The 99445-nt window shown below is 44.9% G+C and carries 91 protein-coding genes (1 of these 91 cut by a window edge); 72 read left to right on the top strand and 19 right to left on the bottom strand.

Going from position 1 to position 99445, the window contains the following annotated elements:
• A protein-coding gene (locus AC23P2_RS16035; protein WP_487774147.1) for an OmpA family protein crosses the window boundary here: on the bottom strand, nt 1-1462 show its 5' portion. It extends 98 nt beyond the left edge of the window; the window shows 1462 of its 1560 coding nt (coding positions 1-1462); its start codon is at nt 1460-1462; its stop codon lies off the left edge, out of view.
• A 390-nt stretch (nt 1463-1852) separates the two neighbouring features.
• Between AC23P2_RS16035 and AC23P2_RS16040 the strand changes: the two genes are divergently transcribed.
• A complete protein-coding gene (locus AC23P2_RS16040; protein WP_487774148.1) occupies nt 1853-3556 on the top strand; it encodes a VRR-NUC domain-containing protein in 1704 nt (567 codons plus the stop codon).
• 54 nt (nt 3557-3610) lie between these two features.
• Here AC23P2_RS16040 and AC23P2_RS16045 read toward each other — a convergent pair whose 3' ends face one another.
• The 4 genes from AC23P2_RS16045 to AC23P2_RS16060 form a co-directional block, all read right to left on the bottom strand.
• A complete protein-coding gene (locus tag AC23P2_RS16045; protein ID WP_487774149.1) occupies nt 3611-4333 on the bottom strand; it encodes an SIMPL domain-containing protein in 723 nt (240 codons plus the stop codon).
• A gap of 82 nt (nt 4334-4415) precedes the next feature.
• Complete coding sequence (locus tag AC23P2_RS16050) at nt 4416-6407, bottom strand: family 10 glycosylhydrolase (RefSeq protein WP_487774150.1); 1992 nt, start codon at nt 6405-6407, stop codon at nt 4416-4418.
• A gap of 203 nt (nt 6408-6610) precedes the next feature.
• Complete coding sequence (locus tag AC23P2_RS16055) at nt 6611-9205, bottom strand: carbohydrate-binding domain-containing protein (protein ID WP_487774151.1); 2595 nt, start codon at nt 9203-9205, stop codon at nt 6611-6613.
• Between the two features lie 163 nt (nt 9206-9368).
• A complete protein-coding gene (locus AC23P2_RS16060) occupies nt 9369-11348 on the bottom strand; it encodes a M1 family metallopeptidase (protein ID WP_487774152.1) in 1980 nt (659 codons plus the stop codon).
• Nucleotides 11349-11474: 126 nt separating this feature from the next.
• Between AC23P2_RS16060 and AC23P2_RS16065 the strand changes: the two genes are divergently transcribed.
• Together AC23P2_RS16065 and AC23P2_RS16070 are read left to right on the top strand one after the other, a co-directional pair.
• Nucleotides 11475-12488, top strand: a complete 1014-nt coding sequence (locus AC23P2_RS16065) for a CobW family GTP-binding protein (protein ID WP_487774153.1) — start codon at nt 11475-11477, stop codon at nt 12486-12488.
• 6 nt (nt 12489-12494) lie between these two features.
• Complete coding sequence (locus tag AC23P2_RS16070) at nt 12495-13781, top strand: hypothetical protein (protein ID WP_487774154.1); 1287 nt, start codon at nt 12495-12497, stop codon at nt 13779-13781.
• Here AC23P2_RS16070 and AC23P2_RS16075 read toward each other — a convergent pair.
• On the bottom strand, nt 13701-15992 hold the full coding sequence (locus AC23P2_RS16075) for an FG-GAP-like repeat-containing protein (RefSeq protein ID WP_487774155.1): 2292 nt from the start codon (nt 15990-15992) through the stop codon (nt 13701-13703). The two genes, AC23P2_RS16070 and AC23P2_RS16075, sit on opposite strands and share 81 nt — an antisense overlap.
• Before the next feature lie 52 nt (nt 15993-16044).
• On the opposite strand from AC23P2_RS16075, the gene AC23P2_RS16080 reads away from it, so the two are divergent.
• Nucleotides 16045-17130, top strand: a complete 1086-nt coding sequence (locus AC23P2_RS16080; RefSeq protein ID WP_487774156.1) for a patatin-like phospholipase family protein — start codon at nt 16045-16047, stop codon at nt 17128-17130.
• Here the strand turns inward: AC23P2_RS16080 and AC23P2_RS16085 are convergent.
• A complete protein-coding gene (locus AC23P2_RS16085) occupies nt 17119-17817 on the bottom strand; it encodes a YjjG family noncanonical pyrimidine nucleotidase (protein WP_487774157.1) in 699 nt (232 codons plus the stop codon). The genes AC23P2_RS16080 and AC23P2_RS16085 overlap by 12 nt on opposite strands.
• A 59-nt stretch (nt 17818-17876) precedes the next feature.
• Between AC23P2_RS16085 and AC23P2_RS16090 the strand changes: the two genes are divergently transcribed.
• From AC23P2_RS16090 to AC23P2_RS16100, 3 genes are all read left to right on the top strand, one after another.
• On the top strand, nt 17877-18722 hold the full coding sequence (locus AC23P2_RS16090; protein ID WP_487774158.1) for an MOSC domain-containing protein: 846 nt from the start codon (nt 17877-17879) through the stop codon (nt 18720-18722).
• Between the two features lie 32 nt (nt 18723-18754).
• Complete coding sequence (crtD, locus tag AC23P2_RS16095) at nt 18755-20224, top strand: 1-hydroxycarotenoid 3,4-desaturase CrtD (RefSeq protein ID WP_487774159.1); 1470 nt, start codon at nt 18755-18757, stop codon at nt 20222-20224.
• A 78-nt stretch (nt 20225-20302) separates the two neighbouring features.
• Nucleotides 20303-21322, top strand: a complete 1020-nt coding sequence (locus tag AC23P2_RS16100; protein WP_487774160.1) for a PorP/SprF family type IX secretion system membrane protein — start codon at nt 20303-20305, stop codon at nt 21320-21322.
• A gap of 5 nt (nt 21323-21327) precedes the next feature.
• Here AC23P2_RS16100 and AC23P2_RS16105 read toward each other — a convergent pair whose 3' ends face one another.
• Nucleotides 21328-22473, bottom strand: coding sequence for a hypothetical protein (locus AC23P2_RS16105; protein WP_487774161.1), 1146 nt, complete (start codon nt 22471-22473; stop codon nt 21328-21330).
• Between the two features lie 116 nt (nt 22474-22589).
• Here AC23P2_RS16105 and AC23P2_RS16110 point away from each other — a divergent pair, with 116 nt between their 5' ends.
• The 3 genes from AC23P2_RS16110 (at nt 22590) to AC23P2_RS16120 (ending at nt 25084) form a co-directional block, all read left to right on the top strand.
• Nucleotides 22590-23603: a quinone oxidoreductase family protein gene (locus AC23P2_RS16110; protein WP_487774162.1), complete on the top strand. Its 1014-nt coding sequence runs from the start codon at nt 22590-22592 to the stop codon at nt 23601-23603.
• A gap of 78 nt (nt 23604-23681) precedes the next feature.
• On the top strand, nt 23682-24749 hold the full coding sequence (rlmN, locus tag AC23P2_RS16115; RefSeq protein ID WP_028523573.1) for a dual-specificity RNA methyltransferase RlmN: 1068 nt from the start codon (nt 23682-23684) through the stop codon (nt 24747-24749).
• Complete coding sequence (locus AC23P2_RS16120) at nt 24746-25084, top strand: DoxX family protein (protein WP_487774163.1); 339 nt, start codon at nt 24746-24748, stop codon at nt 25082-25084. Before rlmN ends, AC23P2_RS16120 begins: the two co-directional genes overlap by 4 nt.
• A gap of 52 nt (nt 25085-25136) precedes the next feature.
• On the opposite strand, the gene AC23P2_RS16125 is transcribed toward AC23P2_RS16120, so the two are convergent.
• From AC23P2_RS16125 to prfA, 3 genes are all read right to left on the bottom strand, one after another.
• Nucleotides 25137-26261 carry an acyltransferase family protein gene (locus AC23P2_RS16125; RefSeq protein ID WP_487774164.1) on the bottom strand — a complete coding sequence of 375 codons (1125 nt, stop codon included), beginning with the start codon at nt 26259-26261 and terminating at the stop codon, nt 25137-25139.
• Nucleotides 26262-26327: 66 nt separating this feature from the next.
• On the bottom strand, nt 26328-26762 hold the full coding sequence (locus tag AC23P2_RS16130) for a (4Fe-4S)-binding protein (RefSeq protein WP_487774165.1): 435 nt from the start codon (nt 26760-26762) through the stop codon (nt 26328-26330).
• Nucleotides 26763-26892: 130 nt separating this feature from the next.
• Nucleotides 26893-27969, bottom strand: a complete 1077-nt coding sequence (prfA, locus tag AC23P2_RS16135) for a peptide chain release factor 1 (protein WP_487774166.1) — start codon at nt 27967-27969, stop codon at nt 26893-26895.
• Nucleotides 27970-28158: 189 nt separating this feature from the next.
• Here prfA and AC23P2_RS16140 point away from each other — a divergent pair, with 189 nt between their 5' ends.
• Together AC23P2_RS16140 and AC23P2_RS16145 are read left to right on the top strand one after the other, a co-directional pair.
• On the top strand, nt 28159-30990 hold the full coding sequence (locus AC23P2_RS16140) for a sensor histidine kinase (RefSeq protein ID WP_487774167.1): 2832 nt from the start codon (nt 28159-28161) through the stop codon (nt 30988-30990).
• A gap of 25 nt (nt 30991-31015) precedes the next feature.
• Nucleotides 31016-31639, top strand: a complete 624-nt coding sequence (locus AC23P2_RS16145; protein WP_487774168.1) for a response regulator transcription factor — start codon at nt 31016-31018, stop codon at nt 31637-31639.
• Nucleotides 31640-31662: 23 nt separating this feature from the next.
• Here the strand turns inward: AC23P2_RS16145 and AC23P2_RS16150 are convergent, their stop codons facing one another.
• Nucleotides 31663-32526 (bottom strand): outer membrane beta-barrel protein, encoded by an 864-nt coding sequence (locus AC23P2_RS16150; protein ID WP_487774169.1) that lies wholly within the window; start codon nt 32524-32526, stop codon nt 31663-31665.
• Nucleotides 32527-32972: 446 nt separating this feature from the next.
• On the opposite strand from AC23P2_RS16150, the gene rplC reads away from it, so the two are divergent.
• From rplC to AC23P2_RS16315, 33 genes are all read left to right on the top strand, one after another.
• On the top strand, nt 32973-33593 hold the full coding sequence (gene rplC, locus AC23P2_RS16155) for a 50S ribosomal protein L3 (protein ID WP_487774170.1): 621 nt from the start codon (nt 32973-32975) through the stop codon (nt 33591-33593).
• Nucleotides 33594-33618: 25 nt separating this feature from the next.
• On the top strand, nt 33619-34248 hold the full coding sequence (gene rplD / locus AC23P2_RS16160; RefSeq protein ID WP_487774171.1) for a 50S ribosomal protein L4: 630 nt from the start codon (nt 33619-33621) through the stop codon (nt 34246-34248).
• Nucleotides 34249-34252: 4 nt separating this feature from the next.
• A complete protein-coding gene (gene rplW / locus AC23P2_RS16165) occupies nt 34253-34543 on the top strand; it encodes a 50S ribosomal protein L23 (RefSeq protein WP_028523584.1) in 291 nt (96 codons plus the stop codon).
• Between the two features lie 36 nt (nt 34544-34579).
• On the top strand, nt 34580-35404 hold the full coding sequence (rplB, locus tag AC23P2_RS16170) for a 50S ribosomal protein L2 (RefSeq protein ID WP_028523585.1): 825 nt from the start codon (nt 34580-34582) through the stop codon (nt 35402-35404).
• A 10-nt stretch (nt 35405-35414) separates the two neighbouring features.
• A complete protein-coding gene (gene rpsS / locus AC23P2_RS16175; protein WP_028523586.1) occupies nt 35415-35693 on the top strand; it encodes a 30S ribosomal protein S19 in 279 nt (92 codons plus the stop codon).
• Between the two features lie 17 nt (nt 35694-35710).
• Complete coding sequence (rplV, locus tag AC23P2_RS16180; RefSeq protein ID WP_051397943.1) at nt 35711-36079, top strand: 50S ribosomal protein L22; 369 nt, start codon at nt 35711-35713, stop codon at nt 36077-36079.
• 15 nt (nt 36080-36094) lie between these two features.
• The gene (gene rpsC, locus AC23P2_RS16185; protein WP_028523588.1) at nt 36095-36907 is read left to right on the top strand and encodes a 30S ribosomal protein S3; all 813 of its coding nucleotides are present in this window, start codon (nt 36095-36097) and stop codon (nt 36905-36907) included.
• A 50-nt stretch (nt 36908-36957) separates the two neighbouring features.
• On the top strand, nt 36958-37392 hold the full coding sequence (gene rplP / locus AC23P2_RS16190; protein ID WP_122932845.1) for a 50S ribosomal protein L16: 435 nt from the start codon (nt 36958-36960) through the stop codon (nt 37390-37392).
• An 11-nt stretch (nt 37393-37403) separates the two neighbouring features.
• Entirely contained in the window at nt 37404-37604 is a 201-nt protein-coding gene (gene rpmC / locus AC23P2_RS16195) for a 50S ribosomal protein L29 (protein WP_028523590.1), read from the top strand.
• Nucleotides 37605-37643: 39 nt separating this feature from the next.
• Nucleotides 37644-37922: a 30S ribosomal protein S17 gene (gene rpsQ, locus AC23P2_RS16200; protein ID WP_028523591.1), complete on the top strand. Its 279-nt coding sequence runs from the start codon at nt 37644-37646 to the stop codon at nt 37920-37922.
• A gap of 2 nt (nt 37923-37924) precedes the next feature.
• Complete coding sequence (gene rplN, locus AC23P2_RS16205) at nt 37925-38293, top strand: 50S ribosomal protein L14 (protein ID WP_028523592.1); 369 nt, start codon at nt 37925-37927, stop codon at nt 38291-38293.
• 3 nt (nt 38294-38296) lie between these two features.
• Nucleotides 38297-38650 (top strand): 50S ribosomal protein L24, encoded by a 354-nt coding sequence (gene rplX, locus AC23P2_RS16210; RefSeq protein ID WP_487774172.1) that lies wholly within the window; start codon nt 38297-38299, stop codon nt 38648-38650.
• A 59-nt stretch (nt 38651-38709) separates the two neighbouring features.
• Nucleotides 38710-39264, top strand: coding sequence for a 50S ribosomal protein L5 (gene rplE, locus AC23P2_RS16215; protein WP_487774173.1), 555 nt, complete (start codon nt 38710-38712; stop codon nt 39262-39264).
• A gap of 27 nt (nt 39265-39291) precedes the next feature.
• On the top strand, nt 39292-39561 hold the full coding sequence (gene rpsN / locus AC23P2_RS16220) for a 30S ribosomal protein S14 (protein WP_028523595.1): 270 nt from the start codon (nt 39292-39294) through the stop codon (nt 39559-39561).
• Between the two features lie 78 nt (nt 39562-39639).
• Nucleotides 39640-40038, top strand: coding sequence for a 30S ribosomal protein S8 (rpsH, locus tag AC23P2_RS16225; protein ID WP_487774174.1), 399 nt, complete (start codon nt 39640-39642; stop codon nt 40036-40038).
• Nucleotides 40039-40054: 16 nt separating this feature from the next.
• Complete coding sequence (rplF, locus tag AC23P2_RS16230; protein WP_028523597.1) at nt 40055-40612, top strand: 50S ribosomal protein L6; 558 nt, start codon at nt 40055-40057, stop codon at nt 40610-40612.
• Nucleotides 40613-40641: 29 nt separating this feature from the next.
• On the top strand, nt 40642-40995 hold the full coding sequence (gene rplR, locus AC23P2_RS16235) for a 50S ribosomal protein L18 (RefSeq protein WP_472486748.1): 354 nt from the start codon (nt 40642-40644) through the stop codon (nt 40993-40995).
• A gap of 7 nt (nt 40996-41002) precedes the next feature.
• Nucleotides 41003-41518, top strand: a complete 516-nt coding sequence (rpsE, locus tag AC23P2_RS16240) for a 30S ribosomal protein S5 (RefSeq protein WP_028523599.1) — start codon at nt 41003-41005, stop codon at nt 41516-41518.
• A 12-nt stretch (nt 41519-41530) separates the two neighbouring features.
• Nucleotides 41531-41710 carry a 50S ribosomal protein L30 gene (gene rpmD, locus AC23P2_RS16245; protein ID WP_028523600.1) on the top strand — a complete coding sequence of 60 codons (180 nt, stop codon included), beginning with the start codon at nt 41531-41533 and terminating at the stop codon, nt 41708-41710.
• Between the two features lie 14 nt (nt 41711-41724).
• Entirely contained in the window at nt 41725-42171 is a 447-nt protein-coding gene (rplO, locus tag AC23P2_RS16250; protein ID WP_472486749.1) for a 50S ribosomal protein L15, read from the top strand.
• A gap of 62 nt (nt 42172-42233) precedes the next feature.
• On the top strand, nt 42234-43547 hold the full coding sequence (secY, locus tag AC23P2_RS16255; RefSeq protein ID WP_183977336.1) for a preprotein translocase subunit SecY: 1314 nt from the start codon (nt 42234-42236) through the stop codon (nt 43545-43547).
• Between the two features lie 8 nt (nt 43548-43555).
• Nucleotides 43556-44350, top strand: a complete 795-nt coding sequence (gene map, locus AC23P2_RS16260; protein WP_487774175.1) for a type I methionyl aminopeptidase — start codon at nt 43556-43558, stop codon at nt 44348-44350.
• A 21-nt stretch (nt 44351-44371) separates the two neighbouring features.
• Nucleotides 44372-44590 carry a translation initiation factor IF-1 gene (gene infA / locus AC23P2_RS16265; RefSeq protein ID WP_013927416.1) on the top strand — a complete coding sequence of 73 codons (219 nt, stop codon included), beginning with the start codon at nt 44372-44374 and terminating at the stop codon, nt 44588-44590.
• 92 nt (nt 44591-44682) lie between these two features.
• On the top strand, nt 44683-44799 hold the full coding sequence (gene rpmJ / locus AC23P2_RS16270) for a 50S ribosomal protein L36 (RefSeq protein WP_028523604.1): 117 nt from the start codon (nt 44683-44685) through the stop codon (nt 44797-44799).
• Between the two features lie 8 nt (nt 44800-44807).
• Nucleotides 44808-45185: a 30S ribosomal protein S13 gene (gene rpsM / locus AC23P2_RS16275; protein ID WP_028523605.1), complete on the top strand. Its 378-nt coding sequence runs from the start codon at nt 44808-44810 to the stop codon at nt 45183-45185.
• Between the two features lie 85 nt (nt 45186-45270).
• Entirely contained in the window at nt 45271-45666 is a 396-nt protein-coding gene (gene rpsK, locus AC23P2_RS16280) for a 30S ribosomal protein S11 (RefSeq protein WP_028523606.1), read from the top strand.
• Nucleotides 45667-45769: 103 nt separating this feature from the next.
• Nucleotides 45770-46381 carry a 30S ribosomal protein S4 gene (gene rpsD, locus AC23P2_RS16285; protein ID WP_028523607.1) on the top strand — a complete coding sequence of 204 codons (612 nt, stop codon included), beginning with the start codon at nt 45770-45772 and terminating at the stop codon, nt 46379-46381.
• Nucleotides 46382-46512: 131 nt separating this feature from the next.
• A complete protein-coding gene (locus AC23P2_RS16290) occupies nt 46513-47502 on the top strand; it encodes a DNA-directed RNA polymerase subunit alpha (protein WP_487774176.1) in 990 nt (329 codons plus the stop codon).
• A 111-nt stretch (nt 47503-47613) separates the two neighbouring features.
• Nucleotides 47614-48357 (top strand): 50S ribosomal protein L17, encoded by a 744-nt coding sequence (rplQ, locus tag AC23P2_RS16295; RefSeq protein ID WP_487774177.1) that lies wholly within the window; start codon nt 47614-47616, stop codon nt 48355-48357.
• A gap of 119 nt (nt 48358-48476) precedes the next feature.
• Entirely contained in the window at nt 48477-49577 is a 1101-nt protein-coding gene (carA, locus tag AC23P2_RS16300) for a glutamine-hydrolyzing carbamoyl-phosphate synthase small subunit (protein ID WP_028523610.1), read from the top strand.
• A 113-nt stretch (nt 49578-49690) separates the two neighbouring features.
• A complete protein-coding gene (locus AC23P2_RS16305) occupies nt 49691-51346 on the top strand; it encodes a carboxylesterase/lipase family protein (protein ID WP_487774178.1) in 1656 nt (551 codons plus the stop codon).
• Between the two features lie 82 nt (nt 51347-51428).
• Nucleotides 51429-52349 carry a bile acid:sodium symporter family protein gene (locus AC23P2_RS16310; RefSeq protein WP_487774179.1) on the top strand — a complete coding sequence of 307 codons (921 nt, stop codon included), beginning with the start codon at nt 51429-51431 and terminating at the stop codon, nt 52347-52349.
• A gap of 25 nt (nt 52350-52374) precedes the next feature.
• Complete coding sequence (locus AC23P2_RS16315) at nt 52375-53148, top strand: SDR family NAD(P)-dependent oxidoreductase (RefSeq protein ID WP_487774180.1); 774 nt, start codon at nt 52375-52377, stop codon at nt 53146-53148.
• 71 nt (nt 53149-53219) lie between these two features.
• On the opposite strand, the gene AC23P2_RS16320 is transcribed toward AC23P2_RS16315, so the two are convergent.
• Nucleotides 53220-53462 (bottom strand): type B 50S ribosomal protein L31, encoded by a 243-nt coding sequence (locus AC23P2_RS16320; RefSeq protein ID WP_037300150.1) that lies wholly within the window; start codon nt 53460-53462, stop codon nt 53220-53222.
• 140 nt (nt 53463-53602) lie between these two features.
• On the opposite strand from AC23P2_RS16320, the gene AC23P2_RS16325 reads away from it, so the two are divergent.
• The 5 genes from AC23P2_RS16325 (at nt 53603) to AC23P2_RS16345 (ending at nt 64235) form a co-directional block, all read left to right on the top strand.
• Entirely contained in the window at nt 53603-55711 is a 2109-nt protein-coding gene (locus AC23P2_RS16325; protein WP_487774181.1) for a molybdopterin oxidoreductase family protein, read from the top strand.
• A 45-nt stretch (nt 55712-55756) separates the two neighbouring features.
• Nucleotides 55757-59791, top strand: coding sequence for a S8 family serine peptidase (locus AC23P2_RS16330; protein ID WP_487774182.1), 4035 nt, complete (start codon nt 55757-55759; stop codon nt 59789-59791).
• An 86-nt stretch (nt 59792-59877) separates the two neighbouring features.
• Nucleotides 59878-62628 carry a S8 family serine peptidase gene (locus AC23P2_RS16335; protein ID WP_487774183.1) on the top strand — a complete coding sequence of 917 codons (2751 nt, stop codon included), beginning with the start codon at nt 59878-59880 and terminating at the stop codon, nt 62626-62628.
• A 60-nt stretch (nt 62629-62688) separates the two neighbouring features.
• Nucleotides 62689-63678, top strand: a complete 990-nt coding sequence (locus AC23P2_RS16340; RefSeq protein WP_487774184.1) for a YheT family hydrolase — start codon at nt 62689-62691, stop codon at nt 63676-63678.
• Nucleotides 63675-64235: an NTP transferase domain-containing protein gene (locus AC23P2_RS16345; protein ID WP_487774185.1), complete on the top strand. Its 561-nt coding sequence runs from the start codon at nt 63675-63677 to the stop codon at nt 64233-64235. Before AC23P2_RS16340 ends, AC23P2_RS16345 begins: the two co-directional genes overlap by 4 nt.
• A gap of 3 nt (nt 64236-64238) precedes the next feature.
• Here AC23P2_RS16345 and AC23P2_RS16350 read toward each other — a convergent pair whose 3' ends face one another.
• Nucleotides 64239-65090, bottom strand: coding sequence for an alpha/beta hydrolase (locus AC23P2_RS16350; RefSeq protein ID WP_487774186.1), 852 nt, complete (start codon nt 65088-65090; stop codon nt 64239-64241).
• A 72-nt stretch (nt 65091-65162) separates the two neighbouring features.
• On the opposite strand from AC23P2_RS16350, the gene AC23P2_RS16355 reads away from it, so the two are divergent.
• Nucleotides 65163-66647 (top strand): xylulokinase, encoded by a 1485-nt coding sequence (locus tag AC23P2_RS16355; RefSeq protein WP_487774187.1) that lies wholly within the window; start codon nt 65163-65165, stop codon nt 66645-66647.
• Nucleotides 66648-66730: 83 nt separating this feature from the next.
• The gene (locus AC23P2_RS16360) at nt 66731-66904 is read left to right on the top strand and encodes a hypothetical protein (protein WP_487774188.1); all 174 of its coding nucleotides are present in this window, start codon (nt 66731-66733) and stop codon (nt 66902-66904) included.
• A 108-nt stretch (nt 66905-67012) separates the two neighbouring features.
• Here AC23P2_RS16360 and secDF read toward each other — a convergent pair whose 3' ends face one another.
• Nucleotides 67013-70084 carry a protein translocase subunit SecDF gene (gene secDF / locus AC23P2_RS16365; protein WP_487774189.1) on the bottom strand — a complete coding sequence of 1024 codons (3072 nt, stop codon included), beginning with the start codon at nt 70082-70084 and terminating at the stop codon, nt 67013-67015.
• Between the two features lie 165 nt (nt 70085-70249).
• Nucleotides 70250-70618 carry a hypothetical protein gene (locus tag AC23P2_RS16370; RefSeq protein ID WP_487774190.1) on the bottom strand — a complete coding sequence of 123 codons (369 nt, stop codon included), beginning with the start codon at nt 70616-70618 and terminating at the stop codon, nt 70250-70252.
• A 150-nt stretch (nt 70619-70768) separates the two neighbouring features.
• Between AC23P2_RS16370 and AC23P2_RS16375 the strand changes: the two genes are divergently transcribed.
• The 3 genes from AC23P2_RS16375 (at nt 70769) to accC (ending at nt 73457) form a co-directional block, all read left to right on the top strand.
• Complete coding sequence (locus AC23P2_RS16375) at nt 70769-71449, top strand: hypothetical protein (protein WP_487774191.1); 681 nt, start codon at nt 70769-70771, stop codon at nt 71447-71449.
• A complete protein-coding gene (locus AC23P2_RS16380) occupies nt 71446-71871 on the top strand; it encodes a heavy metal-binding domain-containing protein (RefSeq protein ID WP_487774192.1) in 426 nt (141 codons plus the stop codon). The genes AC23P2_RS16375 and AC23P2_RS16380 overlap by 4 nt, the downstream gene beginning before the upstream one ends.
• Nucleotides 71872-71957: 86 nt before the next feature.
• Complete coding sequence (accC, locus tag AC23P2_RS16385; protein ID WP_487774193.1) at nt 71958-73457, top strand: acetyl-CoA carboxylase biotin carboxylase subunit; 1500 nt, start codon at nt 71958-71960, stop codon at nt 73455-73457.
• A 95-nt stretch (nt 73458-73552) separates the two neighbouring features.
• Here accC and AC23P2_RS16390 read toward each other — a convergent pair whose 3' ends face one another.
• Entirely contained in the window at nt 73553-73966 is a 414-nt protein-coding gene (locus AC23P2_RS16390) for a DoxX family protein (protein WP_487774194.1), read from the bottom strand.
• A gap of 134 nt (nt 73967-74100) precedes the next feature.
• Here AC23P2_RS16390 and AC23P2_RS16395 point away from each other — a divergent pair, with 134 nt between their 5' ends.
• From AC23P2_RS16395 to AC23P2_RS16410, 4 genes are all read left to right on the top strand, one after another.
• Nucleotides 74101-74550, top strand: a complete 450-nt coding sequence (locus AC23P2_RS16395) for a hypothetical protein (protein WP_487774195.1) — start codon at nt 74101-74103, stop codon at nt 74548-74550.
• 83 nt (nt 74551-74633) lie between these two features.
• On the top strand, nt 74634-75827 hold the full coding sequence (locus AC23P2_RS16400) for a TolC family protein (protein WP_487774196.1): 1194 nt from the start codon (nt 74634-74636) through the stop codon (nt 75825-75827).
• A complete protein-coding gene (locus AC23P2_RS16405; protein ID WP_487774197.1) occupies nt 75824-77560 on the top strand; it encodes an efflux RND transporter periplasmic adaptor subunit in 1737 nt (578 codons plus the stop codon). Before AC23P2_RS16400 ends, AC23P2_RS16405 begins: the two co-directional genes overlap by 4 nt.
• A gap of 1 nt (nt 77561) precedes the next feature.
• Nucleotides 77562-80711, top strand: coding sequence for an efflux RND transporter permease subunit (locus tag AC23P2_RS16410; RefSeq protein WP_487774198.1), 3150 nt, complete (start codon nt 77562-77564; stop codon nt 80709-80711).
• Here the strand turns inward: AC23P2_RS16410 and AC23P2_RS16415 are convergent.
• Nucleotides 80708-81103 carry a helix-turn-helix domain-containing protein gene (locus tag AC23P2_RS16415; protein WP_028523628.1) on the bottom strand — a complete coding sequence of 132 codons (396 nt, stop codon included), beginning with the start codon at nt 81101-81103 and terminating at the stop codon, nt 80708-80710. The two genes, AC23P2_RS16410 and AC23P2_RS16415, sit on opposite strands and share 4 nt — an antisense overlap.
• A gap of 329 nt (nt 81104-81432) precedes the next feature.
• On the opposite strand from AC23P2_RS16415, the gene AC23P2_RS16420 reads away from it, so the two are divergent.
• The 4 genes from AC23P2_RS16420 to AC23P2_RS16435 all read left to right on the top strand — a co-directional run bounded on the left by AC23P2_RS16420 (nt 81433) and on the right by AC23P2_RS16435 (nt 86005).
• Nucleotides 81433-81816, top strand: coding sequence for a hypothetical protein (locus AC23P2_RS16420; protein WP_487774199.1), 384 nt, complete (start codon nt 81433-81435; stop codon nt 81814-81816).
• Between the two features lie 296 nt (nt 81817-82112).
• Nucleotides 82113-84407, top strand: a complete 2295-nt coding sequence (locus AC23P2_RS16425) for a TonB-dependent receptor (RefSeq protein WP_487774200.1) — start codon at nt 82113-82115, stop codon at nt 84405-84407.
• Entirely contained in the window at nt 84404-84904 is a 501-nt protein-coding gene (locus AC23P2_RS16430; RefSeq protein ID WP_487774201.1) for a thioredoxin family protein, read from the top strand. The genes AC23P2_RS16425 and AC23P2_RS16430 overlap by 4 nt, the downstream gene beginning before the upstream one ends.
• An 81-nt stretch (nt 84905-84985) precedes the next feature.
• Nucleotides 84986-86005: a zinc-binding alcohol dehydrogenase family protein gene (locus AC23P2_RS16435; RefSeq protein ID WP_487774202.1), complete on the top strand. Its 1020-nt coding sequence runs from the start codon at nt 84986-84988 to the stop codon at nt 86003-86005.
• Between the two features lie 52 nt (nt 86006-86057).
• Here the strand turns inward: AC23P2_RS16435 and ygiD are convergent, their stop codons facing one another.
• Nucleotides 86058-86882 (bottom strand): 4,5-DOPA-extradiol-dioxygenase, encoded by an 825-nt coding sequence (gene ygiD, locus AC23P2_RS16440; protein ID WP_487774215.1) that lies wholly within the window; start codon nt 86880-86882, stop codon nt 86058-86060.
• A gap of 252 nt (nt 86883-87134) precedes the next feature.
• Here ygiD and AC23P2_RS16445 point away from each other — a divergent pair, with 252 nt between their 5' ends.
• From AC23P2_RS16445 to AC23P2_RS16485, 9 genes are all read left to right on the top strand, one after another.
• Nucleotides 87135-88841 (top strand): GMC oxidoreductase, encoded by a 1707-nt coding sequence (locus tag AC23P2_RS16445; RefSeq protein ID WP_487774203.1) that lies wholly within the window; start codon nt 87135-87137, stop codon nt 88839-88841.
• An 11-nt stretch (nt 88842-88852) separates the two neighbouring features.
• Nucleotides 88853-89446, top strand: a complete 594-nt coding sequence (locus AC23P2_RS16450; protein WP_487774204.1) for a gluconate 2-dehydrogenase subunit 3 family protein — start codon at nt 88853-88855, stop codon at nt 89444-89446.
• 154 nt (nt 89447-89600) lie between these two features.
• Nucleotides 89601-90587 (top strand): aldo/keto reductase, encoded by a 987-nt coding sequence (locus tag AC23P2_RS16455; RefSeq protein WP_487774205.1) that lies wholly within the window; start codon nt 89601-89603, stop codon nt 90585-90587.
• A gap of 238 nt (nt 90588-90825) precedes the next feature.
• Entirely contained in the window at nt 90826-91524 is a 699-nt protein-coding gene (locus tag AC23P2_RS16460) for an OmpA family protein (RefSeq protein ID WP_487774206.1), read from the top strand.
• A gap of 361 nt (nt 91525-91885) precedes the next feature.
• Nucleotides 91886-92467 carry an RNA polymerase sigma-70 factor gene (locus tag AC23P2_RS16465; protein ID WP_487774207.1) on the top strand — a complete coding sequence of 194 codons (582 nt, stop codon included), beginning with the start codon at nt 91886-91888 and terminating at the stop codon, nt 92465-92467.
• 172 nt (nt 92468-92639) lie between these two features.
• Complete coding sequence (locus AC23P2_RS16470; protein WP_487774208.1) at nt 92640-93722, top strand: FecR family protein; 1083 nt, start codon at nt 92640-92642, stop codon at nt 93720-93722.
• Nucleotides 93723-93882: 160 nt separating this feature from the next.
• Entirely contained in the window at nt 93883-97221 is a 3339-nt protein-coding gene (locus AC23P2_RS16475; protein ID WP_487774209.1) for a TonB-dependent receptor, read from the top strand.
• Between the two features lie 18 nt (nt 97222-97239).
• Nucleotides 97240-98949: a RagB/SusD family nutrient uptake outer membrane protein gene (locus AC23P2_RS16480; RefSeq protein WP_487774210.1), complete on the top strand. Its 1710-nt coding sequence runs from the start codon at nt 97240-97242 to the stop codon at nt 98947-98949.
• 2 nt (nt 98950-98951) lie between these two features.
• A complete protein-coding gene (locus tag AC23P2_RS16485; protein ID WP_487774211.1) occupies nt 98952-99392 on the top strand; it encodes a sulfatase-like hydrolase/transferase in 441 nt (146 codons plus the stop codon).
• Nucleotides 99393-99445 lie beyond the last annotated feature (53 nt).

Genomic DNA, 99445 nt, shown 5'->3' on the forward strand with positions numbered 1-99445 from the left:
TTTGCACACGGTCGGGTTCAATTCCTTTTCCGATAAAGTACTCTCGCACTGAATCTGCACGTTCCTGCGAAAGTTTTAAGTTGGCGGCATCAGTACCTACGTTATCGGTATGCCCGCCAATTTCCATGACCAAGCCTGGGTTTTCGTTGAAAGTAAGTACCATACGGTCGAGCTCAGCATTGGATTCGGGACGTAAAGCTGCTTTACCAGTATCGAAAAAGAGGTTGTTGAGCACCCCAACTGCGTTTATTTCTATCGGTACAAGCGTGAGGTTGGTACCGTTTACTTCCTGAAACCCACCTTTCATGTTGGTGAGGTCAATACTCTGGGCTTCGGCAATAAAGTCTTTGGCTACTGCCCGCACGCCGTATTTCACCCCTTTAGGTAGTACAATTTTATATTCTCCCGTCCGAGGGTCGGTTTGGGCCGTACCCACTTCGGTGCCGTCTGCAAGGTTTTCATAAATGATGCGGGCGTCAATCGGTTTACCTGTTTTGGTATCAACAACCTTTCCACTGACCAACGCTACAGGGTCGGGTGCAGGTACGATAGGTGCGGCAGAAGGCTCATCCGATTTGATTTTGATGCGAACAATATCCCCTTTGCCAAGGGTGTTTTTTTTGGAAACCATGTAGGCATAATCTCCCGCCGCTGCAATGGCATAGTACGCGTCGTAGCCGTCGGTGTTGATGGCAGGGCCGAGGTTAGCAGGTTTTGACCAGCGTTTCCACGTTTTATCAATACGTTTGGTATAATAAATATCATTGCTGCCTTGTCCGCCTGGGCGGTCGCTCGAAAAATAAATCGTGGCACCGTCAGAAGCCAAAAACGGCGTTGTTTCTGTAAAATCATCGGTATTTACTTCTACTCCGAGGCTTTGCGGCTTGGTCCAAGTGCCATTTTTTTGGAGAAAACTTACGTACAAGTCGTCTTTGGTACTGCGTTTTTTCTCGCTAAAAGCCATGAGCAAGGTTTTGCCATCGTTCGATAAAAAACCACACATATACTCGCCCTTGCTCATTCCTTCCAATCCTGGAATATTCAATTTACTCGGAGCCGACCAGCCATTGACAGTACGTTTACTAAACGAAAACCCGCGCGTTTCGTAGGCGCCACGGTCGTAGGCACCCATAATGAGCAGGGTATTGCCATCGGGGGTGACACTGTAAGCGCAGTTGTATTCTTCTTTGTTGAGCGGTGGAGTCATTCGTTTGGCCAAACTCCATTGGCTATTTTGCCATTCCGAAAACCAAATGTCTTGGCTTCCCTCTTGGCCGTGGGCGTTTTGGGGATGACTTACCCGTCCAAAATAGAGGGTTTTGCCGTCGGGAGAAATAACGGGGTTGATTTCGTTGTATTCGGAGTTGATGGCATTGCCTAAGTTTTCGACTTTAGGCTGGGCTAAAACAATCGCAGTTGGAAAAAGAAAACAAGAAAAAGCAATAAGAGTTGACTTCATCATCAATGAAAGTTAGAGGCATTTGTATGCTTAAAAGCGAATTTCGTACCATTTTAACGAAATAGTTGCTAAAATTGATATTCAAAATGCTTTTGCAGGCAAACTTACGATATTTGCTCACAAAAGTACGAGTGTGCCAGCGGTTACGCTAACCGCTGGCGGGTTTCTCAAAACCTAGTGATATGAACGAGGTTTTGAGAAACCTCGTAGTTGGATTTGAGAATCCAACGGCACACTTTTGTGTCAGCGGTTACACTAACCGCTGGTGGGTTTCTCAAAACCTAGTGATATGAACGAGGTTTTGAGAAACCTCGTAGTTGTATTTGAGAATCCAACTGCACACCTTTGCGATTCCAAAGCTACAACTAAACAATAACCAACAAACTATAAGAAATGGAGTCGTTAGTACCCCATGAAGCCACGCCCCCCGTCGAACTGCCGCCCAAGTATTACTTAGATTACTTTTTGTTTCTGGTGGAGTTTGTAGAAAAACTCTACGGAGAAATCCTCAACGAAGCCGAACAACAGTTTATCGCCAATTTTCGAGCGCTGTCGGAAGACGCTCAGTGCCTTTTTGTGCGGTTTAGCAATCGGCGAGGGCTTTTTTTTCGAACCAATAAGTTGAAATACAACGAACTATCGGATATTCCAGCGGCTTTGTACGAACTAGAGGAACGAGGTTTTATTGAACCTTTGGGCGTAAAACACGCAGCCTACGCCGACGAAATTATGAATTTGTTTACCAAAGAAGAGTGGATAAAGCTGGCACCTCCCACCGACTTATCGCTCAAACCCCTCAAAAAACCCGATTTGATTCGTTTTTTGAGCCATACGTACACCTTCGACTTGTTGATTTCGCGCATCAATTCACCCGATTTACTGGGGGAGCCTGTCGTTAAAGTAGGCTATGAGGTGGAAGTAATGATGCTGAAATTCTTGTTTTTTGGCAACCGTCACGCAGATATGACGGAATTTGTGGTGAGGGATTTGGGGAAAGTCAACTTTGAGCGCTACCGCGACGATGCCTATACCGCGCGTTTTGCCACGCGCCAAGACGCGGAAGACAAATTTATGGTGTCGCTGACGGCGCAGCAATTCTATGAATTTCAAGAAGCTGCTACTCCTCCCGAAGAAATTTTTGATTGGTTTATGAACTGGCAAGCCTCGCTGCATACCCTCAGTGACGTCGCGCAGGCGGGGTACGTCAAACTGATTAATCGAATGGGGGCGTTTCTGGAGCGACAAAAACTGCCCGAACAAGCATTGACAGTGTACCAATTGACGGATCAGATCCCGTCGCGAGAGCGGCGAGTGCGCCTTTTGCACCGTATGGGCTTTGCGGAAGAAGCGATGGCGCTGTGCGAGGCCATTGCGCACGACCCACAAAATGCCGACGAACGTTTTTTTGCCGTCGATTTTCAAGATAAAATCACAAACACTAAAAAACGGGTTAAAAAAAGTGTCACGCGGTTTTTGCAGGAATCGAGCAGTGTTCAGATTCCGATAAGTTATCGGCATCGCGTAGAACAAGGTGTCGCTGATCATTTCATAGAAAAAGGCTACGGGGCGGTTCATGCCGAAAATTATCCGTGGCGGGGGCTATTTGGGCTTATTTTCTGGGAAATTATTTACGATACCGACGTTCAAGCCATTCACCACCCGTTGCAGCGAATGCCTTCGGATTTTTACCAACCTGATTTTTACCGTAAACGTGCACCTCAAATCCGTGAGCGTTTATCGGAACTAGATACCAACGAAAAAATCGCCCAAGTGCTCGAAAGTACGTTTATTGAAAAATTTGGGATTGCCAACGTACTTGTGGATTGGAATGAAATCTTATTGGAATTGGTAAAACTGATTGCGAAAAGCCTCAGCCCGATGCAGTTGCGGGTTATTTTGCTTGAAATGGCGACTAATTTACGAGAAAATACGCGAGGGTTCCCTGATTTGATGGTGTGGGGAGAACAGGGACTCGAACTGGTGGAGGTAAAGTCTCCGACCGATCACCTTTCGGCGCAACAGCTGCATTGGATGCACTTTATGGCCGATTTGGGGGTAAATGCGCGGGTGTTGCGCGTGGAATGGAAGGCAGACTAAAGAAACTCTCCCGAAAGTTCTAAAACTTTCGGGAGGGTGAAGATAGAGAACAAATTATTTAATGCGGAACGTCGCATTCATACGGTAGCTATACTTGATTTTTTCGTATTCAAGCCCACCGCCTGACTCAGGCATGGCATCGGCGGCCATCATCCGTACGTTGTACTGAGCTTGTTTATACATCGGATAGACATTACCTTCTTCTACTTCGTGGATTTCAAGGACTTCGCCTAGTTTTTCGCCAATTGACTCTAGCAAATACCCCGCTTTTTCCTTGGCAGCTTTGAGGGCGTTGATTTTTACTTGGCGGCGGAACTCCTCTTTTTTCGAGTGCTCGACGCGGCTCATGTTGACATATTCTACGCCACGGTCATCGACCTTGGCCATGAGGTCATTGATGTTGTTAGCGTTCGAGAGTTTCAATTGAAACTGCTTGGCTGCCAAAAAGTGCTGAGGCTTTTTCTTGCCTGTCCATTCGCGGTAACCTGTTACGCCACTGACCGAGAGGTTTTCTTTGGGTAAACCTGCGCTTTTGACGGCTTCAATCAGTTGTTTTTCAAGGGTTTCGAGAGAAATCTTGTCTTTCTGATTTTTTTCGTCTTTAAAATATTCTTTCAACGAAATAGTGAAATAAAGCTCGTCAGGTACGATTTCGAGTTCGGCAGTGCCTGTTACTTCGATTTTTTTGATGGGTTCTTTGTCCACGGTGGTAGATGTTTGAGCAAACATGGATAAGCTTGATGCAAGCAAAACGGCTGTTAATACGAAACGTTTCATGGTTAGTAAAGAAAAATTAGATGGTTTTGGGCTAAAAACGTCAAAGCTGTGCCCAAATTGTGAATGGTTTTGTTAATGATTCCTAACGCTTCAGGGTAATTTTGGCGGTTTTCTGTACTTCTCCTGCCATGAGTCGGGCGTAGTAAGTGCCTTCGCTCATAAACTGTACATTGAAGGGAACCGTGTAATTACCAGCTTCTTGTTGTTTATTGACGACCAGAGCGCCGACCCGGGTTCCGCGCGAATCATACACGTAAAGCGACACCTCGGCAGCTTCAGGCAAGCGGTAACGAATGTTGACTTGTTGGTTGAAAGGATTAGGAAAAATCTGTAGCAATTCATCCGATTCAGGTGCTGTAATAGGGGCAATTTGTGGTTTTACTGCGTTTTTTGTTTCTTCTACAACCTCTTCTTCGTCCTCCTCTTCCTCCTCGTCATTGGCGGCGGCAACGGCTTCCATGGGATCCTCGGTATTAGGTATAATAGGGGCGCTTTTGAGTTGAGTAGCCAACGGTAAAATAATCTTTTCAGGTTCAGGCGCAGCTTCAATTTGTTTTGAATTGGTCGTTAAGCTAATCGCTTCTGTGGGTTGACTTTCGTTGTGAAGGCGATTGAACGCGCTGACCGTGTAATTGTACTTGGTGTTGGGTTTTACTTGGTTATCGGTAAAACTAAAGGTAGAATTTCCCTCCGTTTTTACCACAATGGTTCGGATGGCTTGAGCCGAGCGCAGGTCAATCGAAGATTGGTGGCTGCTGCGATATACCACAAAGTAGCGGGCTTTGTCACGTTCCGAAGTCAACTGATACGGGAATGCCCATGAGACCGTTATTGTATTATTGTCGTTCAATTTTGCCGATAGCTCTTTGGGGCTTGGAGGAGTGGCTTGGGTTTTCCAAGGCATGGCGGGGACGAGGGCAGGGCTTTGATACACCTCTTGGCACAAGGCATCGCAAAAGCGATTTGGGTTATTCCTCAAGGTTTTGGCACTAAATAAGATGCTTCCCTGAACATTTTCAAAAGAGCGATTATAGCGTACTTGGTTGGGAACTTCGAGCGGGCGTTTCCAGTGGGGGTCACTGTTGACTTTATAAACGCCGTGTCCGATATACAGGTGTGGTTCAGAAACGTTATCGCTCCACCACGAAACCAATTGAGCGTAATTGGCCGACTTACTTTCCATGCTCCAATACACTTGAGGGGCGATATAATCCACCCAACCTTCCTGTACCCATTTGCGTGAATCCGAAAAATTGCCCGAAAAAGCTTCAAAACCGCGCGAGTTAGAGCCTTCGGGCGAGCTGCTACGGTTGCGCCAAATGCCAAACGGAGAAACTCCAAACTTAATCCAAGGCTTGACCCGACGAATACTGTCGGAGACCGTTTTGACGAGCAAATTGACGTTATCGCGCCGCCAATCGGCTTTGTTAGTAAACCCTCGGTTGTTGTTTTGAAAGGTGGCTTCATCGTTGAGGCTTACTTTAGGAACAGGGTATGGGTAAAAATAGTCGTCGAAATGAATGCCATCAACATCGTATCGACGCACCACGTCCATGACCACGCGGGTGACAAAGTTGCGCACTTCGGGGCGACCTGGGTCGAGAATGCGGAGCGAGCCGTACGAGAGTAGCACGTCGGGGTGCGTACGGGCGATATGGTTGGGAGCCAACGAAGCCCGACGAATATCCGTAACCGCGCGGTAGGGGTTGATCCACGCGTGAATTTCGAGGTTACGCTTGCGACATTCCTGAATGGCAAAGGCGAGGGGGTCGTAGCCTGGGGATTGGCCTTGCTGACCCGTTAGCCATTCTGACCACGGCTCGAATTTGCTGTCATAAACGGCGTCGCAGGCGTTACGAATTTGAAAAAAAACAGCATTTAACCCCCGTAACTGAATCAAATCCAATAAGTCGCGGAGTTCTTGCTGCTGCTGCTGGGCCGATAACCCCTTTTGCGAAGGCCAATCGACATTACCCACATTGGCAATCCAAACCCCCCGAAACTCACGTTTGGGCTGGGCAAAAAGTGTAAAACTAACTAGCAGTAAAAGAAGTGTATATTTCAAAAATGACATGATTTTCAATGCTCAAAAAATCACTACGAGTGAATGGTGATTGGACTCAGACTGATACGCTGCAAGAATGAGCCTGCAAAATTAACGCCAATCTCTCACATAATGGTACGTTTGAGTAATAACAAAGTCAGGGAGGAACGAAAAAATAAGCCGAGACCCTTATCAGAGCCTCGGCGTGGTATAAAGTAAAAGGAGAATAGTAATTAAAACGAAATGGTATTCACCGTGGCTGAGCTCGACGTCGTGGTGGTTGACTTGAGCGTAGCTCCCGAGTTAGAATACGTACCGCCTGTATATAAGCCCCATCCCGACGAGTTGCCTACAAAGCTGCCGCCTGTATAAGTCCCGCCGAAATAGATTTTATACTGGGCGTTTTTGGCTAAACTTGGATTAGAAAAGTGGAAGTAAGCAGAGGCCGTTTTGGGTTTAAATGTCAATAAATCTTTGCCCGAAGCATCTTCAATATGAATGAGTGAGGTGGTTGCAACGGAAGCACTGGATTTAATGAACATTCCGACTTGGGTAGAGGCCGTTCCCATCGCTTTAGTCATGTTGTTTGCTGGTTCGGCTCCAATAAAGGTGCCGCCGTTTATTAAGAAATTTCCATTTATGTCGATGTCTTCATTGCCATTGGCGATGATAGTGCCGCCTTTCATGGTAAAATTTCCATTACCATCAATTGCGTCAGAACCAGTAACAATTAATATGCCACCGTTTATATTTAATTGACTATTGTCATTCGATTCTGTTCCTCCTGAAACAGTTCCATACGAAGTATTGATACCATCGTTGGTGGCAGTTAGGTTGACTAAGCCGCCCGAGATAGTAATAATAATGGATTCCATGCCTTCATACGATTTGGTGACGTTGATGGTTCCGTCATTGACTGTAATTGACGTTTCTGATTTTAAGCCGTCGTCAGTAGCAGCAATGTTCAGTTCTCCGTTGTTCATCACAAATGCACCGTCGCTCTTAAAGCCTTTGGCTTCGCTGGTATTTGCGGTATTGTAGGTGTATTTTGTTCCTGTGGCAGAAATGGTGGTTGTGCCGCCACTAATGGTAGCAGTACCATCGACACTAATCCCTTTAGCTCCTGTACCTGTGCTTGTTACGGTCAATGTCCCTCCTTTGATGGCTAGGTTTTTGTCGCAATTGATCCCTGCTGGGGCAGCAATGTCAGCGTCGGCAGTATCATAGTAGGCAGCTCCCGAGGTGGTGATTTTAACCGTTCCTGAAGTAATGGTGCAGTCCCCACCCGTTTTGATACCTTTAGAACCTTTTCCCGAAACCGTGAGCGTCACGGCGTCAGTGGTACCGATAGTTGTATAACTTTCGCTCTTGATGGCATTTCCTTTGTCGCCCGTTGTTGTGACCGTAATTTTACCGCCTTTGATCAACACGTATGGAGTGATGGTGGCATCGGTACCTTCGTACGAGGCCGTAATACCGTCGTTGACACTATTGATGGTGACAGTTCCGCCATTGATAGCGACATAACCTTCTTCGGCTTCGATACCGTTGCTGGTGGCAGAAGTAACGGTTAAATTTCCATTATCCATCGCAAAGTAATCACTAGCATGAACGGCGTCACTCGCTGCTGATTTGACGATGATAGTAGCTTCGCTGAGGTAGATATAATCGTCGGAAACAATGCCGTGTTTGTTATTACCTGTGACGTTCAACGTACCTGTTCCCATAAAACTCAACTGCCCTTCGCTAAAAAACGTCCCTTTTTGGTCTTCTGAACTGGTTGTATAGGTAGCGCCGTCGATAAGGGTGTTGGTACCGATGACATTAATGGTTGCTTTTTTACCAGATTGACTATTGATGGCGGGTCCATTACTGTTGGTAATGCTGACGCTTTTCATGGTAATGTTAAACTTATACTCGCTGTAAATTTTGAAACTACCTTTGGTCGCCGTTCCTGACAACAGATAGACAATCTCTTTGGTGGTATTGGTTGATTTTACGGTAACATCGGCACCGCTGGTAGTCACAGTTACACCATCGTTTTGGAAGGCGTTGCTTACTGAGGCGCTGGTTCCCGAGTAGGTAATAACGACGGTATCTTTGGCGGTAGAAGCGGTACTAGACGCGCTGATGGCAATACTCACAGTCACCGCTTGGCCTCCCAAGCTCAAATTAAAAACAGCCGAACCCGTCGAAGTAGGTGTTCCTGAAATAGTATAGATCAATGTCCCCGAACCGTTGGCCAACGTCCCTGCGGTCAAAGTCGCCGTAAGTCCTTCTACGCCTGTGGAAGAAGCTGTGGATACGTCGTATGCACCACCGTTTCCACCTGTGTAAGTGAGGGTTACTGTGCCAGTATAAGCCACGCCGTTGGTACCTGTGGTAGGGTTTACAGCACCTGTGAGGGTGGCGACACTTGCTTTGGAAGCAACAACGGGCAAGGCTAACGAACACGATTGCCCGCCTAAATCAATGGCAAAGCTAGCCGTTCCTGCGGCCGAAGGAGTTCCCGTAATGACAAAGCTGGCTGTTCCGCTACTGTTTGATAATGTCCCCGCCGACAAAGTTGCTGTAAGTCCAGTAACTCCCGTCGAAGCAATGGTTGTCCCTTCGGCATACGCAACGCCATTTCCGCCCGTGTATGGAACACTTGCGGTGGCCGTAAACGAGGCTCCGCTAGTGGCGGACGCCGAAAAAGTAGCGCTAGAGCAGTTTAATGAGGTGACTTTAGCAGATTCTGCGGCAGTAATTTCTTTGTCTTTACACGCTTGGACAATCAAAATAAATGCTAGAGTAAGCCCTGCTAATAAAAAACGTTTTTGATTCATGGTATCAGATTATAAAAAGAGTATTGGTGTATCAATGTGTGTGCACTTTTGAGATTTACGTAGCTTTTTGAGTTTGCGTTGCATTTTGGGGCTATTTCTTGGGGAATAAAACACAAAAAAGCCGAGACCATTGCGGGCCTCGGCTTCTTACGATGGTGAAATGTTAATTTTCGTCGGGTGAAATATAGCGTGCGGGACGCCACGTATTATTGCGAGGATTGATGTCAGGGGTTTTGGAATCTGGGTCAATCGTAACCGATTTAAGTGGCCCTTTGGTTGGGGCTTTAAACGTCCATGAACCACTGCGCTGAAAAACCTCAACAGGGAGTTGAATCCGCGTTTTTTTACCGTTGGTTTCTTCCAATTCTACCACGGCTGGTAAAGCCCACTGTTCTAAATTTTCAATCGTAATGATGGAACCTTTGTCGGGGGTTTGTTCTACGTATTGTACTTCTTTGACGGCTTGGTCGAGTTTGTAGTTTTCATAAAACCAACCTTTCCAAAACCAGCCAAGGTCTTCGCCTGTACCATCTTCCATGCTGCGGAAGAAATCATACGGAGTGGGGTGTTTGAACGCCCAGCGTTTTACGTATTGTTTGAAAGCATAATCAAAGCGGTCGCGGCCAACCACCACTTCCCGCAAAATCTTGAGGCCAATCGCAGGTTTGTAATACGCATCCCAGCCCAAGTTAGTCGTTTTGATGACGTCAGGAATAGTGATAATTGGGTCGGCACCGTCGCGGAAAAGGGTTGGGGCAATGTTTTGAATGTCATCCAAACGGTCTTGGTTGTATTCGCCGTCGTTGAATGCCTCGGTGGAGAGCATATTGATAAAGGTGTTGAAACCTTCGTCCATCCACGCAAACTTACGTTCGTTGTTGCCCACAATCATCGGAAACCAAGTATGCCCAAATTCGTGGTCAGTGACGCCCCAAAGCGATTCTTTTTTGTCGTTGTGGGCGCAAAAAACAATGCCAGGGTATTCCATTCCGCCCACAATTCCCGCTACGTTGGTAGCGACGGGGTAGGGGTATTCAAGCAAATATTTTGAATAAAACTCTAAGCAGCCTTTCACGTATTCGGTAGAGCGCCCCCAGCTATCATTGCCTGCGCTCTCGACAGGATACACCGACTGTGCCAAGGCAGGTTTACCACTTGGTAGATTCATTTTAGCGGCGTCCCAAACAAACGACTGCGAAGTTGCCCAAGCTACGTCGCGGGCATTGTTACAGCGGAAACGCCAAGTAAGCATACCCTCTTGTTTTGGGCGAGAGTTTTTGTCTTTCACTTCTTTTTCCGTCCGAATCATCACCGTTTTATCGCTCTTACGGGCTTCTTCGAGGCGCTTTAATTGCTCTGTTGTAAGTACTTCCGTTGGGTTAAGCAGTTCGCCCGAACCTACTACAATGTGGTTCCAAGGAACGGTTACGCTGTATTCATAATTTCCATAGTCTAGGTAAAACTCGCCTGCGCCGAGGTAGGGAAGTACATTCCACCCTTCGATGTCATCAAATACGCACATACGTGGGTACCACTGGGCCATTTCATACACTATTCCATTGCGCGTGTCGAGTTTTCCCATGCGGTCGGAGGCATACGATGGGATTTTGAACGAATAAGTGACTTTTACTTTGATAACGTCGCCACCCGACTTGATTGGCTCGGCTAGGCGAATCTGCATACGGGTATCATCGACAATGTACTCGGCGGGCGTCGCTTTGCCTTTTCCTTGCTGAACTGTCACGGTGCTAACCACGTAGCCGCCCTCAAAACCTGAATTACCATAACGACCACCACTGAGCGGGGTAGTTTTGCCGCTACGAGAGTTATCATTGAAGGCGTTTTGGTCGAGTTGAAGCCAAAGAAAAGGCAGCGTTTCGGGGCTGTTGTTAAGGTAAGTAATTTCTACTTCACCGTTGAGCTGATTAGCCGCTTCGTCGAGGGTTACAGCAATTTTGTAATCAGCGTGATTCTGCCAGTAACGAGGACCTGGTGCACCGCTTCCTGTTCGAAACTCATTGGCAGGCTGATAATTAAATAATGGGTTGAACAATACGTGCGGGTCGTATTTGCTGGTGGGGTTTTGGGCTCGCACCAATGCGGCAAGGCTTACCAAAAATAAAAAACAGAGTTGTCGGAACATTTTAGTGAAATTTGCAGAAAAACGAAGGTAAAACAGAATTGTTGTAAAACGTAAAAAAGCGACTTAGAATCCCCAACTTTGGGTCTATTTTCACCCAATTTGGGGTAAAAGAAAAAATAAGTATCTATGGCATTACAAAAAATACCCGTCAATCTAATCACTGGCTTTTTGGGCGTAGGCAAAACCACAACGCTCCAAAACATCCTCAAACGCAAACCAGCCGACGAACGCTGGGCGGTGATTATCAACGAATTTGGGGCGGTTTCTATCGACCATACGCCCTTTGCTGGAGCGGATGAAAATGGTTTGGTAGTCAAAGAAGTCGCAGGTGGCTGTATTTGTTGCTCGGCCAATCTGCCCATGCAAATGACCCTGACGCTCGTGCTGCGCCAAATCAAACCTCATCGAATTTTGATTGAACCCACTGGAATAGGGCACCCAGAGGCAATTTTGGACATGCTTCGGGGAAAGTTTTTGAAAGATGTACTGGACATCCGCGCCACGGTATGTTTGGTTGACCCAAGGCAGTGGGACAACGAAGAATACCGCGAACACGAGACATTTATTGATCAAATTACCCTCTCCGATGTGTTGATTGCGAATAAAATCGACTTGGCTGGCGAAGAGCTTACGCGGGAGTTTCTGGGGTGGGCCAAAGAGCTGTTTCCACCGAAGATTCTGATTGGTGCCGTCGAACAGGGCGATGTTGACCCTAATTGGCTGAATATCGAGCCTTTTCCCAATCGCAAAGCTTTGCACCCCAGTGCCCATGAGCACGAGCATCACCACCATCACCACGGCGAAGCACACGACTTACCCATTCCTGAAGTGGGTAAACCGTTAATGAAAGAAAGCCATGGTTTAGGACGATATAGCTGCGGTTGGGTATTCTCGCCCGATGAGGTTTTTGATTTGCAAAAGTTAAAAGCTTGGGTGACCTCCGTCAAACAAGTGGAACGAGTAAAAGGAGCGTTTCGGACGGGCGTGGATTGGGTATTAATCAATGCCGTTCGAGGTGAGTTTTCGATTGAATACCTAGCCTACCGCCGCGATAGCCGCGTGGAGTGTATCGGAGGAAACCCACTTCCGTGGAAGACCTTAGAAGAAGGCTTGAAAGGCTGTTTGTTGGAACAAAAATAACCCAACATGAAAAAAAACGTTGGGATAGCGATGGGCTTGAGCGCCATGGTGTACTTAACGTACGCAATGGTACAGCCCACGTATTCTTACGAATTGTTGGACAAACGTTTTGACGCCCACAAATACGCGGAAAGCTATCGGTATTTTCGGGGCATCACGCCTGAGTACCTCTCTTCTTTTCCTTTTAATACCCGAATTTTGAGCCCGTGGCTGGCAGCGCATTTGCCCTTCAATGACCTAAAAATAGATTTTGTTGGCCTCAATGGCCTGTTTGTGGTGCTGACCGTGGGGCTATTGATGTTGATTTGGCAAAAACTACACCTTCGCCTTTCAGTCATTGGACTGGGATTGTTTTGGCTACTTTTTCATTGGAAAGGACTGGTGCGTATGTACCTGCCCGACCCCGTGACGGCAGATGTGGGAAGCTATTTTTGGTTAACGCTCTTGCTGTTTTTTGGGGTTATAGAAAGTAAAAACTGGCTTTTTATAGTGGTTGTGGCCGTTTTAGGAACGCTGCAAAAGGAGTCGTTTATTGCCGTCATTGGATGTATGGCTTTGTGGAATGGGGTGAATGTCGCTGTTTTCAACCAGTCAAAACGTCCCTTTTTTATTGCATTATCAGCGCTATTGGTGGCGTTGTTGGTGTATTACGTAGCTTTGTATTTTTTCCCTCCCTCCACGTCCGATTGGCGAAATAACTCCCTAGTAACATTGCTTCGGGTAGCAAAAAGATATCTCGTAGAGCCAGAATTATTAACGCGGATTCCCACAAGTTGGGTGTTGGCTTTTGGAACGTTGTGGCTAGCTGGCTCACCCAATAAGCATTGCACCTCATTCTCAGTCTACGCCCTCAAGGAGAAAGGCGTTCAAAATCTCCCTCTCCTGCAAGGAGAGGGGGACTCAGGGGGTGAGGTAAACACCCATTTGCAAATTCAACTCATTGTGTGGCTGTTTCTCAGCGTGTTTGGAGGCGGAGATACGAGCCGAATTTTATTTAACGGAATGCCGTTTGTATTGACATTTTTGCTGCTGCGTTTAAATCATCAGCCTACTTGGGTTACTGGCTACGTGTTCCTGACGTCGTTGCCGTTGATGCGTTTGTACGAAGTAGAACCTGACCTTGGGCGTTTTCCTAGCGAAACACATCGTTGGTGCGTGGAGTGCTGGACTGCCAGCGAAAGTTGGGGCTATGCGGTGTACGCTTTAGCGGTTTTAGCGGGTTATTATTACCTTTTGCGACATTTTAACGTCGTTGGCGGTCGTAAAACGCAGGACATACAAGCCCGCAGGTAGTTTGTTGATGTCCATTGGTAGCTCGGTAGTGGCTTGTGGGACAACGATGCTGCGGATGAATTGTCCACTGATGGAAAACAGGTCAAGCGTTCCTTTTTCGGGAACTTGGGCGTAAAGAAAGTTGGACGTAGGATTTGGATACACAAAAAACTCCAGCTCGTTGCCAGTAGCAGTGCCTTTGGGAGAGTTGTTTTTCAAAAAGCGAATTCCGCCTGTATTGCCTCCTATAAGTAGTTCGGGGAGTTGGTCGCCGTTTACATCACCTGCCGCAGGAAACAGCCCCACGCCAATGCGGATAAATTCAGATTTGCTATTAAATGCGTTGAAAATAAGGCTGCTGTCGCTTTTAAGCGTAGCCAAGGTGGTAAAGTTTTGGTAAACACGTAAGCGACCCAGTAAGTCTCCCATAACAAGCTCAGGTTTTTGGTCAGCATTGAGGTCGGCTACAACCATGCCCTGGGCGCGGCGCTCAAAATCAACGTCAATTCCGCCAAAAGCTTCACTTTTAAGTTCGTAGATGGGGGATGTCGTACTTCCCACATTTTGGTGAAACTCCACATTTCCCGAATTTTTACTCACCAGTACGTCTAGTTTTCCATCTTTGTCGATGTCGTAGTAGAGTAAATTCTCTCCGTTAGTGAAATTTTTAGGAAGCGGCATTTTGGTGATTCGACTCGTATCTAGCCGCATTACTTGTCCACGCGGGGCTAGATTAGGCAGGTAGCGAATGTCCATTCCTTTAAAGGTATTGGCCCAAAAACCCAAATCAGTGGTGCCATCGCCGTTCAAATCCGTAAAAAATGGTTTGGCATTGACCAAACTCACGTTTTCTTTTTTAAATAATTGGGCACTTAACCCAAGAAAGTCTTCATTGATAAACTCAAATGCTGGTTGGGTAGCGTTTCCAGTATTTCTAAAAAACGCGATACCCGCCCGATACCCGTCAGTAGTCCGTAATCCGCCATAACCCACGACCAAATCTAGGTCGCCGTCACCGTCAATGTCGGCCAAGGCGGGGGTGGCGTTTTCTCCCAAATCAATCATCCCATCTTGGAGAAAATCCATTTGACGATAGGTAAACTTAGGGTTAGTAGTGGTTCCTTCGTTTTTATACAACCAGTTGGATTGCCTCAAATTGAGCAATGGGTTGGTGGCAATGTCGGTACTGCTGGGGCTGGCAATCAAGTCCTTTTGGCCGTCGCCGTCGATGTCTTCCAAATAAGGAGAAGGAAAAACGGGGAAATTGATGGGAGTAACGGCAGGGAAAGAAGGTTGCGCACTGCCGATGAGCGTCGCCATTCCGTTTCCACCTACGTTGGTCAGCATCACTACGTTGTCACAAGCAACGTGGCCGTGCAGGACGTCTTTGTTGCCGTCGCCGTTGAGGTCTCCTACCCAGAGGGTGTTTCCTGCGTGCGCAATACGGGCGCTGGAGGGATTTTGAAGAGTGACGTCGATAGGTGGAAGGTTGAAAAGGTATTGGTCACAAAAGGAGGTGGCGCTGAAACGTCCCCAATTGTTGGTCGTTTTCTTAAAAATAAACGGATTCGTACTTTTTTGTTCTTTGCTAAAGTTTTGGTGAAGCTCTACCGACGTTCCCGTAAAATCAAAAGTAAGAATATCAATGTCGCCGTCGTCGTCAACGTCAGTAATGGCAGGTAAGTCGGTGGGCTGAACGTATAAATTGATATTACCCGAAAAACCTTGGGTGAGAATCGGGTCGGCAATGAGCGACCACGAAAAGCCGTTAGAAACCGCCACATTTCTAAAAACCCGAATACCACCGTTGGTGCTCGTGAAAAGGTCTTTACGGCCATCTTGGTCAAAATCAACGAGTAGCATCCAATGAAGCATGTCTGCTGGAAAGCGTGTTTCGTACTCAGGGGCGTGTTTCCATTGCAATCCAGTCGTTTGCGGTACGGCCAAAAAGGTGTTGACCGAATGGCTCGAACGTTCAAAAACTACCAAATCTTCGATTCCGTCGTCATTGAGGTGCATCTTAGAAAACTGAGCATTGTTGAGCCCACCTACCCAAGGGTTAAGAAGCTTTTTCCCCTGAATTGTCACGGGAACAGCATTGTCCCATTGAAAAGAAAACGACTGAGCCAACGCCGTGAAAGTCGTGCATACACCTAAAATAATTCCCGCCAAACCGCGATAACCGAAGGAATGGAGGAGGGGTGTGGTGAAATTTGGTAGCAGAAGCTTCATTCGTTGTTCAATTTTTCTTTGGCAAAATCGTTACACAACAAAAAACGTTTTTATGGCTCAAAAAGTGTTACATAGACTGCTACTCAACGGACTTTTTATTCATTTTGTTTGGGGTTTGTCAACGGCATTGGCGCAGCCAAAGTACCATAATCTGGTACTTGAAGGAGGTGGGATTCGAGGCGTCGCTTATTGTGGGGCGCTGCAAGAATTGGAACAAAGAGGGATGCTGCACAGTATTCGTCGCATTGGCGGAACATCGGCGGGGGCGATTCAAGCGTCGTTGTTGTCGGTAGGTTATTCGGCAGCGGAGCTAACGGACTTGGTTTCTGAGATGAAAGTGGAATCGTTCAACGACGGTCAATATATTTTTGTGGGAGGAACACAGCGATTGGTGGAGCGCTTTGGCTGGTACCGAGGTGATGCGTTTCGACGCTGGATTGGTGAAAAAATCGACATCAGAACGGGGAATTCGGGGCTGACTTTTGGGGAGCTTCACGAACTTGCCCAACGCGATAGTTGCCTGAAAGACTTGTACGTGACGGTGACCAACCTCACGCAGCAAAAACCGATGGTGCTGTCGTACGAAAACTTTCCCAATCTAGCCATTGCGGATGCAGTACGGGCGTCGATGTCGATTCCTTTGTACTACTGCGCGGTGTTTATGGACAGTACGGGGCGTTTTTATTCGCGGCCTCCGCGTACGGTTCCCGCCGACGTTTTGGTGGATGGCGGGCTGCTGCTCAATTATCCGATTGGTTTGTTTGACCAAAACCGCTTTTTGAGTCAACCGCAGCCTCAGTTACCTCCCGATGCCTATGTATTTAACCACGAAACTCTCGGTTTACGTCTCGAAAGTGCCGAACAAATCAAGGCCGACGCTCAGAATTTTGGACTAGCTCCTTACCCCATTCGCAGTTTTAAAACCTACATGGGGGCGTTTTATAACCTTGTTTCGGAAGCTGCCAATCGGGCTAGTTTTCGTCCAGAAGATTTGAAACGTACGATTTCGATTGACTTTCAGAACATTGGCGTAAAAGTCCGAAAGCTTTCTCTGTTGGAAAAAAATACTTTGATCGAAAGCGGGAAAAAATGCGTTTGTGATTTTTGTAAACCAACCGCCACGACCTCAGAGAATTGACATCAATTCATTCAAATGCTGCACATCGTAGGTAGGTGTTTGCTCAAATTTTAAGCTTTTGGGGTTGTAAAAAGCGGCATCAATTCCAAAACGAAGCGCACCCATAATGTCAGCCTCCCAGTTGTCGCCAATCATTAAACTTTCGTCAGGGCGGGCATTGGCGGAGCGAAGTGCAAACTCAAAAATCTGGGCATCAGGCTTTTTAGCACCTGCTTTTTCGTTGGTGATAACATGTTCAAAGTACTGCTGAATACCCGAACTGGCCATTTTAGAGGCTTGAATCGAATCAAAGCCGTTGGTGACAATGTGTAGTTGGTAGTTTTTGTTGGCACAATAGTCCAACAGCTCCACAGCACCGTCTAGCAGGTGTGATTTTTGGGGTAAAAGCCGCAAATATTCTTCTCCCATGTCTTTCCCTACGGCAAGGTTATCGACTTTGAGTGCTTCAAAGACCAATCGAAAACGATTTTCGCGAATAAAACCATGCGCGATGTGGCCACGGTCAAAGTCGGCCCAAAGTTGGGTATTGATTTCGATAAAGGTTTTGACAAAATCACCGAGTGATAAAATCCCGTGATTTTGTAGTTGAAACGTATGGTAGATTTCAGAAAGAGATTCGGCCGAATTGCGCTCAAAATCCCATAAAGTGTGGTCGAGGTCGAAAAAAAGATGTTTGTAAGCAGGCATTGTGGACAGCTAGGTTGCTATTTTTTTCAAAACTACGAAAATCAACGTTACTTTGTTTTATGAACACTTCACTCATTCTTTCTGATATTTACATTTATCCCGTCAAATCATTGGGCGCGATTCGGGTTTCGCAGGCCGAAGTCGAAGAACGGGGCTTACGCTTTGACCGCCGTTGGGTGGTGATTGATGATACCAATCGCTTTGTGACACAGCGCCAACATCCGACCATGGCGTTAATTGAGGTAACCTTGACTGACAATGGCTTGGAACTTCGACACCGCACGCGCGCTTTGGGAGTCTTAACGGTACCTGCACTTCCCGAAACCTTCGATTTGGTGCCTGTAACCGTTTGGGACGATACCATCGAAGCCGTAGTAGTCAACGATGCCTGTAATCGTTGGCTGACGGAGGCGTTGGGTTTTTCGGTGCGTTTAATGTATTTGCCTGATACTTCGCCGCGTTTGGCCGACCCAGATTATGCCCCTTTCGACGTCAACGTAAGCTTTGCCGATGGTTTTCCTTTTTTGTTGATTGGCCAATCTTCCTTAGATGATTTAAACACTCGACTGCCCGACGCAGTTTCTATGGTACGCTTTCGACCAAACTTTGTTTTTGAAGGCGGCGAGCCTTACGACGAAGACCAATGGTACGAGTTTACGATAGGAGGAGTCAGCTTTTATGGCGTAAAACCCTGTGCGCGCTGTGTCCTGACCACGGTTGACCCAGAAAAAGGGGAAATTTCGGGCAAAGAACCTTTGCGTACGTTGTCCACTTATCGAAAAAGAAACAATAAGATTTTCTTTGGTCAAAATGTAGTCACGCAAGAATCGGGACAAATTAAGGTGGGAGACGAAGTCGTGGTTGTGAGTCGGAAGGTGCGTTATACAATGAGTGAAGGAATTTAATTAACGAACAGACGAAGACGTCCGTAACACAAATGAAAACAGCAGCGGTCATTGGCGCAGGAATTGCGGGCATTGCAACAAGCATTCGGCTAGCCAATAAAGGGTATAAAGTGCACGTTTTTGAGGCCAATACCTATCCAGGAGGTAAACTTTCGAGTTTTGAGTTAAACGGTTATCGTTTCGACGCAGGGCCGTCGTTGTTTACCATGCCGCAGTTGGTCGATGAGCTTTTTCGTTTGTCGGGCAAAGACCCCAAAGACTATTTTGATTATATTCGACTAGAAGAAGTCTGTCGGTATTTTTGGGACGACGGGGTTCGGCTAACGGCCCATGCCGACCAGCAAAAGTTTGCACAAGAGCTCGAACAAACGCTGGGTGTGCCTGCCAAAGACGTGTTGGAACACTTAGACGACAGCGCCCTAAAATATGACGTCACCGAGAAGCTGTTTTTACACCGTTCGTTGCACAAATTGGGCACGTATTTTAACCGAGATGCACTCAAAGGTTACGCGAATTTGCATCGTTTAGATGCTTTTACCACCATGAACCGCGCCAACGAACGGCGGTTTTCTAATCCACGGGTGGTACAATTGTTCAACCGCTACGCTACCTACAACGGCTCCAATCCCTACGAAACTCCCGCGACGATGAACATCATCCCGCATTTGGAGTACAATATTGGGGCATTTTTTCCAAAAAAAGGAATGGTGGACATCACCGATAGTTTGGTGAAATTAGCTCAGGATTTAGGCGTGACGTTTCATTTTGGAACGAAAGTAACCAACATCTTAACGGAAGAAAATCGCGTAAAAGGCTTGCAACTAGGTAATAACCAAAAAGTAGAAGAGCGAACCTTCGATGTCGTTGTTTCTAACATGGACGTAGTGAATACTTTTCGGAAATTACTACCCAACGCGCGTCAACCTGAGCGCATCTTGCGCCAGCCCAAATCAAGTTCGGCCCTGATTTTTTATTGGGGGGTAAAAAAGCAATTTAACGAATTGGAGCTTCACAACATCTTCTTTTCCAACGATTACCGTACGGAATTTGAGCATTTATTTCAAAAGAAAACCATCTATTCCGACCCGACCGTTTACATCAATATTACCTCCAAATATAAACCTGACGATGCGCCAGCAGGAGGAGAAAATTGGTTTGTAATGGTTAATGCACCCAATAACGAGGGACAAGACTGGGATGCCCTCATTGCCCAAACACGGGAAGCAATTGTGCATAAATTGAGCCATAATTTAGGCGTTAACTTGGCCGAATTGATTGAATGTGAGGCGATTTTAGACCCACGCACCATCGAATCTAAGACGTCAAGCTCCCAGGGAGCGCTTTATGGCAATAGCTCCAACAATCGCTTTGCGGCTTTTCTTCGTCACGCCAATTTTTCTCGTCAGTTCAAAAACCTTTACTTTGTAGGAGGAAGCGTACACCCTGGAGGCGGGATTCCGCTGGCAATTTTGTCAGCCAAAATTGCGACCGCCGAACTTTGATAAAGTTCAGACAAAAGGGTATTTAGGCGCGATTTTTGTAACTAATCTTTGAATCTGATACCCTTTTGAATAAATAAGTTGGACAGGACGAAACGTGTGTTTGGGCAGACTACCTTGTGGGCCGTGATGGGGGTTTTGGTAGTGGGAGCAAGTTTTGCGCAACAGGTGCCTCATTATTCGCAGTATTTACAAAACCATTTTCTCATCAACCCTGCCGTAGCTGGAATTGAAAGCTATGCCGATGCCCGAGTGGGCTATCGACAGCAGTGGGGTGGGTTCGAAGACGCGCCTCGAACGTTTTATTTAACGGCTCACCTGCCTTTGGGTAATCCTAATTTTAGCGTAGAACCTGCCTCTTCTCCTCGTTTTCGTTTTGGGCGAGAAAGGTATTCATCGCAGCCCGATGCGCACGGAGGAGCAGGGTTGACGGTCGTGCGCGACCAAACTGGGCCATGGACGCGGTTTTCTATGGGAGCAACGGGCGCCTATCATTATCCAATGAATGAAGAGTGGCAAGTAAGCGCGGGGCTGACGGCAGGGCTCAGTCAGCATACGCTTGATTTTGACCAACTTCGCTTGGCAAACCCACAAGATCCGTTGGTGTCATCGGGAAGATTATCCGTGATTCGTCCCGACCTAAACGCGGGTGTTTGGGTGTATTCGACCGATTTTTTTGCTGGGTTTTCGGTAAACCAACTTTGGCCTTCAACGCTCTCGTTTAAAAACAGTAGCAGCAACTGGCAGGGGAAGGTCGTTCCTCATTTTTTTCTGACGGCTGGGTATCGGTTGCCGTTGGTAGAAGACTGGGATTTTACCCCTTCTATTTTGTTGAAAAAAGTTTCTAGTGCGCCGCTATCTTGGGATTTGAATGTAAAAATAAGCTATTCTTCCGATTTGTGGTTTGGGGCGTCCTACCGTCAATTAGAGTCTTTTACGGCCTTTTTTGGGGCAAAAGTAGCCCAACAACTGAGGGTTAATTATACCTACGAATACCCCATTTCTTCGCTACAAGTGGCTACGAGAGGGTCGCACGAAATTACGCTAGGAGTCACACTTGGTTCACGAAGTCACTATACTTCTTCGCGTCTGTTTTGGTAGTAAAATCACTCTTTTTGATAAAAATCTTGGAGGCGCTTCCGTAGCCGAGAGGCCAGTGACTTGCTCATGTCTCGGAAAAAATCAGTATCCGAGGGTGGGAAGAGGTTTTTGGAGGTAGTCAGCACTTTGCCGTTCAAGGCCCGTGTGTCTCCGCTAAACTCATGCCATTCTTCGGCCCAATCGGCGCTATCGTTGATATAATCAGAATGAAGCGGGCGCTCAGTGTCCAAATCAATGATTCTGAATTCTAACCGACAACTCGCCGATAACTCCCGACGGTGCGTAGTGAGGCTTCCTTTTACCTTTTCCATCACGTCCACTTCGGTGGTATCATTGATTTTTTTTGTACCCACTTTGTACGTTTCGTTACTTTCAACGGTCGTACAGCTCGATGACAAAGTTTCGCTTTGGGAGCTGTATTTGGTAAAACTAAGTTGAATCAAATGGTGAGGCGGAATGCTGTCGTAACGAGCAAGGGCAGGAGGGTAAAAGCGAACCAATTCGTGCGGTTGGCGACTATCAAACAGAGCATCGGCTAGTTTGTCTTCCAAATACTTGTAGTCATTTTGGGAAAGTGAATGCACATCCTTAAAAGGTTCAATCACCACCCGCAGAGTAGCGTATTCTTTGGCCAATGGCAGTAATTTATCCACGTCTTTATACGACGACCGCAGTTGTTTTACTTTTTTAAAATGAGTAAGAGCTTCTTTACAGGCTTGGCGGTTGCCTTGTTGCTTAAACGCCAGAACACCTGCTTCGTAGCGTTCGGCAGCGGCAAGGTCGCGTACCTGTTCTATGCTTTCGGTGTAGGGGCGAGGCATGGGCTGAATCAGCGAACGACAAGCCGCACACTGCGAAAATTGTTGAAAATTTTGTTGTAAACGCTGGTATTGGTACAAGACATCTTCCCATTTAAAGGGCTGATTGTTCTTGATTTGCAGCTGTATGTTTTCTTGATGAATACGTTCTTGCGCTTGGTAGGCAGCGATGAAGACCTTCGCTGCCTTGGTATGCGAAGGTTGTTTGGTCAGCCGGTACGACGATTGCTTAATGGCAAGGTCGAGCCTTCCTTTTTTAAGGGCTGTTTCGCCCGTTGTGCATCGGACCAATAGCAAAGCAATTACTAGCAAAAGTAAAAAGGGGGATTTCATAACTGTTCATGGCTTGTTAGTTCAAAAATAACGAAATTTTTGGAGGTCTGTCAACCATTCATCCTAAAAGGTTGTTTGTAATGGAAGTCGATACTCAAAAAACTATTTTGTTTTGTATGAAAGCCGCTATTCTTCCAGAAATCAAACAAGCCGTTACGGTACAAGAAGTTGAAAAACCAAGCGCTGGCACGGGTGAAGTGCTTGTGCAAATTAAAGCCGCCGCCCTCAACCACCGCGACGTTTTTATTCAACAAGGGCTTTATCCAGGGATTAAACTCCCCGCCGTTTTAGGCTCCGACGGTGCAGGTACGGTGGTAGAAGTAGGAGAAGGCGTTTCGGAAGAATGGTTAGGTAAAGACGTTATCATCAATCCGTCGCACAATTGGGGTGAAAATCCTGCTTTTTACAGTAAAAGCTTTAAAATTTTGGGAATGCCCGACAACGGAACGTTTGCCGAATACCTCAAAGTAGAAGCCCAATACCTTGCTACAAAACCCGCCCATTTGTCGTACGAAGCCGCAGCGGCAGTTCCATTGGCAGGTTTGACGGGCTGGCGGGCGCTCATGTCGCGTGCAAGTATGAAAGCAGGCGACCGCGTACTGGTAACGGGTATTGGTGGAGGAGTGGCGTTGTTTGTGCTTCAATTTGCGGTAGCGGCGGGGGCAGAAGTATGGGTAACGTCAGGTTCGGACGAAAAAATCGCCAAGGCAATCGCATTGGGAGCCAAAGGTGGCGTAAATTACAAAGATGCCAACTGGGCCAAAAACCTAATCGCCGCCACAGGGGGCGACCGTAGTGGGTACTTCAACGTCATCATCGACAGTGCAGGTGGAGCAAGTTTTGCCAAATTGATAGATGTTGCCACGGCAGGAGCAAGTATTTGTTTTTTTGGCGGAACAACGGGCAATATTACCGACATCGTGCCTGGGAAGGTGTTTTTCAAACAACTCAATATATATGGGTCAACAATGGGGACGGAGACAGAGTTTGCCGATATGGTCAACTTCTTAGCGGAGCACAAAATTGACCCCATCGTTGATAAAGTCTTTGCGTTGGAAGAGGTAGAAACGGCCTTACAACACATGGATAGCGGTGCTCAATTTGGGAAGATTGTCCTGAAAGTTGGATGATTGCCCTGAAAGCCAGTAACTTTGCAGAAAATAAGACAGTTTGGCCCATCGCAACGGCCAAACTGTCGTCTTTATGATATGATAGAAACAACAACCATTAAAAAGCAAGATATTCGTAAACTGTCGGTGGCACAGTTGAAAGACTGGTTAGCAGCCCACGGAGAACAAGGTTTTCGTGCCAAACAAATTGCCGAATGGCTGTGGAAAAAATCCGCCACGTCGTTTGACCAAATGAGTAACCTCTCGCTCAAAACGAGGGAGTTATTGGATACCCATTTTGAAATAAAGTCCATCGCAACGGCCAAATCCCAAAAAAGCTCAGACGGAACCATCAAGTCGGCTTTCCGACTGCACGATAGCCACCTTATTGAAGGGGTATTGATTCCTGCCGATGACCGAATGACGGCCTGTGTGTCGAGTCAGGTAGGTTGTTCGTTGACCTGTAAGTTTTGCGCGACGGGCTACATGGATCGCAAACGAAACCTAGATGCGGCCGAAATGTACGACCAAGTGGTGGCCATTGACCGCCAAGCTAAGGAAAACTACGGAATTCCTTTGTCGAACATTGTGTATATGGGAATGGGCGAACCACTACTCAACTATGCCAATGTACTTGAATCAGTGGAAAAAATCACTTCGCCTGATGGATTGGGAATGTCGCCAAAGCGAATTACGGTTTCAACGGCGGGAATCGCCAAAATGATTACTAAACTCGGTGACGACGGGGTGAAGTTTAACTTGGCATTGTCGCTACATGCAGCCAACGATGAAAAACGCAACAAAATCATGCCTATCAATGAATCGAATTCGTTGAAAAATTTGGCAGAAGCGTTGCAGCATTTTTACCGTAAAACCCAAAATCGCATTACTTTTGAATACATCGTGTTTCACAATTTCAACGATACGATTCAGGACGCCAGAGAATTGTGGGAGTTTACCAAAAAAGTGCCCTCAAAAGTAAATATCATCGAATACAATCCCATTGCCGAAGCCGATTTTAAAAACACGGGTGTTGATAAGCTAACGCAGTTTGCTAAATTTTTGGAAGACAAAGGCGTAGTCGTCAACGTACGCCGAAGCCGAGGTAAAGACATTGATGCAGCCTGCGGGCAGTTGGCCAACCGCGAAAAGTCAGAACAAGAATGAGTGCTTATGTCTTAGGAGGACTCTTGATAATTGCAGGGATGATGCACTTCATCAACCCAAAATTGTATAAGCCAATGATGCCTCCATGGGTACCTGCTCACCAACTTTGCATTTTTTTGTCGGGAGTAGCCGAAGTACTGTTAGGAATAGGGTTGTTGATAAATGTTACAAGAAACTGGGCCGCGTGGGGATGTGTCTTGTTGTTTATCGCCATTTTTCCTGCCAATATTTACATGTTGACTTCAGGTAAATTTCATAAAATTCCTCAATGGGTACTTTTTCTACGGTTACCCTTACAAGGAGTTCTCATTTGGTGGGCCTACCAGTTTACATAAAAAAGGCGCTGGACATAAAATTCAGCGCCTTTTTTATGTAACAAATCTTGACCTACACCTTCAAAAAGACTTTCTTTTTATAAAGGAAATATAAAACAAGCCATTCGACCACTACGAACCCAATACTATAGAATACTTTCTGGAAGGGTTCAGAGAAATACTTGACAATGCCTACAAAAAGGCGCTCCGAGGTATAGTGAAAATCGAAGAAGCTATCGCTCATATATATAAGGATGGAGTTCATGCCAATAACGGCCAGTACCCACGCCCAGCGGTTCCAGTTTTGAACGTCAATAATCCAGTAGAAAATTGATAATAAAACGAGGCTCCAGCCACCAACAAACAACACAAAAGAACTCGTCCAAAGGTTTTTATTGATGGGGAAAACGTAATCCCAGAGTTTTCCTAGCACCAGAAATACGATGCCTACCACAAAAAGATAAAGTGTTTTTTGTTGACGGCTGGTAGAACGCTCGTCGGCGTGGAGTAAATTTCCCGCAAAAATTCCTAACAATCCCGTAGCAATGGCAGGGAAGGTAGAAAACAGTCCTTCGGGGTCGTGGATGCCCTTGTGCAAATGCCCTGGGATGATTAAATGATCAAGATAACTCACGGGGTTGCACTCCATCGTCATGTGTCCTGCTCCGCAACCTGGAACGGGAACAAGCATTACAAAGGCCCAATAGCCCAGCAACAGCGAAACAAACCAGATGTATTGCGCTTTTGTGCTGAAATAAAGGTAAATAATTTGGGCAAACATCCCTGCCAAACCAATCCGAGCCAAAACACTTGGAAAGCGCATTTCGGACAGTGGCTTAATTTCAAGTCCATTGTTATAAATAATGCCCAACAAAACGAGCGTGAGTCCGCGTTGGATGATTTTTCGGAGAAGTTGTGAGCGGTCGGCGCCCTGTTCCATACGGCGGCCGAGTGAAAAAGGCGTGGAAACGCCAGCTAAAAACAAGAACAAAGGAAAAATAAGGTCATACGCTCGGAAGCCGTTCCATTCGGGGTGCGAGAGCTGTTCGGCCATTAAGATGGCTCCCGTCCAGCCAGTGGCTTCGGCGAGCGCATGAAAGATATTTTCGCCCCCCGCAATCCAGAACATATCAAAGCCTCGTAAGGCATCGAGCGATAGTAACCGTTTGGGGCGCGAATCGGTAGAAGGTGAGTTCATAGGGGGTAGATTAGATAATTCGGGTTTTAGAAAGGTACGCTCACAAAGGTCGAATGTACTATTTACTTATCCTTCAAATTTAGCTGTTACGTGTGAGCCGTCACAATAAGGCTTGTTACCCGATTGGCCACAACGGCAAAATGCCGTTACTTGTGATTTTTTGGTTTCGTTACCCGCGGTGTCTTTGACCTTTAAGTTTCCATAGACCAATAAAGGCCCTTTAGGAAGAATTTCGATGACGGTTTCAGTTTCTACTTCTACGGGTTCTTGCTCTTCTGCTTGGGTATTCATAAAATAAGACAAAGCCCCCGAAGGACATTTCTGGATTTGCTCTACAATAGCGACGGTGCTTCCACCTTCGGTTGTTATCCAAGGGCGTTTGCGTGGGTCAAAAACGGTAGGAAGTCCTCGAAAACAAATGGCAGAGTGAACACATAGGTGCGGTTGCCACACAACGGTTACTTCACCATTGGTGTAATGTTTGGTAATTTGCTTTTCCATGGGATAAGGTAAGATTATAAAGGGGAACAAAAACTACGAAATCTAACGAAAATCTACCATGCGTGCTATCATAAAGCACAAAAAAACCTGACAACATTTTCTGCTGTCAGGTGCTATAATTAGAAGGGTTTTACGCTGTAATGCCTTCTTTCATGCGTTCGGCATTGTCGGCAATCCGAAGTTGCTCAATGAAGTCGCCAATTTCACCTTCCATAAAGGCGGGTAAATTGTAAATGGTATAACCAATGCGGTGATCTGTCACGCGGCTTTGGGGGTAGTTATAGGTGCGAATTTTATCCGAACGGTCACCACTTCCCACCAACGACTTACGCTGCGACGAAACGGCTTCATTTTGCTTCTTCAACTCCATTTCGTACAGTTTTGAACGAAGCATATTCATGGCGCGCTCGCGGTTACCATGTTGGCTACGTTCTACCTGACAAACCACCACAATGCCAGTAGGTTTGTGGGTGAGTTGCACTTTAGTTTCTACCTTGTTGACGTTCTGTCCACCTGCACCTCCCGAACGCGAAGTAATGATTTCGATGTCGGCAGGGTTGATTTCTACTTCTTCAACGTCTTCAACTTCGGGTAATACTGCTACGGTAGCGGCAGAGGTATGCACGCGTCCTTGCGATTCGGTTACAGGAACGCGCTGTACGCGGTGAGCGCCTGATTCAAATTTGAGCTTACCGTACACGTCTTCACCGATGATACTCGCAATGATTTCTTTGTAGCCGCCCGTACTTCCTTCGGTAAAGTCCATGATTTCGACTTTCCAACCCATACGGTCGCAAAAACGCTGATACATGCGGAACAGGTCTCCCGCAAAAATCGCTGCTTCATCCCCACCTGTTCCTCCACGAACCTCAAGAATGACGTTGTGGCTGTCGTTGGGGTCTTTGGGGATCAACATATCTTTGAGCGTTGCTTCAAGCTCTTCGGCTTGCGGTTGAAGCTCTATCAACTCCGCTTTGGCCATATCGCGCATTTCCTCGTCGCTTTCATTGGCTACGAGGTCTTTCGCGCCTTCGATGTCGCTCAGTACTTTTTTGTACGCTTGGTACTTCTGTACGATTTTGTCTAAGTCTTTGTATTCTTTGCTCAATTTTGAAAAGCGCTTTTGGTCGGAAACGACCTCAGGCTGCACAATTTGTTGCGAGACCTCTTCGAAACGCTCTTTTATAGCTTCTAACTGTTCTAACATTGGTATTTTGTGTTTCTTTGATGACTACATAGCCCCGCAGATAATCAGAAGTTTGGCCTTGCGAGGGGGTATGTAGAGCAGATACTCTGATGAAATCCGTTTTGAATATGCAAAGGTACGACAAAAATACATTTCACCCACTTTGGGGGAAGCGTAAACCCGCAGTTACCAATACTTTTGTTTGATCGTATGAAAACAAAACTATTCATCGGGCTTATGTGGATGTGGGCGGCTTGGGCAAACGCTGCGCCACCGATTGGCTTTGACTTTTGGAATCACTTAGGTACCAACGAGGGGCTAAGCCAAAACGAAGTTCACTGTATTTTACAAGACCACCGTGGTTTGATGTGGTTTGGGACGCAAGATGGTCTCAATTGCTATGATGGGCAACGCGTGCAAGTCTTTCGTCAAACGCCTTTTGATTCTACCTCCTTGTCCGATGATTTTATTACTACACTTCACGAAGACTCCAAACAGCGCTTTTGGGTAGGTACTGCCAAAGGGCTCAACTGCTATGATTTTGCCAAAGGGACGTTTCGGCGTAGCTCTCAGCTCAAAACCGTTATTTTACAAGTCATTGAAGATAAAAATAAGACCATTTGGGTACAGACAAAAACGACTTGGTGGGTTATGGCTGCTAATGAAACCGAATTTAAGGCAACAAAACGTAGTCCTGACGATGCGAAAAAAGCATTATTGACCCAAATTACCCCGTTACTTCCTGCGAAGGTATCTGTTTCTTCGCTTATAACCGACCATCTGGGTGTTGTGTGGGTCGGAACGCGTGGCCAAGGTATCTATCGGTTTCGTTACGAATCAGACAAGCAGCAATACGTGCCTTTAGATATTTTTGATGAAGATTTTTTTGATACCAACGGTTTGAAAAGTAGCCATATTACTTGCTTGTACGAGGGAAATGAGGCCGATGAAGATATTATTTGGATAGGCACGCGCGAAGCGGGCGTGCAATTGTACAGTCGCTCCAAAAATACGTTTAAGCATTGGGAACGCCTTTTTACCCAAGAATCGGCGGCTACTCGTACATTTTTTGGATTAACGACCGATAAAAAAGGTCACTTGTGGGTGGGGTCTTATTCTGGCTTGTACCGTATTCATCGGGCAACGCATGACATCCGAACGTACAAAACTCCTCCTAATACCATCGTCGAAACCTCTTTGGAAGATACACAGGGTAGTTTTTGGGTAGGAGGAAATACGGGATTGTTTCATTTGGACAATGCCCAGCAGCAATTTGAAACGTTTAATCTGCCACTGTACGAAGGCCATCAGCCGTGGGTGTTGCGAATTTATGAAGACCCAAGCCAACAAGTTTGGGTCGGGACGCGGGGATACTTGGCCCAAATTGACCCGCAAAAAAAAGTTCGTACGTGGAAAGAACTGCCTGTGTCTAAGACCACTAAAGCAAAGTTAGAATCGGTAGGGACAATTCAGCGTGATGCCAAAGGAGGAATGTGGATTGGGATGCGGCAAGGACTCATTTATTGGCCATCCCCAAATCAGTATGCACGTTTGTTTCAAAATAACCCCAACGATGCCAAGTCGCTCATCAGCAATATGATTTTGGACGTGCATGTGGATGCCAAACAGCGCGTTTGGATTTGTTCAGCCAAAGGGTTGAGCTTGGCCAAACATCAAAATGGAAAGGTAGAGTTTGAACATTTTACCGAAAAAAATGGCCTTGCCAATTCGTTTGTGTATGGTGCCATGAGCGATAAAGCAGGGGATTTGTGGTTGACGACCAACGGGGGGCTGATTCGCTTCAATCCTGAAAAGAAAACATTTCGCACCTACACCAGTCAAGATGGCTTGGGTGGCTTGGAGTTCAACTCAGGAGGGTTTCATCGCAGCCCCGACGGGGAATTTTTTGTGGGTGGAAATGGCATGTTGCTCAGTTTTCGTCCCGACGAATTGGTGATAAACAAGCACCTTCCACGGATTTTGCTACGTTCCTTTAAAAAATTTGAAAAACCAGTTGTTCATTTAGATAGCATCATTGCGAGCGGTCAGCCCATCCATTTAGACTATGACGAAAACTTTTTCTCCTTTGAGTGGGCGGCATTGGATTATACCAACCCTTCTAGCAATCAGTTTGCATACCGTCTCGAAGGATTCGATAAAGACTGGGTCTATACGGGCACGCGCCGCTTTGTTGATTTTACTAACCTCAACCCTGGCAACTATAAATTATGGGTAAAGGCGGCCAATAACGAAGGAAAATGGAATGATCGAGATTACCTACAACTATCACTGGTCATTACCCCGCCTTTTTGGAAAACGTGGTGGTTTTATGGTATCCTCTTTTTGTTGGTTGCGGCAGTCGTCAAATTGCTTTATGATAATCACGTTCGACAATTGCTTGCGCTTGAGCGAGCAAAATTGGAGGAAAATGAACGCGTTCGGAAACTAGCTGCCCAAGATTTGCACGATGAGTTTGGAAATACCCTCACGCGAATTTCCCTCTTGACCGAATTAGTGAAAAACCGAATGAATGGCCAAGCAGGAGGTGAAGTAGGGGAGTTGTTGACCAAAATCAGCGACAATGCGAATCGAATGTACCAAGGAACCAAAGATTTTATTTGGGCGATTAACCCCGAACACGATAGCCTGTACGAAATCGCGGTTCGTTTGAAAGACTTTGGGGATGATGTTTTTGACAAAACAGGAATACGGTTCAATGTGGAAGGGTTGAATGATTCGCTTCGTGGCGTCAATTTGCCTACAGGTGCAAGTCGGCATTTGGTGCTTTTGTTCAAAGAAGCCATGAGCAATACCCTCAAACATGCTCAAGCGACCGACACTACGCTCTCGTTTGTTCCCACTCCTGACTCATTACGTATCGAATGGCAAGACAATGGACGAGGAATGGACTTGGGGCGAAGCCGATCAGGAAATGGCTTGATGAATATTCAAACGCGGGCCGAAAAAATTGGCGGCGTAGCAACGCTCACTTCGCCCAAACGCGGAGGTTTTGTCGTCTTATTTGAGCGACCATGTGCATAATTAAACTAAAAATCAGTTACTTAACATGATAAAAACACGCCTTTGTTTGGTCGAAGACGACTATATTATCCGAGAAGGTTTTGCGGCGCTTTTAAGTCAGACGCCTGATTTTGAGGTGGTAGGAGCCTATTCTAATTGCGAAGATTACCTCAAAAGTCTGGCCACCGATCGCCCCGACGTTGTTTTAATGGATTTGGAATTATCTCGCATGGGAGGAGTGGAGGGGATTGAGCGTACCAAAAAGCTCCGTCCCCAAACCCAGCTCATTGTCGTGACGGTATATGAAAACGATGGGTTAGTATTTAAGGCATTGTGTGCTGGAGCGGGAGGTTATTTGACCAAAAATATGCCCCCAAGTCGTTTGATTGACGCCATTCGAGAAATTCGCCAAGGGGGAGCTCCCATGAGTACTAATATTGCTCGAATGGTGGTTGCTTCCTTCCAAAAAAACTACCAATCTCCCCTAACTGCCCGTGAAACGGAAGTGTTAGAGCGAATAGCCCAAGGAAAAAGCTACACGACCATTGCCGATGAGCTGTTTGTCGATAAAGAGACGATTCGGACTCACATCAAAAATATTTATTGGAAGTTAGAGGTTCATTCAAAGGCAGAAGCGATTGAAAAAGCACGTAAAGAAAAATTGATTTGAGGGCATCATCGAAATACTAAACGTCAGTAATAGCATTTAAGTTTGCGGCGTTCCGCACGGCGGGCTTGGGTTCCCAAGAGATATTCTGCCCGAAAAGATAAAAAGCCGTACGAATCCTTTACTTTGGGGTTTCCGCGTTGCGCACCTGCGTCATTTCTAACTGGGTAGCCTGTTGGAAGTGTCGCAGGGTCAAGCTCTGGGCGGCGGTCAGAAAGTTGGAGTGCAAGTTCAGACATTCCAGTCGGATTAGGATAAACCGTACTGACGTCGTCCAAATAATCAGAGTTCGCGTAGTTGTTACTTAATTCGACGGCAAAACTCCAGCGCTCGTTGTATTTCCAAGAGGTACCAATCCCGATGACCCCAATACGCACGTTGCGTTTATACGCAACACCTTCTGTTTGTAGCGGTGCAAGGCTGTACCAATTCCCTTGATACTGCGCTTTAGGAGTAATGCGAGTGATTCCAATTCCACCAAATAAATAAGGATTCACTGCCCGTTCGTCGTGATAACGGAACAAATCTGCTTGTAGGCTCACATACCCGGCAGGATTGTCCGAACGAAACGAAAGGTTATTGTACCAAATAGGCCCACCTTCTTGTTTTCCAGAAATACGATAAAAATCAATTTCTCCGCGTACAGAAAAGCGTTCGGCCAAACGATAAGTAATGGCCGCAGCAATGTGAGGTTGAATAAAGCGTAAATCAGTTTTTGCGCGCATGTCGCCCATGTAATACGAAATGCCAGTTCCCACACTAAGTTTTACAACGCCAAAAGCAGGCGTATTACGATACAGGTGAGAATTACGGGACGATTGGGCTAGAACAGATACAGAACCAATCACACATACCAACAAAATAGCCAATCGAAGAGGGAGTTGTGTCATATTTTACGGGTTAAGCCTCGTATGTTTACAGCGACAATAACGAAAATGATGCCAAAGTTAATATGGATTTAGGTAGATTTTGCGAAAAGAAGCCGTAACTGCCTCAAAAACAAAAAAATATTTTTTCTTTTTTGTTGTAATGTATTGTAATATTGAATAATAATTAAGACCTTTGCAAGCCTTTTCAAAAGACGTATATTTTCTAGTCAAGACATACATTGGGTGAAGGTCCTGAATTAAGGAAACCGCATCTGAGTTCAAAGCAAAAATTAGCTAGTTTATTAGCTTTAATTTGGTTGCAACTGAAGTCAGGTGTTCTATCATCTGACTTTTTTTGTGTCTTTAGAAAATAAATACGAAGGCTAATTTGGAATGCAAAAATATAATGTTGACCTTTGCAGTCCATTTTGTAAAATAAATTGTATAACCTGCTGTAAATCAAAAAGATGTCTGGTTTAATAGGAAAAAAAATCGGAATGACAAGCGTGTACAATGCGGACGGGCAGGCTCTGGCGTGTACGGTTATTGAAGCTGGTCCTTGTGTAGTAACGCAAGTAAAAACCGAAGAAACCGATGGATACCAAGCTATTCAGCTCGGTTTCGGTGAGAAGAAAGAAAAGCACACGACTCAGCCGCTCATGGGTCACTTCAAAAAAGCTGGAACTACTCCTAAGCGCAAGCTCGTCGAGTTCAAAGAGTTCACACAAGAACTTTCTTTGGGTCAGACGTTGGAAGTAGCCGACGTTTTTATTGAAGGAGACTTTGTGGATGTGGTTGGAACTGCCAAAGGTCGTGGTTTTCAAGGTGTTGTAAAGCGTCATGGCTTTGGTGGGGTTGGAGGCCAAACTCACGGTCAGCACAACCGTCAACGTCACCCAGGTTCGATTGGGGCTTGTTCGTTTCCGTCGCGTGTATTCAAAGGAATTCGCATGGCAGGTCGTATGGGTAACAACCGTGTGAAGGTTCAAAACCTCAAAGTGTTGAAGGTAATCCCTGGGCAGAATATCGTCGTTATCAGTGGCTCAGTGCCAGGTGCGAAGAATTCGTTTGTAATCATTGAAAAGTAATCAATCGCAACGGCGAATCAAGACAATGGAACTTTCAGTATTAAATATAAAAGGACAAGCTACTGGTAAAACAGTATCTCTTTCCGATGAAGTGTTCGGCATCGAGCCAAATGAGCACGTAGTATATTTGGATGTGAAACAGTACTTGGCCAATCAACGTCAAGGTACTCACAAGTCAAAAGAGCGTGCCGAGGTTTCTTATTCAACTAGAAAAATCAAGCGCCAAAAGGGAACTGGTGGAGCTCGTGCGGGTTCAATTAAGTCGCCAGTGTTCGTAGGTGGTGGACGTGTATTCGGACCTAGACCACGCGACTATAGCTTCAAATTGAATAAAAAAGTAAAAGCGTTGGCGCGTAAGTCAGTGCTTTCACAGAAAGCTAAAGCAAACGGTATTTCGGTAGTAGAAGACTTTACGTTTGATGCTCCAAAAACAAAACAATACCTTTCGTTTTTGAACGCGCTTTCACTTACTGGTAAGAAAACACTTCTTATTTTGCCAGAATACAATAACAACGTGTATTTGTCAGGACGTAACATTCCTAAAACAAATATCACTACAGCAGGTGATGTCAATACATACGACCTTATCAATGCTGAGGTGTTGTTAATCAGTGAAACAGCGGTGTCGAAGTTAGAAAATCTCTTGAACAAGTAAGACAATGAGTGTACTTAAGCGACCAATATTGACCGAAAAAGCTACTGCTCTTAGCAACTTGGGCAAGTATGTATTTGAGGTAACAAAAACTGCCAATAAAATTGAAATCGCCAACGCCATCGAAAAGATGTACGGCGTAAAAGTAGCGAGTGTGGATACAATGCGCTCGATTGGTAGAAAGAAAACAAGAATGTCACGCGGTAAGGCCATTAGTGGTATTACTTCAACGTACAAAAAGGCCATTGTGACATTGAAAGCAGGCGAGATTATTGACATCTACGCTGATATTGTTTAATAAACCGTTGAAGTAGCAAATAATTGAACAACAACAATGGGAGTCATTAAGCTCAAACCAACAACTCCAGGTCAGCGCTACCGTACGGCTCCGTCATTTGACGAAATTACGACCGACAAGCCCGAAAAAAGCTTGTTAGCCCCTATCAAGAAGACAGGTGGACGTAACAGCCAAGGTCGTCGTACTGCTCGTTACATTGGCGGTGGTCACAAGCGCATGTACCGTATCATCGATTTCAAGCGTAATAAATTGGACGTACCAGGTACTGTAATGACAGTAGAATACGATCCAAACCGTTCGGCTCGTATCGCATTGGTAGAGTACCAAGATGGTGAAAAACGCTACATCCTTGCTCCACAAGGAATTGCTGTAGGACAAACAATTATCTCTGGAAGCGAAGTAGCTCCAGAAGTAGGAAACGCTCTTCCGCTTGCTGTGATGCCAATCGGTACAATTGTCCACAATGTGGAATTGCACCCAGGCAAAGGAGGTCAGCTCGTTCGTAGTGCGGGAACTTACGCTCAGTTAGTAGCTCGTGATGGTAAATATGCAGTATTGCGTATGCCATCAAGCGAAATGCGGATGGTTCTTGCAGTATGTAAGGCAACGGTAGGTTCAGTATCTAACCCCGATCACATGAACGTAAGCCTTGGTAAGGCAGGTCGTAAGCGTTGGTTAGGTATTCGTCCACGTGTACGTGGGGTTGCGATGAACCCAGTCGATCACCCAATGGGTGGTGGTGAAGGTCGTGCGTCAGGTGGTCACCCACGTTCTCGTACGGGCTTATATGCGAAGGGTAAAAAGACCCGTACTCCGAAAAAGTATTCTAACCGTTTGATTATTAGCAAACGTAAAAAATAATCGAAGATAAATGGGACGTTCGATAAAAAAAGGACCATATATTGATTTCCGTCTGCAAATTAAAGTAGATGCCATGAATGATTCAGGCAAGAAATCAGTAATCAAGACTTGGTCAAGACGCAGTACAATCTCCCCAGATTTTATTGGTCACACTTTTGCAGTACACAACGGAAACAAGTTTATCCCAGTGTACGTAACCGAAAACATGGTTGGGCATAAGTTGGGCGAATTCTCTCCTACGCGCAATTTCCGTGGGCACATTGCCAAAAAGGACAAAGGTAAGCGATAGTAATAGTCACAAAGAAAATGGAAGCAAGAGCTATATTAAGAAACGTACCCACTTCACCTCGTAAAATGCGGTTAGTAGCCGACATGATTCGGGGCCAGAAAGTGAGCCGCGCATTGGCGATTTTGCAGTATCAGCCACAGGCTGCCGCTCCGGTTTTGAAAAAAGTTTTGATGTCAGCCGTAGCTAACTGGCAACAGCTCAACGAGGATACTAAACTTGAAGACGCTGAACTGTATGTAAAGACAGTATTCGTTGACGGCGGTACTATGTTGAAGCGTCTGCGTCCGGCTCCTCAAGGCCGTGCCTATCGCGTTCGTAAGCGTTCAAACCACATTACACTTGTGGTAGATGATGCATCAGCAGAATTAATCCAACAAGAAGCCTAAAATTTTCAATAACGAATGGGACAGAAAGTTAATCCTGTAGGTCTGCGACTCGGTATCGTCCGTGGTTGGGAATCAAGCTGGTACGGCGGACGTGAGTTTGCTGACAAATTGATTGAAGATGAGCAGATCCGCAAATATATTTCCGCTCGTATTCCAAAAGGCGCCATCTCTAAAGTAGTAATTGAACGTACTTTGAAGCGCATTACGCTTACGATTCACACGGCTCGTCCAGGTATCGTAATCGGTAAAGGTGGAAACGAGGTAGATAAAATCAAAGAAGAGCTTAAAAAGATTACGGGTAAAGATATCCAAATCAACATCTACGAAATCAAGCGTCCTGAAATAGATGCTAAACTAGTAGGTGAATCAATCGCTCAACAACTTGAAAACCGTATCTCTTATCGCCGTGCCATGAAGCAAGCAATTTCTTCAGCAATGCGTGTAGGAGCACAAGGTATCAAAGTTCGGATTTCAGGTCGTTTAGGTGGTGCTGAAATGGCACGTACTGAAGAGTATAAAGAAGGTCGTGTACCTTTGCATACACTTCGCGCCGACATCGACTACGCTATCTCAGAAGCTTTGACCGTCTATGGAAAGATTGGAATCAAAGTGTGGGTTTTCAAAGGCGAAATCTTTGGAAAGCGTGACTTATCGCCAATCAGCGGTGGTGCAGCAGCAGCAGAACGCAGCGGTGGAAATGACCGTGGCGGAGAGCGTGGCGACCGTCGTAGAGGTGGTGGTGACCGCGAAGGTGGTGACCGTCGTGGTGGAAACGGTGGCGGAAATAAAAACCGCAACAACAACAACAACCGTAACAAGAAAAAGTAATTATCGAAAGCAAACGGGTCTTAGTTGACACCGAATAATACTGCTGAACCATGTTACAACCGAAAAGAACCAAGTTCCGCAAACAACAAAAAAGCAAAGGGTCTGAAAAAGGCATGGCTACTCGTGGCCACCAAATTGCTTTCGGTACGTTTGCCATTAAAGCGCTCGAACCTGGCTGGATTACAGCCCGTCAGATTGAGGCAGCTCGTATCTCTGTTACCCGTGCAATGAAACGTGAAGGTCAAGTTTGGATTCGTATCTTCCCAGATAAGCCAATCACAAAGAAACCTCTCGAAGTACGTATGGGTAAAGGAAAAGGTGCTCCTGAATATTGGGTAGCCCCAGTAAAAGCGGGTACAATCTTATTTGAAGCCACAGGTGTGTCACTCGAATTAGCTAATGAAGCTCTTCGTTTAGCCGCTCAGAAGCTTCCCGTTAAGACTAAGTTCGTAGTTCGTCGCGATCATCAAGAAGAAGCAGAATAAGTATTAGTCAAATGAAAAATAGTGAAATAAAAGCGCTAACGGTAGAACAATTGACGCAAACGATTGCTGAAGAGCAAGATCGTCTTTTAAAGTTAAAGTTTGCTCATGCCGTATCTCCGATCGAAAACCCGATGCGTATTCGCAATACGCGCCGCCTAATAGCTAGGTTGATCACGGAATTGTCGGCTAAAAATAAAGTCGCAAGCGCGTAATAATGGTCAGGAGACCCCAATTGTAAAATAACCGACACAATGGAGGCAGCAGCACAAACAACCGTAGAAAGAAATTTACGCAAAGTCAGAGTTGGCCGCGTAGTAAGCAACAAAATGGAGAAATCTTGCGTTGTCGCGGTAGAGCGTAAAGTAAAGCACCCGAAATACGGTAAGTTTATGAAAAAAACTACCAAATTAATGGTGCATGACGAAAATAATGAGTGTGGAATCGGCGATACAATTCGCGTAATGGAAACACGCCCACTCAGTAAGAATAAGCGTTGGAGATTAGTCGAAATCATTGAAAAAGCGAAATAACAATGGTACAGCAAGAATCAAGACTGTCTGTTGCTGATAATAGTGGAGCGAAAGAAGTGCTTGTCATCCGTGTATTGGGTGGTACGGGCAAACGCTACGCATCTATCGGTGACAAAGTTGTGGTGACAGTTAAACAGGCAATTCCTTCGGGCAACATAAAGAAAGGTACAGTTTCTAAGGCCGTTGTTGTTCGTACCAAGAAAGAAATCCGTCGTAAAGATGGTTCTTACATTCGATTCGAGGATAACGCCGTCGTGTTACTCAACAACCAAGACGAACCACGTGGTACCCGTATTTTTGGGCCCGTTGCTCGTGAGTTGCGTGAGAAAAACTTTATGAAAATTGTTTCATTGGCACCTGAAGTATTGTAAGCAATGGAAAGAAAATTCAACAAACAGCCCAAGTTACACATTCGTACTGGAGACTCAGTAGAAGTGATAGCTGGTAACTCAAAAGGCCAGTCGGGCAAAATCACCAAAGTGTTGGTTGAAAAACAGCGTGCGATTGTGGAAGGCGTTAACCTTATCACAAAACACGTTAAGCCAACTGCCGCGAATCCTCAGGGTGAACTTAAAAAGATAGAAGGTTCAATTCATATCAGTAACTTGATGTTGATTGACCCAGCTACTGGTAAGCCAACCCGTACAGGACGCAAGCTCAACGAGCAAGGGAAACTACAACGCTATTCAAAAGAATCAGGGAAGTTTATCCCAGATCCTTCAAAGTAGTTTTCGTTTGTCACTTATAAATTAACTGTGGGTCGGAAATCCACAAACTAATAATCAAAATGGCAACTACGAGATTAAAAGAGAAATACACGAAGGAAGTCGTCTCTCACTTGCATGAGAAGTTCCAATACAAATCAGTTATGCAAGTACCACACCTTGATAAGATTGTTATCAATAAAGGTATTGGTGCTGCTGTATCTGACAAGAAATTGATTGATGCTGGATTGGAAGAAATCACCCTTATTGCAGGTCAGAAGGCAGTTCCAACAATGTCTAAGAAGGCGGTCTCTAACTTTAAGTTACGCGAAAAAATGCCAATTGGCGTAAAAGTAACGCTTCGTGGAGACAAAATGTACGAATTCTTGGATCGTCTAACAAGCATCGCTTTACCACGTGTTCGTGACTTCCAAGGAATTAGCGACAAAGGCTTTGATGGCCGCGGTAACTACACATTCGGTGTAAAAGAGCAAATTATCTTCCCTGAAATTCAAATTGACAAGGTGAATAAGATTTCAGGTATGGATATTACATTCGTAACCTCTGCAAAGACAGATGAAGAAAGCTACGAATTGTTGAAATCTCTTGGTATGCCCTTTACAAAAGGTAAAAAATAAGAATCCCTTTTTCAACGAAATAAGGAAATGGCGAAAGAATCAGTAAAAGCAAGAGAATTGAAAAAGCAAAAGCTAGTTGCTAAGTACGCTGAAAAGCGTGCTGCTTTGAAAGAAGCTGGTGACTGGGAAGGTTTAGACAAATTGCCTCGTAGTTCATCGGCAGTTCGTTTGCATAACCGTTGCCGCCTTACAGGCCGTCCAAGAGGATACATGCGCAAGTTTGGTATTTGCCGTGTTGTTTTCCGCGAAATGGCTTCTCAAGGAAAAATTCCTGGCGTAACCAAAGCAAGTTGGTAAAAATCGCTTTTGTTTTCAAAATCAATTCCGTAACTTTGCAGCCCTTTTACAGAAGGGAAGCAACAAATCAGTAGAGAAATGATAACCGATCCCATAGCAGACTATCTGACGAGAATCAGAAACGCCATAAGGGCGAAGCACCGGGTTGTGGAAATACCTGCTTCTAACATTAAGAAGGAGATTACTAAGGTACTCTACGATAAAGGCTTTATCCAGAACTACAAGTTCGAGGAGACAGGCCCGCAGGGTACTATTAAGATTGCCTTGAAATACAACCCAGTAACAAAGCAGTCTGCCATTGTTGATTTACAACGTGTAAGTAAGCCAGGACTTCGTAAGTACTCTGGTTCATCAGAAATGCCACGCGTTTTGAATGGCCTTGGCGTTGCAATTGTATCTACCTCAAAAGGGGTAATGACTGACAAAGAAGCTCGCGTACTTAACGTGGGTGGAGAAGTGCTGTGTTACGTTTACTGATAAAACCTGAAAGAAAATGTCACGTATAGGAAAGAAGCCGATAACGCTACCTGCAAACGTTACAATATCAGTGTCAGACGATAACGTCGTGACCGTTAAAGGGCCTAAAGGCTCATTAACTCGTGATATTGACCGTGATATCAAGGTGGAAGTAGAGGGCAGCGAGTTGACAGTTGTTCGTCCAACTGAGCAAAAACGTCACAAAGCATTGCACGGACTTTACCGTGCACTCATTAATAACATGGTTGTGGGCGTAAGCGAAGGGTATAAAGCACAATTAGAAATTGTTGGGGTAGGTTACAAAGCCTCTGTTAACAATAATATTTTGGAGCTTAGCCTTGGATACTCACACGGTATCTATTTTGCAGTACCTTCAGAAGTGAAGGTAAGCGCAACGATGGAAAAAGGACAAAACCCGAAAGTATTCTTAGAGTGTATTGATAAGGAACTACTCGGGCAAATCGCGGCGAAAATTCGTTCGTTCCGCAAGGTTGAACCTTACAAAGGTAAAGGTATTCGTTTTGTGGGTGAGCAAATCAGACGTAAGGCTGGTAAAGCTGCTGCTAAGAAGTAATCAGTAATCTGAAAAAATTGTAAGCAATCATGGCTTCAGTAAAAAGCGAAAGAAGACAGCGCATTAAATACCGGATTCGGAAAAAAGTAGAAGGAACTTCAGAAAAGCCTCGCCTTTCTGTTTTCCGCTCAAATGCTCGTATTTATGCGCAGGTAATTGATGATACAAAAGGTCAAACATTGGTCTCTGCTTCATCTCTTGAACTTGATGCTACAAAAGCGAGTGTCAATGTTGAAGATGCAAAAAATGTAGGTCTTAAATTGGCCGAAAAAGCACTCGCAGCAGGCGTAAGTGCGGTTGTATTTGACCGCAATGGTTATTTGTATCATGGGAAAGTAAAAGCATTGGCAGACGGCGCTCGTGAGGGTGGTCTCAAATTCTAATAAAGATATGTCAAACAGTATCAAACCTTTGAAATACAACGAAGCTGACCTTAAAGAAAAGGTAGTAGCTATCAACCGTGTTGCCAAAGTAGTAAAAGGTGGACGCCGCTTTAGCTTCTCAGCAATCGTGGTCGTTGGAGATGGCAAAGGCGTTGTAGGTTACGGATTAGGAAAAGCTAACGAAGTAACTGATGCCATTGCAAAAGGAATTGAAGACGCGAAGAAAAACCTCGTGCAAGTTCCACTTCTTAAAGGAACAGTTCCTCACGAAATGCACGGAAAATTCAGCGGTGGCTTAGTATTTGTTAAGCCAGCAGCTCCAGGTACTGGAGTTATCGCAGGTGGTGCGATGCGTGCTGTATTAGAAGCCGCAGGTGTACACGACGTATTAGCCAAGTCAAAAGGTTCTTCTAACCCTCACAACGTAGTGAAGGCAACAATTGACGCGCTTCTTAAAATGAGAGCTCCGCACCAAGTTGCATTCCAACGTGGAGTAAAGTTGGCCACAGTGTTTAATGGATAATCTTTTGAGACAATGTCAAAGATAAGAATTACACAAGTTAGAAGTATGATTGGCCGCCCTGGAGACCAAAAACGCACTCTCGCGGCTTTGGGACTTGGCAAAATCAATCGTAGTGTCGAGATTAACGTGAATCCAGCCCTCGAAGGTATGATTCGCAAGGTAGATCATTTAGTGAAAATTGAAGAGATTTAATCCGCGATATAGCAATGAATCTTAGCGCATTGAAACCAGCTTCAGGCTCGGTAAAAACAAAAAAACGTTTGGGTAGAGGTCAAGGTTCAGGAATGGGCGGAACTTCTACACGCGGACACAAGGGGGCGCAGTCTCGTTCGGGATATAGCCAAAAAAGTCACTTTGAAGGTGGACAAATGCCGCTTCAAAGACGAGTACCTAAATTCGGTTTTAAGAATATCAACCGCGTTGAATACAAAGCTCTTAATTTGGATGCAATCCAAGCAGTTGTTGATAAAACAAATGCTACTGTAATCGATATTGAGACACTTTATAGCAATGGCTTGGTATCTAAAACAGACTTAGTAAAAGTGCTTAATCGTGGCGAATTAAAAGTTGCTGTTGAAGTAAAAGTTCACGCTTTTTCTAAGACTGCTGCCGAAGCTATCGAAAAAGCAGGTGGTAAAGCGGTTACATTATAATCTTGATTCAAAAGATTTTCGTAACTTTGCCTGATTTTTTACACAGGTAAATCTAAAAACGCATGAAACGGTTTATACAGACCTTAAAAAATATCTTTTCAATCGAAGAGCTTAGAAGTAGAATTCTTTATACTCTTCTATTGATCGCGGTCTATCGCCTTGGTTCGTACATCGTACTTCCAGGTATTGATAGTGACAAGCTTGAGGTGAATAATTCAGGTCTTTTAGGCTTATTAGATACCTTCCTCGGTGGTGCCTTTACGAAAGCATCTATCTTTGCGCTAGGTATTATGCCTTACATTTCTGCGTCAATTGCCATTCAGTTATTAACAATGGCGTTGCCTTACTTTCAAAAAATGCAGAAAGAAGGAGAGTCTGGACGGAAAAAACTTAATCAGATTACGCGTGTACTAACAATTTTTGTTACCATCGCACAATCGGTAAGCTATTTACAAACAACCATCTCTTCAGAAGCTCTACTGATTGATCGTGCAGCTTTCACCATTTCAGCCGTGTTCATTCTTACTGCAGGAACTATTTTCTGTATGTGGTTGGGTGAGCGCATCACTGATAAAGGAATTGGAAACGGAACATCAATGTTGATTATGATTGGGATTGTGTCTCGTTTTCCAAAAGCAATTGTTCAGGAAGGTGCTTCACGTGGTAGTGGTGGTTTGCTGATTTTTGTTGCAGAAATTGTTGCTCTTTTTGTGGTAGTAATGTTTGCAGTAGCATTGACTCAAGCAGTACGTCGAGTACCCATTCAGTATGCAAAACAAGTTGTTGGGAACAAAGTAATGGGCGGTCAACGTCAGTACTTGCCTTTGAAACTTAACACGTCAGGAGTAATGCCAATCATTTTTGCGCAAGCATTGATGTTTATCCCATCACTAGTGGCTGGTTTGTTTGCAGAGAAAAGTGATGTAGCCAGTTCTATTGCTACAACATTCAACGATTACACGACTTGGCAGTACAATGTATTGTTTGCAACTTTGATTATTGTCTTTACTTTCTTTTATACAGCGATTGCTATCAGCCCACAACAAATATCTGATGATATGAAGCGTGGGGGAGGGTTTATCCCAGGAGTAAAACCTGGCATTGCTACATCTGATTTCATTGCTACCGTATTAGACCGAATCACACTGCCAGGCGGGATTTTGTTAGCAGTTGTTGCTATCTTACCATCACTTGCAAGTATGTCAGGTATGACAAGAGAGTTTTCTCAATTCTTTGGTGGAACTTCGCTTCTTATTTTAGTAGGTGTTGTACTTGATACATTACAACAAGTAGAAAGCTACTTATTGATGAAGCACTATGAAGGCTTAATGAAGTCAGGGCGCGTGAAAGGACGTACTGAGACTGTAGCTGCCTAATAAAGAAGATGATTTTTCTCAAGTCAGAAGAAGAAGTACTACTCATTAAGGAAAGTGCCCAGCTGTTAGGCAAAGCACATGCAGAAGTAGCCAAATGGATTAAACCAGGTGTGGCGACAAAGCAGCTCGATAAAGTTGCTGATGAGTTTATCAGAGACCATAAAGGACATCCGTCATTTAAAGGTTATAATGGTTTTCCCTCGGCACTTTGTATTTCTTTGAATGACATTGTGGTTCACGGTTTTCCAAGCCAGTACCAACTAAAGGAAGGCGATGTTATTTCGATTGATTGCGGCGTAAAGTTAAATGGGTTTCATAGCGATAGTGCTTATACATATCCGATTGGAAATGTTAGTCATGAAGTTGCAAACCTACTTAAAAGAACAAAACAATCGCTTTATTTAGGTATTGAGCAAGCCGTTGAAGGCAAACGAGTAGGAGATATAGGATATGCTGTCCAAACCTATGTTGAAAAGTTTGGATACGGTGTTGTAAGAGAATTAGTTGGGCATGGTGTAGGCCGAAACCTGCACGAAGGACCAGAAGTTCCAAATTATGGGAAGAAAGGACAAGGCCCTAGACTAAGAGAAGGAATCGTTATTGCTATCGAACCAATGATTACTCTTGGAAAACGTAATGTAGTTCAAGAAAAAGATGGTTGGACGATTAGAACAACGGATAGAAAACCAGCTGCTCATTTTGAACATACAGTATTGGTTCGAAAAGGCAAAGCGGAAATTCTTACAACGTTTAAGTATATCGAAGAAGTAACCCAAAATACGACGTTAATGGTAAGCGTCTAATTTTCCTTACCAAAAGAGTATATGGCAAAACAAGGACTCATCGAAGTTGACGGAATAATCGTAGAAGCGCTCTCAAATGCAATGTTTAGAGTACAACTCGAAAACAAGCATGAAGTAATTGCTCACATTTCCGGAAAGATGCGAATGAATTATATCAAGATTTTGCAGGGTGATCGAGTGAAATTAGAGATGTCGCCTTATGACTTATCTAAAGCTCGAATTATCTATCGGTATAAATAAAGGTAACAACTTGATAATAGATAGTAGGGCTTTAAGTAGTTCGTTTTGATTTTGAAAGTCCTATCGTCTAAAATCCAAAATCAAATACAAAAATGAAAGTAAAAGCGTCTATTAAAAAGCGCAGTGCTGAATGTAAAGTGATTCGCCGTAAAGGTAAACTTTACGTGATCAACAAGAAAAATCCCAAGTACAAACAAAGACAAGGATAATTTAAGATATGGCACGTATTGCAGGTGTTGACATTCCAGACAAAAAACGTGGCGAGATTTCGCTTACTTACATCTTCGGAATTGGACGTAGCTCCGCTCGTAGAATTTTGGAAAAAGCTGGAATTAGTTACGACAAAAAAGTAGCTGAATGGTCGGACGAAGAAGCTAATGCTATTCGTGGAATCATTAATGGTGAATTTACTACTGAAGGCGCCCTTCGCTCAGAAGTTCAATTGAGCATCAAGCGCTTGATGGACATCGGTTGTTACCGTGGCTTGCGTCACCGTAAAGGTCTTCCTTTGCGTGGACAAAGAACGAAGAACAATAGCCGTACTCGTAAAGGTAAGCGTAAGACTGTAGCGAATAAGAAGAAGGCTACGAAGTAATTCATAATTGTTAACTGTTGTCCGTTATTTGTTTGAAATAATGAGTAGGATAACAGATAACTGCTAACAGATACCGATTAAAACAATGGCTCAAAATAAGCGTAAGGATAAAGCAAAAAAGCGCGTTGTACAAGTGGAGCAAGTGGGTCAAATTCACATTAAAGCTTCCTTCAACAACATTATCATCTCAGTTACCAATTTGTCTGGTCAAGTTATCTCTTGGGGATCAGCTGGTAAAATGGGCTTTAAAGGCTCAAAGAAAAATACGCCCTATGCTGCCCAAACAGCTGCTCAAAGCTGTGCCCAAGTAGCATATGACCTTGGAATGCGCAAAGCAGAAGTGTTTGTAAAAGGACCAGGTTCTGGACGTGAGTCTGCTATCCGTACCGTACAAAACGTAGGTATTGAAGTGACTACCATCAAGGACATTACTCCGCTACCTCACAATGGCTGCCGCCCTCCAAAGCGCAGAAGAGTATAATCTTTAAGATTTTATAACACCGTACGAACAATCAGCAATTTGGACACTGGGGTTGCTAGATTGTTCCTACGGTAATTTTTGTGTTTATTCTAAATCAATTCACATGGCACGTTATACAGGTCCGAAATCGAAGATTTCACGTCGTTTTGGTGAGGCTATCCTAGGGCCAAGCAAAGCACTTAGTAAAAAGAATTACCCTCCAGGCCAACACGGCAGAGGGCGTCGTAGCAAGAAGTCAGAATATGCACTTCAATTGCAAGAAAAACAAAAGGTGAAATATACTTACGGTATCTTGGAGCGCCAGTTCCGTAACCTTTTCCACCGTGCAGCAGTACGTGAAGGTATCACAGGTGAAAACTTGCTTAAACTTTGCGAAGCACGTCTTGACAATACAGTATATCGTTTAGGAATTGCTCCTACTCGCCGTGCTGCTCGTCAGTTGGTTACTCACAAACACATCACTATTGATGGCGAAGTCGTAAACGTACCTTCGTACTCATTGCGCCCAGGCCAAGTAGTTGGTGTTCGCGAGAAGTCAAAATCACTTGAAACTATCAACGATAGCATCGTAGCTCGTACAGCTGCTGCAAAACGTTTTAACTGGCTTGAGTGGGATAACGGTTTGATGGTTGGTAAGTTTGTTCAGTACCCAGAACGTGATCAGATTCCTGAAAACGTGAACGAGCAAGCTATCGTCGAATTGTATTCGAAATAGTCTTAAATTATTCTACAAAACCCTTGTGGGGTGGATTACCACGTCAAGGGTTTTGTTTTTGTATGTTTAGAAAAACATACTTTTTTGCGGTTAATAACCGCTCTTCGGACTCTAAAAAAACTGCTAATCCTATGTCTATTTTAGCATTCCAAATGCCTGACAAGGTCGTAATGGAAAAAGCCGACGACTTTCACGGGTTGTTTGAGTTCAAGCCGCTGGAAAAAGGTTTCGGTGTAACAATAGGAAATGCGTTACGTCGTATCCTGCTTTCATCGCTGGAAGGCTACGCTATTATTAGCGTGCGTTTTCCAAGTGTTCTTCATGAATTCTCTTCGATTGAGGGAGTTGTTGAAGATGTTACCGAAATCATCTTGAACCTTAAAATGGTTCGTTTTAAGAAGGCTTCGGAATTGGTTGATAACAAAATTTCGGTAAGTGTGAAAAACCAATCGGTGGTAACAGCTGGCGACATCGCTAAGTTTACATCATCATTTCAGGTTTTGAACCCTGACCTAGTTATCTGTCACATCGACGATCAAATGACCTTCGAGATGGAGATTATCCTTGAGAAAGGTCGTGGTTATGTCCCTGCTGACGAACCTCGTACATTGGAATTACCGATTGGTCATATTCCAATTGACGCCATTTACACACCAATCAAAAACGTTAAGTACAGCGTAGAAAATACGCGCGTAGAGCAGAAAACTGACTACGAAAAACTACTTATTGAGGTTACTACTGACGGGTCTATCCACCCAGAAGAAGCCCTCAAAGGCGCTGCTTACATCTTGATTCAACACTTTATGTTATTCTCTGATCAAACGATGACGTTTGAAACTCAGAAAAATGACGAAGTGAGCGAAGTAGATGAAGAAATGTTGCGTATGCGTAAGTTGTTGAAAACGCCTTTGGCTGATCTCGACTTATCAGTACGTGCTTATAACTGTCTTAAGTCGGCAGACATCAAAACCCTTGGTGATTTGGCAAGACTCGAAGTGGCTGATATGATGAAGTTCCGTAACTTCGGTAAAAAGTCATTGACTGAGTTGGAGCAATTAATCGCTGAGAAAAATTTGACGTTTGGTATGGACGTAGCGAAATACCGCCTCGACGAAGACTAAAATCTTTCGACCTTTCTCTTTTCAGAGAAAGGTCTTTTTATGTATTGTTCAACCGGTTAGTATTCTGAAGCGCGGTTTCCGCAGCTCGAAGCTAATCAAAAACTCAAACTAATGAGACACGGTAAAAAAGACAACCATTTGGGGCGTACCTCCTCACACCGTAGTGCCTTACTACGTAATATGGCTTCGTCATTGATTATCCACAAGCGTATCGAAACTACTTTAGCGAAAGCAAAAGAACTCAAAAAATATGTTGAGCCTCTTTTGACTCGCTCTAAAGAAGATACTACGCACAACCGCCGTATCGTTTTCTCTTACATCCCTGAGAAAGAGGTTGTAAAAGAATTGTTCAGTACAGTTGCTGACAAAATCGCCAACCGTCCTGGAGGTTACACTCGTATCATCAAATTAGGTACTCGTCAAGGTGACGCTGCCGAGGTTTGTATGATTGAGTTAGTTGACTTCAACGAAACGCTTCTAGCTGCGGTTGAAGAAAAAGCAGCAAAAACACGTCGTAGCCGTCGTGGTGGTAAAAAAGCTGAAACTGAAGTAAAAGCTTCTGCTCCAGTTGTAGAAGAAGTTGTTGCTGAAACAGCGGAAGTAACAGCTGCTGATGACCTTGAAATCATCGAAGGAATTGGTCCAAAAATCGCAAGCGCGCTTGTCGCAGCGGGTGTAACAACCTTTGCTCAATTGGCAGACTCAACTCCTGAAGCAATTCAAGAAATCGTATCGGCTGCGGGTATCGGTTCTAAGAGCCCTGCCACATGGCCTCAACAAGCTGCCCTCGCTCGCGATGGTAAATTTGATGAATTGAAAGCTTGGCAAGACGAATTAAACGGAGGCCAAGAATAACTTTTCTCAGAATTATTTTTATAAAATGAAGAAAAGTTAAAATACAGAAGGGGTTAAACGAAAGTTTAGCCCCTTTTTTTGGAAATTTGCAAAACAAATTATTCAACACCAACTAAAAAATGGGTTCTCAACAACCAGCACTCTTACTTCTCGAAGACGGAACAGCCCTCAGAGGGTTGGCGCTTGGCAAAATTGGTACAATGGGTGGCGAAATTTGCTTCAACACAGGTATGACTGGCTATCAGGAAATTTATACTGATCCTTCGTATTTTGGGCAAATTGTGGTCAATACCAATTCTCACATTGGTAACTACGGTGTACAGTTGGACAGCGAGGAAGAATCAAGTTCTGTAAAAATTAGCGGGATGGTTTGCAACTCTTTCTCGCGTATTTATTCTCGCAAAACAGCTGACTTCTCGCTCCAAACGTATTTTGAAAAAGCAAATATCGTTGGAATTAGCGAAGTGGATACCCGCCAATTGGTACGTCACGTTCGCCAACAAGGGGTAATGAACGCAATTATTTCGTCCGAAATCTTGGACGAAAAAACACTCATGGAGCACTTAAAAGAAGTTCCTAACATGGCAGGTTTGGAGTTGTCGTCGGTAGTTTCTACTAAAGTACCTTACTTTATGGGAGATGAAACTACGGCTCAATACCGAATCGCGGTGATGGATTATGGTATCAAAAAAAGTATCCTTTTGAACATGACTCAGCGCGGCTGCTATTGCAAGGTGTTCCCAGCTAAAACTCCTTTTGAAGAAGTGATGGCTTGGAACCCTGACGGTTTCTTTATCTCAAATGGCCCAGGTGATCCGTCGTCAATGCCGTATGCTGTCGAAACAGTTCAGAAGTTTTTGGGTACTAACAAACCCATTTTTGGAATTTGTTTGGGTCACCAAATCTTGGCGTTGGCAAGTGGAATTTCTACTTACAAAATGCACCATGGCCACCGCGGTTTGAATCACCCCGTGAAAAACTTCCAAACTGGACTTTGTGAGATTACTTCACAGAACCACGGTTTTGCGGTAAGCCCAGAGGAAATCGAAGCGCATCCTGATGTTGAAGTAACGCACATCAACCTCAATGACAAAACCATTGAAGGTATTAAGCGGAAAGATAAGCCTGCATTTTCAGTACAGTATCACCCTGAAGCATCGCCAGGCCCGCACGATTCACGCTACTTGTTCGACAATTTTATTGAGTTGTTTAAAGCATAAAAAATCAAAGTAATATCCAAAAAACTCCCCAAATCCTTGGGGAGTTTTTTGCTTTAAAAGGCTTTTGTAAAGTGTTGACTTTTACCAGTTCACTCTTAAATACGTTTCATTTTATGAAAGCTAATCGCCGAAGTTTTATTCAGACACTGGGGCTCAGTGCTGCAACAGCAGGAGTAAGTGTTCCGCTTGCTTCCAGTGCGCAATCTATCAATGCTCAGCCAAAAGAGGATGAGCAGATTTTATTTGTTGGCGATAACATCGCCGTCGCAGATACGGCCTATGGCCGCGTCAGAGGGTTTATTTTGAGAGGTATTCATACTTTTCTAGGAATCCCGTATGGAGCAGATACCTCAGGCGCAAATCGGTTTATGCCACCTCAGAAACCAACGTCGTGGAAGGAGGTGCGTCCTGCTGTATGGTGGGGAAACAGTGCGCCTCAAATCATGGAAAAGCGGTATGCTGACCAATATGCCTCATTTGTTGATCATTGGAACTACGATGATGTAAGCGAAGATTGCCTTCGGATAAATGTTTGGACACCTGCTTTAGATACCAAAAAACGCCCAGTCGTTGTATGGCTGCACGGCGGTGGATTTGTTAATGGAAACGGCATTGAACAAGACGGGTACCACGGGGAGAACTTGAGCCGAATGGGCGATGTGGTATTCTGTTCACTCAACCACCGACTTGGAGCATTAGGTTTTACCAGTATCGCGGGAGTAGGAGGTGAAAAATTTGCTGCTTCAGGCAATGTTGGTATGTTAGATATTGTTGCAGCCCTTGAATGGGTACGAGACAATATCGCCAATTTTGGAGGAGATGCCTCTAACGTTACAATCATTGGACAATCGGGCGGTGGGGCAAAAGTTTGTACGCTGATGGCAATGCCGTCGGCCAAAGGGCTGTTTCATAAAGCGGTGGCATTGAGTGGGTCATCGTTAGGTGGGATAAACAAAGAATACGCCGAAAAATTGGGGGCAATGGTGCTCAAAGAAGCGGGGCTAGGCTCGAATGAAATTGATAAATTACAACAAATACCGTGGCGTGAGTATATAGATATTGCCAATCGTGCCGTAGCTAAAATGGCAGAAGAAGCAAAGCGGTTGAACCTAGCGCGAGGAGGGTTTAGCCCAGTAGCCGATGGGACGTTTTTGTCGGCGACGCCTTTTTATAGCGATTCGGCGCACTTTTCGGCTGATATTCCGATGATTATCTCTACAACTTTCAATGAGCAGTCGCCGAGTAGGGTTGATTCCGCACTTGAAAAAGTATCGATGAATGATGTCAAAGAAAAATTGAAAGTACGTTTTGGCGAAAAGTCAGGAGAAGTAGCGGATGCTTACTCAAAAACATTTCCTGATAAAAAGCCAGTCGAAATTTGGTCGATGGTACTAAGTAATCGTAAAAATGCGATTGCTACAGCCGATGCCAAAGTAAAACAGAAAGCGCCTGTTTATGTGGCTTGGTTTGGGTGGCAACCACCTCTCTTTGATGGGCGAATGCGGGCTTTTCACTGCGACGATATCTGTTTTTGGTTTTATAATACTGATTTGATGTTTACGCACACGGGAGGGGGAGCGCGCCCAAGACGACTCTCAGAGAAAATGGCCAAATCGTTTGTCAATTTTGTACGGACAGGAAACCCCAACGGAGGCGGCCTGCCCAATTGGCCACAATACACCACAGGGAAAGGAGAAACAATGATTCTTGATGATGTGTCAGTGGTAAAAAATGACCCCGACCGCGATGCAAGAAAGTCGTTAGCATAACCTGTTATCGCAGGGTATTTTTGGCCGTACCTACGCTTTTGTGGGTGCGGCTTTTGCCTAATTTTATATTCCTTAACCTCACATGAAAAATTACCTTTACACCTTATCCATCATTGTTGCGGCAACACTTGCCCTATTTTTCCCCCAAACTTTTACCCAAATTGGGGACTTTCAATTAAAAACCCTTATCGTTCCGCTCTTGCAGATCATCATGTTTGGCATGGGAACGACGATGAGCCCAAAAGACTTTGAAGCGGTTGTAAAATCTCCCAAAAGTGTCATCATTGGCCTTATTTGTCAATTCACCATTATGCCCTTGGTAGGTTATACTTTGGCCGTAAGTTTCGATTTCCCTGCTGAAATTGCGGCGGGAATAATTCTAATTGGTTGTTCCCCGAGCGGTTTAGCCTCCAACGTAATGGCGTACATCGCCAAGGCCAATGTGGCCCTATCGCTGACCATTACTTCTTGTGCAACCCTGATGGCTCCCATACTGACACCTCTTTTAATGAAATTATTGGGCGGGTCATTTATAGAAATTGATTTTATGAAGATGATGATTGAAATCCTAAAAATTATCATTTTGCCCATTGGTGTAGGGTTGGCCGTAAATAAAATCTTTAGAAACCAAACCGCGTTTCTAAACAAATACATGCCTTTGGTTTCTATGGCAGGAATTGCCGTTATTATTTGTATCATTACGGCTGCGGGGAGGGATAGTTTGTTGAAGGTAGGTGGAATACTCATTGTGTGTACATTGATTCATAATTTAGCTGGCTATATGTTGGGGTATTGGAGCGCGAGATTATTGAAACTTCCCGAACAAGATTGCCGAACCGTCGCCATTGAAGTGGGTTTGCAGAATGGAGGTTTGGCTTCAGGAATTGCGCTCCAAATGGGGAAAGTAGCAACGGTGGGGTTAGCACCAGCATTGTTTGGCCCAATTATGAACATTACAGGGTCATTGTTGGCGAGTTGGTGGAGTAAAAAGCCAACCGAATAAGTAGGTAGAACCAAGACGCGAATACATGAAAGTAAAAGAATTTAGTGGCCAAGTGGCGATTGTAACGGGGGCTGGCCAAGGAATTGGCTTAGAAATAGCCCGTCAGTTGGCAGAGCGAGGTGCGGCAGTTGTGCTAAACGACCTCGATAAAACATTGTCGGACGAAGGAGCGCTTTCCATTCAGCAGCAAGGAGGAAACTGTATCAGTTATCCAGGAAATGCTGCCGACGTTAATTTTGTACAAGCAATGGTATCGGAGGCTGTGAAGGTCTTTGGAAAACTGACGACAGTCGTGGCTAATGCAGGTATGACTACGTTTGGCGACTTTTTCGAGTATCGCCCAGAATCGCTTCAGCAGCTGTTAGATTTGAACATCAGGGGTAGTTTCTTCCTGACCCAAGCGGCGGTGCGCCAAATGCGCCTACAAGGGCAAGGAGGGCGTGTGCTATTGATGTCGTCGGTAACAGGCCACCAAGCGCACCAATTTTTGGCAGCTTATGGCATGACCAAAGCGGCCCTCGAAATGTTGGCTAAGAGCTTGGTGGTTGAGCTGTCTCCCCACGGGATTACCATTAATGCCGTAGCGCCAGGTGCTACAATGACGGAACGGACAGCTGAAGATCCAGCATATAACCAAACGTGGAGTAAAATTACGCCCATGGGGCGTCCTGCAACTGTGCAAGATATTGCCAATGCGGCACTGTTTCTGGTCTCGCCAGGGGCAGGTCACGTGACTGGGCAGTCGCTGGTTGTAGATGGAGGCTGGACGTCGGTGAGCCCGTCGCCATATCATTCGTAGCCTTCATAATGGACATAAAAAAAGGAGCTGTTTTGGCAGCTCCTTTTTTGTGGTAAAAAAACGAAGAAGAATTATCTCTTTCCGTATTTTCTAAGGAATTTGTCAACACGACCAGCCGTGTCAATCAATGTATTTTTACCAGTGTAGAATGGGTGCGACTGAGAAGTTACCTCGGCCTTGAACACAGGGTAAGTTTTTCCTTCAAACTCGATAGTGTCTTTTGTTGGGGCGCAAGAACGTGTTACGAACTTGTCATCAGTTGCTAAATCCCAAAATACGATTTCTCTGTAATCTGGATGAATTCCTTTTTTCATTTCTGTATCAGCGCTTTATGATGTTACGATGCTTTGTTTCAAAACGGGACGCAAAGATAGTAACTTTTTGAAAATCAAAAAAGTATCATCCCAAAGAAGTTTGGTAAAAATATTTATATTGCATCAAACGAATGTAAAGTATGACAAATTCGAGTGTGCATTATCGTGCATGTAATCTTTGCGAGGCCATTTGTGGCCTTGAAATCCACTACACGGGTCATCAAGTGGTTTCGATAGCAGGAGATAAAAGCGATCCATTTAGCCGTGGGCATGTTTGTCCTAAGGCCTTGGCATTGAAAGATATTTATGAAGACCCCAATCGTTTAAAAAAACCAGTACGCCGTACGACTACTGGATGGGAGGAAATAACTTGGGAGGAAGCTTTGGAAGAAGTCGCGGCCCGTTTGGGGCAAATTCAGGCAAGTGATGGGCCTAATGCAGTGGCCATGTATGCGGGAAATCCGTCGGTGCATAATTCTGGAACGTATTTGGCGGGAACGAATCTAATGAGGGCTTTGAAGACAAAAAACATTTTCTCCGCAACTTCGGCCGATCAATTACCCCACCATTTTGCCGCTTGGCAGCAGTTTGGACACCCTTTTTTACTACCTATTCCCGACATTGACCGTACCGATTTTTGGTTGATTTTGGGAGCTAACCCCCTTGCTTCCAATGGAAGCTTGATGACTGCACCTGACGTGGCAAATCGTTTGAAAGCGGTTCAGCAACGGGGTGGAAAAGTGGTGGTCGTTGACCCGCGTTATACCGAAACTGCCGCCAAGGCCGACGCCCATTACTTCATTCGTCCTGCTACCGATGTCTTTTTGTTGTTGGCTATTTTACAGGTAATTTTTGAAGAAAAACTAGAAAAAGTGCCAGCCTATGCCGATGGATTGGCGGAGTTGAAAACGCTAGTAGCAGCATTTGCTCCTGAACAGATAACCGAACGTACGGGTATTGAAGCAGCACACATTCGACAGCTGGCCAGGGAGTTCGCAAACGCTCCGTCGGCAGTTGCTTATGGGAGAATTGGGTTGTCAACCCAAGCTTTTGGAGGTGCTTGTCAATGGTTGGTGAATGCCCTTAACTGTGTCACAGGAAACCTTGATAAAGCGGGTGGAGCCATGTTTACCCAGCCTGCCATGGATATTTTAGCTTCCTCCAAAGGCGAGTATAACAAATACAACCGTTACCAAAGTCGGGTACGTGGATTGCCTGAGTTTATGGGGGAACTTCCCGTTTCGACCTTGGCAGAAGAAATTTTGACGGAAGGTGAGGGACAAATAAAAGCGCTGATTACGAGCTGCGGAAACCCAATTCTCTCGACGCCAAACGGGCAGCAGCTGGATCGGGCGTTTGAGACTTTGGAATTTATGGTTTCCATCGACATCTATATTAACGAAACAACCCGCCACGCCCACCTCATTTTGCCTCCTGCGACAGGCCTAGAAGTAGCTCATTATGACTTGACTTTTAATGCCTTGGCCATCCGAAATGTAGCACGATGGTCGGAGCCGTTATTTGCCAAAGGTGAAGGAACAAAATATGATTGGGAGATTTTTCAAGAGCTCACAGCCCGTTTGACAGGGCAGCATTTGCCTTCATTTACTCCCGAGGATCCTCATGCAAAGGTTGATTTAGCCCTGCGTTTTGGAAAATATAAATTGAGTTTAGATGCACTTCGGCAACATCCGCACGGTTTGGATTTGGGAGCATTAGAACCTTGTTTACCCGCACGTTTGCAGACTTCAAATAAAAAAGTTTGGTTGGCACCGCCGTTATTGGTCAAAGACGTAGAAAGAATCAAAAAAGCGTTGGCACAACCTCCGTCTTCAGATTTTGATTTATTACTTATCAATCGTCGCCATGTGCGGGACAACAATTCGTGGATGCACAATTCGGCACGCTTAGTGAAGGGTCGTAATCGTTGTACACTATTGATGCACCCGCGGGATGCCCAACAACGAGGGATTAAAGCGGGAGGCAAAGTTGAGGTACGATCACGCGTAGGAGAACTGAAAGTAGAGGTGGAGCTTACCGAAAAAATAATGCTAGGGGTGGTGAGTTTGCCGCACGGCTATGGGCATGGGCGAGACGGAGTTAGGCTAAATGTGGCGCAGTCCCATGCAGGGGTTAGTGTTAATGACTTAACAGATGAACAAGTGCTGGATGACTTGACGGGGAATTCAGTATTTGGAGGTGTGCCGGTACGTGTACAAAACTGTTATGATTTACGGAGTTTTGTATAACTTCAAGCCCCATTTTCACGTTTTAAAAAGAAAAATCGCTTCATCATGCACTTTCGTTTTTACTTGATTTTCTGTGTGTCGGCACTGATTGGGTCAACTATGTATGCCCAGCGCTTGCCACTTTACTCAACCGAACAGCAACAAAAGATTAGGAATGTACGACAATCAATTGATAATCAGTATCGATTAGCGGCGGCTGAGTTACAGCAACTAGCAAAGAAGAATAATTGGGTAGAACGACAGTCCTTTCCCGATGGGTCGGTGATGATTTTGGCGGGGGTAAGCGAAACAGGCCAACCTTTGTATGATATTACCATGACCAACGTTGGTGCTGCCTTCACAACACGCACAAATACACTTTATAACGATGGCGGCCTTGGACTAAATTTGACAGGAGGTAGTGCACCGATGAAAGACCGTTTGGCAATATGGGACGGTGGGCAGGTACTCGGAACACACACTGAACTAGCAGGGCGTGTGACTCAACTAGACAATGCGACTGCGGCAGATGCCCACGCTACGCACGTCAGCGGGACGATGATAGCAACAGGCGTGAACCCTCGTGCCAAGGGAATGTCGAATGCAGCAACGCTTCTGGCACATGATTTTAGTAATGATACGCCAGAAATGATTAATGTAGCTCCCGAGGTCTTGATTTCTAACCATTCTTACGGAACAGTAGCAGGTTGGCGTTATAATTCGGCTCGCCCTGGAACAGACGTGAATCGCAAATGGGAATGGTACGGGGATTCAACCGTAAATGAGCAATACGACTATAAAATGGGATTTTACGACACCCGTGCCCGTGAATGGGATCGGGTTGCTTACAATGCGCCCTATTATTTGATTGTCAATGCCGCAGGAAATGCCAGGGGCACCAATGGCCCTCCCGTTGGAACGCCATATTTTTTGGGAGGCTCTACCCGAACGAGTACCATTCAACGCGCCGCTCAAGATGGTTACGATTTGATATCGACCTACGGGAATGCTAAAAATATTCTGACGGTGGGTGCTGTGAGTGTCCTAAGTAATGGTTATAACCAGCTTTCAGATCCCCGAATTTCAAGTTTCAGTAGTTGGGGGCCGACTGACGACGGACGTATTAAACCCGATATTGTAGGCGTAGGGGTAAGTGTTTTTTCAACGACATCTACCTCCAATAATGCCTATACAGTCCTCAGCGGAACCTCTATGGCATCGCCAAACGTATCAGGCTCGTTGTTTTTGTTACAGGAACTTTACCAGCAGCAAAACAAGAAATTTATGCGTTCGGCAACGCTAAAAGGACTGGCAATTCATACCGCCGACGATGCAGGTAATCCTGGCCCTGACTACCAATACGGATGGGGGCTTTTGAATATGAAGCAAGCTGCTGAAGTGATACTGAACCGTGATTTGAACCATTTGTTGGCAGAACGTACGCTGGCTATCAATGAAACCTATACAACGCAAGTAATTGCGTCGGGGCGTGGCCCATTGGTGGCTACCATCTGTTGGACTGACCCCGAAGCCCAAGCAACCAGCGTATCGGCGGCGAATTTCAACAACCGAACACCGAAATTAATCAATGACTTAGACATACGCGTGAGTGACGGAACAACGGAGTCTTTGCCGTGGATATTAGACCCCAATCAACCCGCAGCCAATGCGACTCAGGGCGATAATATTCGGGATAACGTCGAACAAATACGCATTGTTAACCCTGTCCCTGGGCGTACTTATACAATCACCGTAAAACACAAAGGTACGACGCTAACCAACACCTCCCAGGCTTATACTTTGATTGTGAGTGGAATAGGTGGGAAGGTCTTTTGTGAGTCGAAAGCAAGTTCAAATGCTGATACCAAAATTGCCCAAGTGACGTTCGGAAATGTGGTTCAAGCAGGAAAAGATGGCTGCCAAGAATACAGCGATTTTACAACGCAAGTGGTCGCTGTGGCGGCAGGACAAACGTTGCCATTAGAAGTGAAACTAACAACCTGTGGAGGCGATTTTGACAAAGTAATAAAGGCATTTGTGGATTGGAATGGCGATGGTGATTTTGACGACCCCAATGAAAATGTGGCAACATCGGATGTCCTAAAAGGCAATGCGACATTCAAAGCGGATGTAAAAGTGCCTTCTGGGTTAGTTATAGGAAATTGGGCACGTGTACGGATTGTATGCGTCGAAACCAATGCCCCTTCGTCGGTGGTGGCGTGCGGGATCTATGCCAAGGGCGAAACGCAAGAATACCTAGTCCGTTATGTCCGTCCAACGCGGGATGTATCCTTGGCGTCGTTGGTAACTCCAGAAAATAATTTTTGTAGTAACCAATTAAAGAGTATCACCGTACAGGTGAGAAATGTAGGTACCGAAACGCAACAAAATATCCCCGTTTCGGTGCAAGTGCGGGATGCTTCTGGGGCATTGGTTGGAACAATAAACGGGGCTGTCAATCAAGCGATTGCTCCTTTTTCAACGGCTACGATGACTCTCTCCGATGCACTGTTAGGGAAATTAGTTTCTGGACAAAATTACCAGTTTATTTGTCGTACTAACCTTGAAAATGACCAAGATACGGCCAATAACGTTCTTCGTGAGGTTCGGACTGTTGCTACCGTGCCAACGGTTACTACGGCTACAGCGACTTACTGTGATGCGGATCCGTTATCCTTGATTTCGCGGGATTCGGGCACGGCTTTTTGGTACGATAGTCCCACCGAAGCAAAGCCATTTGCGATTGGAAATTTTGCGAGTAGCTCGTTGAAAGTCCCTAATGGAACGTTTTATGTAGCATTAAATGACTTCACTGGGAATGTAGGCCCAGCATCTAAGTCGCTTCACGGAGGAGGATCTTATGCGGGAAATTTTGGGCCTGCGCCGTTGATTAAAACCGAAGTACCATTGATTCTTGAAAGTGCCCGATTATACACGGCGACGGCAGGTCGATTGACTTTTACCGTCATGGGGCTGGACGACCGATTTGTGTCGAGTACGACAATAGACGTGACGGCCAGCCGAAATCCCAATGTGCCGAATACAGGCGCACCTGCGGGGCAATATGCGGATGACCCTTCGGACGAGGGGAAAGTGTATCCACTCAATCTGTCGATTCCGCAAGCGGGGAATTATAAAATCACCATTGAATACGAAAACGGTGCCACCATTTACCGTAGCAATGTTGGTGTCACGGGTTTCCCGTATAGCATTCCTGGGGTGATTGCGTTGCGCGGAGCGCTGTTTGCCCAAAATAATACCGTGGATACCCTTACCAATGCGTATTATTATTTGTATGATTTGAAAGTTAAATCATTTGGCTGTCCGAGTGAAAGAGTAGCAATTACCGCCAAAACCGCTACTAAGTCCACGCCAAGCATTAGTTTTGACGGGGCAGCGAGTATTTGTGAAGGAAGTTCACTTACCCTGAAAGCACCAGTCAATGCGGGGATTTATCAGTGGTATTTCAACAGCCTGCCAGTTAGCGGAGCCATAGGTAACAGTTTTGATGCAATACAGGCGGGTAATTATGCGGTCAGCACTTCGGTAAATAATTGCTTGCCAACGCTATCGACACCCGTTGCCTTGACTACCCGTAAGCCCGAAAAGCCAGTCATTACGATTGTGGATGGTATTACGCTTCGCTCCAATGCGACGACAAGTAATCAATGGTTGATTAATGGCTTGCCAATCCCTGGAGCAACGTCGGCTACGTTTACGGCGTTTCAAACGGGTAGTTATTCCGTAAGAGCCAATGTGAGTGGTTGCGGAGAAGTGGTATCGGATGAAGTGAGAATTACCATTACAGCCTTGGATGACAATGCTGCATCGACCGTTGCAACCTCTAGGGTGTATCCCAATCCTGCGCACGCATTTTTGGTATGTGAATACGTACCACCGACCAACACCAAACCGACGGCCATCAGAGCAACGCTCTACGACCTAAGTGGCCGAATGGTAGGACAACAGCAAATGGAAAAAATTGAAAAAACATTTCGGACGCAGTTTAACGTCAATTCTTTGCAAAGCGGTACGTTTTTTGCTATATTCGAAGAGGAGGGTACACCAATGCGCGTTGTGCATACGATACAGAAGCTTTAGAGCGCGCGCTGTACTTGAAAGGAATGGCAATTATTTTACCCCTTACACTATTATTTTTTTTTACTCGGCTGATAAACAGGTGCTTTATGGTGCTCTGTTTATCAGCCGCTACTTTCTTCGTTGGCGCTCAAGCGCAAGTTATACCACTTTTGAAGAACGATTCGGCCTCCCATTTCTTCATCAACAACCTTCAACAACGCTATACCCAAAATCGTCAATGGGCGCTCAAAAATGCCAAAAAGAAGGGTTGGTTTACTAGCAAAAAATATGCCAACGGACGAATTTTGACTTTGCAAGGGGTGGACGCAGTCGGCGAACCTGTCTATTATACCAGTCATAATGTCGTCGCTTCGATGGGAACACATACCACGGGGCTCTACGTTGGCGGAGCGCTTGGCGTGGACTTAAAAGGTGATTTGCCTGAACTCGACGGACGTCTGTGTATCTGGGATGGTGGCTTACCGCGTTTGTCTCACGTAGAATTTGGAGGTAGAATTCGCCTGAAAGACCAAAGCACAGTGTTGAGTGACCATGCAACCCACTTGTCGGGAACAATGGCGGCGGCGGGGGTCAATCCGCAAGTGAAAGGGATGGCTTATGGAGCAAAATTGGATGTTTGGGATTATACCGATGATTTGGTGGAAATGGCGCAAGAAGCGTCTCGAATGCTCATCTCAAATCATGCCTATGGCCCCGTTGTGGGTTGGGTTTTTAACGAAAATCGCCCAGGAACCAACCCCAACCTTAAATGGGAATGGTGGGGAAATACGTCAATTAGTGCAACAGAAGATTATCGTTTTGGGTTTTATGACGACAAAGCCCGCGATTTAGACCAACTGGCCGCAAATAGCCCCTATTATTTAATCGTAAAATCGGCCGATAACAAACATGCCGAAACGGGGCCACCTATTGGGTCTCCCTATTTTTTGAGAAATACCAGTCAAACCAGTTTGCTAGAACGCAGCCGCAATGATGGCTATGATGCCATTCCGTCGGAAGCGAATGCTAAAAATATTTTAACGGTGGGCGGAGCAGCTATTCAACTGCAAGGAACGACCATTACTGATTTTAAAGTGGCTGATTTTAGTGGCTGGGGGCCTACGGACGACGGGCGAATCAAGCCAGATTTGCTGGGTGTTGGGAGTAACATTATTTCCTCGATTGCCTCCTCAAACAATGCCTATGCGACCATGTCGGGGACTTCTACCGCCAGCGCCAATGTATCAGGCTCGCTGATTTTGTTACAAGAGCTTTTTTATCGTCGCCAAAATTATTTTATGCGTTCGGCTACGTTGAAAGGCTTGGTACTTCACACTGCAAGTACCCCCAAAGGGAAGGTTGGCCCCAGTTATGAATACGGATGGGGCTTGCTGAATGCCGAAAAAGCAGCTCAAGTCCTGCTTAATTCGGTGAATCGACACGTATTGTTGGAAAATACGTTGAAACAAAACGAAACCTACCAACAAAAAGTCATCGCCGCAGGTACCGAACCGCTGATAGTAACACTCTCATGGACTGACCCTGAAGGGAGTGCCACGGGGATTTCCACCCAAAATGTCGATAGTCCTTCGTTGAAATTAATCAATGATTTGGACGTTCGGCTGACCGACGAAACAGGTACAACCTACTTTCCTTGGGTGCTTGATCCTACCAAACCAACTCAGGCGGCAACAGGCGGTGACAATATTCGGGACAATGTGGAGCAGGTACTCATTCTGACGCCTCCGACGGGAAAGGTTTATACCGTGACCGTACGGCATAAACGTACCTTGAAAAATAACGGACAACCCTACACACTGATTATGAGCGGTGTAAAGCCGCAAGATTGTGTGGCAGCAGTGCAAATGCTGAAAGGACAAGACACGACCATTTGTAGCAGCAATAAAGTGCAGCTGCAAGTGCAGGGAGACAACGCCATCACCTATCAATGGCTGAAAGATGGAAACGTGATTGGCACCACCACCACGCCTTCATACGAAATTACGCAAGCAGGAGTGTATAGTGTAAAAGCCATCGGGTATCAGTGTTCGGCACAATCGAAAACAATATCGGTTGCGGTAACCAATGTCAATGCCAAAATAACGCCAGAAGGTACCGCCACTATTTGCGCGGGCACGCCTATTTTACTGACTGCCAGTGCGGGTTCGGGATATAGATATCAATGGCGTCGGGATGGAGAAAATATTGCTGGCGCAACCACCTCAACCCTCAATCCTACCGAAGCTGGGAATTACAGTGTGGTGATTACAGCAGGGCGCTGTGTGGTTACAACCCCGTCCACCCAACTTGTTTCTTCGCTACAGCGTCCCGTAATTTCAACCAATAGTGGGACAATTATTCCGCCCAGTGGAAGTATTCGTCTTACAACGAGTACAGGAGAAGGAATGACGTATCGCTGGTTTTTGAATGGTACGGTGATTCCTACAGCAACAGGGCCACGATTGGTGGCAGCCCTCGCAGGAAAATATAGTGTAGAAATTACCCAGCGAGGTTGTTCGATTGCGTCAAAAGTACTTGAGCTCACCAACACCCAATACGCGCCCAATAGCCCGATTACAAACAATCCACCCGAAATTTTAATCTTAAAAGAAAAGCTCTCGCTGTACCCCAATCCCGTGGTCGATGCTTTGACGGTGGCGTACGAATCGGACAATACGTACGATTTAACGGCCGAAATCATCACCAACGATGGACGAACGCTCGCGCAAAAGCTTCTTTATGACAATGGAAGCGTTTTCTTGAACCAGTTTGATGTATCAGAATTGCCTAATGGGCAGTATTTTATTCGGGTAAGCGACGGGCGACGGGTGATTGCAAAGCCTTTTATTAAGCACTGACAATAACGCTGAACTTTGACAAAGAAAAGCTATGTTTGTCTTTGTAAAGTCGTTTTGTTTATGCCTCTTTTGCGTACGCACACCCATCAGCCTCCACGGTGGCTTCCCAATGGCCACTATCAGAGCATATTTCCTGCCTTGTTTCGGAAAATTAAGCCACCGTATCAGCGTGAACGTCTCACAACGCTCGACGATGACTTTCTGGATATTGATTGGAGTTTCGCACCCTCAACTTCTGCTGATATTGCGAAAAAACCTCCTTTGGTGATTCTTTCGCATGGATTGGAAGGAAGCAGCACGCGTCAGTATATCACAGGAATGGTACGTTTATTGAATCACCATGGATACGATTGCTTGGCGTGGAACTACCGCAGTTGTAGCGGAGAAATCAATCGTCAGCTTCGATTTTATCACAGTGGCGAAACATCGGATTTGGACTTTGTGGTGAAGTATGCCATTGCCAAAGGCTATACTGAGATTTCGCTCATGGGCTTTAGTTTGGGGGGGAACGTAACGCTAAAGTACGCTGGCGAACGAGGAAAAACGCTACCCAATCAGGTTCATAAAGTGGTGGTTTTTAGCGTGCCAATGGATTTGTTGGGATGTAGCCGAAACATCGAAAAACCAGAAAATAAGGTTTATCTATGGCGTTTTTTGCAAACATTAAAGCCAAAAATTGAAGCCAAAGCTACCCAATATCCCGACCGTTTCGATGTTTCACAATGGGAGAAGGTAAAAACATTTTGGGATTTTGATCATATCTATACGGGGCCTCTTCATGGGTTTGGGGGAGCAGATGATTATTACCAACGTTGTAGTTCTAAATATTTTGTCGAAGGTATTACGGTGCCAACCCTCATTGTAAATGCTGAAAATGATCCGTTGGTTCCTTACCAAAGTTTGCCCATTAAGACCATTACAGAGATGCCCAATGTGTGGCTGGAACTTACTGCGCAAGGTGGTCATTGTGGGTTTCGACCCCGACGTTTTGACCAAAAAGGAGCTTATTGGTCGGAAGTAAGGGCACTCGATTTTTTGCAAAAACCATGAACGGGCTTATTCTGGTAGGAGGGCGTAGTACGCGCATGGGGGCTGACAAAAGCCAGCTTTCTTATCATGCGAAACCTCAGTGGGAACACTTATTTGAATTGGTTTCAGGTTTTGCCCCGACGTACTTATCGTGTCGTAAGGAGCAACAAGACTTGTTCGGACATACGCCTCTTTTATTGGATTCATTTGAGATTGGGCCAATGGGAGGAATTGCGAGTGCTTTTTTTGCCCAACCATCTATCCCGTGGCTGGTGGTGGCTTGCGATATGCCTTTTGTCAATCAAAAAACATTGGAATATTTGGTGGCATATCGGGAGGTGCACTTGCCTGCCACTGTTTTTAGACATCCCTCTACGGGATTCTTAGAGCCTTTGGTGGGGATTTGGGAGCCACTGTCCGAAAAGTGGTTGAGAGAAGCAATGGCGGAGGGAGAGTTTTCGCCCACCAAACTGTTACAAAAAATGGGCGTTCAAGGGCTTACTTGTCCCGACGAACGTTGGCTACAAAATATCAATACGCCTGAGGAGCGAGAAGAAGCAAAAGGGCAAGATTTCTAGGCATCAAAACGGCTTTTCGTATTTATCAAAAATCAAATCAAAACGGTCGTTGAGAATGTCCTCCAAATGGCGGTGATAATCTGGGAAATTCGGGAGGTTGTTGTGCCCGCCACCGTAAATCGGAATAAGGCGAGCCGATTGGGGAATGAGGTTCATCAACCGTACACTCGAACGAAACGGAATAAGAAGATCTTTCGTACCGTGAATGATATAAATGGGGCATTTGACGTAACGAATCCAGACATCAGTACGAATTGAAAATTTGAGAATGTAAGAGACGGGCAAAAAAGGTAAAAAGCGGGTAGTGAGGCGAGTAAAACTGTAGTAAGGAGCGTCTAAAATAAGCATTTTTGGGTGATTGGCCGAGGCCAGTTTTGTGGCAAAACCCGACCCCAAGGAGCGTCCATAAATGATGATTTTCTCTTCGGAGTAACCGTATTTAGAGCGCATTTTGTTGTAGATGTGCTGTGCATCGTTTTTGAGCCCTTCTTCGGTTTGTTTTCCTGTACTTTTTCCAAAGCCTCGGTAATCAATCATCAGAACGTCATAGCCGTGTTGGGTAAAATCTTTGGCGTATTTTGACCAGCCCTTGATGCTTCGCGTATTGCCGTGAAAATAGACCACGAGTCCTCGGGAAATGTCGTCTTGGTAAAAGCGAAGTGCGTTGATGCGGACATTGGGTTCGGGTTCAAAAAACAGTTCTTCAAAGGAATCTTCGTAATTATAAATAAAATCTTGCGGGAGTTTTTCGGGTTTAAAGATAAATTTGTGTTGAATAAAGTAGGCCAATAAGCACAACACGAGGTAAATGGCTCCAATCCAAATCAATCGTTCGGTAGTAAAAAAATCAAGCATTTGTTTTGGATAATTTTTTCTACGAAAATAACAACTTTTCCTTTATCGTAAACATCAAAATCAAACATATCAGTGAAATATCTTTTAGGCTATGACGTAGGCAGCTCGTCGGTAAAAGTTGCTTTATTAGACATTGAAACGGGAAAAGCGGTAGCCACTGCCACGTCTCCTGACCAAGAAATGGGCATGATTGCCCACCGTGCTGGCTGGGCAGAGCAGCATCCAGATAGCTGGTGGCAAGAAGCCGTAAATGCCACGCACAAACTCAAAAACAAATACAGCTTTTCGGCTGATTTGGTCGCAGGGATTGGGATTTCTTATCAAATGCACGGTTTGGTGGTGGTCGATAAAGACCTGCGCCCGTTGCGCCCATCCATTATTTGGTGCGATAGCCGCGCCGTTGAAATTGGAAACAAAGCATTTGCCGATATGGGAGGCGATGCTTGTTTGGGGCGTTTGTTGAACTCTCCTGGCAACTTTACCGCGTCGAAGCTCAAATGGGTGAAAGATAACGAACCTGATATTTATGGGCAAATTCGGCACTTTATGCTCCCAGGTGACTACCTAGCACTTCGGATGTCGGGTACGCCTCAAACGACCGTTTCGGGCTTGTCAGAAGGGATTTTCTGGGATTTTGCGGAGCAAAAAGTATCGCAGGCATTATTGGATTATTACGGATTTGACAACTCATTTATTCCAGAAATCGTCGGGACATTTGCTCCTCAAAGCCAACTTTCGGTATCGGCTGCGGCAGAACTAGGGCTCAAAGCAGGCATCCCAATCGCCTATCGCGCAGGGGATCAGCCCAATAATGCTTTTTCACTCAATGTTCTCAACCCTGGGGAAGTAGCCACCACGGCAGGAACGTCGGGGGTAGTATATGGAATCAACGCCCAGCCTACTGCTGATCCACTTTCGAGGGTAAATAGCTTTGCCCACGTCAACAGTACACCAGAGGCCCAGCGCAACGGGGTATTGTTGTGCGTCAACGGAACGGGAATTTTGAACAGTTGGGTGCGTCGTTTTGCAGGTGGACTGGGTTATGATGAAATGAATCAGCTGGCAGCCCAAACACCTATCGGAGCGGAAGGACTCACATTTTTGCCATTTGGAAACGGAGCCGAACGTGTCTTGGAAAACCGCTTGGTAGGAGGCCATTTACAAGGGCTAAACTTCAATACCCATTCGTCGGCGCACGTTTTCCGAGCTGCTCAAGAGGGAATCGTCTTTGCACTTAATTACGGATTACAAGTAATGAGCCAAATGGGCGTAGAAACACAGACGGTGCGGGCGGGCCATGCCAACTTGTTTTTGAGTCCACTTTTCCGCGAAGCCTTTGCTAATACAACAGGCGCTACTATCGAACTGTACGACACCGACGGAGCGCAAGGAGCAGCGCGTGCGGCAGGAATTGGCGTAGGGGTTTACGACGTGAAGTCGGCATTTGAAGGTTTAAATCAAATCGCAACTTTTGAGCCAAATGAGGCACTTCGCGCAGTCTATGCAGAAAATTATGCCCGTTGGGAGCAAGCACTCAATAAAGCATTGGGAGAATAAATCGCAAAAGGAGAAGGGCGTCGAACGTTTTTTTGCCTAAATTGCGGCGATATTTTTCTTCAACCACTCAAACATTGATTTCAATGGAAGCTCATAAGGAACAAGAAGTTGGTCCAGGGGTGTTGATTACATTCTATGTTTTGATTGTAGTATTATTGTTCACTTTTGGTGATGTATTGACGGGTATTGTTGGTACACTTATCCAAAGTGCAGTTTTTGCAGGATACTATAATAGTCTTCACAAAAGCATTGACTAGCTAACAACACAACCAAACAAAAAACGGAAGGCATCGCCTTCCGTTTTTTGTTTGGTGTTAAGCCGAACGAGGTTTATACTAAATATACCTCGTTCGGTTAGAAACTTCTTATTTTTTCAAAGAAGGCTTAATCAAAGGCGCTTTTTTCTCTTTTTTAGGCTTTTCTTGTTGCTCTTCGTCTTGCGGAGCTTCCAATTCACCTACACCATCTGGGAAGTCAGAGATAAGGCGAGTTGGAGTAGCTTTTTTGGCATCAGCTGGAAGGCTATCTTCTTTTTCTTGTGCACGCGTAAGCGAGTCAACCACAATAGGAGTTGCCACAAACAATGAAGAATAAGTACCTACAATAACCCCAATCAACATGGCGAAGGAGAATCCACGAATTACCTCTCCGCCAAATAGGAAGAGAATAAGGAGTACCAAAATCGTGGCAATACCTGTTACTGCTGTGCGACTAAGTGTACTGTTCAAGGCATTGTTGATAACTGTTGAGATATTCTCTTTTTTACCACGGTTGTCATTGAGGTATTCACGTACGCGGTCAAAGATTACGACGGTATCGTTCATCGAGTAACCCATGATTGTCAACATCGCACCCACAAAAGCTTGGTCAACGTCCAATGAGAAGGGAAGAATTCCGTTGAAAATAGAGAAAACGGCCAATGTAACGAGTACGTCGTGGAACAATGCCACCACAGAACCCCACACAAAGCCCATCTTACGGAAACGAAGGAAGATATAAATCCCCACAATCAACACGGCAAGCAAGATAGACTTCAATGAACTCATGATAAGGTCATGGGCAATCGTTGGTCCTACTTTTTGCGAGCTTTGGATGGTTGCTTTATTCCCGATTTTGCTTAGACCTTCGTTAAGTTTAAGTTCAGCACGCTTATCGGAGTCAGGAGCAGTGTCTTCGGCCAAATAACTGGTCGTGATTTTTACCTGTTCGTTGGCACCGATACCCGTTCCACCGTATGTTTTTACTTCTGGTGCAGCACCAAATGGTTCAGTCAAAGCTTCTCTGACCTCAGTTGTAGTCACTGATTTTTCAAAACGTACGACGTAGCTACGTCCACCTTTGAAATCAACACCGAGACCAAATCCTTTGAAAATCATGGAGATAATACCCGCTGCGACAATCACCGATGAAATCGTGTAATAAACACGACGGCGAGAGATAAAATCAAAATGTGTGTCTTGGAACCAATTTTTTGAGAAATTAGAGAAAAACTCAATTTTGTTTCCTTTGCCAACCCACCACTCTAAAATAATGCGTGATACAAATAGCGCCGCAAAAAGTGAGGTTACAATACCAATCACGAGGGTAGTAGCAAAACCAAGAATAAGACCAGTACCTAAGAAGAACAAAATCCCACCTGTAAGTAAGGTCGTAATGTTTGAGTCTAAGATAGAAGGAAGGGCATGTTTGAAACCATCTGCTATTGCAAGTTTTAAGTCTTTGCCCGAAAGTAATTCCTCTTTAATACGCTCATATACAAGTACGTTGGCATCGACGGCCATACCAATTGTAAGCACAATACCTGCAATACCAGGAAGTGTAAGAACCGCACCCAAAGAGGCCATGATACCCATCAAGAAGAACAGGTTAATAACCAAGGCGATGTCGGCAATAAAACCAGATTTGTTGTAATAGAACAACATAAATACCAATACGACCAATAATCCAACCAATGACGAGATTACCCCCGAGTTGATTGATTCGCTACCAAGGGTTGCACCCACAACCGCTTCTTCAACGATGGTAGTTGGAGCTGGCAATTTACCTGCTTTCAACACGTTGGACATGTCCTTGGTTTCTTCTACGGTAAAGCTTCCTGTGATGCTTGAGTTTCCGTTCGGGATTTCGTTTTGGACGTTAGGCGCTGTATAAACAAAACCATCGAGGATGATTGCTACTTGGCGACCTACGTTTGCGGCAGTAAGGTTTTTCCATTTACGGGCACCTTCGGCATTCATGCGCATGGTTACTTCTGGGCGGCCACGATCATCATAGTCATTGCCAGCGTCCACAATCACATCTCCTTCAAGTGGTGCTTTACCGCCTGATTTTTTGATGAAATAAACACCAATAATTTCGTTACGCTTATCAAGTGTTTCTACACCTTTACGGTTCCACATAACGATTAAGTCTGATGGGAACATTGCCTTTACTTCTGGGCGAGCCAAAATTTCGTTAGCACGAGCGGTATCTTTGGCATATACGCCTAGTTCGCCTTGTGAAATAGGCACAAACAAGCTCGCCAAACCAGTTTGGTTGGCCGTCGTGTCTGTTTTGGTCGTATCCGTTTTTGCTCCTTTAGCCAATTGTGATGCAAGGTCAGATGCTTTACTAGTGTCAGCAGCAGCAGAACCTTTGGTAGCAATCTTTTTCTCCAAATCCAACTGTGTCAAGTAAGCGCCGAGTGAATTAAGGGCAGGAGAAATTTCGTTAAGTGTATATACTTCGCAGAATTCCAATTTGGCAGAACCTGTCAAAAGGCGACGCACACGCTCAGGATCATCTACCCCAGGCAACTCAATCAGGATGCGGCCTGTTCCTGGCAAACGCTGAATGTTCGGGTTAGCAACCCCAAATTTGTCCACCCGTTGTTGGATGATTTGGAACGCACGGCTAGTAGCACCATCTACTTCTGTTTTTAAGAAAGCGGTTACCTCACTGTCAGAAGAAGTACTGTTGATTTTGCCACGGTTGGTGCTGTTCGCAAAAATTTGTGCCAATGAAGTGGAAGGCGCCAAACGCTTAAATTCAGTTACAAACAAATCAACGAAGTTAGATTGGCTTGATTTCTGAGCTTCAACGGCTTTTTTCAAGGCTTCTGTTACTTGGCTATTGCGGGCATTGCCACCTGCCAAACCTTTCATAATATCGGTAGGAGCTACTTCCAATACCACGTGCATACCGCCTTGAAGGTCAAGACCTAAGCCAAGTTCGCGTTGTGTTACTTCTTGATACGTAGAACCTAAATAAACAGGCTCGCGGCGAAGAGAATCTAAATAGCGTTCTTTTTTCTTGGTGTCAACGACACCGTCTTTTCCAGTAGCAAACGCTTCTGCATCGCTACGGATGCTGCGCGCTACAAACGTAAATGACAAGTAGTAAATGCTCAAAAGCGCTACTACCACCGTCAAAATCCAAATACCAAGTCTGTTTTGCATTAGTTTATGATTGATAAAATTGGTTTACAATAATTGAATTTGTGTTTCCCGAAAGGATGTTTTCGAGAAGGTGAACAATAAAAAGGAATAAAATACGGAGATACAGTTTTGCCCTACCTGTCTAAATTGGACACCATAGGCACAAAACAGCAACGACAGCGTTCCTTAGGGGGCGTTGCTAGCAATAAAGTGGCCGAAGACGTTTCGGAAAAAGGAGAAAAAATAGTAGAAAACATCAAATCGCTTCGGAAGAAGACTGACCGAAGGAAGTTCGATGTACCAAATACTTGGGAGTAGGTAGAAGGTTTGCTCAAAATCAAACGAAATAGCGGGAGCTACTACGGCCTCCAACGACATTGCCTGAATGACAGGACGCTCGTCGTTGTTTTGTTGTTTTTTAGCAGTTTGTTCGGCAACGGGCTTTTTCGGACTAACTTTACGGAGCGACAATGCTTGTCCCGCTGTTGCCGTAAAAAGCAACAATAAGGCCAGCGCCGCAGAAAAAAACCGTGTGTAAAGTTTCCGTTGTTTCATAAAAATAATTTGCTCAGAAAAGCGGTGACAAATTTCGTACCATTTTTTTTGTTAAACAAGTACCTCTATTTTTTATGTTGCCTGTTTTGTCTATATCTTTCTTGGAAATATTACAAATTGCTCTCTGAAGCTCCTTTTTTAATAAAAAATATGCTTTCAACTGTATCTCTCCCGCCGCCTTCTATCGTGGCTCCTGCCCCGTGGTCGTTGACAGGAAATGGCTATATTTTCTTGTACCGTTTGCCTGAAAAATTTGTTAGAGAAAAGTGTTTTTTGTTTGATTATCAAAGAGATAACTATAAAGGATTACTGGCAAGTATGATGCTGGTCGATTACCATACTACCCCTATTGGTCCTTACCGCGAATTGTTGTTTATTCCAGGGGTATTTGAACTGTTGGAAAAAAACACGTTTTCGATTTCAAAAATTTATGTTTCTGACGCAAATAGTGTCTGGAACGGCATCGAAAATTGGGGGATTCCCAAAGAATTGTGTGATTTTGACTTTCAAGCCCTTGATGACCGTACCGACAAGTTGGTGGCAAAACAGGGAAATTCCTCCTTCTTTGAAGCGACAATACGCCGAGGGAATTTTTCGTTTCCTTTAACAACGGCCTTTTTGCCTTTGCGCATTACGCAGCAACTCCGCGACGAGTGGGTATTGACGCAGCCTAGCGCGAAAGGAAAGGCTTATTTTGGAAAACTGACCGACATCAACGTAAATGCGGCCTTGTTTCCTGACATTGCTCCTTTCAAACCGTGGGGAGTATTGGTTGTAAAAAACTTTACAATGACGTTTCCCGTTGCAAACTTTAGAAAAATTGAACCATGAGATTTCTTCGACAACTTTTTCCTTTTACGTATTTGGTAGTCATTTTGCTGGGTGCATTTTCGTGTGCGCGACCTGTAACAACCCCTGATGGCGGCCTAGGGATTCCGATTAAGTTGGCCGATGCCACTTATCCGATTGATGTATTTTACGAAAATCAGCCTACAACGCGGGTTTACACCCCCATTGGCCCCGTGAAAGTAGAAAAGGAAGTGCCGTTGAGTAACCAGCAAACCAAAGGCGGACGAATGCTATACCGTGGCAATGACGAAGAACAAAAAAAGGCTTTGCTTGATCAATTGATCATTCAGGCGACAAGCATGGGCGCTCATGCCATCGTAAACGTCAAATACCAATATTACACAGGAAAAGATTACCAAGGTTTTGTCATGGCAGGAACGGCGGTGAAGTACGGGAATCAGTAGCTATACTGTTTTACCAAGATAATTTTATGACACTAAACGATATGTTGTAACTTTCGGTGCCTTTATAGAAAAATACCTAGCTGTTCATGCGCAAAATCAACAAACTTCTGGTCGCTAACCGTGGGGAAATTGCCCTTCGGGTGATGCGGACTGCCCGCGAAATGGGCATTAAAACGGTAGCCGTTTACAGTGAAGCCGATCGTCATGCTTTGCACGTACGCTATGCCGACGAGGCAGTATGTATTGGCCCTGCGGCTTCTTCGGAGTCGTATTTACGGGGAGATAAAATCATTGACGTATGTAAAAAATTGGGCGTTGATGCTATTCATCCAGGGTACGGCTTTTTGTCGGAGAATGCCAAATTCTCGCAGATGGTCAAGGACGCGGGCCTCATTTTTGTGGGACCTTCGGCAGAAAGTATCGAAATCATGGGCGATAAATTATCCGCAAAACGGGCGGCGGCTAAATACAACATTCCAATGGTACCTGGCACACCCGATGCCGTAACCGATCGCGCGGAGGCCAAGGTCATTGCGGGACAAATTGGGTATCCTGTCTTGATTAAGGCAAGTGCGGGAGGGGGAGGAAAAGGAATGCGCATTGTCGAAAATGAAGCGGAATTTGACGAGCAAATGGAGCGCGCCGTGAGTGAGGCTATTTCGGCTTTTGGCGACGGAGCGGTGTTTGTTGAAAAGTACGTGGCCTCGCCGCGTCATATCGAAATTCAGGTATTGGGCGACCAACATGGGAATATTATTTATCTTTTTGAGCGGGAGTGTTCAGTACAGCGTCGTCACCAAAAAGTAGTGGAAGAAGCGCCATCCTCGTGCCTTACCCCCGAAATTCGGGAAGCAATGGGGAAATGTGCTGTGGACGTAGCCCGTTCATGCGGGTACTATGGCGCGGGTACGGTGGAGTTCATCGTCGATGATAAGCTGAATTTTTATTTCCTCGAAATGAATACGCGTCTCCAAGTAGAACACCCCGTGACGGAGATGATTACGGGCGTTGACTTGGTACGTCAGATGATTTATATTGCCGAAGGTCAAGAACTTCAACTCAAGCAAGAAAATCTTGAAATCAACGGACACGCGATGGAGATTCGGGTGTATGCCGAAGACCCAACGAATAACTTCCTGCCCGACGTTGGAAATCTAAAAACGTACGTGCGTCCGCAAGGAAATGGCGTTCGGGTGGACGATGGTTTTGAACAAGGCATGGACATCCCGATTTATTATGACCCCATGATTGCTAAACTCATCACTCACGCGGCGACACGTCAGGAGTCGATTGATAAAATGGTAAGGGCTATTGACGAATATGAAATCACTGGAGTACAAACAACTCTTGCATTTTGCCGTTTTGTGATGCTGCACGAGGCGTTTACTTCTGGCAACTTCGATACGCATTTTGTCAAGCACTACTTTACCCCCGAAGTTCTTAAAAAAGAGGCCAATCAGGAAGAAATCGAAGTAGCGGCAGCGTTGGTGGCCTATTTAATGAATCAAACCCAACAACCTACCAGCGCTACTACAATGGCTCCCGTAGCGACAAAAAGCAAGTGGAAAACCAACCGAGTGAAGTAGGAGAGTTTTGAATTACGAGATTTTGTAGTAAATAGTGGAGAGGGTTGCTTACAACCCTCTTTTTTTCGTGCTTAGGGTTGCTGACAACCCGATTCTTAGAAAGTATATAAGACCAGTCCTCCCGCCGCCATCAAAAAATAGGGTACAAGCGAAGCAGCCCCTGCGTAATCTTGCGCCAGCCGTTGCCCAAAAAACAAGCACACTAGCGAAACTCCCCCCAGACACATGCCCGAAGCAGCCACCACGTCGGCTAGATCGCTTCCGAGCAGCAAAAGCACTACGCCAACCAAGGATACCAATCCTGCCGATGTCTCAAGCAAGGTAATGGCAGGCATCAGCGCGCCAACGCTGGAAGCCAACGGTGATTTTTTAAAATGGTCTTTAAAATAGTCGAGGTTGCCTTGGTAATGGAAAACCTTATCAAGACCCGATTGGGTAAATAAGATGCCATTGAAAGCGGCAAACAGGATTTTTGCAAGTACTAATACAGGAAAGCCGAGAATTGTCATGGTCGTTTAGGAGTTATCTTTTGGTGCAATTATACTAAAACGCAAGAGGTTTTGACAGACTTATTTTATGCTTTTTGCTACCTGAAACCCTGTTGCACGCGCTTTTGATTTATTTTTGCTAAAAATCGGTTTTGATGAAAAAGCTTCTGAAACAGTTTTTGGCATTGATAATGGCGCTGCTGGCCCTTTGGGCAGGCAATGGCTATGGCGTGCTGGAACATTCGTGCCAGGAGCATGGAACACATCGACATATAATTTCAAGCTGGGCCGAAACGTCGTGTGAACACCAACAGCACGAAGACGAACATCATCACCACCACCACGCGGCCGCTTCGGGTTTTCAGACCCATGAAGAAGAAGGGCAAGTCAACTTTGTGGATTGTTATGCCGAAGTTACGACCAAAGCCTTGGCGTTTTCCTCTACGGTTTTTGCTCCTTTTATTCCCTCTTTTGCTACATTTTTCTACAAGACTCACCTTGCCCAAACGGGCGAGATACGTACTGCTTTTTTTGAACCACCCTACGTTTTTCGACGAACGTACGGGCGTTTTCTTCTCGCGCTGGTGCAGTGCTTTTTGATTTAGAAACAAAGAAAAATGTACAAATGGGCAATTTGCCCACTTGCCTCTTACTTTTTCTCAGTTTTTAAATCAAACCTTCATTTTTGATGAACACTTATTGGCAAAAGTCAGCCTTGACGGTTGGACTTGGGTGGTTGTTGAGTACTTGGGCGTGGTCGCAACGTACTCTGACGCCCGACGAAGCGGTGGAAGCAGCGCTCAAAAACAGCCATGCGTTGAAAGCTTCGAGTTTGGTGATAAAGCAAAACGAGCAACTCATTCATTCCACCCGAACGATTCCTAATCCTGAACTGACGTTCGATAGTCCTACGGGGGTATTTTATACCTTGGGAGTGCAGCAAAGTTTTCGTTTGCCTACGGTTTATCACCAGCAAGCACAATTACAGCAAGCATACGTAGGATTGGCTCAAAAAGAGCAAAAAATCACCGAAAATGAGTTGAAGTTTCGGGTAAAATGGACGTATCTCAATGCGCAATTTGGGCAGTCGTACCTTCGACAACTTCAAAGTCAGGACAGCGCTTACGCTCAAATCGCCATTGCCGCAAAGAGAAGCTTTGAAGTAGGTACCATCGACAAGCTGGCGTTGGTATTTGCAGAAACGCAAGCGGCGGAACTCCGTAACCAAGTGGCGATGGCTACTCAAGAGGTAATCTTGCAAAAAAATCAACTAGGGGTATTGATGGGGAATGCGCTCGCGCCAGAGGTAGCAGTACTTCCGATGGACAAAATGCCGCTGCCTATAGATACCGTAGGCGATGTGGGGGCTGCTCCGCTTGTGGAAATGGCAAAGCAAATGGAAGTGGTTGGTCAAAAGGTAGTTGGCGTAGAAAAAAGCAGTCGACTGCCCAGTTTTATGGTAGGTTATTACAATCAAGGAACGCCAGAAACTCGGATGGGGCTTCGTCTGCGGGCAGGGGTGAGTATCCCGCTTTGGTGGAAGCAATACAAAAGCCGAATTGAGGCTGCCCAAACGGCGCAAGAAGTCGCCCATGAGCGGACGGAGTCACAAAAACAGTTACTATCACTCGACTTACAAATGGCTCAAAATGAGGCAGCCAAATTTCGAACGTCACTGATGTACTACCAAAGTGTGGCCCTACTACAAGCCAATACGATTATCGAAACAGCCCGTCGTTTTTTTGAAAATGGTCAAACCGACTACATTAACTTTCTACGAACGACCAACGATGCTTACACCATCAAACTTCGCTACATCGAAACGCAACGTAATTATTTTCAGTCGATTTTGACCATACAACACTTAACAGGAAATTTATGAAAAAGATAGATAAACCCCTGCCCTTTTTAAATAAACATATTTGTCTGTTGATATGCTTCCTTTGGGGGATTGGGAGCTTTACTTATGCTCAGCACATGCACGCCGATGGGACCATGCACGATGATCATGACCACGGAGCACATGAACCTGCGGCTGAAACCATCAAAGTGAAAAAAGTGGAGGCGGTATCGGATCGCTATGAGTTGGTGCTTAAATACGAACATCTTCATGCCAATGAAGCGGGAAAATTGATGCTTTACCTAGCCGACCCCGCTACCAATCAGCCTATTAGTAATGCCAAAATACTTCTTTCTACTTCGCTTGATTCAAAGGCAAAATTTGATGTAAAACCCAAAGAGGCTGGCGTATATGAAATTACGTCGCACTTTAGTCGGGAAAGAACGTTTTCGTTGACCGCTAAAATAGAAGGCATCAATGGGCCTGATTTGATGATGCTCAAAGGGGTATTGGTGGGGCATGATGAATCGGAGCATTCGCACGAAGAAGCCAATGGGCAAACAGGCCAATGGCAAATGTGGGTGATGTTCGGTGGGGGGCTTGTTATAGGTTTATTAGTCATGTTTTTGGCCATGAGAAAAAATCGAACCCTTTTTTCGATTCTTCTCATCGGCGCTTGCCTTTTTCCAACCTACCAACCTAGCCAAGCCCAAGACGATGGCCACGACCACGGGGACGGAAGTAAACAAACTCCCGCTGCCATGGGCGATGAGTTTGAAGTGCCAAAGGAAACTCAATTCTTGTTTGAAGTACTCACCAATCCTGTTCAAGCGGGCAACTTCCGTGAAACTACCCAGCTTTATGGAACAGTAATTCCTGCCTCAACGGGGATGGCGGTGGTGCAGACGCCGCAAGTAGGGCGTATTGTGTCGCTCAATGCCCGCGTTGGACAACGCGTCGCGAAAGGGCAGACCTTGGCCGTAGTAGAGCAGACCATCGACGCCAGTACGCAAGTGAATCTGCAAGCCGAGCGCAACAACCTAGAGGTGGAATTGGCGACGGCTCAAAAAGAATACGAGCGCCTAAAAAAAATTGAGGACATTGCCGCCAAACGTGATATGTCCGAAGCCGAAGCGCGACTTCGTAAGGCGCAGGAAAATCTTAAAATATTTAACAATATAGCTAAAAATGGCAAAGGAAATAGTCGTTTGGTCGCACTTACGGCACCAATTGCGGGCGTAGTAGCACCATTTGCGGTGGCCATTGGTTCGACGGTAGGAACGGGCGAAACGCTTTTTACCATCACCAACCTCAGCAAAGTATATGTTGAAGCACAGGTGTTTGAACAAGATGCCGATAAGGTTCGCCTAGGAAAAAGCTTCGAGGTGGAATGCCAACGGGACAGTGAAAAGCATAAAACCAACCGCGTACGGTTATTGTCGGCAGCGCAAGTAGTGAATGCCAACCAATCGCAAAAAATGCTTTTTGAAGTCGAAAATCCCGATGGTGACTTTAAAATTGGCGAATACGTGACCGTTCGGGCGCAAGCAAGCGACACAAATAAGACGGTGGCCTTGCCCAATAGCGCTTTAAGTCAACTCAACGGTAAACCTTGTGTCTTTGTAAAAGAGTCGCCTGAGCGTTTCAGAGTGACGTATGTAGCGATTGGAAATAACAATGGAGAATATACGACCCTCTTGAAGGGAGTTCATTCGGGAGAAAAAGTCGTGGTGTCTTCGTCGTATCAATTGAAAATGATTTTCCTAAACCAGTAATATGCTCGATAGAATAATAAAGTTTTCGCTAAACAATCGGCTGATTGTATTGGCGTTTGCGGGGATATTGTTGGTAGGAGGAACCTATACGGCGATTCGACTGCCCATTGATGTATTGCCCGATTTGAACCGTGCCCGCGTGACGATATTCTTAGAATCCAACGGTTTAGCTCCCGAAGAAATAGAAACCCAAGTTGTATTACCCGTCGAAACAGCCCTCAATGGCGCACCAGGGGTAGAGTCGGTGCGAAGCAGTTCGGCAATCGGCTTGGGGATGGTCTATGTGGAATTTGACTGGAATATTGAAATCTACCGTGCGCGGCAGTTGGTGGCCGAAAAGCTGCAAACCGTGACTTTGCCCAACGGAATTAAGCCCATCATGGGGCCTATCTCGTCGGTAATGGGGCAGTTTATGTACGTCGGAATGAGTGCAGACAGTACTTCGCCTGCTGAGCTTCGAACCTTGGCCGATTTTACCGTTCGGCGCCGATTGCTGACCATCAAAGGAGTGGCACAAGTGATTCCGATTGGAGGCGAGCGTTTACAGTACCAAGTGCAGGTGTCAAGTGTAAAACTCAAGCAGTTTGGCGTAGGGCTCGACGAATTGGAAAAGGCGTTGTCGCTTTCATCGCGCAATACTACAGGAAACTTTTATTACGAATACGGTTCGGAAGTGTTGATTCGAAACGTAGGGCGGGCGGAATCGCTGGACGATTTGGCTAATACGGTCGTAACTAGCCGAAATGGCCAACCTGTGTTACTCAAACAAGTGGCCGATGTAAAGTTTGGAGCGGCTTTTAAGCGAGGCAACGGGAGCATCAACGGAAAGCCTGCGGTGATTATGGCGGTAGAAAAACAACCAGGCGCCAATACCGTGGCTTTGACCGACGAGGTCGAGAAAGCCTGTCAGGAACTTCAGCCTGCCTTACCGCGCGATGTATCGTTGAATCCAAAGATTTTCCAGCAAAAATCATTCATCGAAAACTCTATTCGCAATGTCACCGAGGCATTGCGGGATGGGTTTATATTGGTGGTGGTGATTTTATTCCTGTTTTTGATGAATCTCCGTACGACTTTTATTACGCTGACAGCCATTCCGTTGTCGTTAGTAATGACGGCCATTATTTTTCAAATGTTTGATATTTCCATCAATACCCTGACGTTGGGCGGGCTGGCCATTGCCATCGGCGAATTGGTGGATGATGCCATTGTCGATGTTGAGAATGTCTTTCGGCGTTTAAAAGAAAACCAAGCCGCAGGTAATCCCAAATCAACGCTTCGGGTGGTGTATGAAGCCAGTTCCGAAGTGCGTAATTCGATTGTCTATGCCACTATCATTGTCGTTCTCGTATTTGTGCCATTGTTTTTTATGGAAGGCGTCGAAGGACGGATTTTTGCGCCGTTGGGGTTGGCCTACATTACTTCCATCACCGCTTCGTTGCTGGTATCGCTTACTGTCACGCCCGTGTTGTGTAGTGTACTCAGCCCCCTACCAAGCCCCCAACCCCCCAAAGGGGGCTTAAATAATAAAGCCCCCTTTGGGGGGTTGGGGGCCGACACTCCTCTCGTCCGCTGGCTTAAAAAACAAGACAATAAACTGTTGAGTTGGGCGCTCCAACGTCCCAAGGCTATTATTGGGGCGGCGGTTTTGCTGATTGTGGTTTCGGTTGGTACGCTTCCCTTTTTAGGGACTGAGTTTTTGCCACCCTTTAACGAAGGCTCGTTTACTATCAACCTCATTGCTCCTCCTGGTACTTCGTTGGAGGAATCGAATAGGTTGGGGACATTGGCCGAAAAACTCATGTTGGAAGTCCCCGAAGTAGAATATGCCAGTCGCCGCACGGGGCGGGCCGAACTCGATGAACACGTCGAACCTGTCAGTAGGTCAGAAATTGAAGTCGAATTAAAACCTGAAAGTAAGCGTAGTCGGGACGAAATCGTTGCTGAAATTCGGAAAAAATTATCGGTGATGAAGGGGGTTACCATTGGTGTGGGGCAGCCTATTTCACACCGAATTGAACACCTGCTTTCGGGAGTGCAGGCGCAAATAGCGCTTAAACTCTACGGAAACGACTTAGCCGAACTCCGTACGACCGCAGGACAAATCAAAAACTTGATGCAGGGGATTGAGGGCGTAGTGGACTTGAGCATTGAGCGCCAAGTGATGGTGCCTCAGTTGCAGATTCGTATCAAACGCGACGCGCTCCAACGTTTTGGATTGCAGGCAGGAAAAGTGGCGGAGGAACTGGAGGTGTTTTACAACGGAAAAGTAACGGGACAAATGTACGACGGACAAAAAACGTTTGATATTCTCATCCGTGCCAACGAACACGAACGTTCCAACCTCGAAGCCATTCGCAGCACTCAAATCAGTACGCCCGACGGTACATTGGTGCCTTTGGAGCAGATTGCTGACATTGAGCAAACCGTAACCGTTAACCAAGTCATGCACGAAAATACCCAGCGGCGCATGGTGATTTCGGCCAACGTTCAAGAGCGGGATTTGGGAAGTACGGTGGCCGAAATCAAGGAGAAAGTGAGCAAGTTGCAACTTCCACAAGGTACGTATGTCGTTTATTCGGGGCTGATTGAGAGTCAAGAGTCAGCTACGCAGCTCATAGGTTTGTTAAGCCTTCTTTCAATTGTAAGTATTTTCTTGGTGCTTTTCACCCATTTCAAATCAAGCCGTATTGTGTTACAAATTATGCTAAACGTCCCGTTGGCACTGGTAGGAAGTGTCGTAGCGGTGTTAATTTCAGGGGGAGTATTTTCGGTGGCAACGTTGGTAGGTTTTATTACGCTGACAGGGATTGCCAGTCGCAACGGTATCATGATGATTTCGCATTACATCCACCTTGTCGAACACGAGGGGGAGCATTTTGGGAAAGAGATGATTATCCGTGGTTCGCTCGAACGCCTCGTTCCAGTGCTGATGACGGCTCTAGTGGCCGCTTTGGCGCTTATCCCACTTACGCTCGACCCTCAAGCGGCGGGGAAAGAAATTCTTTACCCCGTGGCAACGGTTATTTTGGGAGGATTGATTTCTAGTACGCTACTCGATATGGTTGTCACGCCCGTGGTATTTTATGTTTTTGGAGAAAAAGCCCTAGAAAGTTATTTTAAAGAGAAAAACAAAGTGAAAGAGTTTTAGGCATGTTCTAAAATAAACGCGGGGTCGATGGCTAATTTTTGATAAAGTCGTTTAGCTAAATCCATGTTGACTTTACGCTTGCCCGTCATCACTTCTGAGAGCCGGGTAGGCGTGATGTCAAGTAGTGCTGCTAGGTCTTTTTGTTTCAATTTTAACTGAAACATTTTTAAACTCAGCATGTCAGAAAGCGTTTGGGGTGTCGGGATTTGCAAAGGCATGATTGGGATAGCGTCTTCGTAAGCTTCTGCTTGTAAAGATAAATTTCGGAGACGTTCTGTTTCTTCGGGAGAAAGGCTTGTAAAGCCTCCATTATGAGTAGCTTTCTGTAAAAACGTCTCAATTTCAGCCATTACTTGCTTATACTCAGCTTCAGTTTTTAGTAGGGGAGTCATTGTTTAAATAGTGGTTGAGTCAATTTTGTCGTATTCTGCGTGAGTTCCTATAAAACGAATAAATGATGACCAATTGCGTTTTTGCTTTGTGTTATAAAAATACAAAAATCAAAATTAAATAAACAAAATCAAAATTACTCTTTTTGTTAAAACGTAACCACATCCCGACTTCAATGTTTATCTGTCCCCCTCAAAAACTTGTTTTATAGAACGTTTACAAGAGAATATTGGGGGAAAGTATAAAAAACAGCAGAAACCGCTAATTATTTGCGAGCGATAAACTTTTTCTCGTAGATACTGGTTAGATTTACGAAATATTCATCCACTTCATGCTGTTTCATCAACGCATACGACAAACCATTGCGCAGGGCTTCTTGGTGTTATTCACCTTGATGCTTCTCAATAGCATTGTGTTTCGCCATGCGCACAAGCTCTCAAGTGGAAAGGTGATTACCCACGCTCACCCTTACAAAGCTTCCAATCCTAATTCGCCTTTTCAGCCCAACGACCATACCAAAAACGAATTGTTTTTGTTGGATTCGTTGACCAACGCTACCTACGCCGCACTTACGCTATCGGTGGCATTGGTAGTTTTGAAGCGGCTGGTTGTCAACTTTGCTCCTCGTACCTCATTTTACTTATTAGCAGCCTATCGAACTCCTTTTTTTGGAGATTTCTCCCTTCGAGGGCCGCCAACTACTACCCACTCATAGTCTTCGATTTGATGGGAAATAAGTAGTACGTACTAATCAGCACACAGACGTAACTGGGCAAAATCGGTTTTTATCAAACGGATAAGAGCGTGTGCGTACATTTATTTATTTCCTTCAAAATGAAGGCTCTCTCCTTTTAAATTTGTTGTCTGCCACCCACGCGTTGCGTGTGGTTGTCATCGACTCATTTTCGTATCATTTCATTTTACGTCGGCACTTCGAGGGCGCGGTAGTTCTGTGAAAACAGAAAACGACATCGAATGCCTGCTCATATCATTCCTAACGGCATTCTTACAATGAAACATTTTTTCTTATTACTAGCATCGTTGCTAGTCTCAACCATTATTTTCGCACAAACTGGAAGTATTCGAGGAACAGTTACTGTAAAAGGTAAACCCTTGGAATTTGGAACGGCGGCTTTGAAAAATACTCAATATGGTACTACTACCGACGAAAAAGGGGTATTTGAAATCAAAAACGTCAAGTATGGTTCTTACCAGTTGGTGATTTCAGCGATAGGTTACCGCACCATTACCAAGTCTGTAATAATTTCGGAGGCTAAGTTTTTCCAAGAACTGACCTTGCAGACCGACGAGCTAGAAAATTCCCTTGCCGAAGTGGTGGTAACAGGAACGATGAAAGAAGTCTCGAAGTTAGATAGCCCCGTTCCAGTCGAAATTTATACACCTGTGTTTTTTAAGCGGAATCCTGTCCCCAATTTGTTTGAGTCCCTGCAAAATATCAATGGGATTCGTCCGCAGCTAAATTGTAACGTTTGTAACACAGGCGACATTCACATCAACGGCTTGGAAGGCCCTTACACCATGATTATGATTGACGGAATGCCCATTGTATCGGGACTTTCGACGGTGTATGGCTTGAGCGGTATTCCAAGTGCGTTAATCGAACGGGTAGAAGTAGTAAAAGGTCCAGCTTCCACCTTGTACGGCTCAGAAGCAGTGGGTGGTTTGATCAATGTTATTACTAAAAAGCCGTCGTCTGCGCCTTTGGTATCGGTGGATGTAATGGGAACCTCATGGGCTGAGCTCAACACTGACTTGGGGTTGAAATATAAATTAGGCGAAAAAATCCAGTCGTTGTTTGGGCTCAACTATTTTAACTTCCAACGCCCTACCGATAAAAATGGTGATGGTTTTACCGATATTACCCTACAAAACCGAATTTCCCTTTTCAACAAGTTTAGCATCGACCGCAAAGACAATCGTGTTTTTACGCTCGGCGGACGGTATGTGTATGAAGACCGTTGGGGAGGACAAACTCAGTGGACGCCCAAATACCGTGGTAGCAACGAGATTTATGCCGAAAGTATCAATACCAAGCGTTGGGAGGTGATTGGGGCGTACCAATTGCCTATGAAAGAAAAGATAACCTTTCAGTTCTCGGCCAATGGGCACTTGCAAGACTCGTACTACGGAACAACCCCATACCAAGCGCAACAATACATTGGTTTTGGGCAGTTTACGTGGGATAAAAAACTCAAAGAACGCCACGATTTGTTAGTCGGAACGGCTTTACGTTACACATTTTATGATGATAACACCCCTGCAACCTATGCTGATAATACAAATGCGCCATCGAAAGTGCTTTTGCCTGGTTTGTTTGTACAGGATGAAATCACGCTCACTGCCAATCATAAACTATTGCTAGGAGCGCGCTATGATTATAATTCGATTCACGGAAGCATCTTTACCCCTCGTTTTAACTATAAATGGACTTCCACCGATAAGAAAAACGTACTGCGGGCAAGCGTAGGTAACGGCTATCGGGTGGCCAATGTATTTACCGAAGACCACGCTGCTCTGACGGGCGCCCGTAAGGTAGAGTTTACTGAAGAATTGAAGCCCGAACGTTCTTGGAACGGAAACGTGAATTATGTACGGAAGTTTTTCTTAGGTAACGGTGGGTATGTAGGGCTAGACGCGACGGGGTTTTATACGTTTTTCAATAACCGAATTATCCCTGATTATTTAACTGACCCCAACAAAATCATTTATAGTAACTTGAGTGGAAACGCCGTTTCGCGCGGATTATCATTAAATATTGACCTTTCACTCGCCAATGGCCTTAAAATTATGACTGGTGGGACACTCATGGACGTTTTCCAGCGGGAAGACGATGGCAGCGGAACGTTGGTGAAACAAACCCAACTTTTGACCGAAAAATTTACGGGCGTGTGGTCAGTGTCATATACTTTCCCTCAAATTGGTCTCTCGGTCGATTACACAGGAAACTTGTACGGCCCGATGAAATTGCCTGTCTTGGGGCCACTTGACCCACGCCCAGAATACTCGCCTTGGTGGAGTCTCCAAAATATCCAATTGGGTAAGAAGTTTAACAACGGGTTGGAAATTTATGGGGGAGTAAAAAATCTCCTCAATTTTACCCCAACGCCTGATGCTATTGCGCGCGCTTTTGACCCCTTTGATAAAGGAGTAACCTTTGATGCAACGGGGCAAGTGGTAGCTACGCCAAACAACCCGTACGCGTTGACGTTTGACCCATCTTACGTCTATGCGCCCAACCAAGGGATTCGCTTTTTTGCAGGTGTTAGATACAATTTATTCAAATGAAAAAGCGCGTTTGGATAGCACTCTTTGGTCTGTTTGGGCTTTTGGCGGTAGAAGCCCAAGCCCAAACAAATCTTTGGACATCGTTTGAAGACTTAACAGACAGCCTCCGTAAAGAACGCCGACCTGTATTGGTGTTTATTCATACCGATTGGTGTACGTATTGTAAAATGATGGATTTACGTACATTTTCAGATGCTAGTGTTGCAAGTAAACTTCAAGGAAAATTTTATTGTGTTCGGCTGAATGCCGAGGAAACTCAGCCTCTTACTTTTCTACAACGTACATACAAGTTTAAACCTACAGGTGTGAAAACGGGAGTACACGAATTAGCACAGGTACTAGGAACCGAAAAGGGGAAATTGAGCTATCCAACGACTGTTTTTTTTGACCAAAATCTTCAGTTGCAAGCGCGAGTTGTAGGAGTGCTGGAGGCGAAACGACTTGAAAAAACCCTTGAACTTCTTACCGAAAACCCAATAGAGATTGGAAACAAGTAAAAATTGAAAGTTTCAGTACGGAACAGTAAAGTTGTCTGATAAAGATTCTTTAGGTTTGTAACCCCCTAAATAATACATCTTGTGAAGACCTTAACACTGATTAATCCAGGCCATTTTCAACAATCTGACACGGCCGTTGATACCCAACTTCAAGACAACGAAGTCCTTTTAAAAATTCATCGCATTGGCATTTGTGGTACCGATTATCATGCTTTCCGTGGGAAGCAACCGTTTTTTTCGTACCCTCGTATCCTTGGTCATGAACTTGGAGCGGAGGTAGTGGCGATAGGTACGGGTGTTGACAACGTGACGGTAGGCGATAAAGTATCGGTAGAGCCTTACATCAATTGTGGAAAATGCCAAGCTTGCCGCAATGGCAAAACCAACTGCTGTGAGAAACTTCAAGTATTAGGGGTACACTCCGACGGAGGAATGCGCGAGTACTTGAAAGTCCCCGCCCATAAAGTACATGCGTCAAAAAGTCTAAGCTATGAGCAACTAGCGTTGGTTGAAACGCTAGGAATAGGGTCTCATGCCGTTAATCGAGCGCAAGTAAAGGCGAATGACTTGGTGTTGGTCATTGGAGCAGGGCCGATTGGTCTGTCCGTGATTCAGTTTGCCAAGCTCAAAGGGGCGAAAGTCGCCGTGATGGACATGAACGAAGGGCGGTTGGCGTTTTGTAAACAACAACTGAAGGTGGACGAAACCGTTTTATTAAAAGATAACGACCCCATTGAAGCCATTCGAGGAGTACTCGACGGTGATTTGCCAACGGCAGTTTTTGACGCCACAGGAAATCCAGCGTCGATGATGCAAGCCTTCAAATACGTAGCCCACGGCGGTCGATTGACTTTCGTGGGACTTTTTCAGGGTGAAGTAAGTTTCAACGACCCTGAGTTTCACCGAAAAGAAGTTACCCTCTTAGCCAGCCGCAATGCGCTTCCTGAAGACTTTCACAGTATCATTGCCGCCATGGAAGATGGAACGCTCGATACGCGCCCGTGGGTTTCTCATCGCGTTTCGTTCGACTCACTCATTGACTCATTTGAAATGCTTCTTCTTCCTGAAAGCCGAGTCATCAAAGCAGTAATTGAATTGTAAGTGAAGCTGGTTGTGAGCAACCCGTGAGTGCGGTTGCTTACAACCGCGCCCCTTATCCAACCTTGACCGAAGTCATTGAAATAGAGCCTAAAACAGTTTTGTCGTTGAAGAAACTGATAGGCTCTTTTTCTTCTTTTAAGCCCAAAATATATAACAGTGGTAAGTAGTGGTCGGGGGATGGAATCGACAACAATGCTGCTTGGCCTAATTTCTCGTAATTAATCAGCGGAGCATGGTCATTTTCGACGATTAACTTTTTGAATTTGGTATTCATTTCAATTGCCCAATCGTAGCCACGTTCGGTGTATTGCCAGTTGAGAATCCCCAAATTGTGTACCATATTGCCACTACCGATAATCAATACTCCTTTTTTTCGTAAAGCTGCTAATTCTTTCGCCAGTTCATAATGATAACGCGGTGGTTGAGTGTAATCAATACTCAGCTGCAATACTGGAATATTGGCCTTAGGGTACATGTGGCGCACGACCGTCCACGTTCCGTGGTCGAGCCCCCATTCATGGTCAAGTCCGACTTGTGCTTTTTTGACGAAAGAGGCTGCTTCCTTGGCCAACGCAGGACTTCCTGGGGCAGGGTACTGAACCTCAAAAAGTGCGCGAGGAAAGCCTCCAAAATCGTGAATGGTACGCGGGGCGTTCATAGCCGTTATTTTGGTGCCGCGCGTGTACCAGTGCGCCGATACGACCAAAACGGCCGTTGGAACGGGTATTTCTTTTCCTAAGCGTTTCCAGCCGTCGCTAAATTCATTTTCTTCAATACCATTCATTGGTGAACCGTGACCAACAAAGAGCATCGGCATAAGCGCGTCTTTGGTGGCCAACTGTTCGTTCCATTTATAAAGGTCTTTTAACGAGTCCATGGTTATTGCTCCTCCAAGAATACTTTTGATAAATTCGTTTCTTTTCATGCGTCTTATCTCATAAAATGCTCCTATACACCGTGTTTGCGGTCGGAGAGCGTAGTATGTTATAAATATATGTATATACATATAATTTTTCAATAAAGTTCTGCCATTATTTTTCTTGGGTATTAAATCATTTTAATTGTCAGGCCGACAGTTAAATACCTATCTTCGCAAACATATTTCACTATTCTAATATCTAATTAACCTATGCCAAGTTTTAATTTAAAAGTAAACAAAACCCATACCTACGACGCCATCGTGATTGGGTCGGGTATTAGCGGCGGTTGGGCTGCTAAAGAGCTCTGTGAGAAAGGGTTGCAAACGCTTGTCTTGGAAAGAGGACGGATGGTACGTCACGTTGAAGACTACCCTACGATGAATAACGACCACTGGGATTTTGAACACCGTGGTAAGCTGACCGATGAAGATAAAAAGAAATACCATATTCAGGTTCGGAGTGGCTTTATTGATGAATCCAACAAACATTTTTATAACAACGACCTCGATAGCCCTTACACCGAAGTAAAACGCTTTGACTGGATTCGGGGAAATCAGGTAGGAGGGCGTTCATTGATGTGGGGCAAACAGTGTTATCGTTGGAGTGACCTTGATTTTGAGGCCAATGCCAAACAAAGCATCGGAGTCGATTGGCCCATTCGTTATAAAGACCTTGAAAATTGGTACACCTACGTTGAAAAATACGTGGGCATTAGCGGCGAAAAATTAGGGCTATCGCACTTACCCGACGGGCATTTTTTGCCTCCTATGGAACTTAACTGCCTCGAAAAACACGTCAAAGGAAGTATTGAAAAAACGTACAAAGGCCGCCATTTGACGATTGGGCGCGTAGCCCACCTGACCGAACCTATCAATGGGCGTGGGCAATGCCAAAACCGTAACCGTTGTTCGAGAGGCTGCCCTTTTGGGGCGTATTTTAGTAGCAATGCTGTGACCCTGCCTGCGGCCGATGCAACAGGCAAATTAACCCTCCGCCCGAACTCGCAAGTAGCATCAATTATTTATGATGAGAAATTGGGTAAGGCAAAAGGCGTCAAGGTGATTGACTCAGAAACCAAAGAGGAAATCGAGTTTTACGCGCGTATCATCTTCTTGAATGCTTCCACGCTCGGAACCACCCAAATTTTGCTAAACTCTACGTCAAGTCGCTTCCCCAATGGGCTCGGAAATGATAGTGGCGAGTTGGGACATAACTTAATGGACCACCACTATCGAGTGGGGGCAATGGGTAGTTACGATGGATTTGAAGACCAATACTACAAAGGCCGTCGCCCCAACGGGATTTTTATTCCGCGTTACCGTAACCTCGATGAAGCTTCCAAAATGAAAGATTTTATTCGTGGCTATGATTACCAAGGCGCTGGAGGCCGTGGTAATTGGGGCGGAGGCATTAGTGGAGGCGGAGTAGGTGCCGAATTTAAGGATAGTTTGTTTGCCCCAAGTAATTGGGGGATGTCGTTGGTAGGTTTTGGAGAATGTTTACCTTACCACGAAAATAAAGTGACGCTCAACCATGATGCAAAAGACAAATGGGGCTTGCCAACGTTGAGCATCGATGCCGAGTTTAAAGCCAACGAAATGGCGATGCGTAAGCAGATGAAAGAAGATGCGGTAGAAATGCTCGAAAATGCAGGTTTGAAAAATGTGACTCCGTTTGACTATTCTGGGGGAATTGGCGTAGGCGTTCACGAAATGGGAACGGCGCGCATGGGCCGCGACCCCAAAACGTCGGTTGTAAATGCCAATAGCCAACTTCATGCTGTTCCCAACGTATTTGTAACTGACGGGGCCTGCATGACTTCGTCGAGTTGTGTCAATCCGTCCATTACGTACATGGCGCTTACGGCACGTGCTGCCGATTTTGCCGTAAATGAACTCAATCGTAAAAATCTCTAATCCCGAATCAGATGAACCGCAGAGATATTATAAAATCATCGGCCCTGTTTTTGGGCTATGCTGTTTCCACTGCTACGTTGAGTGAGGCGTTTATGGCCTGCTCGCAAGAAGCAAAATTAGACTGGAAACCTACTTTTCTGACCAATAACCAAGCGGCAAGCATTGCTGAAATTGCAGAAACAATTCTCCCCAAAACCAAAACGCCAGGCGCCAAAGAACTAGGGGTTCCGCAGTTTATTGACAAAATGTTGAAAGATTTGCTTTCGGAAGAAGAACAAAAGGATTTTGTGGGTGGTTTAGAAAAATTGGAAGAAGATTGTGAAAAAGCCTACGGGAAGTCGTTTGTGGAATGTACTCCCGAACAACGAAAGGATTTTTTGACCAAACTAGATGCAGAAGCGGAGAAGCTACCACCATCGGTATGGGGTATTCGTTTGGCACCACCTTCTCCAACGCCATTTTTTAGAAGAGTAAAAGAATTGACGCTGCTTGGCTATTTTACTTCCCAAAAAATTGGTAAAGAAGTGTTGGGCTACGACCCGATTCCAGGAAAATACATCGCATGTATGCCGCTGACGCCAGGCATGAATGCGTGGAATGAATAAGGTCAGACGGCAGTCAGACCGTAGCTATTTGGTAGTGCAGTCTGACTATCGTTTGACTGCGAACAATAAGGTCAGACGGCAGTCAGACCGTAGCTATTTGGTAATGCAGTCTGACTATCGTCTGACTGCGAGTAACCCAAAAACAAAATTGACAATGAATTACAGAAAATTAGGAAAAACTGGATTTGAGATTTCAGAAATCAGCCTAGGAACGTGGCAGGTAGGCGGAAAATGGGGAGACGATTTTAGCCACGAAAATGCGGAGAAAATTCTTCACGCGGCCGTTGATTCGGGCATCAATTTTATTGATACGGCCGATGTATATGGCGCGGGTGAAAGTGAAAAAGCTGTTGGGAAATTTGTCAAAAGCCGCTCGGAACGTATTTATGTCGCCACCAAATGCGGCCGTCAGCTTAGCCCGCACGTCAATGAAGCCTACCAGCCTGCGGTATTGCGTAAGTTTGTAGAAGATAGCCTTACAAATATGGGGCTAGAGACCCTAGATTTGATTCAACTCCATTGTCCGCCCACAGAGGTGTATTATCGTCCCGAAATTTTTGAGTTGTTTGATCGCTTAAAAGAAGAAGGTAAAATATTGCATTTGGGCATTAGCGTTGAGAAAGTAGAAGAGGCATTGAAAGGCATTGAGTACGACAACGTCACCACGGTTCAAATCATCTTCAATATGTTCCGTCAGCGTCCGTCGAAATTGTTTTTTGAGCAAGCGCAAAAGAAAAACATCGGGGTCATTGTGCGTGTGCCTTTGGCCAGTGGCTTATTGACGGGCAAATTTTCGAAGTCGTCGAGTTTTACGGCAGGTGACCACCGCTTTTTTAACCGCAACGGAGAACACTTTGACAAAGGGGAAACGTTTTCGGGTATTGATTATGAAACAGGATTGGCTGCGGTAGAAGAACTTAAAGCGGTATTCCCTTCGTACGAAAACCTTGCTCCTGTGGCTTTGCGCTGGATTTTGGGGTATTCGGCAGTGAGTACCATCATTCCAGGGGCGTCGAATCCTGCGCAGGCCACGGCCAATTTGGAGGCATTGACGATTCCTGATTTGACCCAAGAGCAAGTACAATCAGTGAATGAAATTTACGCTAAATACATAAAACCACAGGTGCATCATTTGTGGTAAAAGCCAAATTTCGTTTGATAACCTCCCCACTTACCAACTAAGTGGGGATTTTTTTACCCAAAAATCCCCCAAATTGCCCATATCTCCCTAATAAAGCGTTAAATCTGCCGTGGCATAAGTATTTTACAATTAATATCAGATTAACAGCAATGACAATAACACGGAGTTTATTAACGAGGCTCTTTTGAGCGTTAAAAATTCAAAAGCTCCTTTTTTCTAACAAAGTTTTTTGTCAGCCATGAACACAAAAAATAAATCAGTAAAAAGTCTCTTGCTCATATCGGTGAGTTTTTCATTGATTATAGGGCTTTCCGACTGTACGTCCACATCCTTTCTAAGAAGAACTAAGGAGAAAACGGTTTCACCTGCCAAACATGGGCAAAGTAAATCGAAAGATCCTGCCAATTACGCGATAAGCGCTTCAGTAGTGGGTGGTTTGCCAGGTACTCGTATTGAACAATACATGGAACAGCAAACCATCCAGCTACGCCAACAACTGGGAGGAATCGCTCAAGTTGAACGGATTGGAGAAGGGATTAAAATGACGTTTCAATCAGAAATTTTATATCCCACTGGTTCTTACGTTCTATCAAACGACCCACAGCCTTTTTTGAAAAAATTGGCGTTGGTGTTGCAAGATTTTAAAGACACAGAGCTACTCATCGCAGGGCACACAGATTCTCAAGGAAGTTTGAAAACAAATCAGCAATTGTCTGAAAAACGAGCAGAATCTTTTGCTGACTTTTTGCAAGCGCACGGAGTTCCTCAGTTACGAATTGTAACGGAGGGCTTTGGAGAAACAACCCCAAAAGTGTCAAACAGAACCCTTGATGGGCGTCGCCAAAATCAGCGAGTTGAAGTAGTTGTTGTGGCCAATCAACGTTTAAAAGACGAGATTCGGAAAGCTACAGAGTCGGGTAGTGTGGTGCAGAATTAACGATCTGAAATTGTTCACAGGGTTTTTTAGTGGCTAAGGCCAAAAATCAGAAAATAGCCTGAACCAAACTATTATTTGGTTCACAAATGGCAAAGCGTCTCCGACGCAAATATTAAATAGTCAAGGAAAAAAGAGTAATTGTTTTTTCATAAGGTAAAGGGTTTAGGAATAGACGGAGAGCCAGAGAAGATATCTTCTCTGGCTCTTTTTATATAACAAACATAAAGCGCTTTTCTAATTCTGTCTGCCTTCAAATGAAAATTTACCCATTTACCCAAATTGTTCACGAACTATTGAAGTTGGAATATTTACAGATATATTTGTGATTTAATGTCTAGTAAAACTGTAGTATCTAAATTTTATGGAAGTCGCCAACGTAACTGATGCTGTCCTGTTGGAGCGCTTAGGAACAGGTGACCAAAATGCTTTTCAGGAAATTTATCAGCGGTATTGGTACAAGTTATTCCAAGTGGCCAGACGGAAAGTCCTTTTTGAAGAGGACGCTGAGGAAATTGTTCAGGATATTTTTGTCGATTTGTGGGAAAGGCGGGAGCAATTACTGATTAATGACCTCAGTAAGTTTCTCTTTAAAGCGGTTAAATACCAAATTTTAGACTACATAAAAGCGCAACTTGTACGTCAGTCGTATCAGAATAGCAATCAACTTTTTAATCAGAATACGGATACGCAAACGGAAGAACAATTGGCTTTAAAGGACTTAAATGAGGCCATTTTGACTGGGATTGACCAATTGCCTTCTAAAACTCAGGAAATTTTCCGATTGAATCGGTTAGAAGGAAGGTCCGCTAAAGAAATAGCGGATATACTCCAAATTCCAGAACGAACTATTGAATATCATATTACTCAGGCTCTGCGGACTATGCGTAGCTACTTGAAAGACTTTATTGTGTGCATTATTTCAATCTTACTTCCTAATTTATAATCCTCACTTCTCCCAGCTCCAATTTTATTGTTGTACAAAAACAAGAATAAATGTTTAAATGCAACGGTTATGCATAAATTTTTATAGAATCTTTAGGATGATTTGCGGCGATTATGTGTCACAGGCTACATAGTAAGTAGAAGGCATTCGTCCACCAAATCTTCGTCAAAGAATGTATAAGAATACAAAAGGATTTCTCAGGATACTCCAGCGATACATTGATAATTTATCTTCTGTGGAAGAAAAACAGGTCATGGATTATTGGTATGAGTCCATAGATCAAGGCAGTGCGGTGGAAAAAACAGCGGAGGAAAAACAGTTGTTAGAAGAGAAATTATGGCGACAAATCCAAGCTAAAACCCTGCCTCATCAGTTTGAATTAATTCAACCAATCCCAAACTGGTGGCAACGCAATCGCCATCGGTTAGCAGCGGCAGCTTCTATCGTTCTGATAGCTGGGTTTATTTATACTGTGTCAACGTTTACTCAGTCACGTCCCATCGCTTTAAAGGGGCTAACTGCCGAGCAAATCGATGCGCTAATAGTTTTGGAAAATACCGACCAGAAGCCGAAACAAGTTCAGTTGTCAGACGGTAGTCAGGTAACGCTGGAGCCACATGCTTCTCTATATTACCCACAGTCATTTAATGGGAATCAACGAATTGTTTATCTGATTGGTAATGGTTTTTTCGAAATAGCTAAGAACCCTCAAAAGCCTTTTTGGGTCTATAGCGAATCGATTGTCACCAAGGTCTTGGGGACGAGTTTTACGATTAGAAAAAATGAACAGTCGGGCGAAATAGAAGTCGCGGTCAAATCTGGGAGAGTCATTGTTGAAAAGTCTAACGAGCATAAATCCGTTAAAGCAAAACCAAACATTGGCGTGGTATTAACACCAAACGAAAAAGTTATCTACCAACAGGGTAGTGAAAGTTACAATACTGGACTGGTTGATAAGCCTGTACTAATTGATCCTTTACGAGAATTTAGTAAACCAGATGCTTTTACTTTTACAGAAGCACCTCTTAGCACGGTGATTAAAAAGCTTGAGGTGGCGTATGGAATTGAAATCACCCTTATCAACGAGTCTGTTAGTGATTGCCCAATCACTGCTGTTTTACCGGACGAATCCTTGTTTGCCAAATTGGAGGTCATCAATGCGTTGTTAAACTCAACAACCGAATTAAAAGGTACTACAATTGTCATGACAGGGGGCGAATGTATTCCATTTAAACCTGTTTCACGTAAACCCTAATGCCAATGATGTAGCGTATTTTACTAAAAAACCGGATATGTTGGTAGCATATCCGGTCAATCTAAGTCCCCATATTTTCGTTTCCGTCCGAAAAATTCATTTTATCTAAATGAAGCGGGGGACTATTGTCAAATTTTTCTCATTTAACAAAAGCAAAACAATGCAAAAAAGAAGACAAATCCTAACGCCCTTAGGTACCCTAATGAAAGTTTCCTTTTTTCAATTTGTGCTGAGTATCATTCTAATAGGATATACGTATGCCCACCCTGTTAAGGCCCAAGAAATCCTGTCACAAAAGATTGATTTGACTGTCAATCAAAAGGAAATCAAAACGGTCTTATCGCAGTTGGAGTCAATAGCTCATGTGAAATTCGTGTATAGCCCACGGTCACTGCCAGTACAGCGGAGAGTTACCTTGTCATTAAATAACAAAACGCTTTCAGAAGTACTGGACTTGTTATTTCAACCCGAACAAATTTCTTATCGAGTGGTCAATGGTCGAATCATTCTAAAGATGAATATTCCAACTTCTTCCCTGCCCGAACCAGCCACTTTGCCAGATAGCAAACCTGCAGATATAACTGTTCAGGGTAAGGTAACGGATGAAAAAAATGAAACCGTACCAGGAGTCAATATTGTCCTCAAAGGGACAACGCGAGGAGCAATCACGGACGTTGATGGAAGCTACAAGTTAAACTTGCCTGAGGGGTCTAACCATATACTCGTTTTCTCTTTAGTTGGTTATACCACCCAAGAAATCGTCATTGGTAGTCGAGTTACGATTGATATTCAATTGGTACCTGAAGACAATCTCCTGAGTGAAGTAGTCGTAGTAGGTTATGGTACTCAGAAAAAAAGCGATTTGACAGGGTCGGTCGTACGGGCAAATATTGACGCTTTTCGCGAATCGCCCAATGTCAATATTGCTCAGTCTTTGCAGGGAACAGTTCCGGGGTTGAATATTGGGCAGGTTAGCACGGCGGGTCAAAATCCAACAATATCCATCCGAGGTCGAACCACGATTAACGGTAATCAAAATGTATTGCTGGTAGTGGATGGAATTATTTATACTGGTAACCTAAGTGACCTCAATCCCGCTGATATTGAGTCGGTTGATGTATTAAAAGACCCCAGCAGCATGGCTATCTATGGGGCGCAGGCCGCAAACGGTGTTATCCTCATTACGACCAAAGGTGGAAAGAAAAATGCCAAGCCTGTTTTTAATTATTCTGGTAGTTACACAACGCAAAATCCTGTCAATTCTCTGACTTTGTTTGATCGTGATGGCTATATCGCCAAATTAGCTAATCAGGATTGGAAGAACGCTTTTCTGGCACCAGATTATACCACGCCCAATCCAAACTACAACATCCAGAACTTTATTAGTGACCCGCCGATTAGAGAGGGATATAACAACGGTACGAGTTATGACTGGTGGGGCAATACAACGAGTCCTGGTTTTATTACTGCACATAACTTGAGTGTAACGGGGTCGAGCCAAGATTGGTCATATTTTATTTCGGGAGGATATACTGATCAAAAAGGGTTTATCATGAATGATAAATTCAAACGGATTACTACCCGAATAAATGTAGAAAACACGATTTTAAAGTGGTTAAAAATTGGGGCTCAGACTTTTGGCTCTTTTTCCGATTATTCTGGTATTTCGCCAAGTTTAGGCGGCATCACCATTATGTCTCCATTGGTAAAACCTACTGATGAAAATGGTAATTATGTGCTCAATCCGATGGGTACCAATGTCTCTAACCCATTTTTGGTGGCATTGGCTGATGACTTTGATAAACGGAATAACCTTTTCGGTAATTTCTACGCTAACATTGACGTACCATTTGTGAAAGGCTTATCTTACCGGATTAATTATGGACATAACTATTCATGGGATCGTCACTATAGCAGCAATCCGTATTCTAACTCAATGGCTGGCGAAGCTTACAAAATTAATTCCAACTCGTACGACTGGACATTTGATAATATTGTCAATTTTAAAAAGTCAATAAAGGATGTTCATAGTATAGACGCAACCTTAGTTGCGGGTCGTCGGTACAGAAAATTTGAAGAATCAAATGCGACAGGCACGAATTTTAATAGCCTTCGACTAAGCTACAACGACCTGAGCCAAGCCACGATTCAACGGATTACGTCCTCTGCTTGGCAAGAGAGCTATCTGTACTACATGGGGCGTATCAACTATGAATATAAATACAAATATATATTGACTGCTACGCTACGTCAGGATGGATTTTCAGGTTTTGCCGAAAACAAAAAAACAGCCCTATTTCCTTCCATTGGCTTTGGATGGGTGTTGAGCCAAGAAGATTTTCTTAAAGTAAATGCTATTAATTTACTCAAACTAAGAGGGTCGTATGGTACCAATGGAAACTTGGTAAACCGTTATTCGTCGCTGGCTCGAACCAATATTTATCCCGCTTATGTGTTTGGTGATGGTAGTGCCACGGCTTTTGGTCAGCAAATTACTACACTTGCGAATCCTAATTTATCGTGGGAAACAACTACTGGATTCAACTTTGGGCTTGACTTTGCACTATTAAAAAACCGAATTTCTGGTAGTGTTGATTATTACCGAACCACAACCAATAACTTGATATTCAATGTAAATATCCCCGTTGTGACAGGATTCAACCAAATAATATCGAACGTCGGAAACATTGCTAATCGAGGTGTTGAGTTTGTTATAAACGCTAAGCCGATTACGGGGAAAAATCTAAGCTGGATGACCAATTTTAACTTGGCGGCTAACCGAAATCGGATTGTTTCACTATTGGGGCAGGATAATGACCAAAATGGCATCGAAGATGATTTGGTAGCCAACGGGTTGTTTATTGGAAAATCCATTGGAGCGATTTATGATTACGAATCGGGGGGGATCATTCAGTTAGGGGAAGAAGCACCCAAGGGATACTTTGTAGGTACGCACCGGATTGTCGATCAAAATGGTGATGGTTTTACCGATGCAAACGATAGGGTCATTCGGGGAAGATCTGAAGCAGCGTATAACTTTGGTATTCTGAACGAATTCAGCCATCGCAATTTTACCTTACGAATTTTTATTAATTCTATTCAAGGCGGGAAAAATGGCTATCGCTCATTGAATATGCCTAGCTCATTAGGGGTTGGGGACAATATCCGACGGAATAATTTCTGGCAAGAATTTGACTACTGGACACCCTCAAACCCAGGAGCGCGTTATCGCGCACTTGACCAGGGCGCAGCCATCGAATACAACTATTATGGAGATCGGAGTTTTGTTCGATTACAGGATATTACCCTTTCCTATGCACTTGGTCAAACACTGGCAAAAAAGATGGGTATGCAGGGTGTTAAGGTGTTTATTAGTGGCAAAAACTTGGCTACTTGGACGAAATGGCAGGGCTGGGACCCCGAGACGGGCGATGGCTTATTAGTAAACGGACGACCTGTTATGACAGGTTTTTCCGCAGGGTTAGATGTACGTTTTTAAAACATAAATTTTATTGTGATGAAATTAATGACCGCTATATATAAAGTTTGGGTACTTCTTACCTTGTTACTGTTCAGTTGTAATGAAAAGGAGATATTAAAGGAAGTACCGTTGGATTTTGCCAGCCCCGAAAACTCCTTCATCACCATCGGTGATTTTAATTCGGCCATCAATTCGCTCTATGACCTGACCCGAGGAACGCTGTCGAGTGGAGAATTTCGACCGTTGGATTATGTCTATGGTACTGACATTGGATACAATGGGGCGCAGCAGTTGAACGAACGGTTTGGCAGTTATCCCGCGACGCTAACCCCTATATCCGAAATCCCCCTTTTTCACTGGCAACAGTATTACAAGATTATTTCGAGCGCTAATATCATTCTTAATCGGATGCAGAAGGCGTCTCTAAGTCAAGCCGAGAAAACCGCCATAGAGGCTGAAACCCGACTTTTTAGGGGGTTGGCTTACCGAAATTTGGCTCATTTATTCGGTGGAGTACCCATTGAGTTGGAAGAGGTCAGCTCGCCTAAAACGAATTATGTCCGTGCCAGTCGCGAAGAGGTTTATAAGCAGGCAGCCACCGATCTTGAGTTTGCGGTAGCGAACCTGCCTAATATCAATCAAGTAAAAGATGGTAAAGTTTCGACTCCAGCCGCAAACCATTTGTTAGCTGAAGTATATCTCTGCCTGAAACGCTACGAGGATGCCGTAAAAGCAGCAACGGCAGTCATTACTAATTCAAATTTAGCCCTGATGAAGCAACGTTTCGGCTCACTGGCGAAAGAACCAGGTGATGTATATTGGGATCTTTTCCGCAGGTATAACCAAAATCGAAGTGCAGGCAATACAGAGGGTATATGGGTTTTTCAATACGAAATGGATGTACAGGGTGGTGTCGTACGGTCCTCGGCGCTGGCTGGGCCTATGCTGGAACGAGATCACTCTCCACGTCCTTATAGTTTTCCTTATAAAGATCCAACGGGGGTCTCCCCTTTTTTACAATTGGGGGTTTCGGATTATACTGGTGGACGAGGAATTGGTCGATTACGGGGAACTAACCATCTAAATTATGGTATCTGGAAAGATGACTGGAATGACATGCGTAACTCAGAATATAATTTTGTCAGGGATGTAAAATTTAATAATCCCGCATCAGCCTGGTACGGAAAAAAACTTTCGGAGTTTAGAACTACGTTCCGTAAAACTCTGGATGATACCATACGTAATTTTTATCCTTACCAATCTAAAGTGACAACGCCAGGCCAGCATCCAGCCGAGCTTTTTGTTAATGCTACTTTAAAAACATTGAATGCTTCGGCGGCTGGTACTACTTATAGCGATCAGTACTATATTCGATTGTCGGAAACTTACTTACTTAGGGCTGAAGCGTATTTAGGAAAAGGAGATGCGGCGTTGGCCGCCGCCGACATCAATGTTGTTCGTGCCCGAGCTAATGCTAAACCAGTAAATGCTGGTAATGTCACTATTGATTATATTCTGGATGAGCGCATGCGTGAGCTAGGCGTTGAAGAAAGACGGCGACTGACGTTAAACAGACTGGGTTTGCTTTATGAACGGACCCGAAAGTATTGCAATGGGCACCCAACGGCGGCAAAATTTGGGGTTGACGTAGAGCCTCATAATAATCTTTTCCCTATCCCTTACAGTGAAATTGAGCGGAACACTGGTGCCGTTCTCGAACAGAACCCTGGTTATGCAAAGCGGTAATTATGAAAAATAACAAAAGACAAATATACACCGATGGCCTCACTAAGGCACCAGGTGCATCGGCACGTACAGGAGGACATTCGCTGAAGACTACCATGAAAGTGGGTTTGGTCGTAACGGTATCCATTTTTCTGTTTTCTGGCAGAAGTCTCTTTATAGACAAGAATCGTCAGGTAAATCTGTCGGTTGAGGCTAAAAAACCAAACATACTTTTTGTCATTGCAGATGATCAGTCGTATCCTCATGCCTCGGCTTATGGCTACAATGCTGTCAAAACCCCAGCGTTTGATCGTATTGCCCGTGAAGGAGTGCTTTTTACCAATGCGTTTTCTGCGTCACCAGGCTGTAGCCCGTCCCGTGCGGCTATTCTGACGGGGAAAAACTGTTGGGAATTGGGTCATGCGGGTACACATGACAGTGGCTTTGTTGCATGGCTAATTTGAGTTCTTTATTTCTACTTTTGGCATTCCCAATTGAGTAAATCGGTTGAGACAAT

Source organism: Runella sp. R0.1_18 (genome assembly GCF_057652155.1).

Bases quoted from the DNA above. Each gene is read 5' to 3' on its own strand.
- secY (WP_183977336.1), top strand. From the start codon at position 42,234: ATGAAACGGTTTATACAGACCTTAAAAAATATCTTTTCAATCGAAGAG.
- crtD (WP_487774159.1), top strand. From the start codon at position 18,755: ATGAAAACAGCAGCGGTCATTGGCGCAGGAATTGCGGGCATTGCAACA.
- rplD (WP_487774171.1), top strand. From the start codon at position 33,619: ATGGAACTTTCAGTATTAAATATAAAAGGACAAGCTACTGGTAAAACA.
- map (WP_487774175.1), top strand. From the start codon at position 43,556: ATGATTTTTCTCAAGTCAGAAGAAGAAGTACTACTCATTAAGGAAAGT.
- rpsH (WP_487774174.1), top strand. From the start codon at position 39,640: ATGATAACCGATCCCATAGCAGACTATCTGACGAGAATCAGAAACGCC.
- AC23P2_RS16430 (WP_487774201.1), top strand. From the start codon at position 84,404: ATGAAAAAGCGCGTTTGGATAGCACTCTTTGGTCTGTTTGGGCTTTTG.
- rpmC (WP_028523590.1), top strand. From the start codon at position 37,404: ATGAAAAATAGTGAAATAAAAGCGCTAACGGTAGAACAATTGACGCAA.
- carA (WP_028523610.1), top strand. From the start codon at position 48,477: ATGGGTTCTCAACAACCAGCACTCTTACTTCTCGAAGACGGAACAGCC.
- AC23P2_RS16470 (WP_487774208.1), top strand. From the start codon at position 92,640: ATGTATAAGAATACAAAAGGATTTCTCAGGATACTCCAGCGATACATT.
- AC23P2_RS16390 (WP_487774194.1), bottom strand. From the start codon at position 73,966: ATGACAATTCTCGGCTTTCCTGTATTAGTACTTGCAAAAATCCTGTTT.
- rplO (WP_472486749.1), top strand. From the start codon at position 41,725: ATGAATCTTAGCGCATTGAAACCAGCTTCAGGCTCGGTAAAAACAAAA.
- AC23P2_RS16040 (WP_487774148.1), top strand. From the start codon at position 1,853: ATGGAGTCGTTAGTACCCCATGAAGCCACGCCCCCCGTCGAACTGCCG.
- AC23P2_RS16125 (WP_487774164.1), bottom strand. From the start codon at position 26,261: ATGAACTCACCTTCTACCGATTCGCGCCCCAAACGGTTACTATCGCTC.
- AC23P2_RS16415 (WP_028523628.1), bottom strand. From the start codon at position 81,103: ATGACTCCCCTACTAAAAACTGAAGCTGAGTATAAGCAAGTAATGGCT.
- AC23P2_RS16360 (WP_487774188.1), top strand. From the start codon at position 66,731: ATGGAAGCTCATAAGGAACAAGAAGTTGGTCCAGGGGTGTTGATTACA.
- prfA (WP_487774166.1), bottom strand. From the start codon at position 27,969: ATGTTAGAACAGTTAGAAGCTATAAAAGAGCGTTTCGAAGAGGTCTCG.
- AC23P2_RS16045 (WP_487774149.1), bottom strand. From the start codon at position 4,333: ATGAAACGTTTCGTATTAACAGCCGTTTTGCTTGCATCAAGCTTATCC.
- AC23P2_RS16070 (WP_487774154.1), top strand. From the start codon at position 12,495: ATGAAAAAAAACGTTGGGATAGCGATGGGCTTGAGCGCCATGGTGTAC.
- AC23P2_RS16425 (WP_487774200.1), top strand. From the start codon at position 82,113: ATGAAACATTTTTTCTTATTACTAGCATCGTTGCTAGTCTCAACCATT.
- AC23P2_RS16380 (WP_487774192.1), top strand. From the start codon at position 71,446: ATGAGATTTCTTCGACAACTTTTTCCTTTTACGTATTTGGTAGTCATT.
- rpsS (WP_028523586.1), top strand. From the start codon at position 35,415: ATGGGACGTTCGATAAAAAAAGGACCATATATTGATTTCCGTCTGCAA.
- rplN (WP_028523592.1), top strand. From the start codon at position 37,925: ATGGTACAGCAAGAATCAAGACTGTCTGTTGCTGATAATAGTGGAGCG.
- AC23P2_RS16405 (WP_487774197.1), top strand. From the start codon at position 75,824: ATGAAAAAGATAGATAAACCCCTGCCCTTTTTAAATAAACATATTTGT.
- AC23P2_RS16465 (WP_487774207.1), top strand. From the start codon at position 91,886: ATGGAAGTCGCCAACGTAACTGATGCTGTCCTGTTGGAGCGCTTAGGA.
- AC23P2_RS16335 (WP_487774183.1), top strand. From the start codon at position 59,878: ATGGTGCTCTGTTTATCAGCCGCTACTTTCTTCGTTGGCGCTCAAGCG.
- AC23P2_RS16325 (WP_487774181.1), top strand. From the start codon at position 53,603: ATGACAAATTCGAGTGTGCATTATCGTGCATGTAATCTTTGCGAGGCC.
- rpsQ (WP_028523591.1), top strand. From the start codon at position 37,644: ATGGAGGCAGCAGCACAAACAACCGTAGAAAGAAATTTACGCAAAGTC.
- rpsD (WP_028523607.1), top strand. From the start codon at position 45,770: ATGGCACGTTATACAGGTCCGAAATCGAAGATTTCACGTCGTTTTGGT.
- rpsC (WP_028523588.1), top strand. From the start codon at position 36,095: ATGGGACAGAAAGTTAATCCTGTAGGTCTGCGACTCGGTATCGTCCGT.
- AC23P2_RS16075 (WP_487774155.1), bottom strand. From the start codon at position 15,992: ATGAAGCTTCTGCTACCAAATTTCACCACACCCCTCCTCCATTCCTTC.
- AC23P2_RS16090 (WP_487774158.1), top strand. From the start codon at position 17,877: ATGAACACTTCACTCATTCTTTCTGATATTTACATTTATCCCGTCAAA.
- AC23P2_RS16445 (WP_487774203.1), top strand. From the start codon at position 87,135: ATGCCAAGTTTTAATTTAAAAGTAAACAAAACCCATACCTACGACGCC.
- AC23P2_RS16060 (WP_487774152.1), bottom strand. From the start codon at position 11,348: ATGTTCCGACAACTCTGTTTTTTATTTTTGGTAAGCCTTGCCGCATTG.
- AC23P2_RS16375 (WP_487774191.1), top strand. From the start codon at position 70,769: ATGCTTTCAACTGTATCTCTCCCGCCGCCTTCTATCGTGGCTCCTGCC.
- AC23P2_RS16460 (WP_487774206.1), top strand. From the start codon at position 90,826: ATGAACACAAAAAATAAATCAGTAAAAAGTCTCTTGCTCATATCGGTG.
- AC23P2_RS16130 (WP_487774165.1), bottom strand. From the start codon at position 26,762: ATGGAAAAGCAAATTACCAAACATTACACCAATGGTGAAGTAACCGTT.
- rplX (WP_487774172.1), top strand. From the start codon at position 38,297: ATGGAAAGAAAATTCAACAAACAGCCCAAGTTACACATTCGTACTGGA.
- AC23P2_RS16450 (WP_487774204.1), top strand. From the start codon at position 88,853: ATGAACCGCAGAGATATTATAAAATCATCGGCCCTGTTTTTGGGCTAT.
- rpsN (WP_028523595.1), top strand. From the start codon at position 39,292: ATGGCGAAAGAATCAGTAAAAGCAAGAGAATTGAAAAAGCAAAAGCTA.
- AC23P2_RS16480 (WP_487774210.1), top strand. From the start codon at position 97,240: ATGAAATTAATGACCGCTATATATAAAGTTTGGGTACTTCTTACCTTG.
- rplE (WP_487774173.1), top strand. From the start codon at position 38,710: ATGGCAACTACGAGATTAAAAGAGAAATACACGAAGGAAGTCGTCTCT.
- accC (WP_487774193.1), top strand. From the start codon at position 71,958: ATGCGCAAAATCAACAAACTTCTGGTCGCTAACCGTGGGGAAATTGCC.
- AC23P2_RS16485 (WP_487774211.1), top strand. From the start codon at position 98,952: ATGAAAAATAACAAAAGACAAATATACACCGATGGCCTCACTAAGGCA.
- secDF (WP_487774189.1), bottom strand. From the start codon at position 70,084: ATGCAAAACAGACTTGGTATTTGGATTTTGACGGTGGTAGTAGCGCTT.
- AC23P2_RS16120 (WP_487774163.1), top strand. From the start codon at position 24,746: ATGAGTGCTTATGTCTTAGGAGGACTCTTGATAATTGCAGGGATGATG.
- rplW (WP_028523584.1), top strand. From the start codon at position 34,253: ATGAGTGTACTTAAGCGACCAATATTGACCGAAAAAGCTACTGCTCTT.
- rplB (WP_028523585.1), top strand. From the start codon at position 34,580: ATGGGAGTCATTAAGCTCAAACCAACAACTCCAGGTCAGCGCTACCGT.
- AC23P2_RS16400 (WP_487774196.1), top strand. From the start codon at position 74,634: ATGAACACTTATTGGCAAAAGTCAGCCTTGACGGTTGGACTTGGGTGG.
- AC23P2_RS16395 (WP_487774195.1), top strand. From the start codon at position 74,101: ATGAAAAAGCTTCTGAAACAGTTTTTGGCATTGATAATGGCGCTGCTG.
- AC23P2_RS16330 (WP_487774182.1), top strand. From the start codon at position 55,757: ATGCACTTTCGTTTTTACTTGATTTTCTGTGTGTCGGCACTGATTGGG.
- AC23P2_RS16050 (WP_487774150.1), bottom strand. From the start codon at position 6,407: ATGTCATTTTTGAAATATACACTTCTTTTACTGCTAGTTAGTTTTACA.
- rplC (WP_487774170.1), top strand. From the start codon at position 32,973: ATGTCTGGTTTAATAGGAAAAAAAATCGGAATGACAAGCGTGTACAAT.
- AC23P2_RS16290 (WP_487774176.1), top strand. From the start codon at position 46,513: ATGTCTATTTTAGCATTCCAAATGCCTGACAAGGTCGTAATGGAAAAA.
- AC23P2_RS16110 (WP_487774162.1), top strand. From the start codon at position 22,590: ATGAAAGCCGCTATTCTTCCAGAAATCAAACAAGCCGTTACGGTACAA.
- ygiD (WP_487774215.1), bottom strand. From the start codon at position 86,882: ATGGACTCGTTAAAAGACCTTTATAAATGGAACGAACAGTTGGCCACC.
- rpsM (WP_028523605.1), top strand. From the start codon at position 44,808: ATGGCACGTATTGCAGGTGTTGACATTCCAGACAAAAAACGTGGCGAG.
- AC23P2_RS16065 (WP_487774153.1), top strand. From the start codon at position 11,475: ATGGCATTACAAAAAATACCCGTCAATCTAATCACTGGCTTTTTGGGC.
- rplV (WP_051397943.1), top strand. From the start codon at position 35,711: ATGGAAGCAAGAGCTATATTAAGAAACGTACCCACTTCACCTCGTAAA.
- AC23P2_RS16345 (WP_487774185.1), top strand. From the start codon at position 63,675: ATGAACGGGCTTATTCTGGTAGGAGGGCGTAGTACGCGCATGGGGGCT.
- AC23P2_RS16370 (WP_487774190.1), bottom strand. From the start codon at position 70,618: ATGAAACAACGGAAACTTTACACACGGTTTTTTTCTGCGGCGCTGGCC.
- rplF (WP_028523597.1), top strand. From the start codon at position 40,055: ATGTCACGTATAGGAAAGAAGCCGATAACGCTACCTGCAAACGTTACA.
- rpsK (WP_028523606.1), top strand. From the start codon at position 45,271: ATGGCTCAAAATAAGCGTAAGGATAAAGCAAAAAAGCGCGTTGTACAA.
- AC23P2_RS16085 (WP_487774157.1), bottom strand. From the start codon at position 17,817: ATGCCTGCTTACAAACATCTTTTTTTCGACCTCGACCACACTTTATGG.
- AC23P2_RS16350 (WP_487774186.1), bottom strand. From the start codon at position 65,090: ATGCTTGATTTTTTTACTACCGAACGATTGATTTGGATTGGAGCCATT.
- rpsE (WP_028523599.1), top strand. From the start codon at position 41,003: ATGTCAAACAGTATCAAACCTTTGAAATACAACGAAGCTGACCTTAAA.
- AC23P2_RS16475 (WP_487774209.1), top strand. From the start codon at position 93,883: ATGCAAAAAAGAAGACAAATCCTAACGCCCTTAGGTACCCTAATGAAA.
- AC23P2_RS16145 (WP_487774168.1), top strand. From the start codon at position 31,016: ATGATAAAAACACGCCTTTGTTTGGTCGAAGACGACTATATTATCCGA.
- rplQ (WP_487774177.1), top strand. From the start codon at position 47,614: ATGAGACACGGTAAAAAAGACAACCATTTGGGGCGTACCTCCTCACAC.
- AC23P2_RS16315 (WP_487774180.1), top strand. From the start codon at position 52,375: ATGAAAGTAAAAGAATTTAGTGGCCAAGTGGCGATTGTAACGGGGGCT.
- infA (WP_013927416.1), top strand. From the start codon at position 44,372: ATGGCAAAACAAGGACTCATCGAAGTTGACGGAATAATCGTAGAAGCG.
- AC23P2_RS16420 (WP_487774199.1), top strand. From the start codon at position 81,433: ATGCTGTTTCATCAACGCATACGACAAACCATTGCGCAGGGCTTCTTG.
- rplP (WP_122932845.1), top strand. From the start codon at position 36,958: ATGTTACAACCGAAAAGAACCAAGTTCCGCAAACAACAAAAAAGCAAA.
- AC23P2_RS16410 (WP_487774198.1), top strand. From the start codon at position 77,562: ATGCTCGATAGAATAATAAAGTTTTCGCTAAACAATCGGCTGATTGTA.
- AC23P2_RS16080 (WP_487774156.1), top strand. From the start codon at position 16,045: ATGGCTCAAAAAGTGTTACATAGACTGCTACTCAACGGACTTTTTATT.
- AC23P2_RS16310 (WP_487774179.1), top strand. From the start codon at position 51,429: ATGAAAAATTACCTTTACACCTTATCCATCATTGTTGCGGCAACACTT.
- AC23P2_RS16305 (WP_487774178.1), top strand. From the start codon at position 49,691: ATGAAAGCTAATCGCCGAAGTTTTATTCAGACACTGGGGCTCAGTGCT.
- rpmD (WP_028523600.1), top strand. From the start codon at position 41,531: ATGTCAAAGATAAGAATTACACAAGTTAGAAGTATGATTGGCCGCCCT.
- rpmJ (WP_028523604.1), top strand. From the start codon at position 44,683: ATGAAAGTAAAAGCGTCTATTAAAAAGCGCAGTGCTGAATGTAAAGTG.
- rlmN (WP_028523573.1), top strand. From the start codon at position 23,682: ATGATAGAAACAACAACCATTAAAAAGCAAGATATTCGTAAACTGTCG.
- AC23P2_RS16055 (WP_487774151.1), bottom strand. From the start codon at position 9,205: ATGAATCAAAAACGTTTTTTATTAGCAGGGCTTACTCTAGCATTTATT.
- AC23P2_RS16340 (WP_487774184.1), top strand. From the start codon at position 62,689: ATGCCTCTTTTGCGTACGCACACCCATCAGCCTCCACGGTGGCTTCCC.
- AC23P2_RS16105 (WP_487774161.1), bottom strand. From the start codon at position 22,473: ATGAAATCCCCCTTTTTACTTTTGCTAGTAATTGCTTTGCTATTGGTC.
- rplR (WP_472486748.1), top strand. From the start codon at position 40,642: ATGGCTTCAGTAAAAAGCGAAAGAAGACAGCGCATTAAATACCGGATT.
- AC23P2_RS16140 (WP_487774167.1), top strand. From the start codon at position 28,159: ATGAAAACAAAACTATTCATCGGGCTTATGTGGATGTGGGCGGCTTGG.
- AC23P2_RS16455 (WP_487774205.1), top strand. From the start codon at position 89,601: ATGAATTACAGAAAATTAGGAAAAACTGGATTTGAGATTTCAGAAATC.
- AC23P2_RS16150 (WP_487774169.1), bottom strand. From the start codon at position 32,526: ATGACACAACTCCCTCTTCGATTGGCTATTTTGTTGGTATGTGTGATT.
- AC23P2_RS16320 (WP_037300150.1), bottom strand. From the start codon at position 53,462: ATGAAAAAAGGAATTCATCCAGATTACAGAGAAATCGTATTTTGGGAT.